At 71.7% G+C, this 115,343-nt stretch carries 100 protein-coding genes (1 of these 100 cut by a window edge); 58 read left to right on the top strand and 42 right to left on the bottom strand.

Annotation, left to right across the window (positions count from 1 at the left end; genetic code table 11):
- Positions 1-143 precede the first annotated feature (143 nt).
- Positions 144-1,754, top strand: a complete 1,611-nt coding sequence (locus ACZ7GX_RS17840) for a glycoside hydrolase family 27 protein (protein WP_498777929.1) — start codon at positions 144-146, stop codon at positions 1,752-1,754.
- Positions 1,755-2,083: 329 nt separating this feature from the next.
- On the opposite strand, the gene ACZ7GX_RS17845 is transcribed toward ACZ7GX_RS17840, so the two are convergent.
- Positions 2,084-2,338: a hypothetical protein gene (locus ACZ7GX_RS17845; protein ID WP_498777931.1), complete on the bottom strand. Its 255-nt coding sequence runs from the start codon at positions 2,336-2,338 to the stop codon at positions 2,084-2,086.
- A 61-nt stretch (positions 2,339-2,399) separates the two neighbouring features.
- Between ACZ7GX_RS17845 and ACZ7GX_RS17850 the strand changes: the two genes are divergently transcribed.
- On the top strand, positions 2,400-2,639 hold the full coding sequence (locus ACZ7GX_RS17850) for a hypothetical protein (RefSeq protein WP_498777933.1): 240 nt from the start codon (positions 2,400-2,402) through the stop codon (positions 2,637-2,639).
- Between the two features lie 33 nt (positions 2,640-2,672).
- On the opposite strand, the gene ACZ7GX_RS17855 is transcribed toward ACZ7GX_RS17850, so the two are convergent.
- The gene (locus ACZ7GX_RS17855) at positions 2,673-4,736 is read right to left on the bottom strand and encodes an NACHT domain-containing protein (protein ID WP_498777935.1); all 2,064 of its coding nucleotides are present in this window, start codon (positions 4,734-4,736) and stop codon (positions 2,673-2,675) included.
- A gap of 280 nt (positions 4,737-5,016) precedes the next feature.
- Between ACZ7GX_RS17855 and ACZ7GX_RS17860 the strand changes: the two genes are divergently transcribed.
- From ACZ7GX_RS17860 to ACZ7GX_RS17875, 4 genes are all read left to right on the top strand, one after another.
- A complete protein-coding gene (locus ACZ7GX_RS17860) occupies positions 5,017-5,418 on the top strand; it encodes a hypothetical protein (RefSeq protein WP_498777937.1) in 402 nt (133 codons plus the stop codon).
- The gene (locus ACZ7GX_RS17865) at positions 5,418-6,368 is read left to right on the top strand and encodes a hypothetical protein (protein WP_498777939.1); all 951 of its coding nucleotides are present in this window, start codon (positions 5,418-5,420) and stop codon (positions 6,366-6,368) included. The genes ACZ7GX_RS17860 and ACZ7GX_RS17865 overlap by 1 nt, the downstream gene beginning before the upstream one ends.
- Complete coding sequence (locus ACZ7GX_RS17870; RefSeq protein WP_498777941.1) at positions 6,365-9,397, top strand: CHAT domain-containing protein; 3,033 nt, start codon at positions 6,365-6,367, stop codon at positions 9,395-9,397. The genes ACZ7GX_RS17865 and ACZ7GX_RS17870 overlap by 4 nt, the downstream gene beginning before the upstream one ends.
- Before the next feature lie 62 nt (positions 9,398-9,459).
- A complete protein-coding gene (locus tag ACZ7GX_RS17875; protein WP_498777943.1) occupies positions 9,460-12,789 on the top strand; it encodes a CHAT domain-containing protein in 3,330 nt (1,109 codons plus the stop codon).
- Positions 12,790-12,849: 60 nt separating this feature from the next.
- On the opposite strand, the gene ACZ7GX_RS17880 is transcribed toward ACZ7GX_RS17875, so the two are convergent.
- The 5 genes from ACZ7GX_RS17880 to ACZ7GX_RS17900 all read right to left on the bottom strand — a co-directional run bounded on the left by ACZ7GX_RS17880 (position 12,850) and on the right by ACZ7GX_RS17900 (position 19,602).
- A complete protein-coding gene (locus tag ACZ7GX_RS17880) occupies positions 12,850-13,527 on the bottom strand; it encodes a hypothetical protein (protein WP_498777945.1) in 678 nt (225 codons plus the stop codon).
- A gap of 259 nt (positions 13,528-13,786) precedes the next feature.
- A complete protein-coding gene (locus tag ACZ7GX_RS17885; protein ID WP_498777947.1) occupies positions 13,787-14,458 on the bottom strand; it encodes a DUF5825 family protein in 672 nt (223 codons plus the stop codon).
- Entirely contained in the window at positions 14,455-16,353 is a 1,899-nt protein-coding gene (locus ACZ7GX_RS17890; protein ID WP_498777949.1) for a RiPP maturation radical SAM C-methyltransferase, read from the bottom strand. Before ACZ7GX_RS17890 ends, ACZ7GX_RS17885 begins: the two co-directional genes overlap by 4 nt.
- A 262-nt stretch (positions 16,354-16,615) precedes the next feature.
- Positions 16,616-18,352 (bottom strand): S9 family peptidase, encoded by a 1,737-nt coding sequence (locus tag ACZ7GX_RS17895; RefSeq protein ID WP_498777951.1) that lies wholly within the window; start codon positions 18,350-18,352, stop codon positions 16,616-16,618.
- A gap of 5 nt (positions 18,353-18,357) precedes the next feature.
- A complete protein-coding gene (locus ACZ7GX_RS17900) occupies positions 18,358-19,602 on the bottom strand; it encodes an MFS transporter (protein ID WP_498777953.1) in 1,245 nt (414 codons plus the stop codon).
- 697 nt (positions 19,603-20,299) lie between these two features.
- Between ACZ7GX_RS17900 and lanKC the strand changes: the two genes are divergently transcribed.
- The gene (lanKC, locus tag ACZ7GX_RS17905) at positions 20,300-22,918 is read left to right on the top strand and encodes a class III lanthionine synthetase LanKC (RefSeq protein ID WP_498778196.1); all 2,619 of its coding nucleotides are present in this window, start codon (positions 20,300-20,302) and stop codon (positions 22,916-22,918) included.
- A gap of 218 nt (positions 22,919-23,136) precedes the next feature.
- On the opposite strand, the gene ACZ7GX_RS17910 is transcribed toward lanKC, so the two are convergent.
- Entirely contained in the window at positions 23,137-24,111 is a 975-nt protein-coding gene (locus ACZ7GX_RS17910) for an alpha/beta hydrolase (protein ID WP_498777955.1), read from the bottom strand.
- Positions 24,112-24,164: 53 nt separating this feature from the next.
- A complete protein-coding gene (locus ACZ7GX_RS17915) occupies positions 24,165-24,491 on the bottom strand; it encodes a putative quinol monooxygenase (protein ID WP_498777957.1) in 327 nt (108 codons plus the stop codon).
- A gap of 140 nt (positions 24,492-24,631) precedes the next feature.
- On the opposite strand from ACZ7GX_RS17915, the gene ACZ7GX_RS17920 reads away from it, so the two are divergent.
- The 3 genes from ACZ7GX_RS17920 (at position 24,632) to ACZ7GX_RS17930 (ending at position 27,053) form a co-directional block, all read left to right on the top strand.
- A complete protein-coding gene (locus ACZ7GX_RS17920; RefSeq protein ID WP_498777959.1) occupies positions 24,632-25,537 on the top strand; it encodes an AraC family transcriptional regulator in 906 nt (301 codons plus the stop codon).
- A gap of 153 nt (positions 25,538-25,690) precedes the next feature.
- Entirely contained in the window at positions 25,691-26,440 is a 750-nt protein-coding gene (locus ACZ7GX_RS17925) for an SDR family oxidoreductase (protein WP_498777961.1), read from the top strand.
- Positions 26,441-26,588: 148 nt separating this feature from the next.
- Entirely contained in the window at positions 26,589-27,053 is a 465-nt protein-coding gene (locus ACZ7GX_RS17930; RefSeq protein ID WP_498777963.1) for an NUDIX hydrolase, read from the top strand.
- 521 nt (positions 27,054-27,574) lie between these two features.
- On the opposite strand, the gene ACZ7GX_RS17935 is transcribed toward ACZ7GX_RS17930, so the two are convergent.
- Positions 27,575-28,114 (bottom strand): tetratricopeptide repeat protein, encoded by a 540-nt coding sequence (locus ACZ7GX_RS17935; RefSeq protein ID WP_498777965.1) that lies wholly within the window; start codon positions 28,112-28,114, stop codon positions 27,575-27,577.
- A gap of 144 nt (positions 28,115-28,258) precedes the next feature.
- Positions 28,259-28,699 (bottom strand): hypothetical protein, encoded by a 441-nt coding sequence (locus ACZ7GX_RS17940; protein WP_498777967.1) that lies wholly within the window; start codon positions 28,697-28,699, stop codon positions 28,259-28,261.
- A gap of 772 nt (positions 28,700-29,471) precedes the next feature.
- On the opposite strand from ACZ7GX_RS17940, the gene ACZ7GX_RS17945 reads away from it, so the two are divergent.
- Positions 29,472-31,238, top strand: a complete 1,767-nt coding sequence (locus tag ACZ7GX_RS17945; RefSeq protein WP_498777969.1) for an aKG-HExxH-type peptide beta-hydroxylase — start codon at positions 29,472-29,474, stop codon at positions 31,236-31,238.
- Positions 31,239-31,244: 6 nt separating this feature from the next.
- On the opposite strand, the gene fxsT is transcribed toward ACZ7GX_RS17945, so the two are convergent.
- The 5 genes from fxsT to ACZ7GX_RS17970 all read right to left on the bottom strand — a co-directional run bounded on the left by fxsT (position 31,245) and on the right by ACZ7GX_RS17970 (position 42,061).
- Positions 31,245-35,534 carry an FxSxx-COOH system tetratricopeptide repeat protein gene (gene fxsT / locus ACZ7GX_RS17950; RefSeq protein WP_498777971.1) on the bottom strand — a complete coding sequence of 1,430 codons (4,290 nt, stop codon included), beginning with the start codon at positions 35,532-35,534 and terminating at the stop codon, positions 31,245-31,247.
- Positions 35,534-36,583, bottom strand: a complete 1,050-nt coding sequence (locus tag ACZ7GX_RS17955) for an AAA family ATPase (protein ID WP_498777973.1) — start codon at positions 36,581-36,583, stop codon at positions 35,534-35,536. Before ACZ7GX_RS17955 ends, fxsT begins: the two co-directional genes overlap by 1 nt.
- A complete protein-coding gene (locus ACZ7GX_RS17960) occupies positions 36,580-38,031 on the bottom strand; it encodes a VMAP-C domain-containing protein (protein ID WP_498777975.1) in 1,452 nt (483 codons plus the stop codon). The genes ACZ7GX_RS17955 and ACZ7GX_RS17960 overlap by 4 nt, the downstream gene beginning before the upstream one ends.
- A 102-nt stretch (positions 38,032-38,133) precedes the next feature.
- A complete protein-coding gene (locus tag ACZ7GX_RS17965) occupies positions 38,134-39,039 on the bottom strand; it encodes an effector-associated domain 2-containing protein (protein ID WP_498777977.1) in 906 nt (301 codons plus the stop codon).
- 244 nt (positions 39,040-39,283) lie between these two features.
- Positions 39,284-42,061 (bottom strand): WD40 repeat domain-containing protein, encoded by a 2,778-nt coding sequence (locus tag ACZ7GX_RS17970; RefSeq protein ID WP_498777979.1) that lies wholly within the window; start codon positions 42,059-42,061, stop codon positions 39,284-39,286.
- A gap of 483 nt (positions 42,062-42,544) precedes the next feature.
- On the opposite strand from ACZ7GX_RS17970, the gene ACZ7GX_RS17975 reads away from it, so the two are divergent.
- The 4 genes from ACZ7GX_RS17975 (at position 42,545) to ACZ7GX_RS17990 (ending at position 50,688) form a co-directional block, all read left to right on the top strand.
- The gene (locus tag ACZ7GX_RS17975; RefSeq protein WP_498777981.1) at positions 42,545-46,804 is read left to right on the top strand and encodes a S8 family serine peptidase; all 4,260 of its coding nucleotides are present in this window, start codon (positions 42,545-42,547) and stop codon (positions 46,802-46,804) included.
- Between the two features lie 578 nt (positions 46,805-47,382).
- The gene (nhaA, locus tag ACZ7GX_RS17980) at positions 47,383-48,675 is read left to right on the top strand and encodes a Na+/H+ antiporter NhaA (RefSeq protein WP_498777983.1); all 1,293 of its coding nucleotides are present in this window, start codon (positions 47,383-47,385) and stop codon (positions 48,673-48,675) included.
- A 28-nt stretch (positions 48,676-48,703) separates the two neighbouring features.
- Positions 48,704-50,095 carry an FAD-dependent oxidoreductase gene (locus ACZ7GX_RS17985; RefSeq protein ID WP_498777985.1) on the top strand — a complete coding sequence of 464 codons (1,392 nt, stop codon included), beginning with the start codon at positions 48,704-48,706 and terminating at the stop codon, positions 50,093-50,095.
- Positions 50,092-50,688 carry an acyl-CoA-like ligand-binding transcription factor gene (locus ACZ7GX_RS17990; protein WP_498777986.1) on the top strand — a complete coding sequence of 199 codons (597 nt, stop codon included), beginning with the start codon at positions 50,092-50,094 and terminating at the stop codon, positions 50,686-50,688. The genes ACZ7GX_RS17985 and ACZ7GX_RS17990 overlap by 4 nt, the downstream gene beginning before the upstream one ends.
- 120 nt (positions 50,689-50,808) lie before the next feature.
- Here ACZ7GX_RS17990 and thpD read toward each other — a convergent pair whose 3' ends face one another.
- The 4 genes from thpD to ectA are packed head-to-tail and all read right to left on the bottom strand — an operon-like array spanning position 50,809 to position 53,949.
- On the bottom strand, positions 50,809-51,702 hold the full coding sequence (gene thpD / locus ACZ7GX_RS17995) for an ectoine hydroxylase (RefSeq protein ID WP_498777987.1): 894 nt from the start codon (positions 51,700-51,702) through the stop codon (positions 50,809-50,811).
- On the bottom strand, positions 51,699-52,145 hold the full coding sequence (locus tag ACZ7GX_RS18000) for an ectoine synthase (RefSeq protein WP_498777989.1): 447 nt from the start codon (positions 52,143-52,145) through the stop codon (positions 51,699-51,701). The genes thpD and ACZ7GX_RS18000 overlap by 4 nt, the downstream gene beginning before the upstream one ends.
- On the bottom strand, positions 52,142-53,401 hold the full coding sequence (gene ectB / locus ACZ7GX_RS18005; RefSeq protein WP_498777991.1) for a diaminobutyrate--2-oxoglutarate transaminase: 1,260 nt from the start codon (positions 53,399-53,401) through the stop codon (positions 52,142-52,144). Before ectB ends, ACZ7GX_RS18000 begins: the two co-directional genes overlap by 4 nt.
- Positions 53,398-53,949 (bottom strand): diaminobutyrate acetyltransferase, encoded by a 552-nt coding sequence (ectA, locus tag ACZ7GX_RS18010; RefSeq protein WP_498777993.1) that lies wholly within the window; start codon positions 53,947-53,949, stop codon positions 53,398-53,400. The genes ectB and ectA overlap by 4 nt, the downstream gene beginning before the upstream one ends.
- A gap of 265 nt (positions 53,950-54,214) precedes the next feature.
- Between ectA and ehuB the strand changes: the two genes are divergently transcribed.
- From ehuB to ACZ7GX_RS18045, 7 genes are all read left to right on the top strand, one after another.
- Positions 54,215-55,111: an ectoine/hydroxyectoine ABC transporter substrate-binding protein EhuB gene (ehuB, locus tag ACZ7GX_RS18015; RefSeq protein WP_498777995.1), complete on the top strand. Its 897-nt coding sequence runs from the start codon at positions 54,215-54,217 to the stop codon at positions 55,109-55,111.
- 16 nt (positions 55,112-55,127) lie between these two features.
- On the top strand, positions 55,128-55,826 hold the full coding sequence (gene ehuC / locus ACZ7GX_RS18020) for an ectoine/hydroxyectoine ABC transporter permease subunit EhuC (protein WP_498777997.1): 699 nt from the start codon (positions 55,128-55,130) through the stop codon (positions 55,824-55,826).
- Complete coding sequence (ehuD, locus tag ACZ7GX_RS18025) at positions 55,823-56,482, top strand: ectoine/hydroxyectoine ABC transporter permease subunit EhuD (RefSeq protein ID WP_498777999.1); 660 nt, start codon at positions 55,823-55,825, stop codon at positions 56,480-56,482. The genes ehuC and ehuD overlap by 4 nt, the downstream gene beginning before the upstream one ends.
- Positions 56,483-56,490: 8 nt before the next feature.
- Positions 56,491-57,255 (top strand): ectoine/hydroxyectoine ABC transporter ATP-binding protein EhuA, encoded by a 765-nt coding sequence (gene ehuA / locus ACZ7GX_RS18030; protein WP_498778199.1) that lies wholly within the window; start codon positions 56,491-56,493, stop codon positions 57,253-57,255.
- A gap of 59 nt (positions 57,256-57,314) precedes the next feature.
- Positions 57,315-57,689, top strand: a complete 375-nt coding sequence (locus ACZ7GX_RS18035) for an ATP-binding protein (RefSeq protein ID WP_498778002.1) — start codon at positions 57,315-57,317, stop codon at positions 57,687-57,689.
- Between the two features lie 133 nt (positions 57,690-57,822).
- The gene (locus ACZ7GX_RS18040; protein WP_498778005.1) at positions 57,823-58,446 is read left to right on the top strand and encodes a TetR/AcrR family transcriptional regulator; all 624 of its coding nucleotides are present in this window, start codon (positions 57,823-57,825) and stop codon (positions 58,444-58,446) included.
- Positions 58,443-59,600, top strand: a complete 1,158-nt coding sequence (locus ACZ7GX_RS18045; RefSeq protein WP_498778007.1) for an FAD-dependent oxidoreductase — start codon at positions 58,443-58,445, stop codon at positions 59,598-59,600. Before ACZ7GX_RS18040 ends, ACZ7GX_RS18045 begins: the two co-directional genes overlap by 4 nt.
- Before the next feature lie 78 nt (positions 59,601-59,678).
- Here the strand turns inward: ACZ7GX_RS18045 and ACZ7GX_RS18050 are convergent, their stop codons facing one another.
- A complete protein-coding gene (locus ACZ7GX_RS18050) occupies positions 59,679-60,485 on the bottom strand; it encodes a copper chaperone PCu(A)C (RefSeq protein ID WP_498778010.1) in 807 nt (268 codons plus the stop codon).
- A gap of 213 nt (positions 60,486-60,698) precedes the next feature.
- On the opposite strand from ACZ7GX_RS18050, the gene ACZ7GX_RS18055 reads away from it, so the two are divergent.
- From ACZ7GX_RS18055 to ACZ7GX_RS18075, 5 genes are all read left to right on the top strand, one after another.
- On the top strand, positions 60,699-60,986 hold the full coding sequence (locus tag ACZ7GX_RS18055) for a hypothetical protein (protein ID WP_498778012.1): 288 nt from the start codon (positions 60,699-60,701) through the stop codon (positions 60,984-60,986).
- A 119-nt stretch (positions 60,987-61,105) separates the two neighbouring features.
- Complete coding sequence (locus ACZ7GX_RS18060) at positions 61,106-61,777, top strand: winged helix-turn-helix domain-containing protein (RefSeq protein ID WP_498778014.1); 672 nt, start codon at positions 61,106-61,108, stop codon at positions 61,775-61,777.
- Positions 61,777-63,138: a sensor histidine kinase gene (locus ACZ7GX_RS18065; RefSeq protein ID WP_498778016.1), complete on the top strand. Its 1,362-nt coding sequence runs from the start codon at positions 61,777-61,779 to the stop codon at positions 63,136-63,138. The genes ACZ7GX_RS18060 and ACZ7GX_RS18065 overlap by 1 nt, the downstream gene beginning before the upstream one ends.
- On the top strand, positions 63,135-63,362 hold the full coding sequence (locus tag ACZ7GX_RS18070; protein ID WP_498778018.1) for a hypothetical protein: 228 nt from the start codon (positions 63,135-63,137) through the stop codon (positions 63,360-63,362). Before ACZ7GX_RS18065 ends, ACZ7GX_RS18070 begins: the two co-directional genes overlap by 4 nt.
- A 166-nt stretch (positions 63,363-63,528) precedes the next feature.
- Positions 63,529-64,986 (top strand): peptide MFS transporter, encoded by a 1,458-nt coding sequence (locus ACZ7GX_RS18075; RefSeq protein WP_498778020.1) that lies wholly within the window; start codon positions 63,529-63,531, stop codon positions 64,984-64,986.
- A gap of 161 nt (positions 64,987-65,147) precedes the next feature.
- Here ACZ7GX_RS18075 and ACZ7GX_RS18080 read toward each other — a convergent pair whose 3' ends face one another.
- Positions 65,148-66,662, bottom strand: coding sequence for a cellulase family glycosylhydrolase (locus tag ACZ7GX_RS18080; RefSeq protein WP_498778022.1), 1,515 nt, complete (start codon positions 66,660-66,662; stop codon positions 65,148-65,150).
- Positions 66,663-67,427: 765 nt separating this feature from the next.
- Positions 67,428-68,711 carry an ROK family transcriptional regulator gene (locus tag ACZ7GX_RS18085; protein WP_498778024.1) on the bottom strand — a complete coding sequence of 428 codons (1,284 nt, stop codon included), beginning with the start codon at positions 68,709-68,711 and terminating at the stop codon, positions 67,428-67,430.
- Positions 68,712-68,996: 285 nt separating this feature from the next.
- Here ACZ7GX_RS18085 and ACZ7GX_RS18090 point away from each other — a divergent pair, with 285 nt between their 5' ends.
- The 4 genes from ACZ7GX_RS18090 (at position 68,997) to ACZ7GX_RS18105 (ending at position 72,121) form a co-directional block, all read left to right on the top strand.
- Complete coding sequence (locus tag ACZ7GX_RS18090) at positions 68,997-69,446, top strand: HIT family protein (protein ID WP_498778026.1); 450 nt, start codon at positions 68,997-68,999, stop codon at positions 69,444-69,446.
- A 66-nt stretch (positions 69,447-69,512) separates the two neighbouring features.
- Positions 69,513-70,469, top strand: a complete 957-nt coding sequence (locus tag ACZ7GX_RS18095) for a hypothetical protein (protein WP_498778028.1) — start codon at positions 69,513-69,515, stop codon at positions 70,467-70,469.
- A gap of 28 nt (positions 70,470-70,497) precedes the next feature.
- Positions 70,498-70,914, top strand: coding sequence for a hypothetical protein (locus ACZ7GX_RS18100; protein ID WP_498778030.1), 417 nt, complete (start codon positions 70,498-70,500; stop codon positions 70,912-70,914).
- 325 nt (positions 70,915-71,239) lie between these two features.
- Positions 71,240-72,121, top strand: coding sequence for a carbon-nitrogen hydrolase family protein (locus ACZ7GX_RS18105; RefSeq protein WP_498778032.1), 882 nt, complete (start codon positions 71,240-71,242; stop codon positions 72,119-72,121).
- 210 nt (positions 72,122-72,331) lie between these two features.
- On the opposite strand, the gene ACZ7GX_RS18110 is transcribed toward ACZ7GX_RS18105, so the two are convergent.
- Together ACZ7GX_RS18110 and ACZ7GX_RS18115 are read right to left on the bottom strand one after the other, a co-directional pair.
- On the bottom strand, positions 72,332-72,889 hold the full coding sequence (locus ACZ7GX_RS18110) for a hypothetical protein (protein WP_498778034.1): 558 nt from the start codon (positions 72,887-72,889) through the stop codon (positions 72,332-72,334).
- Between the two features lie 375 nt (positions 72,890-73,264).
- Entirely contained in the window at positions 73,265-74,212 is a 948-nt protein-coding gene (locus ACZ7GX_RS18115) for a helix-turn-helix transcriptional regulator (protein ID WP_498778037.1), read from the bottom strand.
- A 60-nt stretch (positions 74,213-74,272) separates the two neighbouring features.
- Here ACZ7GX_RS18115 and ACZ7GX_RS18120 point away from each other — a divergent pair, with 60 nt between their 5' ends.
- Positions 74,273-75,406, top strand: a complete 1,134-nt coding sequence (locus tag ACZ7GX_RS18120) for an epoxide hydrolase family protein (protein ID WP_498778039.1) — start codon at positions 74,273-74,275, stop codon at positions 75,404-75,406.
- Positions 75,407-75,534: 128 nt separating this feature from the next.
- On the opposite strand, the gene ACZ7GX_RS18125 is transcribed toward ACZ7GX_RS18120, so the two are convergent.
- Both ACZ7GX_RS18125 and ACZ7GX_RS18130 read right to left on the bottom strand, forming a co-directional pair.
- Positions 75,535-76,458 (bottom strand): hypothetical protein, encoded by a 924-nt coding sequence (locus ACZ7GX_RS18125; protein WP_498778041.1) that lies wholly within the window; start codon positions 76,456-76,458, stop codon positions 75,535-75,537.
- Positions 76,459-76,481: 23 nt separating this feature from the next.
- On the bottom strand, positions 76,482-77,360 hold the full coding sequence (locus tag ACZ7GX_RS18130; RefSeq protein WP_498778043.1) for a DUF418 domain-containing protein: 879 nt from the start codon (positions 77,358-77,360) through the stop codon (positions 76,482-76,484).
- A 422-nt stretch (positions 77,361-77,782) separates the two neighbouring features.
- Between ACZ7GX_RS18130 and ACZ7GX_RS18135 the strand changes: the two genes are divergently transcribed.
- From ACZ7GX_RS18135 to ACZ7GX_RS18185, 11 genes are all read left to right on the top strand, one after another.
- Complete coding sequence (locus tag ACZ7GX_RS18135; RefSeq protein ID WP_498778045.1) at positions 77,783-78,532, top strand: TetR/AcrR family transcriptional regulator; 750 nt, start codon at positions 77,783-77,785, stop codon at positions 78,530-78,532.
- Positions 78,533-78,623: 91 nt separating this feature from the next.
- Entirely contained in the window at positions 78,624-79,028 is a 405-nt protein-coding gene (locus ACZ7GX_RS18140; RefSeq protein ID WP_498778047.1) for a nuclear transport factor 2 family protein, read from the top strand.
- A complete protein-coding gene (locus ACZ7GX_RS18145) occupies positions 79,025-79,447 on the top strand; it encodes a nuclear transport factor 2 family protein (protein WP_498778049.1) in 423 nt (140 codons plus the stop codon). The genes ACZ7GX_RS18140 and ACZ7GX_RS18145 overlap by 4 nt, the downstream gene beginning before the upstream one ends.
- On the top strand, positions 79,444-80,322 hold the full coding sequence (locus ACZ7GX_RS18150) for an alpha/beta hydrolase (protein ID WP_498778051.1): 879 nt from the start codon (positions 79,444-79,446) through the stop codon (positions 80,320-80,322). The genes ACZ7GX_RS18145 and ACZ7GX_RS18150 overlap by 4 nt, the downstream gene beginning before the upstream one ends.
- Positions 80,319-81,137, top strand: coding sequence for an NAD(P)H-binding protein (locus tag ACZ7GX_RS18155; protein ID WP_498778053.1), 819 nt, complete (start codon positions 80,319-80,321; stop codon positions 81,135-81,137). The genes ACZ7GX_RS18150 and ACZ7GX_RS18155 overlap by 4 nt, the downstream gene beginning before the upstream one ends.
- Before the next feature lie 91 nt (positions 81,138-81,228).
- Positions 81,229-81,729 (top strand): SigE family RNA polymerase sigma factor, encoded by a 501-nt coding sequence (locus tag ACZ7GX_RS18160; protein ID WP_498778055.1) that lies wholly within the window; start codon positions 81,229-81,231, stop codon positions 81,727-81,729.
- Positions 81,729-82,640, top strand: a complete 912-nt coding sequence (locus tag ACZ7GX_RS18165; RefSeq protein ID WP_498778057.1) for a hypothetical protein — start codon at positions 81,729-81,731, stop codon at positions 82,638-82,640. The genes ACZ7GX_RS18160 and ACZ7GX_RS18165 overlap by 1 nt, the downstream gene beginning before the upstream one ends.
- Before the next feature lie 195 nt (positions 82,641-82,835).
- On the top strand, positions 82,836-83,480 hold the full coding sequence (locus ACZ7GX_RS18170) for a hypothetical protein (RefSeq protein ID WP_498778059.1): 645 nt from the start codon (positions 82,836-82,838) through the stop codon (positions 83,478-83,480).
- A complete protein-coding gene (locus ACZ7GX_RS18175; protein WP_498778061.1) occupies positions 83,477-84,631 on the top strand; it encodes a PrsW family intramembrane metalloprotease in 1,155 nt (384 codons plus the stop codon). Before ACZ7GX_RS18170 ends, ACZ7GX_RS18175 begins: the two co-directional genes overlap by 4 nt.
- Positions 84,632-84,804: 173 nt before the next feature.
- Positions 84,805-85,080, top strand: a complete 276-nt coding sequence (locus ACZ7GX_RS18180) for a lysozyme family protein (protein ID WP_498778063.1) — start codon at positions 84,805-84,807, stop codon at positions 85,078-85,080.
- 78 nt (positions 85,081-85,158) lie between these two features.
- A complete protein-coding gene (locus ACZ7GX_RS18185) occupies positions 85,159-86,091 on the top strand; it encodes a hypothetical protein (RefSeq protein ID WP_498778065.1) in 933 nt (310 codons plus the stop codon).
- Between the two features lie 88 nt (positions 86,092-86,179).
- Here the strand turns inward: ACZ7GX_RS18185 and ACZ7GX_RS18190 are convergent, their stop codons facing one another.
- The 3 genes from ACZ7GX_RS18190 to ACZ7GX_RS18200 all read right to left on the bottom strand — a co-directional run bounded on the left by ACZ7GX_RS18190 (position 86,180) and on the right by ACZ7GX_RS18200 (position 89,355).
- A complete protein-coding gene (locus ACZ7GX_RS18190; RefSeq protein WP_498778067.1) occupies positions 86,180-87,058 on the bottom strand; it encodes a phosphotransferase in 879 nt (292 codons plus the stop codon).
- 138 nt (positions 87,059-87,196) lie between these two features.
- The gene (locus ACZ7GX_RS18195; protein ID WP_498778069.1) at positions 87,197-88,123 is read right to left on the bottom strand and encodes a hypothetical protein; all 927 of its coding nucleotides are present in this window, start codon (positions 88,121-88,123) and stop codon (positions 87,197-87,199) included.
- Positions 88,124-88,194: 71 nt separating this feature from the next.
- Complete coding sequence (locus ACZ7GX_RS18200; protein WP_498778071.1) at positions 88,195-89,355, bottom strand: hypothetical protein; 1,161 nt, start codon at positions 89,353-89,355, stop codon at positions 88,195-88,197.
- A 205-nt stretch (positions 89,356-89,560) separates the two neighbouring features.
- Between ACZ7GX_RS18200 and ACZ7GX_RS18205 the strand changes: the two genes are divergently transcribed.
- The gene (locus tag ACZ7GX_RS18205) at positions 89,561-90,136 is read left to right on the top strand and encodes a DUF4240 domain-containing protein (protein ID WP_498778073.1); all 576 of its coding nucleotides are present in this window, start codon (positions 89,561-89,563) and stop codon (positions 90,134-90,136) included.
- 185 nt (positions 90,137-90,321) lie between these two features.
- A complete protein-coding gene (locus ACZ7GX_RS18210; RefSeq protein ID WP_498778201.1) occupies positions 90,322-91,998 on the top strand; it encodes a S8 family serine peptidase in 1,677 nt (558 codons plus the stop codon).
- A gap of 104 nt (positions 91,999-92,102) precedes the next feature.
- On the opposite strand, the gene ACZ7GX_RS18215 is transcribed toward ACZ7GX_RS18210, so the two are convergent.
- Positions 92,103-93,053: a ketopantoate reductase family protein gene (locus ACZ7GX_RS18215; RefSeq protein WP_498778075.1), complete on the bottom strand. Its 951-nt coding sequence runs from the start codon at positions 93,051-93,053 to the stop codon at positions 92,103-92,105.
- Positions 93,054-93,143: 90 nt separating this feature from the next.
- On the opposite strand from ACZ7GX_RS18215, the gene ACZ7GX_RS18220 reads away from it, so the two are divergent.
- Positions 93,144-93,713 (top strand): TetR/AcrR family transcriptional regulator, encoded by a 570-nt coding sequence (locus tag ACZ7GX_RS18220; RefSeq protein WP_498778077.1) that lies wholly within the window; start codon positions 93,144-93,146, stop codon positions 93,711-93,713.
- 25 nt (positions 93,714-93,738) lie between these two features.
- Here ACZ7GX_RS18220 and ACZ7GX_RS18225 read toward each other — a convergent pair whose 3' ends face one another.
- Complete coding sequence (locus tag ACZ7GX_RS18225) at positions 93,739-94,179, bottom strand: TIGR03618 family F420-dependent PPOX class oxidoreductase (protein ID WP_498778079.1); 441 nt, start codon at positions 94,177-94,179, stop codon at positions 93,739-93,741.
- A gap of 535 nt (positions 94,180-94,714) precedes the next feature.
- On the opposite strand from ACZ7GX_RS18225, the gene ACZ7GX_RS18230 reads away from it, so the two are divergent.
- Positions 94,715-97,411 carry a hypothetical protein gene (locus ACZ7GX_RS18230; protein WP_498778081.1) on the top strand — a complete coding sequence of 899 codons (2,697 nt, stop codon included), beginning with the start codon at positions 94,715-94,717 and terminating at the stop codon, positions 97,409-97,411.
- A 100-nt stretch (positions 97,412-97,511) separates the two neighbouring features.
- Entirely contained in the window at positions 97,512-98,405 is an 894-nt protein-coding gene (locus ACZ7GX_RS18235; protein WP_498778083.1) for a DUF6801 domain-containing protein, read from the top strand.
- 133 nt (positions 98,406-98,538) lie between these two features.
- Here ACZ7GX_RS18235 and ACZ7GX_RS18240 read toward each other — a convergent pair whose 3' ends face one another.
- On the bottom strand, positions 98,539-99,354 hold the full coding sequence (locus ACZ7GX_RS18240) for an alpha/beta fold hydrolase (RefSeq protein WP_498778085.1): 816 nt from the start codon (positions 99,352-99,354) through the stop codon (positions 98,539-98,541).
- Positions 99,355-99,603: 249 nt separating this feature from the next.
- Here ACZ7GX_RS18240 and ACZ7GX_RS18245 point away from each other — a divergent pair, with 249 nt between their 5' ends.
- Positions 99,604-100,437, top strand: a complete 834-nt coding sequence (locus ACZ7GX_RS18245) for a hypothetical protein (protein ID WP_498778087.1) — start codon at positions 99,604-99,606, stop codon at positions 100,435-100,437.
- Between the two features lie 397 nt (positions 100,438-100,834).
- Positions 100,835-101,407 (top strand): hypothetical protein, encoded by a 573-nt coding sequence (locus ACZ7GX_RS18250; protein WP_498778089.1) that lies wholly within the window; start codon positions 100,835-100,837, stop codon positions 101,405-101,407.
- Between the two features lie 30 nt (positions 101,408-101,437).
- Here ACZ7GX_RS18250 and ACZ7GX_RS18255 read toward each other — a convergent pair whose 3' ends face one another.
- On the bottom strand, positions 101,438-102,424 hold the full coding sequence (locus ACZ7GX_RS18255) for a DUF5937 family protein (RefSeq protein WP_498778091.1): 987 nt from the start codon (positions 102,422-102,424) through the stop codon (positions 101,438-101,440).
- 58 nt (positions 102,425-102,482) lie between these two features.
- On the opposite strand from ACZ7GX_RS18255, the gene ACZ7GX_RS18260 reads away from it, so the two are divergent.
- Both ACZ7GX_RS18260 and ACZ7GX_RS18265 read left to right on the top strand, forming a co-directional pair.
- A complete protein-coding gene (locus ACZ7GX_RS18260; RefSeq protein WP_498778093.1) occupies positions 102,483-103,733 on the top strand; it encodes an MFS transporter in 1,251 nt (416 codons plus the stop codon).
- Positions 103,730-104,659: a DMT family transporter gene (locus ACZ7GX_RS18265; protein WP_498778095.1), complete on the top strand. Its 930-nt coding sequence runs from the start codon at positions 103,730-103,732 to the stop codon at positions 104,657-104,659. Before ACZ7GX_RS18260 ends, ACZ7GX_RS18265 begins: the two co-directional genes overlap by 4 nt.
- Positions 104,660-104,710: 51 nt before the next feature.
- Here the strand turns inward: ACZ7GX_RS18265 and ACZ7GX_RS18270 are convergent, their stop codons facing one another.
- Positions 104,711-105,529 carry an MBL fold metallo-hydrolase gene (locus ACZ7GX_RS18270; RefSeq protein WP_498778097.1) on the bottom strand — a complete coding sequence of 273 codons (819 nt, stop codon included), beginning with the start codon at positions 105,527-105,529 and terminating at the stop codon, positions 104,711-104,713.
- 123 nt (positions 105,530-105,652) lie between these two features.
- On the opposite strand from ACZ7GX_RS18270, the gene ACZ7GX_RS18275 reads away from it, so the two are divergent.
- From ACZ7GX_RS18275 to ACZ7GX_RS18285, 3 genes are read left to right on the top strand one after another with little or no spacing between them, the layout of a single operon-like run.
- On the top strand, positions 105,653-106,042 hold the full coding sequence (locus ACZ7GX_RS18275; protein WP_498778100.1) for a winged helix-turn-helix transcriptional regulator: 390 nt from the start codon (positions 105,653-105,655) through the stop codon (positions 106,040-106,042).
- Between the two features lie 18 nt (positions 106,043-106,060).
- The gene (locus ACZ7GX_RS18280) at positions 106,061-106,906 is read left to right on the top strand and encodes an alpha/beta hydrolase (RefSeq protein ID WP_498778203.1); all 846 of its coding nucleotides are present in this window, start codon (positions 106,061-106,063) and stop codon (positions 106,904-106,906) included.
- A gap of 36 nt (positions 106,907-106,942) precedes the next feature.
- Positions 106,943-108,130: a low temperature requirement protein A gene (locus ACZ7GX_RS18285; protein WP_498778102.1), complete on the top strand. Its 1,188-nt coding sequence runs from the start codon at positions 106,943-106,945 to the stop codon at positions 108,128-108,130.
- A gap of 94 nt (positions 108,131-108,224) precedes the next feature.
- On the opposite strand, the gene ACZ7GX_RS18290 is transcribed toward ACZ7GX_RS18285, so the two are convergent.
- The 6 genes from ACZ7GX_RS18290 to ACZ7GX_RS18315 all read right to left on the bottom strand — a co-directional run bounded on the left by ACZ7GX_RS18290 (position 108,225) and on the right by ACZ7GX_RS18315 (position 113,196).
- Positions 108,225-108,392, bottom strand: a complete 168-nt coding sequence (locus ACZ7GX_RS18290) for a hypothetical protein (RefSeq protein WP_498778104.1) — start codon at positions 108,390-108,392, stop codon at positions 108,225-108,227.
- A gap of 37 nt (positions 108,393-108,429) precedes the next feature.
- Positions 108,430-109,197, bottom strand: a complete 768-nt coding sequence (locus ACZ7GX_RS18295; protein ID WP_498778106.1) for a helix-turn-helix transcriptional regulator — start codon at positions 109,195-109,197, stop codon at positions 108,430-108,432.
- 125 nt (positions 109,198-109,322) lie between these two features.
- Positions 109,323-110,024 carry a TetR/AcrR family transcriptional regulator gene (locus ACZ7GX_RS18300; RefSeq protein WP_498778110.1) on the bottom strand — a complete coding sequence of 234 codons (702 nt, stop codon included), beginning with the start codon at positions 110,022-110,024 and terminating at the stop codon, positions 109,323-109,325.
- Positions 110,025-110,124: 100 nt separating this feature from the next.
- On the bottom strand, positions 110,125-112,254 hold the full coding sequence (locus ACZ7GX_RS18305; RefSeq protein ID WP_498778113.1) for a transglycosylase domain-containing protein: 2,130 nt from the start codon (positions 112,252-112,254) through the stop codon (positions 110,125-110,127).
- A 109-nt stretch (positions 112,255-112,363) separates the two neighbouring features.
- Positions 112,364-112,549 carry a hypothetical protein gene (locus ACZ7GX_RS18310; protein WP_498778115.1) on the bottom strand — a complete coding sequence of 62 codons (186 nt, stop codon included), beginning with the start codon at positions 112,547-112,549 and terminating at the stop codon, positions 112,364-112,366.
- 215 nt (positions 112,550-112,764) lie between these two features.
- Complete coding sequence (locus tag ACZ7GX_RS18315) at positions 112,765-113,196, bottom strand: nuclear transport factor 2 family protein (protein ID WP_498778117.1); 432 nt, start codon at positions 113,194-113,196, stop codon at positions 112,765-112,767.
- 53 nt (positions 113,197-113,249) lie between these two features.
- Between ACZ7GX_RS18315 and ACZ7GX_RS18320 the strand changes: the two genes are divergently transcribed.
- Positions 113,250-113,750, top strand: coding sequence for a winged helix-turn-helix transcriptional regulator (locus tag ACZ7GX_RS18320; protein ID WP_498778119.1), 501 nt, complete (start codon positions 113,250-113,252; stop codon positions 113,748-113,750).
- A 69-nt stretch (positions 113,751-113,819) separates the two neighbouring features.
- Here ACZ7GX_RS18320 and ACZ7GX_RS18325 read toward each other — a convergent pair whose 3' ends face one another.
- Positions 113,820-114,419: a TetR/AcrR family transcriptional regulator gene (locus ACZ7GX_RS18325; protein ID WP_498778121.1), complete on the bottom strand. Its 600-nt coding sequence runs from the start codon at positions 114,417-114,419 to the stop codon at positions 113,820-113,822.
- A gap of 58 nt (positions 114,420-114,477) precedes the next feature.
- On the opposite strand from ACZ7GX_RS18325, the gene ACZ7GX_RS18330 reads away from it, so the two are divergent.
- Positions 114,478-115,155, top strand: coding sequence for a molybdopterin-dependent oxidoreductase (locus ACZ7GX_RS18330; protein ID WP_498778123.1), 678 nt, complete (start codon positions 114,478-114,480; stop codon positions 115,153-115,155).
- Positions 115,156-115,255: 100 nt separating this feature from the next.
- Positions 115,256-115,343, top strand: partial view of an alpha/beta fold hydrolase gene (locus tag ACZ7GX_RS18335; protein ID WP_498778125.1) — the start only. It continues 695 nt past the right edge of the window; the window shows 88 of its 783 coding nt (coding positions 1-88); it begins with the start codon at positions 115,256-115,258; its stop codon lies beyond the right edge, outside the window.

Genomic DNA, 115,343 nt, shown 5'->3' on the forward strand with positions numbered 1-115,343 from the left:
TTTGGTGTCTACCTCGCCCCCCATCTCCCCCCCCACCCAAGCCCAGACACCCCACCGAACAACAAAACAAACCACCCCCCCCCCCCCCCCCCCTCCCCCCCCCCCCCCCCCCCCCCCCCCGCCGCGGGCGGTTCGCCGCGCTGTTGGCAGCCGCCGCCCTGGTGGTCGCGGGCGCGGCCGCCGTGACGACCACCGCTGCCGCTCCGGCCCAGGCCCTGGAGAACGGCGTGGCCCGCACGCCGCCGATGGGCTGGAACACGTGGAACACGTTCGGCTGCGACATCAACGAGCAGCTGATCAGGCAGACCGCCGACGCCATGGTCGCCAACGGGATGGCCGCACGGGGTTACCAGTACGTGGTCGTGGACGACTGCTGGTTCGACCCCAACCGCGACGCCCAGGGCAACCTCCGCGCGCACCCCACCCGCTTCCCCAGCGGGATGAAGGCGCTCGGGGACTACCTGCACGGCAAGGGCCTGAAGTTCGGCCTCTACCAGGTGCCGGCGGCCGAGACGTGCGCGCAGTACTTCAACGCCTTCCCCGGTGCCACCGGGAGCAAGGGCCACGAGGTGCAGGACGCGCGCCAGTTCGCCGCGTGGGGCGTGGACTTCCTCAAGTACGACTGGTGCTCGCCGCAGGGCACGATCGACGACCAGGTGAGGGACTTCGCGAAGATGCGGGACGCCCTGGCCGCCACCGGCCGGCCGATCGTCTACAGCATCAACCCCAACAGCATCCACGCCAAGACCGGCCCGCTGCGCAACTGGGGCGACGTCGCGAACATGTGGCGCACCACCGAGGACATCACCAACCGGTGGGACACCGGCAGCGACGGCAACTCGTTCATGGGCGTCAAGAACATCATCGACTGGACCGTCCCGCTGGCCTCCTACGCCCGGCCCGGTGGCTTCAACGACCCCGACATGATGGAGGTCGGCAACGGCGGCATGACCGAGACCGAGCAGCGCAGCCACTTCGCCATGTGGGCGATCATGGCCTCACCGCTGATCGCCGGCAACGACGTCCGCAACGCGTCCGCGGCCACGCTGAGCATCCTCAACAACAGCGACCTGATCGCGGTCAACCAGGACTCCCTCGGCCTGCAGGGCGTCCAGGTGTCGTTCGACGGCACCCGGCGCGTGCTCGCCAAGCGGTTGGCCAACGGCGACGTGGCGGTGGCCATGCTGAACCAGGGCAGCACCACCACGACCATCTCGACGACCGCGAGCACCATCGGCAAGACCGGGAGCTCCTTCACCCTGCGCGACCTCTGGACGGGGGCGACCTCCACGACCACGGGTGCGATCTCGGCGAGCGTCGCCGCCCACGGCACGGCCGTGTTCCGGGTGAGCGGCGGCGGCACCACCACGCCACCCACGACCTTCGCGCTGCGCAGCGCGTCGGCCAACCGATGTGTCGACGCGCCCCAGAGCTCCACCGCCAACGGCACCCAACCGGTGATCTGGAACTGCCACGGTGCGGCCAACCAGCAGTTCACGCGCACCGGTAACACCCTCCAACTGCTCGGCAAGTGCCTGGAAACGCCGACCAACGCCACCGCCGGCACGCGAACCCAGCTGTGGGACTGCAACGGTGGCACGAACCAGCAATGGAACCTGAACAGCAACGGCACGATCAGCAACGTGCGAAACGGGCTGTGCCTCGACGTGGACAACAACGGCACCGCGAACAACACGCCGGTGATCGTGTGGACCTGCCACGACGGTGCCAACCAGCGCTGGACCCGAGTCTGACCGCGGCAGTGGGCACCGGTCCCCGACCAACCGTGCTCGACGGGCCGTCCCCCCGGTGGCCAAACTGAGCACGACCCCATATCACGCGCTCACGTGAGGACCCCGAGCACTCCGGCCGTCGCCTCGCGCGCATTGGTCCGAGTGCTCGGGGTCCTGTCATCGGCGTCGAACCGCAGGTGAGCTTCCCGCGTAGCCCGGAGTCCTCAATCCTCCCCTGGCCGTACCGAACCGTCACCGACGGCCGGCCCTGCCCTGGTGATGACCAGCTCCCGGTTGCCGAGGTCCTTGGCCGGCGGCGTTCCCGCAGCGCCGCCGACCAAGGGCCGGGCTCAGCTGAGCGTGACCCAGATGTCGTGCGCGTCAGGCTCCGCCTGGGTGCTCTTGATGAAGGCCGCGGTGTCGTGCCGGCCGTCGCCGTTGGTGTCGCCGACCGCGCACACCTCGTTGCCAGGGCACATGTACTCGGACCACTTCAGCGGCGTACCGAACGCGGCGCCGTTCGACAGTGCGACCCAGACGTCGTTGGTCGTGCCCTTGGTGAAGGCGACCGCGTCACTCCGGTTGTCACCGTTCACATCCGCCATCGCGCACACCTCGGCGCCAGGACACATGTAGTCCGACCACATCGCCGGCGGACCGAGCGTCGTGCCGTTCGACAACGCCACCCAGGCGGTCGACTCGTTCGACGACCTGGCGTTCCTGCTGTTGCCGCGGCTCGCGGGAACCGCGGAGAAGGCGTGGACCAGGCGGGTCACCGAGTGGCGTGATCACCAGCGACGTCTCGCCGGCCACGTCGACACGTGGCACGCCCTGGGCTTCCAGGCCGCGTACCAGGCAGCCCACCCGAACCCGGAGCTCGTGGAGCGGCCCGGAAGGAGCGGTTGACTACCGGCTTGAGCAGGCCCCGAGCAGTTGGTGTCACGACGGGTCGTGCGGGGACGCGAGATGGCGTTGCAAGTCGCGGTGGCGGAATTGCACAGCGGTGCCCGTCAGCCGCAGGATGCCGGCCGCGTGAGCCCAGTCGAGGAAGTGGCCGAGCCTCCACGGCAGCAGGCCTTCCCGGTGGTATGCGCGCAATGCGAGCAGGTACCGCGGCCAAGGTGAACTGGCGGTGACCACGCAGGTGGCCACCACCACCGCGATGCCGGATGCCTCCCGCATGGCCAGGGACAAACCGGTGACGAGGACGAGGAACAGGTACAGGTCGCGATACAGCGCCATGCGCATCGCGTCGCTGGGACGACTGAGGACCTCTTGTGCCTGGTGGGCGCCGAATGCGACGGCGGCCGTCAGCAAAGCCGGGATGAGGACCACGCCTGCGTCGAGGGTCTCGGCGAGTCTTCCTGTCACGTCGGCGAGCCCACCTTCGGCCACACCCTGGAACAGGGACGCTACGGCGTAGAAAGTTGAAAAGGTCAACCCGAACACGAGGAATTTCGACAGGGGTACGCGGAAGCGACGGAAGGAGATCCGCGTGGGCGGATCACCCGCCGACGCGGCGCTCCACCAGAGCACGCCGATCAGGGCGATGAGACTGGACGCGAGGTCGGCCCAGTTCGAGTAGGTCATCGGTGATCGGAAGGTCTGACCCGACAGGAACCACCCGACCGCGGGCACGCAAAGCCCGGCGGCCAAGGATGCGCCCGCGAACTTCGCCCGCGCGACCGTGGTGTCCGGGGTCGAGCGCCACAGCTCGTGGACGTGGAAGTCCGTAGCGGAACCGCCTTGTGCGGCCGTCCGCGCCAAGTGCCGAGTCAGCGCGTGCAGCCGGCGGATGACCTCGTCCGTTCGGTAGTGCCGCCTGCTCGAACGCTGGTGGTGCGCGGTTACCGCGGGCACGAGCCGGTCGAGCAGATGAGCCTCCAACGCTTCGCCGTCCAGGCGGTTCAAGTCAGCCGGGGTGCTGTCCCGATCTTGGTACACCGTGACGGCGAGGTAGAGGCGCAGCGGATTGCTCAGGCAACGCGCGAGGCGGCCCTGGGGATGACGGCGCAGGCGTCGCACGATCGGTTGCCACCGCCGTTCGACCCCGTCCGGCTGTCCTGAACGGGGAAAGCGGTGGCGCAGCCACCCGATGACGTTTTCGGCGTCCAGCGGTCGGATCACCACCGCGGTGGCATCCTCGAGCGGCTCCTGATCGGCCAACGCGTGGTACCGGGCCGTTCGGCAGGTGAGAAGGACAGGAGGCGGCGCCGGACCCGTGGGCAGGTTCAGCGCGGCGAGCAGCAGGCGCGCCCTGGTAGGAGGGCCTTCATCGGGATCCATCTCGTCGATCCCGTCGAGGATGGGCAGCAGCCACCCCTCGACGACCAGCGCCTTCGCCACGGTGGAAGGGACTCCGTACGTCGCCGTCAACTGCTCCGCCATCCACTCGTCGAGGCGACGGCGCACCGCAGCCGGGTCGGCGTCGGCGGAGTGGGCGAAACCGGACACGCTCATCCTGACGGGCACCCGGACGCGAGTGGTGTCAGCGGAGTGGAGCGCGGCTTGCGCCACCGCGACGAGGTCCAGCAGCAGGGTCAGCGCGAGGACGGTCTTGCCCGACCCCGCTTCGCCGAGGAGGACCAGTCGTCCCCGGTCCAGTTCGCGGTAGTAAGAGGAAATGGTGGCCGCGGAGCCGGTACGGCCGCCACCGTCACCCCGCCAGCGCACCAGCGCCGCTTCCACCTGGCCGAACTCCACGTTCGCCGGCCTGGCGGCGCCGGTGTCGCCCAACAGACGTCCCAGCTGCCTGGCCTCGCCGGTCCCGACCGCGGTGAGCAACCGAAGGGCGTGCCCGGCGATGTCCTGACGGCTGGTGGAACCGCGACGCAGCGCCACGACGCCGGCGACCGCACCCACGATCCCCGGGCCGAGCGCGAGCACGTTGGCGATTCCTGCTCCGTCGTCGGGCGCGGTCCTGTCGAGCAGCCACCACGTCGACCACACCAGCACCAGCGTGACCAGCCCTACCGCGAGCAATGCCGAGCCCCGTGACCGCACAGATCACCCACCTCCCCGAGAAGTCCATCGTCCCAGCGTCCGCGCGCGTTCCGCCGTGCCGGGGTCCGGCGGCGTCCGTGCGAGGCCGGTCGCCAGAGCCGAATGCCGGGCCGGCGGTCATTCGAATTCGGCCCCCGCCGTTCGGGGACAATCCGACCTCGACAGGTGGTGGATCCAGTCGTAGGTCGTGGTGGCCGGCGACTTGCTCAAGGGAGCACGCAGGCACCTGTCCGAGTGGATTCGGGCCCACGAAGGGGCGATTGTCACTACCTTCGCACCCATGAGTTCCCCGGACGAGGACGAGGTGCTGCTCGACGCGGCCCGCGCCGTGCGACCGTACCTGTCCGAACTGGTCGGGCAGCCCACCGCGGCCGAGTTGGACGCGGAGTTGGCGGCGCTGTTGGCGTCGGCTCGGGGCGGGCACGCGGTGGCGGATCGAGTGGCGGAGATGCTGTCGCGGTCCGCCGAGGTCCAGGCGTGGGCCGCCGGGTTCCTCGAGCACGGCTGCCCGCCCGAGGTCGCGGAGTTGCGCGAGCGGGCGTTCCAGGGGCTGCCGGGTGTGCCCGAAGCGCCGTCCCCGGACAAGTTCCGGTGCCCGGAGGGTGACTACGTGTTCTACCGACGGGCCGTCGGCGTTCGCGTGCCGCCGTGCCCGACGCACAAGACCCCGCTGGAGCGGTGATGCTCACCGCCTTCTGGCAGGGCGTCGGGTCGAAGCTGGCCGATCGCTGGTCGTCGACGGCGGTGGGGTCGCTGGTGTTCTGGGCGCTCGGGCTCGGCGCGCTGGCGTGGCGCTTCGGGTTCGGCGCCGCCGTGACGACGGTGAGCACCTGGATCTCGGCGCGGCCCGCCCTCGTGCAGGGCGCGCTGGTGGTCGGGGCGCTCGTCGTGGTGGCGGGCTCGGCGAGCCTGGTCGCTCGCGTGACGCTGCCGGTGACACAGGTGTTGGAAGGCTACGGCTGGCCCTTCTGGCTGCGCTGGCCGCTGGTGAGGTGGACGGCTTGGCGCGTCCGTCGGGCCGAGGAGCGATTTCAACGGGCCGAGGCGCTGAAGGAGGACGAGTCGCTGAGCGGCGTGGCGCGGCGGCGCTCGGTCGACCGGACGGCGCGGCTGGAGCTCTGGCTGAGGAGGTTCCCGACGGAAGCCGACCTCCAGGAGCCGGCCAGGCTGATGCCGACCCGGCTGGGCAACGTCCTGCGCGCCGCCGAGACCCGACCGACCGACAAGTACGGGTTGGACGCGGTGATCTGCTGGCCGCGACTGTGGTTGTGCATGCCCGACACGGCGCGCCAGGAGTTGACCGCCGCGCGCGGCGCTTTGGACACCGCGATCGGAGCGTGTTGTTGGGCGGCGTTGTTCGTCGTGTGGACACCGTGGCAACCCGTCGCGCTCCCCGCGGCCGTGGTGTTCGCCGTCGTGGCGTACCGGCTGTGGGCGGTTCCCCGGGCAGCCGCCTACGGGGAACTGGTCGAGGCGGCGTTCGACCTGCACCGGGGCGAGCTGTACACCGCCCTGCGCTGGCCCAGGCCCGAGAACCCCGCGCAGGAGCACGGCGCGGGCAAGGCGGTGACGTCATACCTCTGGCGCGGCAGTGACGCCGAGAAACCCGTGTTCGAGGCACCCTCCCCATGAGCGCACCTCCCGACCTCGTGGCAGCACGGCTGCGGGCGATCCGCTCGGGCACGAGTTGGAACCCGCCCGCACCGGTGGACATCGACTGGGCAGAGGCCTACGACAACGGGATGCGCTTGGTGGACCGGTTCAACCGCACCTATGACGGTGACGCGCTGGCCGAAGGCTTGGCATGCCTGGAGTCCGCCTTGGTGGTGGCCGGACCGGACGACCTGTTCGTCACCGTCGCCCACTACGCCCAAGCCGAGCGGCTGCACCGGGAGTGGGCGGGCCAGTACGGCAGGCGCGACGAGGAGCGCGCCGCCAACGAGCGGTCGCTGCTGGCCGCCGAGGCGGCGCTGGCGCTGGCCGAGGCCGCCGGCACGGACCGGCTCTACCACCAGCTTTTGATCGCCGGCGCCCTCCGCGTCCGCGCGTCGACCGACCGTCGGCCGGACGACCTGGACGACGCGATCGCGCTGCTGGACGGCGCGATCAGGTTGGTGCCGCCGCGCCATCCCGACTACCCGACCGCGCTGAACATCCTCGGCAACTGCCTGCGCGAGCGTTTCGAGGCCGGAGGCGACCGTGCCGACATCGACCGGGCGGTCGCTCTCCAGCGGGAGGTCGTCGACCGTCATGGGCCCGGTGGGCCGTCGGCGTTCCAGCGGAGCCTCGCGCGCAGTCTCGCCGCGCGGGCTCGGCGCACCGGCCTGCCGGCCGACATCGACGCCGCGATCGAGTGGTTCGACGAAGCGCTGCGGCACGGCGCCCACCTCGCGAACGAGGGTCCGAGCACGGCCAACACGGTGGGTGGCCTGCGTTTCAACCGCTATGTCGTGTCCGGTGACATCTCCGACCTGGAACTGGCCATCGACCGGTTCGAGCAGGCACTCGACTCGGCGCCGCGGGAATCCCCGAGCTATGCGTGGTACCTGCGCAACGTCGCGGTGACCTTGACCGAGCGGTTCGAGTTCAGCCCCGACATCGCCGATCTCGACCGCGCGATCGAGCTGCACGCGCAGGCGCTCGCGCTCGTCCCGGCGGACCACCCGATGCGCGCGTCGTTCCTGGAGATGCTCGGCCACGCACTGGTCTTGCGAGCGACGAACGCCGACGACCCCTCGTCGCTCGCCCGAGCGATACCGCTCCTGGAGGAAGCCCTGGAGTCGGCGGACACCGGCCATCGGCCGGCCGTGTTGATCGGACTGGCCACGGCTCTCGTGTTGCGAGGGGTGGGTACCGGTGCGCGTGCCGACTTCGACCGCGCGGTCGCTCTCAGCGGCGAAGCCGCGGAGCTGGACGACCGTGACTCCACCATCAACCACAGCCTGAGCCTCGGCCGCCATGCCTGGGCGTTGGCCCAGCGGCACGACCAGTTCGCCGAGAGCGGGGATCGGGACGCCGCCACCGCCCGGTTCCGCCTCGCCTACGACAGGGGCATGTCGACCATGCCCCCTGCCGCTCTGCGCACCGCCGTCCAGTGGGGCGACTGGGCGGCCCGGAACGCGGACTGGGAACTCGCCGCCGAAGCGTTCGGCAAGGCCATCGTCGCGGCACGGCTGCTGGCGGCCACGCAGCTCCACCCGCGCACGCACTTCGTCCGGCTGAACCACACCGGCGCGCTCCCCGTCCGCGCCGCCTACGCGCTGGCCAAGCTGGGCCGCCACGAGGAAGCGCTGCTCACCCTGGAACAGGGCCGGGCCAGGCTGTTGTCGGAGACGCTCGAACGGGACAACGCCGACCTGAGCTCCCTCGGCGGCGAACTGCGCGACCGGTTCCGGGCCGCGGCGGCACGCGTCCGGCAGCTGCGCGTCTCACCCCTGTCCGAGGACCCCGGGTTGACCCAGCACGAGGCCAAGCGAGTCCGCGCCGAGTTCGACGAGGTGCTGGCCGAAGTCCGGCGGGTCCCGGGCCACGAGAGGTTCCTGCTGCCGGCCGAGGACCTCGACACGGACGCCTTGGGCGAGCCGGTCGGGTTCCTCGTCGCCACACCGGCCGGTGGTCTGGCACTCGTCGCTTCCGCCGAACGCGACCCTCTCGCGATCTGGCTGCCGGACCTCGTTTCCGACGCCCTGCTCGACCGGGTGCACGGCTACCTCGACGCCTACCGCGATCGCGGCGCCGACCCGGCCGCGTGGCTGGGCGCGATCGACGACGTCACCCGGTGGGCGTGGGACACGACGATGGGGCCGCTGCTGGCGGAGCTGTACTCGACGCCGCGGATCCGGTTGGTCCCGACCGGGCTGCTCGGCCTGCTCCCGCTGCACGCCGCCTGGCGCCCCGGCGAATCCGGTCGGCGTTACGCGGGCGACCAGGTGCTGATCACCTACAGCCCGACCCTGCGCCGAGCGCGGGAGGACCCCGGCCCCGCCGACAGCCTGCTCGTCGTCACCGAGCCCGCCTCGACGCGTGCGACGCCCCTGCTCTTCGCGTCGGTCGAGGCCGACGCGGCGTGTGCGGCCTTCCCCCGCCATCGGCGGCTCGACTCGGTGTCGGCGACTCCTCGGGCGGTGTTGGAGAACCTCGGCCGGCACGGGGTCCTGCACTTCGCGTGCCACGGGTCGGCGCAGTTGACCGACCCGCTGTCGAGCGGGCTGCTGCTCGCCGGGAACCGGACGCTGACGCTGCACGAGATCCTGGGCCTCGGCGCGGTGCGGGCCAGGCTCGCGGTCTTCTCCGCGTGCGAGACGGGGATCGGCGGCACCATCCTGGTGGAGGAAGCCATCAGCCTGCCCGCGGTGACGCTCCAGACCGGGGTGACCGGCGCGGTCGGCTCGTTGTGGGCGGTGCCCGACTTGGCGACCGCGTTGCTCATGGCGGCCTTCTACGACAGCTGGCCGCACAGCCTGCCGGACCCGGCCGCGGCGCTGCGCGAAGCGCAACAGTGGGTCCGCGACAGCGACAACGCCACCAAACTCGACCGCTTCCCGCACCTGCTCCGCGATGTCCACGACCGGATGCCGCCCGCTGCCCGTCGCCTGTGGCTCACCGCACGGCCCCACACCCATCCTTATCACTGGGCGGCGTTCGCGCTGTGGGGCCGCTGAACGGACACGGTGCCGGAGGAAACAACGCGGGCGAACCCGGTATCCGGTCAGAGGGAGGGGACATGGTGGCTCAGGAGGACGACGGGCTGGCGCGACTGGTCGAGATCGTCGCGGGGCTGCGCGCGGAACTCGAGGGGACGACGCCCTCGGCCGAGCTGAGGCGGGAGGCGCTGCTGGCCGAGGCCGCGCTGGCGACGTTCCACCGGTTCCGCGAGGACGGGGACCTCGACGACATCGACGAGGTGATCAGACTCGTCAAGGAGCTGTGCGAGCTCACCCGACCGCCCCGCCGCGAACCGTACGCGTTCGTGCTCAGGGACACCGCGGCGGAGAAAGGGCGGCTGACCGGGAACCTGGACGACGTCCGGGACGCGTTCTACGGGTTCCACCTCGACGATCCGCCGTTCGAGGACGAGGCGCTGCGGGAGGACGTCCTGCGGCAGATCGCGCAGATCGACCAGGACCGCTTGACCGAGCTGACCGAACGGGCCCAGGACCTCCACGCACGGCTGGAACGGCACCGCACCCGCAGGAGGCGCAACGCCGCCCAGACCGCGGACGCGGCGGAGGTCGCGGGCGAGCTGGCCGGCACGCTGGCCGCGATCTACTCGCTCACCGACGTGGTCGAGGACGCGGTGTCGGCCGTCCAGCACTACCGGTTGGCCATGGACTTGGCCGAGCCGGGCAGTCGCGTCCACTGCGTGGCGGCCAACGACATGGCGGTCCTGCTGCGGACGCTCTTCTACGTGAGCGGCGACGTCCGGACCGTCCACGAGGCCGTGTGGGCCATGGAACAGGCCGCGACAGCGCTGGACGACGACGATCCGGCACTGCCCTCGGTTCTCAGCAACCTCGGCGCCGTCGAAGCGCTCCTTCACGAGCAGACGGGCGAGCCGGAGTACCTCGACCGGGCCGTGGACTCGTCCCGGCGAGCCTTCGAACTCACCCCGGCGGACTCCGAGGACCTCCTCGGACACCGGTCGAACCTCGGCGCGGTGCTGCTGGACCGCTACCACGCCGCGGGCGACGTCACCGACCTGGACGACGCGATCGCCCTGTTCGAGACGTCCGTTGCCGCCGCGGCGAAGGACCGGACCTCGTCCGACTACCTCTCCCGCGTCAACCTCGGCTCCGCTCTCATGGCGCGCTATCGCCTGACCGGCGACCTCGGCGCCGCGTTCCGCGCCCTTGAGATGCAGGAAGCGGCGCTGGAGCACACACCGCGGAAGACCGGATTCGGCTACGAGAGCGCGCTGGGCAACGTGGGCGCCACGCTCAACGAGCTCTACCGGAGCACCGGTGACCCGGGTTTGCTGGATCGGGCGATCGAGGCCCTGCGCGGCGCAGCCGAGTTCGCCCCCGCCGACAGCGCCGACCTCGCCGTCATCCACATGAATCTCGCCGTCGCCTTGGAGGCCAAGGCGCAGCGGGACCACGACACCGAAATCCTGATGGAGGCCCTGACGGCGATCAAAGCAGCGCTGGACCGCCTTCCGCCGGAGTCGCCGCGCTACGCCGTGGCGGTGTCGAACTACGGGTGGCTGCTGTCGACGTTCTACGAGGCGAGCGCCGACCCCGCCGCCCTCGACGAGTCCGTGCGGGCGCTGGAGTTCGGACTGGAGGGCTTCGGTCCCGACGAACCGTCCCGGGTCAACACCCTGCACAACCTCGTGCGAGCGCTGGGCAGTCGTTCGCTGCTGACCGGCAGCCCCGCCGATCTGGAACGCGCGGTCGGGCTCGTCCGGGAGGTGGTCGACGACCTCGCGGACCTGCCCGCGGCGATCGTGCTGACCATGAGCGACACCTTCGCCGGGGTGGCGATGCGGGCGGGCGACCCGCCACTGGCGATCACCATCTACCAGCACGCGTTAGGACTGCGCGACCGGCTCTACCGCACCATGCCGGGTCGGTGGGAACGCGAAGTCTGGCTGCGCGAGGCCGGGAACCTGCCGTCCGACGCCGCGTACGCGCTGGCTCGTCACGGCGATCTGCGGGCCGCGGTGCTCGTGCTGGACCGCGGGCGGGCGATGGCGCTCTCGGAGAACCTGGAGCGCGACTTCGCCGACCTGGCCGCGCTCGCCGCGGCAGGGCACGACGCGCTCGTCGCCGAGTACGAGGAAGCGGCCGCCGCCGTGCGGCAGGTGGAACAGGCGGACCTGGCCGCACGGCAGGGCGCGGAGGCGTTCGCGCGGCTGCGCGATGCCGCGGGTCGGAAGCTCACGTCGGTCATCGACCGGATCAGGGCGCTGCCGGGCCAGGAGGGCTTCCTCCGCGTGCCCGATGCCCTGCCGGTCACCGGCGCCGACGACGCCGTGGTGTACCTCGTGGCCGCCGACCTCGGCGGGGTGGCGCTGATCGCCCGGAACGGGAGCGTGTCGGCGGTGTGGCTGCCCGACCTGCGCGACGCCGTCCTGGCGACGACCGTGGCGGAGCTGCGGTCGGCGTACGACGCCCGGCACGAGGACCGGCGGCGCTGGTTCGACCGGCTCGACGCGGCCTGCTCCTGGTCGTGGACGGCCGTCATGGGCCCGCTGCTGGAGGTCCTGGAGCCGGTGCGGGAACTGTGCCTGATCCCCGACGGGGCGCTCGCCTCCCTGCCGCTGCACGCGGCGTGGACGCCCGGCACCGACCGTCCCGGCGGTCGCCGCCACGCGGGCGACGAGGCGCTCATCACCTACGCGGTGTCCGACGGCATGCGCCGGTGGGCGGCGCGAACCCGGTCGCAGACGCGGACGGAGTCCGTCCTCGCGGTCGAGTCCCCGGACTCGGACCTGCCCTCCGCGACCGCCGAGGTGAACCGGGTCGTGGGCCGATTCGCCGAGGCCACCAGGCTTGCGGGCGGCGCGGCGACCCGGTCGGCCGTCCTGTCGGCCTTGACGGCGTGCGACGTGGCGCACTTCGTCTGCCACGGCCGTTCCGGCGGGGCCGAGCCGTTGCGCGGCGGGCTGCTCATGAGCGACGGGATCCTCACCCTGGAGGACCTGCTCCAGCTCCGCACCGTGCGGTCGCGCCTCGCGATCCTGTCGGCGTGCGAGACCGGGCTCGCGGGCACGGACCTGCCCGACGAGTTCCTGAGCCTGGCGACCGGGCTGCTCCAGACGGGATTCGCCGGGGTGGTCGCGTCGCAGTGGGCCGTTCCCGACCGGGCGACGACCCTGCTCATGGCGAAGTTCCACGCCTGCTGGCGGTCCGAGTGCACGGAGCCGGCCGCGGCCTTGCAGGTGGCCCGGAACTGGCTGCGCGACAGCACCAACGCGGACTTCGCCGACGAGTTCCCCGACCTGGTCGCGGTGCCTCCCGGTCTGGGTCGGCTCGGGCACCGGCTCTGGGCCGGGACCCGGCCGTACGCGCATCCGTACTACTGGGGATCGTTCTTCCTCACCGGGGTGTGAGCCGCCGCCCCCTGTGCTTGGACGGCGCACTGTCCACGCAGAAGCCCAACGCCTCGTTCCCTAGGACAACAGCCATTCGCCGGGGAACGCCGCCAAGACGGCTGCCAACGCGCCCGAAGTCCGGCCGCGCACCACCAGAAACCCGCTCCCGATGACGCGGACCACCGCGTCGTGGTTCGCGTACCAGCGCGAATCACCCACCTCCGGCACGGCCAACGCCGCGAACACGCGCTCGACCCGCAGCCGCTCCTCCTCGCCCTCCAGCTCACGGCAGTCGGTCAACCCGTCTTCGAGGAGCAGCGACTCGGCCAGCACCATCTCCACGCACGCCAGCGAGAACCGGTCGACGAACGGCTCCCACATCTCCACGCGCTTGTCGGCGAGATCCGGTCGCACGAACACCGGCGGGTCGTCCCCGGACAGCGCCACGCCCCAGTACGCGCACGCCTGGTTCTCCACCCGGTGCACGAGCACGCCGTCCCACACCTTCAGCTCGTCCGGTCTGAGCAGCTCGTCCTGGTTGCTGGTCAGGTCGGTTCGCCGGCCGAACAGCGTGTACGCCTCCCGCACCGCTGCGGGCAGCCGCACACCGAGCCGTTCCTCGGCCTCGTCGACGGCGCACCCGTCGTCGACGCCCAGCGGCGTCACGAAATGCTCAGCGTACTCACGCACGAACCGCCAGGCGCCGTCCCGATCGACCGCCGCCCGCTCCACCGCCGCCGCGATGTCGAACCCCATGCGTCGACACCTTATCGACAGCCGCGGTTCGGGTCTGCAGGTCGCTGTGATCGCCCTCGGACTCGGTGATCGGCTGACCGCCGCCCTGCCGCTCACCGAGATCGCGGCACTGTGGCGCCGGGCCGCGCCGCAGGCAACCGACGGGCGGAGTGCCTTCTCGGCTCAGTGCGGAGGACGGGCGTCCTCGTCGCACTGGTCCGACAGTTCACCCGGTCGAGTGGAACCGATGCGGGCGGAGACCGGGGCCACGGCGGCGGGGTCAGACGATCATCGACGGCCAGGGCCAGCGGCGGACGCGGTAGGGCAGCCACCAGGCGAAGGCGTCCACGGTGCCGACGAGCCCTTCGTCGATGAGGTGGGCCAGGACGTCCGGGGGGATCGAGTCCGACCGCGCGCCCGGCATCAGGGTTTCCACCGCGGCGAGGTACTCGGGATCGTCGATGACGAAGCGCGACAGGTCACCCGCCCGGCGGTCCCTGACCTCCAGGAAGCCCGGACCGTGCCGGTGGATGCACTTGCACAGGTAGTACGTGCTCCGCCACTGCTCCAGGACCGCGTCGGCGTCGGGGTGGTCCGGCAGGGCGCGCGGCGGGTGGAAGTGGTTCAGGCGGGCCCAGACGTCCTGGTTCCGGCCGGAGATCATGGTCCAGTCGTAGGCGACGCTCCAACTGGTCAGCTCACGCAGGAAGACCATGAGCCACACCAGGGTCCTGGCGTCCATCCCGCCGGAGAGGTCCACCGGGCTGCCGACGGAGACCTTGCGGACGCCCCTGGCGTACAGGTCCGCGGCCGTGGCCTGCGGGTCGCCCGACGCGGGCTGCTCCCCCATCGCCAACTCCGGCAGGTGCAGGACGGCGTCGTCGTGGTCGCGCCAGAGCAGCAGCGGGACCGGGGCGGGGCGGTGGTCGAATGCCTCGACGGCGGTGGTCACGCGGGCACCTCCTCGATGTCGGGCCGGGTGTGCTCCGGTTCGGCGTCGGGCCGGGGCAGTTTCATCAGGTCCTGGTTGCGGGCGATCGGCGCCACGTGCACGTAGGTGTCGCACTCGGTGAACAGCACCCCGAGCCGCAGCCACTCCGCCAGGGCGTCGGCGATCCGACCAGGGTCGGCGTCCAGCCCCGCCGCGGCGAGCTTGCGCGACAGCGCGCCCGGCGCGTGCGGTTGGTCGAGCAGCCGGAACAGCGCGACCTCCCACGGGTCGTCCAGCCACCGGCTGGTCCAGTCGAAGTCCGCGCGGCGGCTGACGAGCAGGATCCGGTCGCCCAGGTCGGTGTGGCTGAGCCTGCTGGTGGGGAACTCGCGCTGCCACCGCTCGGCGGCGTCGCGCAGCCGGTCCCCGACGTCTTCGCCCACGCCGAGCGAGTCGGAGGTGAACAGGTAGGCCAGGTCCATCAGCTCGGTCCGCGGGAGGTCGTAGTTCATCGCGTACTGCGTGCCGGGCCCCAGGTCGGCGAACCCGAGCTCCGGGCGGTTGAAGTACGGGCTGAACCGCTCGATGACGATCCGCGCGACGCCCTCCACCGGCGGCAGGTGGTGCAGGGCGGGCATCTGCTCGATCACCGGCAGGTAGTCGTCCTCGGTCTCGCCCGGGAAGCCGTAGAGGTAGTTCCACGCGATGGACAGGCCCTCCGACGCCGCGTCGCGCAGCATCCGCACGTTGTGGCAGCCCGTCACGCCCTTGTCCATGATCTTGAGGACCCGGCTGTTCAGGTTCTCGACGCCGGGTTGCACGTTGACCAACCCGGCCGCGGCGAGCGTGGCGAGCTGGCCGCGGTTCATGTTCGACTTGATCTCGTACTGCATGCGCAGGTCGTACCCGGACTCGATGATCGCGGGCAGCAGGGTGCGCACGTAGTTCATGTCCAGGATGTTGTCCACGACGAACATGTCCAGCACCTGGTGCTTGCGCACCAGCTCGACGATCTCGTCCCAGAAGACGTCCGGGCTCTTGCTGCGGAACTGCATGAACGACCCGTTGAGCCCGCAGAACGTGCAGTGGTGCTTCTCGCCCCACCAGCAGCCGCGAGCGCCTTCCACGACCAGCTTCGGGTCCAGCCAGTCGCGCACCACCGACTCGTCGAGGCGCTCGAAGTAGCCGTCGTACTCCGGCGCCACGATCTGCGCGGGCGCCAGCGGTGTGGTCACCATGGGGTTGACCACCGCCGCGCCGTCGTCGTCCCGCCAGCACAGGCCGGGCACCGCGGTCGGCGGGTCGCCGGCGCGCATCGCCCGGACCAGGGCGGGGAAGGAGACCTCGCCCTCACCGCGCAGCACGTAGTCGACGAACGGGAAGTTGCGGTGGATCGCCTCGCCCTGCACGCCGTCGCAGTTCGCCCCGCCCATGGCCACGCGGACGTGCGGCAGGATCCGCTTGAGCTCCTTGGCCACCGCCAGCGCGGGCACGTTCTGCTGGAAGGTGGACGTGAACCCGACCAGGTCCGGGTTGCGCTCGGCGATGCGCCGAGCGGTCTGCGCGACGAACTCGGGCGCGGTCTCGTGCAGCTCCAAGGACATCGCGCGCTGCTCGTCCGGCATCGGCACCAGCTCGGCCAGCTCGTCCTCACGCCAGTGCGGGTCGTCGTAGAGCGCCGAGGTGAACACCCAGTCGCCGACGCCCTGGAAGTAGGTGTCGAGCGAGTAGAAGTAGTAGTCGCGGACGGTGAACGACCTGCGCTCGGCGATCCAGTCCACGTAGTCCAGGTTGGCGTGCACGACCTCGACCGAGGTACCGGGGACCTCGCGGCGCACCGCCGTGCTCAGGATGCCCAGCGCCAGCGAGGGCACGTCTATCAGTGCCCACGGCATGTTGACCAGAACGATTCGCACTGCGGCTCGCTTTCGTCGTGCTCGCGTCTGTGGTGTCCGGATCCGGTAGGGGTGGGAGGCGGGCGATCGGGTACCGCCCGCCTCTGCCACCTCCGGTGGCGTGCCGTCAGAAGCTGACCTTGACGGACACGCTCACCTCGACACCGCGGCTCTGGTCGCGGTTGCCGCTGATCGGGTCGTTCTTGATGACGCGCTTGCGCATGTGGTCACCTCCCTCCGGTGGTCGGGGCGCACGGGTCCGGCCCGGTGCCGGGGCCCTCGTTCATCCCGTCTTCGCGGGGGCGGAGATCTCCCGCCCCCCGAGTGCCGTCGCGACGAAGCTCACGACGGAGCCGATGATCTGGCGGTGGACCGCGTCGGTCCGGCCCTCGTGGCCGGACGGGGTCCACTGGAGCTCGTGCTCGACGCCGTGCGCCTCCAGCGCCGCGACGTAAGCGGCGACCTGGTCCGGCGGGCAGCGGTCGTCCTCGGTGGCGGCCAGGACCAGCACCGGCGCCCGCACGGAGGCGACGTGGGACATCGGGGACGCCGCGGCGTACGCGGCGGGCCGCTGGTCGGGGTCCCCGCCGAAGATGCGCCGGTCGAGGGCCCGCACGGCGGGAGTCGCGCCCCGGTAGGCGGCGACGTAGTCCGCGATCGGGTTGACCGCCGCGACCGCGTGCCACAGCTCCGGCTGGACACCCGCGGCGAGCAGGGCGAGGTAGCCGCCCCACGACGTGCCCACCACCGCCGTGCGGTCCTCGTCGGCCACGCCCGCGGCGACCAGGTGCTCGCGCACGGCGGCGAGGTCGAACAGCTGCGTGTGGCCGGGCCCGTCGGAGAAGTCGTTGCGCCAGGCCGGGCCGTAGCCCGTCGAGCCGCGGTAGTTCGGCCTGGCCACGGTGCAGCCGATGCCCGTGAAGACCGAGACCAGGCCGTCGTAGGCGTCGCGGGCGGCGGCGTGCGGGCCACCGTGCAGCAGGAACACGGTGGGGTGCGGTCCGGGCGAGTCCGGCGCGGTGAGCAGCGTGTGCACGGGTCCGGCCGGGGTGTCGACCCACACCTCGCTCGTCACGCCCGCCACGGTCGCGTTCCGCGGGCCGAGCGACCACCGTCCCGAGGCGGTGCGCAGGTGCGGCGGGTGCGTCGCGTCGGTCCACACGTAGTGCAGGTCGCCGTCGGGCTGCACCTGGGCGGCCAGGATGCTGCCGCGCGGCGTCGGCACGGGCGCGTCGGCCCGCCGCTCCAGGTCGAGCTCGCGCAGTTCGGACCGGGCGTGCCGGTCCCGGCGCACCAGGACCCGCCGCCCGTCGGGGTACCAGGTCGGCGCGATCTCGGTGTCGGAGTCGAACCACCGCAGCTCACGGACGCCGCCGTCCGGGGTCCACTCGGCCAGGCGGTACGCGGTGTCGTCAGAGGTGGTCAGCAGCAGCCGTGCCGGGCCTTCGACCGGGGCGAACCCCGAGACCCACAGGGCTCGTCCCGGCAACCGCAGCGGCAGCCGTTCGCCGGTGGCCAGGTCCAGCACCACCGCCGGCACCGGGTCCTCGGCGTCGCGGGCGAGCACGGCGAAGCGGCCGGAGTGGGACAGGTCGACGAGCGTGGTGTGGCCGTCGAAGTCGCCGACGTGGTCCACCCGGCCGTCCGGGCTCCTCCGGTAGACCGAGAGGCCGTCGTGGCCGACGCCGACCGCGGCGGTGCCGTCCGCGGACATGGCGAGCCCGGCCGCGCGCCCGGGCGGCAACCCGGCGTCCTCGGAGTCGCCGCCGCCGAACGGGGTGATCCGCCAGCGGCCGACCCCGGTGAGGTCGTCGTCGAACCACCACACGTGAGCGCCGGTCGGGTCGATCGCGCAGCCGACGGTGCCCTGCGGTCGGTCGGTGACCTGACGCCCGCCCGCGGCGGACCAGGCGAACACCTCGCACCGGCCGTCCGCGTCGCCGGTGTGGACGGCGCGGTCGGGCGCGAACTCGGCGAAGGCGGGCACCTCCGGGAAGAACACCTGGACGTCGATCTTCACGGCGGTCACTCCTCAACCGGCTCGGGGGTGCGGTCGGCCGCGGACGACGCCGCCAGGGATCGCACGGTCGCGGTCGTGTAGAGCGCGATCGCGACCAGCGCCGCCCCGAGCACCGCGGCGACGAAGGCCGGGGCGAGCGCGGCGACGAGCACGCCCGCCACCAGGGGCGCCACCGCGCCGGTGCCCTCCCCGACGACGCCCAGCGCGGTCCCGACCCGGCCCTGCATCCCGTCCGGGGTGCTGGTGATCGCCTTGCTCTGGAACGCGATGCTCAGCGCGGGGGTGAGGGCCGACACCGCGGCCAGCAGGACGCCCATCACCACCGGTGGCGGGGTGGTGGTGAACCCGAACGCGACGAGGACGACCAGCCACGAAACGACCAGGACCAGCCGGGTCGGGGCGAAGCGGCGCAGGAAGAAGGGCGCGACCAGCGCCCCGCACAGGCCCGCCACCCCGGCCGCGGTGAGCAGCAGGCCGATGGTCGCGGCGGACGCGCCGTGCAGGCGCGCGACGAGGATGACGTGGAAGTACAGCGCGCCCAGCACCAGGTTGACGCCCCCGGCCCACGTGACCATGAACCGCAGGAACGGCTCGGCCCACAGGAACCGCACGCCGTCGGCGAAGTCCCGCAGGAAGAAGGACTTGCGGTCCTCGGTCCGCGCCGGTCGCAGCTCCGAGCTGAGCAGGCCCGCGCACAGGGCGGTGACCGCGTAGGAGAAGGCGTGGACGAGGAAGGGCGCCCACGGCGCGAACTGGTACAGGCCACCGCCGATGCCCGGTCCCGCGAGCTTGGCGGCCTTCTCCCTGGCCTGCAGGGCGCCGAGCGCGCCCTCCGGGTCGTCCTTCGGGAGGATCGCGCGGATGGCGCCCGACGCGGCCGCCGCGTAGCAGGCGGTGGCCACGCCCTCGACGACCGCGGCGGCGAACAGCACCGGCAACGACGCCCGGCCCGTGAGCACCACGAGCGCGATCACCGTCGCCGCGCAGGCCGCGACCAGGGCGGAGACCACCATCATCGGCCGGCGCGGCACGCGGTCCGCGTAGACGCCCGCCACCGGGGAGACCAGCACCTCGGCCAGACCGACCACCGTGCCCAGCACACCCGCCGTCACCGGCGAGCCGCCGAGCAGCAGGACCAGCACGGGCAGCACCAGCGCCGAGGCGTGCGAGCCGAGCAGGGCGGCCGCGCCACCGAGCCAGAACAGCCGGAAGTCCCGGTGTCCGCGCACGCTGGTACCGACCACCGACATCCGTCGTTCTCCCGTCTTCCGCGATCACGAAATCAAATCCATGCGACGAACAGAGTCCGGCGAGGGGTTCAAGACCGCACTTTTCGGCGGTAAAACGAGACTGGAGCCAGCCTTATCCCGGGTCCGACAACCACCGTTCCACCAGGGCGGTGGATGCTTCCCCGGAATTTATACATGCCCCGCCAAGACTCGTCATGCACCCCGGCAGAGCAATTCCGCTGGCGTACGGACCAGGGATAACTCCGGCGGATGCCACCCGCGCGGAGGTCCGAAGCAATGGGCTTCGTTCGGTATTGCGAAACCGCGGCGGCCCGGCGATCCTGCGCCCGCCGAAATCATCGTCAATGCAGGTAGCGGAGGTACGAGCGCAAGAGGCGCGCTCACGGTGGCGGCTGCCGTCCACCGTGACTCCGACCGGCACGGCATGACGACCGGCTGCGCCGCCCCAAGACGGCGCAGCCGGCCGAGTCCCCCGTCAGCCGGTTGTCGTCCGGTCGAACACCCGAGCCGGTTCGGGCGCGGTTGCGCCCGACGCCGGAACCGCGTTGCACCGTTGCTACCACCGCGTTCGACCACCCGGTACGTCTTCGCATACCGCGAGAATCGTTCCTTGACGTTGCCGGGGCCGGTTGCGATCCTTGTTTTTTCGCGCGAGTGTCCTACCGTCCGCAGACAGGGGCACGAAATGGCCGTGGACATGTCTTTCCTGATCGCGGATCCGGATTATTACGAACCGTGGGACACCATCGATCCCGGCGTGCGCTATTCCCCCGCGCACGCGCCCGAGGGGTGGACGCGGCTGCACGACGGCGCGTGGACCCACTGGGGACCACCCGGGCTCGTCCTGCCCGACCAGGGCTGGAAGGTGCACGTGTCCAGCTCCCTGCGCAACGCGCGGTCCGTGCTGGCGATCGTGTCATCGGCGTGCGTCGAACTCGGGGTGCCGTTCAAGCACCTCGCGGGCGAGCGCACCTTCCTCATCGCGCACGACAAGCACGCCGCCAGGCCGCAGAGCGGCAAGTTCTGCACCCTGTACCCGCCCACCGAAGAGCGCGCGCTGCTGCTGATGAGGCGCCTGTCGGCGGACCTGGCCGGTGTCGACGGGCCGTTCGTGCTCACGGACCGGCGATTCGGCGACAGCACGTGCGTGTCCTACCGGTATGGCGCGTTCCGCGGCCGCAGCAGGGTCGACGCGGACGGCAACCACGTGCCGACCATGACCCGTCCGGACGGGCAGGTCACGGACGACGAGCGCGGGCCCGCCTTTCGCCTGCCGCACGGCGTCTCCGACCCGTTCCGCGAGACCACGCCCGCGCGTGCCGCCGGACCGGTCACCATGCACGGCTACACGTTCGACTCCGTGCTGCGGCACAGCAACGCCGGTGGCGCCTACCGGTTCCGCACCGGCGACGGCGCCACCGTGTTCGTCAAGGAAGCCAGAGCGCACAACGGTTACACCGCGGACGGCGTCGACGCGAAGACCCGGTTGGCCGAGGAATATCTGGTGTTGCGCGAGGTCCACGCCCGCGCACCCGGCGTGTGCCCGCGACCGGTGGAGCTGTTCCACCACTGGGAGCACAGCTACCTCGTCTCCGAGTTCATCCCGGGCGGGTCGCTGTACCGGTGGATGGTGACGAACAACCCCGCGGTGCTCGACGACGCGGACGCGGCGGCGTACGCCGGGTACCACGAGCGCTGCCTCGGGCTCCTCGACCAGCTCGACGCGCAGCTGCGCGCGTTGCACGACCTGGGTTTCGTGTTCATCGACCTCAGCCCCACCAACGTCCTCGTCGACGACGAGGACCGCGTCCGGCTGGTCGACTTCGAGGCGGTGCAGCCCGTCGACCGCGTGCGGCGGTACATGGGCACACCGGGCTACCTGCACCCGGACCCGCGGGCCGTGGCCGAGCACGACCCGGCGGAACTCGACCGGTACGGGTTGTCGGCGCTGGCGCTGCTCCTGGTGTTCCCGCTGCACGAAGTGGCCGAACGCCACCCGGCCGCGCTCGACCACCTGCACGCGGACCTGGCCGAGGCAGCTCCCGTCGAGCCGCGGTTGTGGCGGTGGGCCACGCACTGCCACGAACGCGGCGAGGACACCCGCCTGCCCACCCCGGCCGCCGTTCGGGCGGACCCGATCGCCGCGCTGCACGACCTGGCCGAGCGAACCGCCGACGCCATCGAGGAGATGGCGCAGCCGGACCACCCGGCACGGGTCTACCCCACCGTCCCGCTCGGGCACCAGACGAACACCCGGGCGTTGGCCGCGGGCACCGCGGGCGTGGTGCACGCGCTGCACCGCGCGGGTCGCGCGATCGACCCGGCGATCGTCCGGAGGCTGCGCGACGAATCGTTGGCGTCAGCCGAGACCACCGCACCCGGCCTGCTCCACGGCAGTGCGGGCATCGCGGGCGTGCTGGCCGAACTCGGCGAGGGTGACGCGGCCGAGAAGCTGCTCGACGAGGCAGCCGCACATCGCCTCAACCACACCTCCGGCACGTTGGGCGGCGGCGCGGCGGGCACCGCGCTCGGCTTGCTGGCCCATCACCGGCGCACCGGTGGACAGCGTTGGCTGGACTTGGCCTCGGGGCTGCTCGAACGCGTGCCGGACGGTGACGAGCTGACCGCCCGCCTGGGTGCGTCCACCCGCTCCGGACTGGTCAGCGGGCGGGCGGGTGTGGCGCTCGCGCTGTACCACCTGCACCGCGCCACCGGGGACGATCGGCTGTTCGCGCGCGGCATGCGGCTGCTGGGCGAGGAACTCGCCTACGCCGTGCCCCTGCCGGGCGGTGGCGTGGGCTTCCGCGTCGCCCGCAACGACCGGCGCGTCTACCCCTACCTGTTCGCGGGCAGCGCGGGTTACGCCTGGGTCCTCTCCCGCTTCCTCGCGCACCGGCCGGACGCGGAGTTCGACGTGCCCGTCGACGTCGACCTGACCGCCACCGAGGTGCTGTCGCGGTGCCTGGACGCGTGCACGGCCCGCTTCACGGTGTTCCCCGGCCTGTTCCCGGGGCTGGCGGGCCTCGTGACGACGCTGGCCGACGCCGGCAGGCGGCTCGACCGGCCCGACCTCGTGGACGCCGCGCTGTCCAGCGCCCGCGGCCTGTTCAGGCACGCGGTGCCGCACGGGAGCGGAGCAGGCTGGCTCGGCGAGCCAGGTCAGCGGATCTCCACCGACCTGTGGTCGGGCGGAGCCGGCGTCCTGGTCGCCCTGCGACTCCTGCTCGACGCCCTCCAGACTCCCCCGGCACCACGTCGAGGGGACACGGGTGGAAGGAGTGATCAGCATGGAGGAAGTCCTGTCCTTGCAAGCTGAGGTGGCGCCGGAGGACGACCTCATGGCGTGCAACGTGCTCACCATGAGCAGTCGAGGCAGCGTCTGCCTGTGACGCCACCGCTCGTCGCCGCTTGTCGGGCACCGGCACCGCGCCCGGCAAGCAGCGACGCGTGTTCCCGCACGCGTTCCGCCCCGGAACGGCACACGTCCCTCGAGACCTGGCCGCTGCCGCGCCGACTCCGCACGTCCCGTCGGGGTCAGGCGCCTTCCTGGTTGGTGGTCAGGAGGCGGGCGAGCCAGTCGGTGCGGGTTCGGCGGGCGGTGGTCGAGATGCGCGCCTGCGGGTAGAGGGCGTCGAAACCGTGGAAGCCGCCCGACCAGACGTGGAGTTCGGCTTCGCCGCCGGCGGCCCAGATGCGGGTGGCGTAGTCGGTGGCCTCGTCGCGGAAGACCTCCGCGGAGCCGGTGTCGACGTAGGTGGGCGGCAGGCCCGAGAGGTCCTCGGCCAACGCGGGTGAGACGTAGGCGGGCACCTCGTCGCCGCTGAGGTCACCGAGGAGGGCGCGCCAGCCGAACGCGTTCATCTCGCCGGTCCACACGCCGGGCACGCCGGAGTACTGGCGGCTGGACGTGCTGGTGTTGCGGTGGTCGAGCATGGGGCAGATCAACACCTGCGCGGCGATCGCCGAGGTGCCGAGGTCACGTGCCAGCAAGGTGAGGCCGGCGGCCAAGCCGCCACCCGCGCTCGCGCCGGCCACGATGATCCGCGCGGGGTCGACGCCCAGTTCGGCGGCGTGCTCAGCGACCCAGAGCAGTCCACGGTGGCAGTCCTCGACGGGCGTGGTGCCGGTGGCCTCCGGTGCGAGCCGGTACTCCGCGGAGACGACGACCGCGCCGAACTCGTCGAACCACTCCAGCGGGATGTCGATCTGCGAGAACCGGTCGCCCATGATCATGCCGCCACCGTGCATCCAGTACACGCAGGGGGCGGCGGGGGCGGCGGGGGCGCGGTGCGAGGGGCTGAAGATCGACAGGTGGATCGGGGCGCCGTCCTCGGCCGGCACGGTGACCTCGCGCCGGTCGACCTGCCGGTGGGCGAGGAGGGGTTCGAGGGGCGTGGAGGGGTACTGGCGCAGTTGCGCCAGGACTTCCGCGTCGAGCCGGGGCACGAGGGGCATCCCGGCCAGCAGTTCGCGCAGCTCGGGGTCCAGGGCGGGGCGGGCGGTCGTCATGTCATCGCCTTTCGTCGGGTGGTGCGGGAGGGTCGGGCGGGAAGCGGGCCGCGTCACCGGGACGGGAAGGCGGCCTTGCCGCGGACCGGGACCTGGTCGCCGTACACGGGCTCCCCGACCAGCAGCTCGCCGATCCGGGCCACGATGGCCCGGGCGGCCTCGCCGGCGAAGGCCCGGTGGTGGTCCTCCTCGCTGGTCCAGCCCTCGATGACGTGCACGACGTCGGGATCGGACGCGGAGCGCGAGACCAGGTAGACGACGCAGTGCTCGCTCGCGCCGGGGCTCCCCTCGTCCAGGCCGGTCAGCAGGAGGTCGACCAGCCGGTCGCCCAGGCCGGGAGCGGCGGTCAGGGTGGCGCTGAAGCCGTAGGTGGCGATCATGTGTTTTCCTCTCAGCGAGGGACTGTGCTGCCACCATTCAACCCGCCTGAGCAGGGAAAACGTAGAACTATCCTCTCTACGACTTGCACGATCCTCTCAACTTCGAGAGCTTCGGACTCGAAGGGTGCTGCAATGGGCGCATGTGCCTCGAAGAGCTCCGCGCGCTGCTGACCCGACACGCCGGACCCGACTGGACCACCGCCATCGACGGCGTCCTCATCTCGAAGGTCGACCGGCCCGACCCACCCGCGCCCTCCATGTCGGGCACGGTCCTCGCGGTCATCGCCCAAGGCGCGAAACGCCTCGCCCTGGGCGACCGGATCTACGAGTACGGCCCCGGGCAGTACCTGGTGGCCTCCGTCGACCTGCCCGTCACCGGGCAGTTCACCCGCGCGGACCCCGAGCAGCCGGCGCTCGGCTTCGGCCTCGTGCTGGAACCCTCCGCCATCGCCGAACTGCTGCTGCAGGCCGGTCCCGGCGACCTCCCTCGGGCCGGTGAGGGCATCCCGTCGGGGATCGCCGTCAGCGACGCCTCCGCCGAGCTGATCGAAGCGGTGGTCCGGTTGCTGCGCCTGCTCGACGAGCCCCGCGACCGGGCCGTGCTGGCGCCGCTGGTCAAACGCGAGATCCTCTGGCGCGTGATCACCGGCGAGCAGGGGGCGACGGTTCGCCAGCTCGGGCTGGCCGACAGCGGCCTCAGCCACGTCTCACGGGCCGTGCGCTGGATCCGCGAGCACTACGCGCAGCCCTTCCGGGTCGACGACGTGGCGCGCATGTCCGGCATGAGCACCTCCGCGTTCTACCGCAACTTCCAGGCGGTGACCGCGATGAGCCCCATCCAGTTCCAGAAGCAGATCCGGTTGCAGGAGGCCCGGCTGCTGCTCGCCACCCACCCGGGCGATGTCACGGCGGTCGGCCGGCGGGTCGGCTACGACAACCCGTCGCAGTTCAGCCGGGAGTACCGCCGCCTGTTCGGCGAGCCCCCGAGCCGGGACGCGGCCCGCCTGCGGGAGGTCCGGCGCGCCCCGGCGGGGGTGCTGACGTGATCGGGGGCGGAAGCGGGAAGAGGATCGTGCCAGACGAAGGCAGGATCGTTCTATCGTTTCAGCAGGTCAGGGCGATTGAATGGGATCACCGCCGCTCCTTCGGCGAAGAAGGAGCCGGACTTGTCGAGTCCCACCAGACTGCGCGGAGCACCCATGAAAACGGTCCTGATCACTGGCACCTCCTCCGGTTACGGACGGGAGACCGCCCTGCACTTCCACTCCCGGGGGTGGAACGTCATCGCGACGATGCGCACCCCGCGTGCGGACGTCCTCCCCCAGTCGGACCGGCTCCGCGTCGTCGGGCTCGACGTGACCGAGCCCCGGAGCATCGCCGCCGCGATCGAGGAGGCGGGTCCCGTCGACGTGCTGGTGAACAACGCGGGCGTCCCGTCGATCAGCGTGTTCGAGGGCACCCCCATGGCCCGCGTGCGGGAGGTGTTCGAGACCAACACGTTCGGCGTGATGGCGATGACCCAGGCGGTGCTGCCCCAGTTCCGGGAGCGCGGCTCCGGTGTCGTGGTCAACGTGACGTCCAGCGTGGTGCTGGGCCACATGCCGCTTTCCGCCGTCTACAAGGCGAGCAAGATGGCCGTCGAGGGGTTCACCGCGTCGCTCGCGCTCGAACTCGCGCCCTTCGGCGTGCGGGCGAAGGCGGTCCAGCCGGGCGCCTGCCTGACGACGAACTTCGCGGCCAGGGCGACGAACGGCACCTCGGTGGACGACCTGGTCCCGGCGCCCTACGCACCGTGGGCGAGGAAGGCCATGGCCGCCTTCACGAGCCAGGACATGTTCACCCAGGAAAGCGACGTCGCCGAGGCGGTGTGGCTGGCTGCTCACGACACGACCGGTCAACTGCGGTTCCCGGCCGGTCCCGACGCCGTCTGGCTCGCCCAGGCGAAGTGATCGTCCAGCGAGCCGGGTGAACCGACCTGGTGACGGCTGGACCGCTGGTCCGGCAATTGGGCGGACGCCGGGTGTGCACCGCGCCGGCCCGCTGAGCGGATGTCGTGCCCGGCCCCTGAGGGCAGGACCATGCCCGTAGCCTACGGGCATGGGGAGATCACGGCAGTTGCCGTTGACCAGGGACGAGTTCGACAGCATCTACGCGAAGGTCACCCGGCTTACCGTCGAGGTGGTCATCAGGACCGAGGACGGTGTCCTGCTGACCCGGCGCGGGATCGAGCCGTGCCTGGGGCAGTGGCACCTGCCCGGCGGCACGGTGCTGTTCGGTGAGAGCCTCGTCGACGCGGTGCGACGGGTGGCGCGCGACGAGTTGGACGTCGAAGTCGCGGTCGGAGAGCAACTCGGCGTCATCGAGTACCCGAACCTGCTCGCCTCCGGCTACCGGGGTTGGCCGCTGGGCCTGGCCTTCGACACCCGCATCGTCTCGGGAGTGCCCACGCGCACCGAGCAGAGCGAGCACATCGCCTACTTCCGGACCCTGCCCCACGACGTCATGCACGACCAGGCCGTGTTCATCACCGGCCGCGGGCTGGCCGCCCCCGCCGGGACCTGACCACCGCCCGCTCGGCGTGTTGCCCGTCTTCGTGTTGTCGACGGCGGGCGGCGATGCCGATGGGCGTGTAGGCGCTGCCGGCAACCGGCCGACCTCGGACACGGGGTGGCCCACCGCCCCCGCGATCCGGTCTTCGCCATCGTCAACGGGTCACCGCAGGCGATGGCGGGACCAACTCGCCCGGGCGGTCACGGTCGTGGTGGCGGTGTGCGCGTCGTCCGCCGCGTGATGACCCGGGTGGGGCGTGGGGAGGATCGCGGCCAGGTCCCTTGATCCCCGGCTTGCGGTGACTCGCCGTCGGCGATGTCGTCGTCCTTGGCGGAGGTCGGCAACGACTGTCCAACTCGGACTGTCGGCGCGACCGGGCCGACGTCGCCGGCTCCGTCAACCGGAGTTTCGTGATGGCGTCGCCCCGGTGGGGCTGCGGCCGGGTGGTCCTTGTGCCGAGGCGAGATTTCGCGCCCCGGTCCAGAGTCGGACCAAGGCCGGGCGGACAGCTCGTCTCGACCGGGGTCGACGGACTACCCGAAGACCTCGTCGAGCAGGAGAGTGAACTCCCCTGCCGTCGGCACGCGGTCGGCCTCGAGCAAGACGATCACCCGGCCGAGAGCGGCGGGGACGGGCGCACCCGACGGTGTTATGAGCTTGCGGCACGATTGGGCGGCGTGATGGCGGTTGCCGACGGTGAAGTGAGCCCCTGCCGCCTCGCGCAGCAGCAGCGCGGCGCGGTCGACCTCGCCCCGAGGCCAGTGCGAGCTCGGCCCGGCAGTCCGCGACGTGGGCCCGTAGGAGTTGCCGGACCGCACGTACAGCGCGTGCGCCGGCCCGTGGTAGCGGTCGGCCTCTTCAAGGCTGCCCAACGCCAGGCTCGCCCGACCCAGCAGGTTGTACGTGCTCGCCGTGCCCGCGTCGTCGTCCCGCTCCACGTACAGGCTAAGGGCGTGCAGAGCGGTGCCGAGGGCCTTCTCGAACGCGCCGGACCGCTGTTCCACGCCGCCGAGGCCGTCGACCGCGTTCGCCCGACCCGCCGGGTCGTCGATCCGGTCGAGGATGGCGAGCACGGCTCGGACTGCGCCGTCGACCGTTCGTAGTCGCCGTTCTCGCAGTACGCGCGCGCCAGGGACTGGCGGAGCCGCACCTCCTCGCAGTACGCGCGCGCCAGGGACTGGCGGAGCCGCACCTCGACGTGCCCGTCGCCTCGCGGCTTACCGCGTCGACCGCCTCCACGTGGGTGCTGAGCCAGTCCTGCCGGCGGGCGCCCGGGTAGGCGAAGTCGGACATGGCCCACGCCAGTTGCCACGTGTACGGGCGCAGATCCCGTCGGTCGCCGTCGTGATCGCCGCCGGCACGTTGTCGTACTCCTCCGCGAACCACCACAATGCCGCTGCGCTGTCGCGGACGTTGTCCAGAATGAGCAGCAGGTCCCGCCCGTCCACCACGCTGCGCAGGTAGGCGCCGCGACCGTCCGCGTCGGGTGGGATCGGCCGCGTCGGCACGTGCAGCGCGTCCAGCACCATCCGGACGGCCGCGTCGGGCGCCACGGCGGGTCCGCGCGGGTCGAAACCGTGCAGGTCCACGTAGACCTGCCCGTCGGGCAACAGGTCCCGCGCCGACCCGCCCCACAGGTGGTCGTTTCCGATGTCCACGTCGATCCGGTCGTAGAAGTCCGGGCCGGTCGCGCAGGAAGCGTGAGAACAGCGCTTTCCGTTCCGGATCGAAGTGCGATTCGCACTGGAACGACTTGTCGACGAATCGAACCGAACGACCCGACCGAGGCCGTGACGTCGTCAACTGTTGCGGCACGGCGATGAGGATTCGTTGGATCAGCGTTGCATCGCCTGCTCACGGGAGGGCGACGCGGTGGGGACAGTCGCGTGTCGTGGCGGCGGTATCGGGTGAGGTTGGGGTTCGGCTTGGCGACCGCCTGTTACCGGCAGGGCCTGCCCGGCAGCGGTCGGTGGAGGACCTGGGCACCGATCCCGGCCTTGCCCTGCGAGTCGCACCAGCGCATCCGCACCGCCGACGCTCGTGGCCGAACAGCCGGGCGAGGCTGTTCGCCCTTTCGGGTGCAGAGATTCGAGTGCGGACAACCGCAGGTGCAGGTCCTCGGGGCTGAGGACGGCGCACCGCCTGAGCAGTGCCGGGCCGTGGGTTGGCCCTCGCGGCGCGACGGCGGCGAACACCAGCAGTAACGATACCAGCCAAGTGGCGATAACTGCCGTGTCACCGCAGGTGGCTGTCACGAAGTTGTGTAGTGTACCCTATTCTACGCCTCCAGGCGTAGAATGGATTGGAGGCTTCAGTTGTCGCCAAGCACGCCACTCGCCACAAGGTCAAGTGCCATCGATCTCAGTGTGGTGAATTTGCGCGTCTTGCTCTCCAGCAAGTCGTCGCGCGTGGACGCGGCCGTCGCGTCGATTGTGGCGAGGGTCCACAATACGACCCTGTCCGCAGATACGCAGGGACAACGTGACTAGCGTTCACAACTCTGTCGACCTCGTTCCGCAGGGAGACGGCTGCTTGCTGTCCGAGGCGTTCTTCGCGGAAGTGTGCGAAGGCCCGGTGCGCGGCGAGGTGATGCACGTCCTTCGCCGCATCGAGAACACCCAGCGCAAGCTGCTCATTCTCGGATTCGAACGGGAAACGCGCGAGCGGGCCGACGTCGAAGTGCTCGTCCCGGACCTGGGGGAAGCCTGGGACCTTCTTCTCCTCGCCGAGGACGCGGCACCGGGTGTGGTCGATGAGGTCATCATGTTCCCGACCGTCGGCCTGTGGTTCAGACGTGCCCTTGAGACCGTCGTCGACGGACACGTCGACACACCCGCGAAGCGGGCGGAGATCGGGGTCGTGCACGCGGTCGCAGCCGCTGCCGCCCTGCGAGCCGGGTTGTCGTTCGACATCAGGGTGCCGGTCACCCAGGGCGTCGTCAGCCTGCCCACAGTGGGGCAGTACGAGATCGCCGTCGACCCTTCGGTCGACTTCGTGCCGCTGCACCACTCGGAAGCGGGCACGAAGGTGGAGCACGTCAAGTTCCGACCGGTCCGCAGACACCGTTCGACGGCGTCGGGAGTGGTGCTGGAGGTGGTCTTCGAAGACACCGACCCGCACCGGGCGTTCGCGGACAACCCCGCCGCGCCGGATCCGCTCAGCGACACCGAGTTCGAGCGCTGGTGCGCTCAGCTCGACGCCGCCTGGGAGACCCTGGTCGGATGGGATCGGCGTTACGCTGAAGAGTTGTCCGTCGGGCTCCTGAGCCTGGCACCGCTCACCCGCGAGGGCAAGCTGGTCGGCGCCTCCTCGGCGTCGGCGTTCGGCGCGATAGCGCTGTGCGAGAAGCCATCGGCCGACGAACTCGCCGACGCGCTCGTGCACGAACTCCAGCACTCCAAGCTGAACGCGGTCCTGGAGTGCGCGAGTCTGCATCGGACGGACGAAGTGGACTACTTCTACGCGCCTTGGCGTGACGACCCCAGGCCCTTGAACGGTGTCCTGCACGGGATCTACGCGTTCACCAGCGTGGTCGAGTTCTGGCGCGCACGACGCGGCCTGGTCTCGGAGGGCCGGGCCGCGAAAGCCGACTACGCCTTCGTCCTGAGAGCTCTGCAAGTGCGCATGGCCATCGACGACATCGCCTCCACGGCACAGCTCAACCACTGGGGACGGATCTTCCTGGACAAGCTGTCGAGCCGCCTGGCCGTCTGCGAGGACGACCTGACGGAGGCCGATCGCACCGGCCCCGTCGCGAAGCTCGTCGCCGATCACCGCGCCCTGTGGCGCGTCAGGCACGTCGTGCCGGACGGACCGGGCATCGCCCGACTCGCCGACGCCTACCTCGCCGGCGAGGCGAAACTCACGGGGTCCACCCTGGACCACCGGATCGCGGAGGAACCCGTGCCCGGTGCGTCGGATCGCGCGCCGCTGTTCAAAGCCCAAGCCCTCGGCCTGGCGACCACCCACGCGGACCCAGCCGATCTCGCGTGCGCGGCCGGCGACGTCGAGGCGGCCACCGCCGCCTATCGACGACGCCTGGAAGCCGACCCCGATGACGAACAGGCGTGGGCCGGTCTCACGCTCACCCTGAACACCGCTCGGCCAGAGGTCGCCCGCGCGCTGCACCGGGAACTCCGGACGCGTGCCGTCGATCGCCCGGACCCGGTGCGGCTGGCCGGGTGGTCGGCGGGCTGAGCGGCGTCACAGCTGCATCGTGTCGATGTCGCAGTTCGCTCGGATGAGCTTGGTGGCCAGGACGGTCGTGGGGTGCTTCTCGCCCAGCACGAGGCGGAGCTTTTCGACCGTCCTGGCCTGCAGCGCCGCGGACTCCTCGAGCCCTCCCAGGTTCCGCAGGTCGATCGCGAGGTTCAGCGCCGCGGCCAACGTCGACGGGTGGTCGCCGCCCAGCACCGCGGTCGACCGGGCCACGACGTCCTCGTCCATCTCCTTCGCCCGCGTGTGCTCACCGAGCGCCGCCAGGTCGCTGGCCAGGTTGGTGGCGCTGACGAGCGCGAACGGGTGATTGCTGTCGAAGATCCGGTGCAGCGTGCCGGTCACCGACTCGTTGAGGTCACGCGCCCGCTCCAGCCGGCCCGCCAGCCGGTAGTTCACCGCGAGGTTCGTCGCCGCGATGAGCGTGTGCGGGTGCTCCGCGCCCTGGATCTCCACGAAAAGCTGGTGGCTGCGCTCGGCCATCTCCATGGCACCGGTGATGTCGTCGAGGTGCCGCAGGTCGACCGACAGGGTCATCAGCGACGTGATCGAGTCGAGGTGCCGTTCGCCGAACCTCCTCCGGTACCGGTTGTAGCACTCCTGGGCGAGCACCCTCCCGCCCATGTGATCCCCCGTCCGGCACCGGGTGACCGCGAGGTTGCGAGCCGTGCCGATGGTGTGCGGGTGATCCTCACCCAACAGCTCCCGCTGTCGCGCGAGCGTGACTTCCTGCATCGCCCGTGCCGCCTCGTAATTGCCGAGTTCACGCAGATCCGTGGCGAGCGCGCCTTGCGAGCGGTGCGTCCACAAGTGGTCCGAGCCCAAGACCGCCAGACGTCGATCGAGCGTGTCGACATCAAGCCGGTGCGCCCGGTCGAAGGACCCCACGAGCCGGTAGCAGCCCGCGAGGTTGTGGGCGTAGCGCAACGTGTTCGGATCATCGTCACCGAGCACCCGGCACGCCCGCTCGTAGGCGTCCTCCTGCACCGCCAGTTCGTCGTTGAACCGGCCCTGCGAGCGCAGGTCGGCCGCGACGGTGTCCATCATGCTGATCACCTGCTCGTGGTCATCGCCGACCGCCGCGCGCAGCATCTCGTAGGTCCGGTTGTTCATCAGGGTCGCTTCCTGCGCCTTGCCCGCACGCCGCAACCCCGCCGCGTGCAGCCGGCGCATCTCCAGCGTTTCCAGGCTGTTCTCGCCCAGCATTCCCCGCCACACCTCGACGCCGTGCTCGGACAGGTCGATCGCACCGTCGTAGTCGCCGCTGGCCAGCAGGTACTTGACGAAGTTCGTCATCATCGCGCGCGCCCAGGTGAACTGGCAGTCCATCGCCTCCGACGCCATCACGTGCGGCAGCAGCTCGGCGTACCGCTGCCAGTTCGCCGCGTCCTCCGCCACCTGGGGGTCGCCGCTGACCAGCAGCACGTGCACCGCGTGCCGCATGTTCTCCCGGTCCTGCTCCGGCAGCCGATTCTTGACCGCCGCCTGCACCAGCCGGTGGAGCTGGATGGTGTTGCTGCGGTGGTCGATCTTGGCGAGGCTGTACTTCTTGATCTCCCGGATGGCGCGGTCGAGCTTGATCGGAACGGCCAGCGCTTCCGCCAGCTCCGGCGGCACCGGCACGTCGCGCACGCCGCGGAACAGGGGCAGCGAGATCGGCTCCGCGCCGAAGAACGCGCAGATCTGGAGCAACTGCAGCGCCGCCGGGTGGTCACGGCCCAGCACGCCCAGCGGCACGTTCCACGCCGCCGCGACGGGGAGCTGGTCGTCGTTGGACGAGCCGGCCTCGACCAGCTCCGACCGGTTGAGCCGCAACAGCTCCAGGTACTCCGGCACGGGCATCCCGGTCTGCGCGCGCCACGCCGCGGCCTGCTCGATGGCCAGCGGCAGGTCTCCCAACGCCTCTGCCAGCTCGTTCGCCTCGGCTTCATCCAGCTCGCCGCCACGCCGGTGCAGCAGCTCGATGCTCTCCGCGCGGGTGAACAGGTCAACCTCGACGGAGTGCGCGTAGCCGCTCCAGTCGGAGTTGCGCGAGGTCACCACGATCTGGCCGGAGCCGGTCGGCAGGAAGCGGCGCAGCTCCTCGGGTCGCTCGGCGTTGTCGAAGACGATGATCCACCGCGAGTACGGCCGGCCGCCGGCCAACGCCTCCAGCACCGCTGGCACCGCCGCGTCCGCCGACCCCGCCGGCAGGTCCAGTCGATCCGCCAGCTCCACGAAGCTCGTCTTGATCTGCGCCGGGTGCTCGGCGGGCACCCACCACACGAGGTCGTACTCCGACTCGTGCCGGTGGAGGTACTCCACGACCGTCTGGGACTTCCCGACACCGCCCATGCCGTGCAGCGCCTCCGGCAGGACAGCGGTTGCGCCGCCCTCGGCCAGTCTTCGGCGCAACTGCTCCAACAGCGCTTCCCGGCCGACGAAGTCCTTGTTGCGCAGGGGTACTCTGCCCCACACCTGCGGTCGATGGTCCGGTCCACGCTGTTGCTCACGCCTGCTCATGTCGCCTCCTGCGGTGGACACCCCCGCTGTGCCCCTTTGGCCCCCGTGCCCGGCATCGAGCTCCGAGCGCAGCGCGGCGAGGCGCTTCGCCCTGGGCATGTACGGACCGGACAAAGCGCGGAACACCGCTTCCTGCACGCGAATGTGGCGCAGGTTCTCGGGTGAGATGTCGGGAAGTGCGGTTTCGGGCTGGTCGAGCGCGGTGGCCAGATTGCGCAGCACGGTCGCGCCCGGCACGGCGTGCTCGGCCACCAGCCGCGCGACGCGCACCGTGTCTGCCCGATGGGCGCCCGAGAGCAGTTCCTCGCGCACACCCACGTGGAAGTCGTAGAAGACGTCCGGCGGACCCTCGCCACGGTCGCGCACCAGCAGTCCGCCGAGCAGTACCTCCGCGAGCACGGTCAAGCCCGCCTTCGGCAGCAGCACGCGCTGCACGAGCTTCATCGTCGGCAGGTCCAGTGGCGCGGCGGCGAGCAGCCCCGCCAGTTGGAACGCGGCGGAGGAGGCGACGGTCCGGAACTCCAGGACCCTCTCCCGTGCGCTGAGCGACTTGTCGGGCCCCGAACGCGGGCGGTACGCGGGCGGCGCGCCGTGCAGCGGGTGGACGAGCGCCGCGGTGGTCTCCACCCACTCCGAGCCCGCCGTGCTCAGCAGCCGGGCCCACCCGGTGAACCAGGAACCGGACAGCTCCAGCACGGGGATGGCGGTGGCACCGCGCTCGGCGCTGTCGGGGAACGCGAAGTCCGGCTCCGCCGGCGAGATGCGCAGTTGACCGTTCGGCGCGCCGGAGTAGCGCGCGGACAGCCGGACACGCCTGGCCGCGAGGCCGGTCCAGTGCCACAGGCGCTGTTCGAGCATCTGCACCACGGCCACCGGCATCTTCTGCGACCACTGGTACAGGACGTGCTCGGCGGCGCCGGTGTACCAGGCCGTGCCGACGGCGTCGGTCAGCACGAGGACGAGCCGCCTGCCGGTCGGGTCGGCGAGCCTGAGCCAGCTCATCGGCCTGGCCTCGGCGGTCTCGGCGCGCAGCACCAGGTCCGAGGGTGACCGCACGGAGAAGTCCGAGTGGTAGAGCCGCACGTCGCGGAACGCGCCCTGGTGCATGAGCAGGTCCCGGAACTCCTGCGCGGTTTGCTGCCAGATCGACATGGACGCGGACCGGTCGACGACCAGGGCCACCTCCAGCGGCTGCCACTGCGTCGGACGGGTCTCGGGCATCCACAGCCTGTCCTGCGCCGCGCGGGCGGCGGTGGCCTCCTCGTCCAGTTCCTCGTCGCGCGGAGACCGCGAGCCGCGCATCAGGGGTCGCAGCGCGCGTGCGATGCGCCTGCGGTCGGGCAGGGCGGGAATCGTCGGCCACGCCGAGGACGCCGCCAGGGTCGGGCCGGCGGCGTCGGACGCCCGGCCGTTGATCGCGCCGGTCGAGTTGATCGTCCACTCCTGGAACCCGTCGGCTGCGGGCCCGCCGTTGCCTTCCCCGGACTCGTCGTCGGTCGTCGTGCCCTCAGGTGCGCCGCCGCCGCGCCCTGAGGACGTGTCCGGTCCGCCTTCGGCGGTTGTCGGCGGCGGCGGGCGACCCAGCGCGTGGTCCGGCGGGGGCAGCGACTCCTCACCCCTGAGCACCAGCGCGAGCCACATGGCGTCGCGCAGCTCGCGCAGCAGCAGGCCGCTCGTCGGAAGGTGGCGGGTCGAGTCCGTTCGCGCGTGCGGCGACTGGGCGACCGCGGCGCGGACCCCCGCCCAGCCCTCCACGTCGTGCTGCGGCCCGACCATCACGACTCGGTGGACAGCGGGTGCCAGATCGACTTCAGCAACTCGTCCCACTCCTGGTCCTGTCGGTACTCCCCGGAGGTGGCGAGCTGCACGGCGAGGTGCACGGCGTTGAGCAGCTGGTCGGACGCCAAGCCGCCCACCTGCCTGCTGTGCTCCAAGAAGTGGTCGATGAGCCCTTTGAGCTCGACGCCCTCGGGTGACCCGAAGTGGGCGGCCACCATCTGCCCGAGCTGGTCGTAGTTGGGCGGGTCGACGTGGAGCTTCAGGCAGCGGCGCATGAACGCGGGCGGGAACTCGCGCTCGCCGTTGCTCGTGATGATCACGACGGGGAACTCGCGGCACCTCACGATGCCGCCGACGACGTTCGCCGTGCCGCCGTGGTCGTTGGTCCGCACCTGCACCTCGGGCCGCCCGCCACTGATCCGCACCAGCTCCGGGATCTCGTACTCGCCCTCCTCGAAGACGTTGAGCAGGTCGTTGGGCAGGTCGATGTCGCCCTTGTCCAGCTCGTCGATGAGCAGCACGCGAGGCAGGTCGTAGGGCAGCAGGGCGGTGCCCAAGGCACCGAGGTGGATGTAGTCGCCGATGTCGGCGTCGCCCGCCCGGTCCCGGTCGCCCGCCCCCGTGGCCTGGACGCGGCCGATGGCGTCGTAGGTGTAAAGACCGTCGCCCAGACGGGTGCGGCTGGTGACCGGCCACCGCAGCACCGGCCCGAGTCCGAGTTCCCTGGCCACCAGGTACGACAGGGTCGACTTGCCGGTGCCTGGGTTGCCGGTGACCAGCAGCGGACGCCGCAGGCTGATCGCGGCGTTGACCATGTCAACCTCGCGCGGGTACGGGATGCGGCGCACGGTGCGCGCGTTGCCGACGTGGCGGTCGGCCTCGCCGCCGTCGTCTTCCGGGCGGAAGGTCGTGCCCTGCCCGGAGAACCGCCGCCACGGCGGGGCCGGCGGCCAGTCCCGCACGGGTCGCGACGCTTTCTCGGCCGTGCCGTGGTAGACGTGCCAGCGTGGTGTCGTCGGCTGGAGGGTGGCCGTGTCCGCATTCATGCAGCCGAGACTCCTTCCGGTGCCGTCGGGTCGATCGGCACCACGATCCGGTCCGGGTCGTCGTAGAGCACGGTCAGGGCATGGCCGCAGTGCGTGCCGCCCGGTCCTTCCGCGAAGGCCTCGGTGCGCGCCACGCGGATGCGTTCGAGCAGGCCGAGGTGGTCGCCGTCGTGGAGCAGCCTGCGCGCGGTGTCCATGAACACCGAGTCGCAACTCTCACGGTGCCACAGGATGACCGGCACCCCGGCGCGCAGCCCGACCGCGACCTCGTCGCGGCCGGAGAACTCGGCCCGCGGGGGTGAGCTGAGCACGAGCGACACCGCCGACGGCTTCCGGGAGAACGCGGCGATCAGCTCGCGCAGCGCCTCGGGGCTGTCGTCCCGACCCCAGCAGCCGGATTCCTCGGCGATCACACCCGCCTGGTCGAGCTGCGCAGCCAACTCGGCCCAGCGCGTCTTCCACTCGCGGTGCCACTGGCGCTTGCCCATCCGCTCCAGGCTGCGCACCACCACGGGGTAGCGACAGCCGAGCAACTGCGGGATCTTCGTGTCGGTCTCCCACTTCCACTGGTCCACGTCGAGGTTGAGCATCTCCGCCGACAGCACGAACTCGACGTGGTAGACCGGGTCGAAGTCGACCCAGTGGCCCTCGATGTACTCGATGAGCATCGCGACCGTGTGCTTGATCGACTCCAGGTCGCCGACGTGCTCGAACGCGCGCATCGGGTACCAGCCGTCCTGCATGCCGAGCTGCCGCCAGTGGACCAGCTCGAAACGGTCACCGGAAGCACCGACCCGTTGCAGCGAGAACACCAGGAAGCCGTAGTCCTTGAGCGGTTTCGTGAGCGGCGCGCGGGCGTTGCGGATGTCGCGCCGGACGGCGGCCAGTTCGTCGGCCAACCCCATCAGCTCGGCTTGCAGGCCCGCCCAGCGGTGCAGTTCCAGGGCGATCTCGGGGCGTGCCTTCGCGGCCAGGTGCTCGATGAACACCAGTGCCTTGGGCAGGCCGTCCGGGCGCGCGTTGAGGGTTTCCAGCAGGCTGAACGCGTCGAGGTAGCTCGAGTTCTTGGGCAGGTGCGGCGCGGTCGGACCCGCGACCGCGCGGTACGCCTCGTCGACGTCCTCGACGTTCACCTCGCGCAGCAGCGTCAGCGCGGTGTGGCGGACGTCGGAGGACCACAGCGGCAGAACGGTCATGTCGAAGACCGCGTCGCGCACCTTGGCCATGTGCAGCGAACCCTTGTCGAGCCTGCCGACCACCCGGACGAGCGCGGACAGCCCCAGCGGGCGCTGGTAGCAGGCGGCGACGATGTCGTAGAGGTGGATGAGCGTGTAGCCGTGCTCCTCCACCGGGAGGACTTCCCCGAGTTCCTCGCAGAGCATTCTGACGACCAGGTTGCGTCCGTGCAGGTCGCCGAGCACCTGGATGAGGCTGAGGGATTCAACCAACTGCCATAAGACTCCCCGTTCGGGCTCCCTCGGTGTCCGCACGTCCGCGCCCCCTTGTGGTCGACCGCTATGCCGCCACACGTATCGTAAGGCCCGATCCCGTTATCCTCCCACTCCTTCGGACGTCATCCATTCGCGTGCCGCCCCTTCGGCCCGGCGAAGCGGAACCGAGTCGCCCTCCAGTTTGCGGAGCGCGGCGAAAAGGTCCCGGATGCCGTGCTCGTAGTCGCGGCAAGTCCGCACCAGTTCGAATACGTGCAGCCGGGCCCGCGGGTGGTAGCGGACGGCGCCTTTCACCGGGGCGGGCAGGAGTTCGAGGACCTTCCGCCTGCTCACCTCATCCTCGACGCTTGGCACCTTGAGCAGGGCCTCCACCAGCGCGGTCAGGTGGTCGACAGGCCACGCGACCGGCTCCGGGACCGGCTCCGAGGCCGACGGGGCGAATCGGTGGGCGGCCTTCAGCCACGCGGTCGCGTCCGCCTCCTTCACCGTGAAAGGGAACTTCCGGAACCGCCCCGGTTCAGCCGGCGGGTAGTGGCGGACCACGTCGTTGTAGAACGCGTCGGTCACGGCCAGTGTGACCGGTTCCGGAGAATTTCTGCATTCTTCCCGCAATACTGCGGAGTCCAACAGGCGACTCACGAGGATGATGGCGCTGCTCACCACCCCGTACTCCGTACGGCGCACATCGCCAGCGTGCAGACACAATCGGAGCCGAATGCGCGCGGCCGCCGCGGAAACCTCGTTGTGCTCACGCAGGCGGTCGGCCAAATGGCGCACCACCCGGTCGAGCACCACGACTTTCGACGTGGCTGCGGGTATCAGGATCAACGCGCCGTCGCCACCGTCCTGCCATTCGCAGGAATCCCACCGGACCGACGCCTCCGCGAAAGCGCCGCGCACTGCCCTGTTGAGCCCATCGTGCACCGCCGCCCGGTGGGCGTCCGTCCGCGACGGGTCGCCGTAGCGGTCCACGTCCAGCACCATGATCGTGTAGTGCAGCGGCAAGCGGGAATCATGCGACGACACGGACGACCACCTCGCCGGGAGGGTTGCGGAAGCGCGGGACCTCACACGGTAACGGCGTCACCGACGCGCACGTTAGCGTCGCCACCCGGCAGGAGCAGCCCGCCCGCCAGGCGCACGGCAGGCCGGGTGCGACCGGAAGCTGTGGAGGCCTCGCTCGTGGCGCGGCCCACGACGTCATGGTGGCGCTGGTCGAGCGGACGGCTCGGGGAAACGGCGCTGAGCGTCACCGCCAGCAACGGAGGTCGGCGGGCAGGTCGTAGTCGGTCACCTGGCGCCACTCCTCCGCGGCCAGGTCGCGGGCAGCGGATCGGCAGGCCAGGTCGAGCCACGACGCCTCGTTGACCGCCCACCGCGACACGGTGTTGTGCGGCGTCGCGGTCAGCAGCTCGCCCGTGGCGCCGACGCCCACGATCCCGGTGGCCTCCCAGGGTGCGACGGCGGATGAGGCACGGCTGGTCGGCAGCCGCAGCTCACCGAGCGTCGTGCCCGCGTCGAGGTCGATCAGGACCAGGGCACCGTCGTTGCGGATGCGGCCGACGAACGGCGTGCCCGGCACCCAGCTCAACGGGCGCGCGTACGGGGTGCCGCCGGGAACCGTTCGCAGCAGACGTGCCCCGGTCGCGTCTCGGATGTCCAGCGAACCGTCCTCGTGCGACACGAGCAGCCGGTCGCCCGCGTAGTCGACGGCTTGCGCGTCGGTCTGCAGCACGGACACGATCTCCTCCTCCTGCGTGTCCGCCACGGTCACCCGCACGACGCCGTCTTCGTGCCGGCCGGCCCAGGCCGCGTACCGCCCGCCCTCGCTGATGGCGGCCGGGCCGTCGACGGACGCCGTCGCGTCGAGATCGGTTTCCACGTTCCGGACGTACATCGCGTCGCTGAGGCGGCGCACCGACACGCCGCCGTACTGGCTGACGCAGACCAGGTGCCCGTCGGGGGTCAGCCGCGCGGCCCGCTCCCGGTTGCCCTGGCCTTCCAGCAGCCTCTCGGTGCGGTTGCCGCGGATCGCGTGCAGGCCGCAGCCGACCTGTTCGATCAACGCGGGCGTGCCGTCGGGCAACCAGGCGGGGAAGACGTCGGGCTTGCTCCCCTCGTGCGTCGCCGGACCGGGTGCGGGACCGGCGACGGACGTTCCCGAAGCCGAGCTGCCGTCGAGGTCGTGCAGCAGCACGTCGCCGTACCCGCCGACCAGCAGCGCACGTCGGCCGTCCGGTGACACGGCGAGCTGGGCGGCGGTGCCGGACCGCGGGCTCTCCGGCACCTCCAGGGTGCCGTGGTCCAAGCGCAGCCTGGACTGCTGGTCGGGGTCCCAGAACGACAGCGTGCCGCCCTTGGCCGTGACGAGCCGGTCGGAGGCGCCGACGAACGCCACGTGGTCGGCACCGCCGGCGCCGCGCAGCTGCCGCTGGGCCCGATCGTCGTCGCGCGCGGCTACCTCGGACACCCACAACTGCCCACCGCCGGCGGAGGCGATCCGCTCGCCGTCCCGTCGGATGGCCAGCACGTCCGGGGTGTACGAGCCCCCCGCGCTGGAGGCGTGCTCCGCGATCTGCGCGGTGGAGGTGTCGTAGACCAGTGCCCACCCCGCCAGGAAGCCCGTGAACGCGCCGTCGTCCGATGTGGCGGAGAGGCCCCAGCTGGGAGGCGCCAGGTACTCCTCCTGGCTGATGGTGACGGCCAGGTCGGCGAGTCGGAGGCGCTGCCAGATGCCCGCACCACCGGTCACCGCGATGGTGTCCTCGGTGGGAAAGCCGAGACCGTTCCAGTGGTGCGCCGACAGCGCGACGTCACCGTGCCTGGCTGTGGTCGCCGTGTCGAAGGTGGCAAGCCGCTGGGCCTCGGCCGTCGGCGAGGTGAGCACGGCGGCCGTCGTCCCCTTCGGCGACACCGCCACCTGTCCGGGTTGCTCCTGGTGCAGCGCGACGGGCTGCGTGCCCACCCGCCAGAGGACCGTGCGCTGGTCGTCCGTGGCCACGGCCACCTCGCCGTCCTCGCTCACCGCGACGTCCGTGACCGGCCGGTCGCCCAGGTCCGTCTCGGCGCTGTCGCCCGTGGCGGGGTCCCAGCGCACCAACCGGCCGTCCGCGGTGCCGGCGAGCGCGGCGCCGCTCGGCGAGGCGACGAGCGCTGTGACGGGCGAGGTCAGTTCGTGCTGGCCGACGAGCTCCGGGTGGTCGTTCACGGTCTGGAACAAGGCCGCGACGGTCTGCTGGTCGCGGTGGAGGCGATAGCCCTCGACGGCCAGCAACCGGGCGCGTGACGCGCTCGTGGACGAGGCCGCCACCGCCGCGGCGGCGAGCAGCCGCGCGGTCGACACCCGTGCCTGCTCGTTCGCGCGCTGCCCTTGCACGTAGGCGACCACACTGGTCGCGGAGGCGAGCACGAGCAGCACGACCAGCACGGTGATGATGACGCGGGTCCGCCGCCGGTCGCGCCGCAACCACCGCACGTGCGTCCCGACCAGCTCGTCCTTCTCCACGCCGCGCAGCGGGGCCGAGAACTCCGCGATGACGTCCTGCACCTGCGGGTCACCGCGGTCGAGCTCGGGCAGCGCTCGCAGGCCACGCAGGTCGATCCACCGCGGTTCGGCGGGCAGCACGCCGCGCAGGGCCGGGTGGGCCGCGTCGCTCGCCGAGTGGAAGTCGCCGGTCTCAGCGTCCCAGCCGAGGTTCCCGGCGGTGAGGCCGATGAGGATGCGCGCGGGCGAGCGGTGCGCCAACCACCATTCGATCTCCTTGCCCACCCACACCGACTCCGCCGCGTCCGGTGAGGCCAGCAGCAACAACCACTCCGACGAGGACAGCGCGCGTTCGATGCCCTGCCACAGGTCCGGGTCGGCGGCGAGGTTCGCGTCGTCGCGGAACACGCGCAGCGGCCGGTCCCGCCGACTGCGCCGCGCGAACACCTCGAGCTGCTCCTGGAACTCCAGGGCGAAGGCGCCGTCGCTGCGGTGGCTGTAGGAGATGAACGCGTCGAAGCGCGCCGGCTGGAGCTCGTCCACGTCTCGTTGTTACCGGACCGCCTCGTGCCAGGTGGTTGTTATCGTCCGCTGATCAACCTGATGGAGGAACGAGCGGCCCAACGGTGTGGTCGGCCGTCGACCCGCCAGACCGCGCTGAGCTGACCCGACCGATCGGCGAGTTCCTTCCCTCACGGCGCTGCCCGCAGGTGTCGCCGTGAGGCCGTGGTGCCGATCGCGGTCGCGATCCGTGCGCCAGGAGCCGCTCACCCCCGTCGAAGGGCTGACCGGGGCACTTCGACTACCCGAACTGCGGAGAGGACGCGCGATCGCGGGCGTCCACTCCCGCCCTATCGTCACCAGGACGAAAGAAGCGGGTCAAGCGCTCTTCACGCACTCGGCAGAACGGGCGGGTCGGCCGCGTGCGGCATTCGGCTCCACCGGTGGAGCCAACCGATCCCTTGACGGACGGAAAATTTCAACCAGGGTCATAGGGGCAAAAACATCTTACCAAGGAGACGCCGGATGCCCCACTCGCCCCTGCCGAAGCTCAGACGTTCCGCGAGACCCTGGCTGGCCATCGTGACCGCCCTCGGTCTGTTCGCCGCCCTGTCCCCGACCTCCCCACCGCCGGACGCCACCCCCGCGACCGTCGCACCCGAACTCGTCGCGGAGGTCCGGGCGGCCACCCCTGGCGAGCCCGTGCAGGCGTTGCTGATGCTCCCGAACGCCGACCTGTCCGGCGACCGCGACGAGCTCCTCGCCACCCTCCGCGACCACGCGGCCGACACCCAGGCGGAGGTCGCCGCTGCCATCGGCGAGACCGCGACCGTGGTGAACCGGTTCTGGCTCACGAACATGATGCTGGTCGAGTTCCCCGCGGACACCGGCACCCTCGACTCGCTCGCCGCCGTGCCCGGCGTGACGCAGCTCGTCCCGAACTTCGAGGTGCTCGCGCCCGAACCCGTCACGAGCAGCGCGGACGTCACCCCGGCCGCCGAGCTCACCTGGGGCCTGCAGAAGATCGGCGCGGCGCGGGTGTGGGACGAGCTCGGCGTCAAGGGCAGTGGCGTGCGCATCGCCACGCTGGACACCGGTGTGGACATCACCCACCCGGACCTCGCCGGGAAGATGGTGACCGACAACCCCTCCGACGCCAAGCACCCCGGCGGCTGGATGGAGTTCGACGCGTCGGGCAACCGGGTCGCCTCGGCGCCGCGCGACTCCGCCTACCACGGCACCCACGTGGCGGGCACCATCCACGGCGGCGCCACCTCCGGCACCGCGATCGGCGTCGCACCCGCCGCCGAGATGATGCACGGCTTGGTGATCCCCGGCGGCAGCGGTTCGTTCGCGCAGGTCGCCGCCGGCATGCAGTGGGCCATCGCGCCGGTCGACTCCGCGGGCAACCCCGCCGGGCGACCCGCGGACATCGTCAGCATGTCGTTGGGCGGCAACGGCTTCCAGGCCGCGATGGTCCAGCCGACGCGCGCCATCCGCGCGCTCGGCTCGTTCCCGGCCTTCGCCATCGGCAACAACTGCGGCACGATCGGCACGGCCAGCCCCGGCAACGTGTTCGAAGCCGTGGGCGTCGGCGCCACCGACAGCTCCGACAGCGTCGCGTCGTTCTCCTGCGGCGCCGTGGTGCGCAAGGACCAGTGGACCAACCCGCCCGCCGAGTGGCCGGGCAGCTGGGTCAAGCCGGACATCTCCGCGCCGGGCGTCGACGTGTACTCGGCCTCGCCGGGCGGCGGCTACCGGACCCTGTCCGGCACCTCGATGGCCACCCCGCACACCGCGGGCACCGTCGCGCTGATGCTGTCGGCCGCCGGCGACCTACCCGTGTCCGAAGTGGTGGACGTGTTGGCGGACACCGGGTTCTGGGACGACCGGTACGCCGGCGCGCCACCCGACACCCGGTTCGGCAGGGGCCGCATCGACGCCTACGAGGCAACGCGGTTCGTCGCGCTGGACTCGGGCCTGCGGGGCACGGTCACCAACGCCGCCTCCGGCTCGCCGGTCGCCGGCGCCACGGTCAGGATCGAGCCGGGCGGCCGCACCCTCGCCACCCTCGCGAACGGCACCTTCACCAGCAGGCTCGAACCGGGTGACTACACCGTCACCGTCGAGGCGTTCGGGTTCGGCAAGACCACGGTCCAGGCGACGGTCGCCCCGGACTCCTTCGCCGCGGTCGACGTCGTGCTCACCCCGGCGCCCTTCGGCCGGGTGACCGGTGTCGCCAAGCTCGAGGCCTCCGGGGCCGGGATACCCGGCGTCACGGTCGAGGTGACCGGCGTGCCCGCCGACCTGTCCGCGGTGACCGGCGCCGACGGCCGGTACACGATCGACGGGGTGCCCGCGGGCACCTACCGGGTCGCCGCCTCGTACCCGGCGTTCCGGGCGCCGGGCGAGGTCGAGGTGACCGTCGTCGCCGGCGAGGCGAGCACCGCCGACTTCGCCTTCGGCGTGCCGCCGCGCACGGTGGCGATCGTGGACAGCTCGCAGACGCGGGCGAACCAGTACCGCGACGTCGTGTTCGCGCCACGCGGGGTGGAGACCGCCTACTACAACTGGGACCAGCTGGACAAGGCGGCGCAGCACGCGACCGTCGTGCTCGGCTACGGGACCCTGACGGCGGACTACGACGCGGCGGCCTTCCAGGCGTTCCTGGACGCGACGGACGCCAACGGCACCGGCGTGATCTTCACCGACCACGCCTACACCACGGGCAACGGCATCCGCCAGCTGTCGAAGCACACCGGGCAGCCGGTGTCCACCGGCTCCGACACGGGTGGCGGCACGTCCGCCGAGTCGTACTACGAGGTGACCGCGGCGCACCCGATCTTCGACGGGTTCGCCGTGGGCGACCGCATCCCGCTCGACGACAGCACCCAGGCCAAGTGGGTGGCGTGGTTCGACGGGTACTCCGGCGGGGGCAGGCAGACCATCGCGAACCTCGGCCGGACGGTGGAGGGCGTGATGGGCGGCGGCATCGGCGTCGACCAGCGGGCCACCAACCGGCACGTGCTGCTGTCGCTGCACGGCGTGTCGGCGACCCGCGGACCCGTCGACTGGTCGCCCGAGGCGACCGACGTGTTCCTCAACGCGATCGACTGGGCCTCGCCCGCGCCGGACCCGAAGCAGCCCTACTACGCCCTGCACGACCTGAAGGTGTCGCCGGGCCTGGTGAAGGCCAGTGAGAACGTCACGGTGACGGTCCAGGTCAAGAACGTCGGTTCGGCGGCGGGCACCTACAGCGCGGCGCTCAAGGTCGGCGGCGTGGTCGAGGCGACCACACCGGTGCAGCTGGCGGCCGGCCAGTCCAAGACCGTCACGTGGACGGTCGACCCCGACCGGCTGGGCACGTTCACGGTGCAGGTCGGTCACCTGACCGGCTCGTTCCGGGTGCGCGCGCCGCGCGTCGACCTCGCGGTGTCCACTGTGGACGCGCCCGGCGCGGCCGCGGTCGGCCCCCTGGCCGGCGCGGTCGTCGAGCTGATCGCCGGCGGCCAGGTCCGCGGGCTCGGCAAGACCGACGGCGCGGGCAAGCTGTCGTTCGAGATCCCGGACCCGGTGGGCCGGTACACGCTCGTCGTGCGCAAGCCGACGCCCGAGGGCGGCGGCGACGCCTACCTGCTGCACCGCGAGATCACCGTGATCGACGACGACGTGATCTCGTTCGCGCCGCGGGTGCTCGCGGGTGGCACGCGGACGTCCGCCATAGGTGAGAACTTCGCCGTGCGGACGGACATCGCGCTCGACGCCGCCGACGCGCGGCACACCGGTTCGGTGTTCCTGCGCCCGTCGGGCACCGCGCCTCACGGGTACCGCTACGAACCGGGCACCCTGGTGGCGACGCTGGACCGGTACGAGGCCGTCACCGTGCACTCGGTGCGGCACCTCGAGCAGGACTGGTTCCTGCCGAGCACGAAGGTCACCGGGCTCGACTGGACCGCCCCGTACGACGTCACGTTCGCCTTCGGCGGCGCGGCGAAGGTCTCGCTCGGCGACGTCGTGGTCGGCGCCGACGGCAAGGCCACCGCGGACTGGTCGGTGACCGACGCGCACGGTGTGCCGTTCGCGACGGTGATGGCCTCCGCCGTGCGGCCGTTCCTGAGCCTGCCGGAGCGCGCGGCGCTCGAAGACGTCGAGGGCCTGGTCCGGGCGGCGGCGCCGAACGAGCTGAAGCCGGTGCTGCGCCTGTTCGCCCCGGACGGCACGCCCCTGCGGGCCGGTTCGATCAACTGGAACGCGCGGCCCTACGCGTTCACGCTCGAACCGGGCACCCCTGACGGGGCGTACCGGTTGGCGCTGGACGTGGACACCGGCGGCTACTCCGGTGACCTCACCGCCGAGTCGCGGCTGCGCGTCGGGCCGGAACCGGTGGCCGTGGTGTCGGTGACGGACACGCGCGGGACGTTCGTGCCGGGTGCGCACACGCAGTACGACGTGCGCGCGGTCAACAGCGGCACCGCCGGCTCCGGGCCCATGTCCTGGACGGTGCGCGTCGCGGCTGACCGGAGCCTGGCACCGAGCGACGTCGTGCTGCGGCTCAAGGTCGGGACGACGTGGCAACGCGTGGCGCTGGCCCGTGACGGCGGCGCCCTGACCGGTGTCGTCACGTCCGACGCGGCGGTGGACGCCGGCTCGGAGCGCACGTGGCGGATGTCGTTGTTGGTGCGCGCGCCCGGCACGTACCACGTGGCCGACACGTTCACCGGCGCCGGCATCTCCGTCACCAACGCCGACGACCTGGTCGTGGCCGAGCCGGCGGGCGTCAGGTAAGGAGACCGTCCGGTCCCGCGGCGTTGCGGCCGCGGGACCGGACGTCACGCCCGGCTCGTCGAACAGCGTCCGAAGCGACGTGCGGTGACCGGAATCCGCGACCCTGCTCGTGCCCGGCACCACGGCATGCCAGGGCCGTGGGCCGCCGAGACCGGCCCTGGCGGACCTAGCCGCGTTCGCGGCCGGTCGACCCTGGCCAAGCTGGACCGGGTTACTGCGGAGACCTTCGAGCACTTCGGCGACCTGCTGTCGACTGCGGGAGGAACGCGGGAGGCGAGGGCTGTGACGCTCGACGCCTCCCGCCGGTCACGGCCGGCTTCGCGCTGATCCCCGAAGGCAGTGGCACGCCGTCCCCGACGCCGCGCCGGTCCTGGTGGTGCGCCCACCCACCGACTCCATGACCGAGGACCGCGCCGTCCCGGATGATCGGCGATGCCGGTCGTTCACGGCGATGTGATCATCGCGTTCCCGCGAAGGTGGTGGTCACCGGGTACGGTCGGGGTGTTGTCCGTTCGCGGGCATGGTGTGCCGGGAAGTCTGGTCGGCGACGTGTTCCACCGACCTCTCAGGAGCCGCCCGTGCCGCGCGCCACGACCAAGCTGTTCGACCGGGGCACCTGGCCCGAGGCCAAGCGGATCGCCGACATCCTCCGACTCGAGACCGTCGGCGGGGTGATCATGCTGGTCGCCGCGCTGCTGGGGCTGGTGTGGGCGAACTCGCCCTGGGCTCCCGCGTACGAGGCGTTGCGCGGCTTCGAGTTCGGCATCGCCTCGCTGCACCTCGAGCTGAGCGTCGGGCACTGGGCGTCGGACGGGCTGCTGGCGATCTTCTTCTTCGTCGCGGGCCTGGAGCTCAAGCGCGAGTTCGTGGCCGGTGACCTGCGCGATCCGCGCCGGGCGGCGGTGCCGGTGGCCGCCGCGTTCGGCGGTGTGGCGGTGCCGGCCGTGTTCTACACGCTGGTGAACCTGGGCAACCCGGACGCCGCGTCCGGCTGGGCGATCCCGACGGCCACCGACATCGCCTTCGCGCTGGCCGTGCTCGCCGTGATCGGCCGGAGCCTGCCGGCGGCGCTGCGGACGTTCCTGCTCACCCTCGCCGTGGTGGACGACCTGATCGCGATCGTGATCATCGCCGTGTTCTACACCGACGACCTGGCCGTGGCGCCGCTGCTGGCGACCGCCGCGCCGCTGGCGCTGTTCACCGTGCTGGTGCAACGGCGGGTGCGCTCGTGGTGGGTGCTGATCCCGCTCGCGGCGCTGACCTGGGGTTTCATGCACGCCTCCGGTGTGCACGCGACCGTGGCGGGCGTGCTGCTGGGCTTCGCCGTCCCGGTGATCCGCCGCAGCGCGGGCGAGGGCCCCGGCCTGGCCGAGCACTTCGAGCACCGCTGGCGACCCCTCTCGACGGGGTTCGCGGTGCCGGTGTTCGCCTTCTTCGCCTCCGGGGTGTCCCTGGGCGGGCTCGACGGCCTGGTGTCGTCGCTGTCGGACACGGTCACCATCGGCGTGGTGGTCGGTCTGCTTCTGGGCAAGCTGGTGGGCATCACGGCCGCCACGTGGTTGGTCTCCCGGTTCACCAGGGCCGAGCTGGACGGCGACCTGGCGTGGGTGGACGTGGTGGGCCTGGCGGTGCTGGGCGGTATCGGGTTCACCGTGTCGCTGCTGGTGGGCGAGCTGGCGTTCGGCGAGGGCAGCAGGCCCTACGACGACGCCAAGATCGGCATCCTGCTCGGGTCCCTGCTTTCCGCGCTGGTCGCCACGGTGATCCTGCGGGTGCGCAACCGCGTCTACCGGCGCATCCACGAGGAGGAGACCCGGGACGAGGACCGCGACGGCATCCCGGACGTCCACCAACAAAATGTTATTGACTAACTCTTGTTAGTGGCTAACACTATGACGCGTGGTCATAGTGGTCGGCGCGGGTCCCACCGGTCTGGCAGCGGCGTGCGCGCTGCGCCTGCGAGGCGTGCGGGTGCGGGTGGTGGACGCGGCGCCAGGGCCGGCGACCACCTCCCGCGCACTGGGGTTGCAGCCGCGCGGCAGCGAGGTGCTGGAGCGGATCGGCGCGTTGGGCGACCTGCCGGCACGGTCGGTCGGCATCCGCCGGGTGGTGGTACACGTCGGGGGTCGGCGGTCGGGCGAGCTGCGGGTCGGCCGGCCCACGGCGCTGGTCCGGCGCCCCGGCCTGCTCGTGTCCCAGGCGGAGGTGGAGGCCGGGTTGCGGGCGCGGCTGGCGGACCTGGGCGTCGACGTGGAGTGGGGCGCCGCGGTCACCGGCCTCGCCCAGGACGAGCGCGGAGCGGTGCTGTCCACGGCGCGGGGCCCGGCGTCGGCGGACTGGGTGGTCGGTTGCGACGGCGCGCACAGCGCGGTCCGCAAGGCGGCCGGCATCGGCTTCCCCGGTGTCCCGCTCGTCGAGGGCTTCGTGCTGGGCGACGTGCGGGCGGAGTTGCCGCTGCCCCGGGACGCGGTGGGGGTGTGGGTGCGTGGTGGCGAGATGTTCTCCGCGTTCCCCCTGCCCGGCGGCGTGTGGCGGTTCATGGCGCCGGCACCGGGCACGTCGGTCGAGGACGTCCCGGAGTTCCTGACCCGTGCCGCGCTGCGGCACGCCGGGGTGCGCGTCGAGGCCGGGAGCGGGTGGGTGTGGGCGTCGGTGTTCCGCATCCACCGGCGCCTGGCCGAGACCTACCGGCGCGGTCGGGTGCTGCTGGCCGGCGACGCCGCGCACATCCACAGCCCGTTCGGCGGTCAGGGCATGAACACGGGCCTGGGTGACGCCGAGAACCTGGCGTGGCGGCTGGCGCTGGTGGTCGCGGGCCGCGCGGGCGACCGGCTGCTGGACGGCTACCAGACCGAGCGCCGCCCCGTGGCCGAGGAGGTGCTCGGCGCCACCAGCGGCCTCACCGGGCTCGTGCTGGGCGAGTCCCCGGTGGCCCGGCTGGTGCGCGACCGCGTGCTGTTCCCCCTGATGTCCCTCCCGCCGGTGGAGAAGGCGATCTGGGAACGGGCGTCGCAGCTGAGGACGAGCTACGCCCGGTCGCCGTTCGGCCGGCGCCCCCAGGTCGGTGACCGGGTGCCGGAGTTCGCGGTGGGCAGCGGGTTCGGCTGGACCCTCGCCTCACCGCGCGACGACGGCTTCGCCGCGGTCGCCCGCGACGCGCTCGGCGAAGTCCGGCACGTGCGCCGCGACGGCGAGGCGCTCCTGGTGCGACCGGACGGCCACCTGGCTTGGCGCGGCGAGTCGGAGCCCGACGCGTTGCGCCGGGCCTTGGCGGTCATGCTTGACCGGTGACCACAGGAGAGGGCGGGCCCGCGGGCGGGCTGCGCGCGCAACGCAAGGCACGCACCCGTCGCGCGATCCAGGAGCACGCGCTGCGGCTGTTCCTGGCCCAGGGCTACGAGCAGACGACGGTCGAGGAGATCGCCGCTGCCGCGGGCGTGTCGCACATGACGTTCTTCCGCTACTTCCCCACCAAGGAAGCCGTGGTCGAGGACGACGACTACGACCCGTTCATCGCCGAACTGGTCCGCGGCCGGCCCGCCGGAGAGGGTCCTCTGGAAGCGCTGCGCGCGGCCCTGCGCGCCGGGCTGGACGCGGTGCTCGACACCGACCGGGACGCCGTCTACGCCCGGACCAGGCTGATCGTCACCACCCCCGCCCTGCGCGCCGGGCAGTGGCGCAACACCGCCGCCACCGCCGACCTGCTCGCCGGAGCGCTCGCCGACCGCGAGGGGCAGGTGGTCGACCTGCGGCTGCGCGTGATCGCGGCGGCGGCCACGGCGGCCCTGACGACCGCCCTGACCGCGTGGGTGGAGGGCGAGGGCGCCGACGACCTCCGCTCACTGGTCGACGAGGCGTTCGCCGCCTTGGCCTCGGGACGTTAGGCGAGCGTCTCCTCGGGAGAAGTGTGGTCGACTCGCGGCGGTTACCGCCCTCCGCGAGTCGCCACACCATGATGCCCCAGAGCCGACCGTTCGGAGCTGACGAACACCTGACGTTCGGGGTCAGCCCAGCGGGGTGAAGTTGCGCGAGGCGACGAAGTCCGGCCGCGGCCGGCTCGCGGCGAAGGGATCGACCAGGGCGTTCTCGACGCTGTTGAACACCAGGAAGATGTTCGAGCGCGGGAACGGGGTGATGTTGCTGCCCGAGCCGTGCATGCTGTTGGAGTCGAACAGCAACGCCGACCCGGCCGGGCCGGTGAACTGCTCGATGCCGTGCGCGTCGGCCAGCGCGGTGAGGTTCGCCCGGCTCGGCACGCCGATCTCCTGCTCCTTCAACGACGACCGGTAGTGGTCGTCGGGTGTCGCGCCGGCGCACGGCACGAAGGTGCGGTGCGCGCCGGGCATCAGCATCAGCCCGCCGTTGAACGGGTAGTTGTCGGTCAGCGCGATCGACGCGCTCACCGCGCGCATCAGCGGCATGCCGTCCTCGGCGTGCCAGGTCTCGAAGTCGGAGTGCCAGTAGAAGCCCTTGCCGGTGAAGCCGGGCATGAAGTTGACCCGGCTCTGGTGCACGTAGACGTCCGAGCCGAGGATCTGGCGGGCCCGGTCGAGCAGCCGGGGGTCGGCGGCGAGCCGGGCGACCAGTTCGCTGATCCGGTGCACCTCGAAGATGGAGCGGACGTCGTCGGACTGCTTCTCCACCACGGTGCGCTCGTCGGCGCGCACGACGGGGTCGGTGCGCAGCCGGCCCACGGTGTCGCGGAACACGGCGACCTCGTCGGGGCTCAGCAGTCCTTCGACGGTGAGGAAGCCCTTGGCGTCGTAGCCTGCCACGGTCTCGGCGTCGAGCGGCCCGGAGGCGTCCCCGCCCCAGACGACGGGCTCGGTCCGGGCGATCGGCTCCGCCTCGACCGCCGTGCGGGTCGGGTACCGGTCTGCGGTGGTGGTCGCGGTCACGCGTAGGTCTCCTCATCGGACGGCGGGTTCGCCGGGTCGTCGCCGTTCCCCGGTTCGGCAAGGCGGATCAGGGGGTACACGCCGCGTTCGTCGTGCACTTCCCGCCCGGTGACCGGCGGGTTGAACACGCAGATCGCGCGGATGTCGGTGGCCGGGCGCACTTGGTGGCGCTCGTGCCCGTCGAGCAGGTAGAGCGTGCCGGGCCGCAGCACGTGGACTTCGCCGGTCTCCTTGTCGAGCAGTTCACCGGTGCCTTCCACGCACAGCACCGCCTCGACGTGGTTGGCGTACCAGAAGTCGTTGACGGTGCCCGCTTTCAGCACCGTCTCGTGCAGCGAGAACCCGACCCGGTCACCGGCCAGGATGATGCGCTTGCTGCGCCAGTTGGGCGTGACGACGTCGCGGTCGGTGCCGTCGAGGTCGTGCAGGGAGCGCACGATCACGAGAGCCCTCCCGCGGTGACGCACTCCCGCACGGAGTCGGCGAGCACGGCCAGCCCTCGTTCGAACTCGTCGTCGGCGATGGTGAGCGGCGGCATCAGCTTGACCACCTCGTCGTCCGGGCCCGAGGTCTCCACCAGCAGGCCGCGCCGGAACGCCGCGGCCGCCACCCGACCGGCCAGCCCGGTCTCCTCGAACGCCAGGCCGCGCGCGAGCCCCCGCCCCTTCGCGGAGCTGCCGGGCACCGCGGCGACGATGTCCCGCAGCACCCGTTCGGCCTGCTCTCCCCTGGCCTTGGTGCTCTTCTCCAGCGTGTCGTCGGCCCAGTACTCGCGCAGCGCCGCGGTGGCGGTGACGAACGCCGGGTTGTTGCCCCGGAACGTGCCGTTGTGCTCGCCGGGCTCCCACACGTCCAGGTCCGGGCGCACCAGGGTGAGCGCCATCGGCAGCCCGAACCCGCCGATCGACTTGGACAGGCAGACGATGTCGGGCACGATCCCGGCGCCCTCGAAGCTGAAGAACGGGCCGGTCCGGCCGCAGCCCATCTGCACGTCGTCCACGATCAACAGGATCCCGTGCGTGCGGCACAGCTCCGCGAGACCGGCGAGCCAGTCGAATCGCGCCGCGTTGATGCCGCCCTCGCCCTGCACGGTCTCCACGATCACCGCGGCGGGCGCGTTGAGCCCGCTGCCCGCGTCGCTCAACAACCGCTCGAAGTACAGGAAGTCGGGGAACTGCCCCTCGAAGTAGTTGTCGTAGGGCATGGGCGTCGCGTGCACCAGCGGGATGCCCGCACCCCCGCGCTTCATCGAATCACCGCTGACCGACAGCGCGCCGAGCGTCATCCCGTGGAAGGCGTTGGTGAAGCTGATCACCGACTCGCGGCCGGTGACCTTGCGGGCCAGCTTGAGGGCCGACTCCACCGCGTTGGTGCCCGTGGGACCGGGGAACTGGATCTTGTACGCCAGCCCGCGCGGCTGGAGCACCACCTCGTCGAACGCCTCCAGGAAGTCGCGTTTGGCGGCCGTGTGCATGTCCAACGAGTGGGTGATCCGGTCCTCGGCCAGGTAGTCGAGCAGCGCCTTCTTGAGGACCGGGTTGTTGTGCCCGTAGTTGAGCGCGCCCGCGCCCGCGAAGAAGTCCAGGTAACCGCTGCCGTCCTCGTCGTAGAGGTGCGCGCCGAGCGCGCGGTCGAACACCACCGGCCACTTGCGGCAGTAACTGCGGACCTCGGATTCGAGGCTGGCGAAGATGCTCACGTCTCTCCTGGTGTTCGAGTGCGGGACGACCCCGGCCACGGCCCGAGGCGGTGCAGTTCTTCGGCTTCGTGCGGCTCGGGGAACAGGTCCGCGGTGAACAGCGGCTCACGGGTGTGCCCGACGCCGTGGTCGCGCGCCAACCCGGCGAACAGCCGGATGGATGCCGCGTTGGTCGCCGTGACCGTCGTCTCGACGAACCGCGGGCCACGACCGACCAGGTCCTCCAGCATCGTCCGCGCGACGCCGCGCCCCCGGTGCCGTTCGGCCACGCCGACCTGCCAGACGAACAGCGTCCCCGGCGCGTCCGGGCGGGCGTAGCCGGTGACGAAGCCGACGACCTCGCCACTCACCCGCGCCACCACCGACGTGGCCGCGAAGTCCCTGGTCCACAGCAGGTAGGCGTACGAGGAGTTGACGTCCAGCACCCCGGTGTCGGCGGCCAGCCGCCACAGCGCACCCGCGTCGTCAAGCGTGGGTCTCCCCGTCGAGACCGGTGGCACGGCGTCGGACTCGAGCACGCCGCGTTCTCTCCTCGGTTCGGCGAACATGCTGCCGGAACGTAACAGCCGCCCCGGCGGCGCGGGCGCCGCTCGTGACACCTGTCAGGAGACCGCAAGGTTCGTAGTCCACTTTGGACTCGTCGCATGAGGAGAGACTTTCTCTCTGCGCGACAAAGGTTTTCTCCAGTTATTCCACAAAAGTCACCCGCTCGGTGTTGACGCTTTGCCGGTGACTTCTCTAGGGTCGCCGAGTCCGCCCGCCGCGTCGCGGAGCGGTGGACCGTCCTGTCGTCGAAGTTGGGAATCCCACTTCGTGTTCTCATCACACTTGTCCCGCCGCCTGTTCCTGGTGGCCGGTATCGGGGCCGGGCTCGCCGCGACCGGTTGCAGCACCGTCGACCTGTCCGCCCAGCGCGACGGCGGGAACCTGCTGGAGCGCCTGCGCGCCACGGGCGAGGTGCGCGTGGGCTTCGCCAACGAGGCCCCGTACGGCTACGTCGACCGCCGCGGTGAGCTCACCGGGGAGGCGCCCGAGGTCGCCAAGGCCGTCTTCCGCAGGCTCGGCGTGCACAACTTCGTGCCAGCCCTGTCGGACTTCGGCGCGCTCATCCCCGGCCTGCGCGCCGGGCTGTTCGACGTCATCGCCGCGGGCATGTTCATCACCCCGCCCCGGTGCGAGCAGATCCTGTTCTCCGACCCGGACTACAACGCGCCCGAGGCCGTCCTGGTGCGGCGCGGCGACGTCGGGCGGTTCACCGCGCTCGAGGACTTCGTCCGGGACGGCACGGCGAAGCTCGGGGTGCTGCTCGGGAGCTTCGAGGTCGACATCGCGGCCGGGTACGGCGTGCCCGCCGACCGGACGGTGACCTTCGCCACCCAGGCCGGCGGGATCGACGGCCTGCTGGCCGGTCGCGCGGACGGCTTCCTGCTCACCGCGATCTCGCTGCGCGACGCGATGGCCCGCCGGCCGGACGCGGAGGTCGAGCTGACCGAGCCGTTCGTGCCGGTGCTCGACGGCGTCGAGCAGTACGGCGCGGGAGGGTTCGGCTTCCGCCCGGACCAGCGGCGGCTGCGCGACTCGTTCAACGCCGAGCTGCACGGGCTCAAGCGCAGCGGCGAGCTGCTGGAGATCGTCCGGCCGTTCGGGTTCACCGAGTCCGAGATGACCGACCTCACCGCGGACCGGCTGTGCCGGCCCGACCGGGCCTGAGGGGAAGGGTCACCCCATGTCCACGGGTTTGTGGCTGCGCCTGCTCGACGGGCTGCTCGTCACCCTGGAGCTGACGCTGTTCGCGGCGGTGCTCGGTCTGGTGTTCGCGTTCGCCGCCGGGCTCGGCCGGCTGTCGGCCAACCGCCTGGTGCGCGGTGCGGCCCTGGCCTACACCGAGGGCTTCCGCGGGCTGCCGGCGCTGGTCGTGCTGTTCTGGCTCGTGTTCGCCCTGCCCGGCCTCGGCCTGCAGCTGGAGCCGCTGTTCGCCGGGGTGCTGGCGTTGTCGCTCAACATCGGCGCGTACGGGGCGGAGGTCGTGCGCGGCGCGGTCCTCTCCGTGCCCGCCGCGCAGCTCGAAGCCGCCACGGCGCTCAACTTCACGCCGTGGCAGCGGATGCGGCTGGTGGTCCTGCCGCAGGCGCTGGTGGCGATGGTGCCGCCGTTGGGCAACCTGCTGGTCGAGCTGCTCAAGGCCACCGCGCTGGTGTCGCTGGTCTACCTCCAAGACCTGACGTTCCAGGGGCAGATCGTGCGTGCCGCCACCGGTGACACCGCGGCCACGTTCGGTGGCCTGCTCGTCGGCTACGGCGTCATCGCGCTGGTGCTCACCCGGCTGGTGAAGCTGGTCGAACGACGTGCGGCCGACTCGTTGGGCCGAACCACCGCTCACCGCGGGCCGCACGTCGGCCCCCCGGCCGCCGAGGGGGCGCGATGACGTTCGACTGGCAGGCCGCGTGGGACGCGGTGCCGCCCTTGCTGCGCGGCCTGGCGACCGCGCTCCAGGCCGCCGCGTTCGGCTACGTGATCGCGCTGGTGCTCGGGCTCGCGTTCGCCTTGCTGCGCCGCAGCACCTTGCGCTGGGTCCGGCTCCCGGTCGGGTTCTTCGTGGAGTTCGTCCGCTCCACGCCGTTGCTGGTGCAGTTGTTCTTCCTGTTCTTCGTGCTGCCCACGATCGGCGTCGAGCTGTCCGCGATGGCGACCGGCGCGATCGGCCTCGGCCTGCACTACGCCGCCTACACCTCGGAGGTCTACCGCGCGGGGATCGACGGTGTGCCCGTCGGCCAGTGGGAGGCGGCGAAGGCGCTGAGCCTGTCACGTGGTCGCACCTGGACCAGGGTCGTGCTGCCGCAGGCCGTGCCCAGGGTGGTGCCCGCGCTCGGCAACTACGCCATCGCGTTGTTCAAGGACACACCGCAGCTCACCGTCATCACCATCGCCGAGGTGCTCAGCGTGGTGAAGGCGGTCGGCTCCCAGAACTTCCAGTACCTCGAGCTGATCACCGTCGCCGGGCTGCTGTACCTCGTCACCGCGCTGCTCATCGCGTGGCCGGTGCGGGTCCTGGAACGCCGGTACCGAAGGGAACTCGCATGACCGCGGAGCTGATCACGTTCGACCGGGTCGGCAAGCGCTTCGCCGACGCCGTCGTGCTCGACGACCTGTCCTTCGGCGTCCGCGCGGGCGAGAGGGTCACGCTGATCGGGCCGAGCGGGTCGGGGAAGACGACGATCCTGCGGATGCTGATGACCCTCACCCGCCCCGACAGCGGCACGATCACCCTCGCCGGTGAGCCGCTGTTCCACGAGCGGCGCGGCGACACCCTCGTCCCCGCGGGCGAACGGCACCTGCGGGCGATGCGCCGGCACACCACGATGGTGTTCCAGCAGTACAACCTGTTCCCCAACATGCGGGTGCTGCGCAACGTGACCGAGGCTCCGGTGCACGTCCTCGGGCTTCCCGCGGAGGAAGCGGAGGAACGCGCCCGCGAGTTGCTGGACGTGGTCGGGCTGGCGGGCAAGCTCGACGCCTACCCGTCGCAGCTGTCGGGCGGCCAGCAGCAACGGGTCGCGATCGCCCGCGCCCTGGCCATGCGGCCGGACGTGCTGCTGCTGGACGAGGTGACCTCCGCGCTCGACCCCGAACTGGCCGCCGAGGTCCTCGACGTGCTGCGTGACGTCGCGCGGACGTTCGACGTGACCATGCTGTGCGTGACCCACGCCATGAAGTTCGCCCGCGACGTGTCCGACCGCGTGCTGATGTTCAACGAGGGCCGGATCATCGAGTCCGCGTCACCGGACGAGCTGTTCGACGCGCCGAAGCAGGAGCGCACCCGGCAGTTCCTGCGCTCGGTGATCGACGAGTCCTGACCGGCGGATCGCAAGGTTCTCGTCAGGTCCACGTCGGGGCGTAGTGGGAGGATCGTCGGGTGGAGGTCGGTGACGGCGCGGTCGTCCTGGTGGTCCGGGACGACGACTCGATGTCGCCGGTGGAAGTGGCGCGGTGGCTCCAGGAGCGCTTGGACGGCTGGCCCCCGGAAGACGTCGTGCTCGTGGGCGTGGTCGCGGGCGAGCTGTTCGACAACGCGGTGAACCACGGCTCGGCGCCCTACGTCCTGGAGCTCGACCTCGACGAGTTCGGCGAGACGATGCTGGTCACCGTGCACGACCGCGCCCGCGACCGGGCCTCGCGGTGGCGGCGGTCGGCGGGGCTGCTGCTGGTCGACGCGCTGTCGAGCCGGTGGGGAGTGCTCTCCCGGGACGGGACCACCACCGTGTGGGCGAAGTTGGACTTCGAGGACTGACCTCACGTGCGGCAGCACCTCCGCCGCCGCGAGCCCGGACGCCCACGCGGGCAGCTGCACTTGAAACCAAATTTCCAATCTGTTTTTATAGTCGCAGCGGTCGGCAGGCGATCGCCACCGTGGAAGGGGTCCGATGCCGCCCGCGCTCTCGTCCGAGGAGAAGGCCCGGATCACGGCGCTGTTGCTGGACACCGGACACCGGCTGTTCACGACGGTCGGCCTGCGCAAGACCACGTTGGACGAGCTGATGGCGCCCACCGGGGTGGCGAAGAGCAGCTTCTACCTGTTCTTCGACTCCAAGGAGGCCCTGTACCTGGAGCTGATGCTCCGGCAGACCGCCGAGGTGAAGCGGCGGGTCGTGGACGAGGCGTTGCTCGCGGGCTCCGACACGCGCGACGGCCTGCGCCGGTTCCTGCACGCCACCCTGCACGAGCTGGCCGTCAACCCGCTGTGGAGCAGGCTGACCAGCCACCCGGAGGAGATGCGGGCGGTCGCCGGCAAGCTCGACCCGGCGCGGGTCACCGCGTTGGCGGACAACCCGGTGACCGCCGTGTCGGAGTTCGTCGCCGACCGCCGACGCGCCGGCGACCTGGTGGACGTCGACCCGGCCGTGATCATCGGCGTGCTGCAGACCGTCCTGCTGGTGCCGATGTTCGCCGACCGGCTGGGCGACCCCGCCCTCCGTCCCGAGATCATCGACCTGCTGGTCGACATCGTCGCCGCGGGTCTCACCACCCAGGGGGAATCGACGACATGACCAGACGAGCCGTGATCGTGGGCGCCGGCATCGCGGGCCTGAGCGCCGCGTTGCGACTGCGCCAAGCGGGCTGGGAGCCCGTGGTGGTCGAGCGCACGCCGGGCCGCCGCTCCAGCGGCTACGCGGTGACGTTCGGCGGGCTGGGCTACGACGCCGCCGAGCGCATGGGCATCCTGCCCGAACTCGACGAGCACCACATCACCCCCGACGAGATGCACTACGTGCGACCGGACGGCTCGACGAGGTTCACCGTGCCGGGTGAGACCGTGCGGGCGCTGCTCAGCAGGCGTGCGTTCAACATCCTGCGCGGCGACATCGAGGACGTCCTCTACCGCGCGGTGCGCGACGACGCCGACCTCCGCTTCGCCACCATCGTCACCGCGATCGAGCAGCACCCGGGCGGTGTCGGGGTGACCCTCAGCGACGGCTCGACCGAGACCGCCGACCTGCTCGTCGGGGCCGACGGCCTGCACTCCCACACCCGGTCCCTGGTGTTCGGACCCGAACGCGACCACCTGCTCGACCTCGGCCACGTGGTCGGCGTGTTCATGATGGACCGGCGACCCGACTTCCTCACCGAGGGCGCCACCGCCAGCCTCACCTCGCGCGGCCGCACCGTCGCCGTCATCAGCCTCGGCGACGACCGGGCCGCCGCGTTCTTCGGCTTCCGCACCGACGACGTCGCCCGCGACCTCGCCGCCGGACCGCACACCACGCTGCCGGAGGTCTTCGGCGACCTGGGCTGGCTCGTGCCCGACCTGCTCACCCGCCTGCGCACCGCCGACTCCGTCTACTACGACACCCTCAGCCAGGTCGTGCTCGACCGGTGGAGCGACGGCCGGGTCGTGCTGCTCGGCGACGCCGCCTGGTGCGTCACCCTCTTCGCCGGCTACGGCTCCTCACTGGCCGTCGGCGGCGCCGACCTCCTCGGCACCGCCCTGGAACAACAACCCGACATCACCACCGCCCTGGCACGCTGGGAGGCCGAACTGCGCCCGGAGGTGCGCCGCAAGCAGAAGCTCGGCCGCCGCGTCAAAGGGCTCTACGCACCCGCCGACCCGTTCCGGCTGTGGCTGCGCGACCTACCGCTGCGCACCGCCGCGCTGCCACCCGTGAGCCGCCTGCTCAAGCGCCGACTCCAACTGGCCGGCTGACCACCGGGCCGTGGACCCTGGAGGTGGTGGTCCGGTGGAGCCGGGGAACGAGGTCGCCCGGCGGGTCTCCCCCTGGGTTCACCGGGTCGGCGGCGCGGGGCGGGCGTCCCGCACGGCGAACGGGGTGCCCTGCTGGCAGGTGGTCGCCTGGCCGGGCTGCGCCACGCCCTCCACGACGACATCGGCACCCGCTCGCACCACCTCCGGGTCGGCGCCGAGCAGGAGGAACTGCCCGGTCTCCGTCGCCAGGACCAGGCAACCGGCCTCCACCCCCGCCTCCACCCGACCGCGCAGCGTCACCTCGGCGCGGGCAGGGGTGGAGGTCTCCGTCGCGGTGGCGGGAGCCGAGGTCGGTGAGCTCTCGCAGACGGGCGGCGGCATCAGGTCACCGTCACCGGTCGCCTCGACCATCGCGTCCAGCGTCGTCTCGCCGGCGCGCTCGAACACGAACGTCAGCGGCACGGTCGTGCCGGCGAGCACTTCCCTCGTGAAGTCGACGAGCCGCAGGTGGTAGGCGGAGGCGGCGCCGGCCGTCGCGCCCTCGGCGGGCACCTCGATGCGGTCCACCGGCTCACTCGTCCCGTCGCAGTCCCGGTCGGCGTGCAGTTCGACCCGCGCCGCGGCATCGCTCCGCACCGCCACCAGGGCGTCCGTGTGGTCCGCACGGCTGAGCAGCGTCAACCAGACCGTCGCGTCGTCACCGGGCCGCCAGCGGTGCTCCGGCGGAGGTTCGACCACAACGTTGCGCAACTCGACGTCGCCCACCTGCCCGTTGGACCCGATCGTGCCGCTCTCCAACTGGCGCTGGGGCTCACCGCAGGACACCACCGCCACCGCGGCCGCGGCGACGACGGTTCGCAGAACAAGGGCTCGCAGACGGTCCATACTCGACGGCTACCCACCGGCGACGCGCCGCAACACCTGTGCCCCACCGTCAGGTAATCGCAAGGTGAACCTGACGACAACCTTGCGATCCAGCCGGCTGCGGGGTGACTTGCTGACGATCTCCTTGCGGTGCAACGCCGATCCGTCCGAGCACGGGAACGGGAACCTAGCCTCGGAGGTGACCGGACCACCGAGCGACGGAGGCGACAGATCGTGATCGACATCGACACCACGGCCGCCCGGGCCATCGACGAGCTGACCGCGGCCACCGGGGTCGGACGTCAGGGTGGACTGCGGATCGCGTGCGCCGACCACGCGGACGACCGCGATTTCGAGTTGTCCATCCAGCCGCACCCGGCGGTCGACGACGTGGTGGTCGTCCGCGACGACGCCCGCGTCTTCCTCGACCCCCGCGCCGCGCGGGCGCTGTCGGGCAAGGTGCTCGACGTGCGCAGGCGCCAGGCGGGCCGGATCCACTTCGGCGTGTACCCCCAGGCTTGAGAGGAACCCGGGCACCACGCACGTGGTGATCCGGGCCGTACCTTCCAATCGGCTTGCGTAGTGCCGCCGCGGCGCGATCCGACGCGGCGGGCCGGCCGCCCTGACCCGACAATCGAGGCATGACGCTCTCCGTGCTGCTCGTCGAGGACGACGAACACATCAGGCAGGCCCTGGGGCTCGCGCTCGACGACGAGGGCTTCGCCGTCACCGACGCGGTGTCCGGCGAAGACGCCCTGGACCTGTTGCGGACCACCACGTTCGACGTGGTGCTGCTGGACCTGATGCTGCCCGGCGTGGACGGCTTGGAGGTCTGCCGAACCCTGCGCTCCCAGGGCGACCTGCCCATCATCATCGTCACCGCTCGCACGGACGCGAGCGACGTGATCGCCGGGCTCGAAGCCGGCGCCGACGACTACGTCACCAAGCCGTTGATGGCCAGCGTGCTCGCCGCCCGCATGCGCGCCCTGTTGCGCCGCACCGGCCGACAGGACGAAGTCCTGCGCCTGGGCGACGTGGAGGTCCAGCCCGAGGTCGGCACGGTGCTGCGGGCGAACACGGAGGTGCACCTGACCCGCACCGAGTTCCGGCTGCTGGTGGAACTGGCCTCGGCGGAGGGCCGGGTGGTCAGCCGCGAGCAGCTGCTGCAGCGGGTGTGGGGCTACGACTACTTCGGCGACACCCGGCTGCTGGACGTGCACATCCGTCGCCTGCGCCGCAAGGTCGAGCACGACCCCGACGACCCGAAACTGATCGTCACCGTGCGCGGCGTGGGCTACCGGGCCGGCCTCTGATGCTCCGGCTGTCGTTGCGGTGGCGGGTCGCCCTGGTCCTCGGCGCCGGTTCGCTGCTGCTCACCAGCGCGATGGCGGTGCTGGTGTGGAACCTGGCCTCGGGGTACATGCTGCGCCAGCGCGAGCAGAGCGCCACCCGGCAGGCCGAGGTCAACGTCCGGCTGGTCGACGAGGCCCTGCGCACCGGCTCCGACGCGCTCGAAGAGCTGCTGACCGGCCTGACCACCGGCCCCGACTCCACCGTCCTGCTCTACCGGTCGGGTCAGGTGCTCACCAGCGGCCGGCAGATCGATCCGCAGGTCCTGCCCGAGGAGCTGGTCGACCTGGGCCGCCGCGGCGTACCGGCCTCGCAACGACTCGTCGTCGACGGCATCCCGGTGCTGGCGGTGAGCCTGCCGATCAGCTCCACCGACGCCGCCTACGTCGAACTCGCGCCCCTGGTGCAGCTGGACAGCACCTTCCGCTTCCTCAGCATCCTGCTGATCACCGGAACCGTGGCCAGCGGGCTGCTGGGCGTCGCGCTGGGCTCGTGGGCCAGCGGCCGCGCCCTGCGTCCGCTGACCGAGCTGACCAGGGCCGCGTCCCGCATCGCGGGCGGCGACCTCAAGGCGCGCCTGCCCACCCAGACCGACCCCGACCTGGCGCACCTGGCCACGACGTTCAACTCCACCGCCGACGCGCTGGAGGAACGGGTGCTGCGCGACGCCCGCTTCGCCGGCGACGTCAGCCACGAGCTGCGCTCACCCCTGACCACCATGGTGAACGCGGCCGAAGTGCTCCGCCGCCGCCGCGCCGAGATCCCCGGCACCGCAGGCCGCGCCCTGGACCTGCTCACCTCCGAGGTCGACCGGTTCGCCCGCACGGTCGTGGACCTGCTGGAGATCTCCCGCGCCGACCAGCAGGCCGACGACACCGACCTGGAGCTCATCGACCTCGCGTCGTTGGTCGACAACGTGCTGGAGTCCCGTCCCGGCACCGAGGTCCCGGTCCGGACGGAACCCCCCGGCCCCCGGGTCCTCGGTGACCGCCGCCGCCTGGACCGGGTGGTGAACAACCTGCTCGACAACGCCGAGCGCCACGCCGGTGGAGCGGTGCGCGTCGCGGTCCGGTCCCACGGCGGCCGCGCCAGGCTGGAGGTCGACGACACCGGGCCGGGCGTGCCGCCCGAGCTGCGCGACCGCATCTTCCACCGCTTCGACCGCGGCACGCGGGCGGGCAGCCGCGGCACCGACACCGGCAGCGGCCTCGGCCTGGCCCTGGTCGCCCAACACGTCCACCGGCACGGCGGCGCGGTGTGGGTCGAGGACAGCCCCGGCGGCGGCGCCCGCTTCGTCGTGGAGCTCCCGGAGGCACGCCGGTGAAGACCTCCCCCGCGCTCGGACTGACCGCGTGCGCGGTGCTCACGCTCTGCGGCGTCCTCACCGCCTGCGGCGTCACCGCGCAGGACGAGCCGCAACCGCTCACGACCTCCACGGTGGCGCCCGTGCACACGCCGACCGTCACCCAACGTCCGGACCCCACGGCCCCCGCACCTGCCTCGTCGACGACCGCGACGACGCCGGTCCCGGCCACGCCGACCCGCTGACCTTACGTGCCGCGGCGACCTTGCGGTTGCCTTGCGAGGTCCGCCCGGCCGTTTAACGCCTCGTCACCCGGGAACGCTCGGACGGGAGCGGTGCCGCTCCACCACGGCGACAGCGCGCACCGCGAGTGCGCCCCAAGGCCCACCTCGGCGAAGGAAGGGGCAGGCGATGAGCGTGGCGTCACGGCAGACCGGGGACCGGGGGTTCTTCGGACATCCGCGAAGCCTCGCGCACCTCTTCGGCGTGGAGATGTGGGAGCGGTTCTCGTTCTACGGGATGCAGGGCATCCTGACCATCTACCTCTACTACTCGGTGGTCGAGGGCGGGTTGGGACTGCCGGAGGCCACGGCGACGAGCATCGTCGGCGCCTACGGCGGGGTGGTGTACCTGTCGACGATCGTCGGCGCCTGGGTGGCCGACCGCCTCGTGGGATCCGAACGCGTCCTGTTCGGCAGCGCGGTCCTGATCATGTTCGGACACGTCGCCCTGGCCCTGGTGCCCGGTTTCCTCGGCGTCGGAATAGGGCTGTGCGCGGTCGCGCTGGGCAGCGGAGGGCTGAAGGCCAACGCGACGGCCATCGTCGGCTCGCTGTACGCCGAGGGCGACGAACGGCGTGACGCCGGGTTCTCCCTGTTCTACCTCGGGGTGAACGTCGGTGCGTTCACCGGGCCGCTGCTGACCGGCCTGGCCCAGGAGGAACTGGGCTTCCACTACGGCTTCGGGCTGGCCGCCGTCGGCATGGCGATCGGGCTCGCCCAGTACTCGTTCGGCCGGCGGAAACTCCCCGAGGGGGTGAACGTCGTGCCGAACCCGCTGCCTGCCGGCCGCCGGCCGTTGGTGGCAGCGGGCGCCGTCGCGGTGGTGGCCGCCGTGGTCGCGCTGGTGGCGACCGGTGTGGTGCGGCCGGACAACCTCGCCACCACCGCGGTCGTGGTGATCCTGGTGGCGGCGCTGGCCTACTTCGCGGTCATCCTGTCCAGCAAGAAGATCACGGGTGTGGAACGCAGGCGGGTGGTCGGCTTCATCCCGATGTTCCTCGCCAGCTTCGTCTTCTTCGCGCTCTTCCAGCAGCAGTTCACCGTCGTGGCGATCTACGCCGACCAGCGGCTGGACCGCACGTTCTTCGGCTGGGAGATGCCGGTGTCGTGGGTGATGGCGATCAACCCGATCTTCATCATCGTGCTCGCCGGGGTGTTCGCGGCCCTGTGGACCAAGCTCGGCCCGCGGCAGCCGCCCTCGCCGGTCAAGTTCGCGCTCGGCACGGTGTTGATGGGGGTGGCGTTCCTGCTGTTCCTCCCGGTGGCCGGTGGCGCCGCCAACACGACACCACTGCTCGCGCTGGTCGTCATCCTGCTGGTGTTCAGCGTCGCGGAACTCCTGCTCTCACCGGTCGGGCTGTCGTTGTCGACCAAGCTCGCACCCGCCGCGTTCCGCACGCAGATGGTGGCGTTGAACTTCCTGTCGATCGCGCTCGGCACCGCCACGGCGGGTTCGCTGGCCAAGTACTACAGCGTGGACGACGAGGCTCCGTATTTCGCGTTCGTGGGCGGCACGGCGGTGGTGTTGGGTGTCGTGCTCGCGGTGGCCAGTCCTCACATCCGCAAGCTGATGAGCGGCGTCCGCTGAGCCGGGAGCCGACGACGGCGTGGTGACGTCGGACCTGAGCGCCCACATCGTCGCCGTCGTGCCGGGCTTGCCCGGTGCAGGCATGGGGTCGGTCTCCTCGCGGGGTCGGCCGGCCCGCCGGAAAAGGCAGCGGGCCGGCCGGGTCTCGACTGATGCGGGGGTTACGGCGTGACCGAGAGCAGGTGGGCCTTGAAGCCCTCGCCGACACCGGGCTCGGGCGTGCCGGCCCAGTCCTTGATGAGCACCGCGCCCGTGGTGCAGCCCCACGGGGTCCAGGTCCAGGCGAGGTAACCGATGTGGTTCGCGTCGGCCCAGTCCGCCAACCGCTCCATGTAGTCGTAGCCGCAGTTGTCCTGGCCGAACTCGCCGAGCACGACCGGCACCTGTTGGGCGACCGGTGCGATCTGGGTGTCCCAGCAGGTCTCGGTGACGCAGGCGTTGAAGCTGTAGGCGTGCCACGACGCGGCGATGTTGTTCAACGGGTCGGTCGGCTTGTGCGCCAGCCACTCCCGCATGTCGTTGGCCCACTCCAGGCCGCCCAGCATGAGGACGTTGGTCGCGCCGGTGGCGCGCACGGCGTCGACCAGGTCCTGCATGCCGGCGGTCTCGTAGGAGATGCCGGTGCAGGCGCCCCCGTCCCGCCAGCACTGCCAGCCCAGGGTCTTGTCCCAGTTGGCGGCCATCTCGGGGTACGGCTCGTTGAACAGGTCGAAGACGACGGCGTCGTTGCCCTTGAACGCGGTCGCGACGCCGGCCCAGAACTGCGGCGCGTACTTCGCGTCCGGCATCGGCTTCTGGCACAACGCGTGCTCGTCCTTGCAGTGCCAGTCGGGACCGGTCGTGTAGGCGCCCCAGGTCCAGTGCAGGTCGAGGATCACGTTGATGCCGTTGGCGACCAGCAGGTCGACGTAGTCCTTGACGGCCTGCTGGTAGGTGGCGCCGCCGGGCGAGCCGTGGACGCCCAGCCAGCACTCCTCGTTGAGCGGGACCCGCACCGCGTGGATGTTCCAGGTCTTCATCGCGTCCACCGACGCCTGGTCGACCGGACCGCCGTCCCACATGCCCTTGCCCTGCACGCAGGCGAACTCGCTGCTGGAGCGGCTGACCCCGAGCAGCCGGTACGGCACGCCGTCCGCCGTGACCAGCTTGTTGCCGGTCACGTGCAGTTCCGGCGCCGGCCCGTCGACGGGCGGAGTGGTGGTCGTCGTGGTGGTCGTCGTCGTGGTCGGGTCGACACCGGTGCACGCGGCGCCGTTCACGGCGAAGCCCGTCGGCTTGGCGTTGGCGCCGCTGTAGGAGAAGTTCGCTCCCGCCGACACGCTGCCCTTCGCGGCGATGGTGCCGTTCCAGCTCGCGTTGGTCACGGTGATCTGCTTGCCCGACTGCGACCAAGAGCCGTTCCAGCCGTGTTGCAGGGTCTGGTTGCCGGCGTAGGAGTAGGTCAGCGTCCAGCCGTCGACCGCCGACGAGCCGAGGTTGGAGATGGTGACGTTCGCGCCGAACCCGCTGCCCCAGTCGTTGGTGGTGTAGTCGACTCGGCAGGCGAACGCCGCGTCCGCGCTCCCGCCGCTCGCCCACGACCCACCGGCCGCTGCCACCAGGGCCGTGCCCGCGATGGACACCACGGCGCCCAGCGCGGCGATCGAGGCACGACGTTTTCTGGTTTTCTCGAACATCTGCACTCCTTTGTGCGAGTGACACCTGGTCCGCCACCGTGTGGTCCGGAAGCGGTTTCCGCAGACGGAAGAAGAGGGACGCCCGGTCGAAGATGGCTGTTCCCGACCGCGCGCCCACCGACGAGAACGAGCAGGAAGGGCCGACGGGGCGGTGGCACCGGAATCGACGGCCTTGTTCCGCAGCACCCTTTGACAGCCGAGGGCGGTGCAGCGATCAGCCGAACCGGAGTCCGACGAGCGGCCGTGAAGAAGTCGACTCCAGCACGCGGGGACGCGGCAGAGCGACCGGCCGGGAGGCCCGATCGGTGCCCTCACCGGGGACTGGATCGGATTCCGCGGTGACGGAGCGGTAGCCGATCCAGCGCCACAGGGCGTCCACTCGTCCGCCGGCAGGCACTTCCGGGTCGGCGACGACCTCCGGCACGGCGCCTCCGGCTAAGCGCGAGCGCCGGCCGTCCTGCGGGTTCGAGCGCGTCATGGTGGCCCACTTCCTCGTCGATCAGCGGGGAGTCGGAGCCCTCAGATAGTTACTCAGGTAGGTGAACTAAGTCAACTCCACCGGCGTACCAGGAGGTGGCACCTGCCTAGGGGAAGCCGCTTGAGCGGGATATACCCGCAGGTCAGCGCTTTGTTAGGCAACTTGAAATGCGGAACTGGAGCGACGAGCGTGGTCGCCTTGATGCTCGGCGCAGGACCCGCGATCGAGGACACCGGCCGTGACGTCACCGCAGTGCGCGGACGTGCCGCGTCGGTCCGGCCCTGCGGTCAGGTCTGCGCTGCTTCCCTCTCGGTTCGACCGCCACCCGCTCGGGCGGGCGCCGGCCGCGCCCCGCCCTCGGAGCGGCCGTCACCGGGGATCAGCTCGCTCTGCAGCACGAGAACCGCCCCGCCGATCGCCGCCGCGTCCGATCCGTTGACCGACGGCATCACCCGCACCGGGTGCGCCTCCCGGGCGAACACCCGACGGTCCAACTGCTCCTGGATCACCGCCTGGTAGATCGAGCCCGCCACCGCGAAGCTCTGCCCGGACAGCACGATCACGTCCAGGTCGAACAGGGTTGCCAGGGAGACCGCGGCATGACCGATGTAACGCGCCGACCGCTCGACGAGTTCACGGGCGTCCGGGTCGCCGGCGTTGGCCGCCGCCACGATCCGGGCGAACTCGGTGAGGAAGTCGTCACCGGTCGGGTCGAGCGCCAGTCGTCGGGCCAGTGCCGGGATCGCCAACGCCTGCCGGACCAGCGCCGACGGGCCGGCGAAGTTCTCCAGGCAGCCGACGTTGCCGCACGGGCACTCATCACCGTGCACGTCGACCGAGATGTGGCCGATCTCCGCGCTGTTCGACGAGCTGCCCCGGTACACCTCGCTGGCGACCACCACCCCGCCGCCGATCCCGGTCGCCATGTAGATGCAGCCATAGGCGCTGCGCGGGTCCACCGCGCCCATCCAGTACTCACCGATGGCGGCCGCCGCGGCGTCGTTGTCGAGCAGCACCGGCAAGCCCAGGCTCTCCTCGAGACCTCGCGCGACGGGGTAGCCGTGCCACTCCGCGGTGGGGTACGGCGTCAGAAGCACACCCGCACGCCGGTCCTGCGGGCCGTAACTGACCAGGCCGGCCCCGAGCACCTTGGCGCGCTCGACGGCCGCCGTCGCCAGCAGGGCGTCCACCTGCGCCGCCACCATCGGCAGCGCCCGCTCCGGCGGCATCGACGCCACGCCCTGGAACGAGGTCCGGGCCACCGGCCGCCCGGCCAGGTCGACGACCACGATGACGCAGGTGTTGCGCTCCAGCTGGATCCCCACGCTGTAGCGGGCCTGCGGGTTCAGCTGGACCAACGTGCGCGGCTTGCCCCCCGTCGGCGCACCACGACCGGCTTCGACGACCAGACCGTCGCCCAGGAGCTCGCGCACGACCTCGGAGATCGTCGCACCGGTGAGACCGGTTGCCGTCGCGAGCTCCACCCGGCTGATCGAGCGCGCCGCCCTGATCACGTCCAGGACCAGCCCGCGCGTCTTCGGCCGGTTCGCCCAGACCGGGCTCCTCGCCACGGTTCCCTCCCAGTCCCAGCTTCGTCGGACCACATCATCCATCGGGCTCATCCGGGCCGTCGTCGATCACGGTCCGCCGACAACCCCACCTAGCAGCACGTTTAGCTATCATAACGAACTTAATAAAGCACGGGCACGCGGCCGACCCGGCGGAGACGACCGGGCGGCGGCACGCGGGGTCGGACGCCGTCAGCGCTCTTGCACGCTCACCTCAGACGGATCTACGTCTTCTTCGTGACCGAGACCAAGTAGCACCCGCCTGGGTGCACCGGGACCATTGCGCGCATGACAGCGAACGCGCCATCGGCGGCACAGGGGTGCGTCTTCTGCGCCATCGTGGCGCGACAGGCCGAGGCCAGCGTGGTGCACGAGGACGAGACCGTCGTGGTCTTCATGGACCTGAACCCCGTCACGCCGGGCCATCTGCTCGTCGTGCCACGCAAGCACGCGGCGGGCCTCGAAGACCTCGACGGAGCCACCGGCGCCCACGTTTGGTCGGTCGGTCACGACATGGCGCGAGCCTTGCGCCGCTCGAACCTGCGCTGCGAGGGGATCAACGTCCTCCTCTGTGATGGCGAGGCCGCCTTCCAGACGGTCTTCCACTTCCACCTTCACGTGATCCCCCGTCACGCCGGAGACGGCTGGACCCTCAAGGCCGATCCGCCGGAACGCGAGAGGTCGCTCCTCGACCGCGACGCGCAAGCGGTCAAAGACGCCATCGCGTCGCCGGACTGACCGGTCACGTCCGCTCATGCCACCGAGCGACCAGCGGGCCGTGACCGAGCTGGGATGATGTCGGTGATGAGCACTCAAGCGGAAAGTGACCAGGCGAGCCTTCGGCAGCGGTTGGAGGCGTTGAAGCTGCCGGTCGTGTCGCTCCGACGTCACGGCTTCGTGATGCCGGCAGATCCGGGCGCGATGATGCGGGAACCCGAGGCAGTAGGCGTGGGTCCCGACGGTACGGCCTTCGCCGTGTGGCCTCACCGCGATGGCGGCAACCGGAAACAGGTGACCTGGCACGTTGGCGGCCGGCGGAGAGTTGTCGGAGCCGTCGACGTCGAGACCGACCTACAGGTGCGTTTCGTGCAACCGCTGCCCGGGGAGCGCGTTCTACTGGTGGCTGCCCGGGCCGGCAGGTTCGGCGAGGTCAACGCGGAGGTGTGGACCAGCAGCGGCGAGCTCGCGCACAGCGGTCACCTCGGTGACGCGATCGAGGAGCTGCTGACCACACCCGAGGGCAAGGTTTGGGTCGGGTACTTCGACGAGGCGATGGGCGGGAGTGGGCCGGAGGGGCACGGGCTCGCCCGCTTCCGGGGAGACCTGACCGCCGAGTGGCTCTATCCGCTGGATGCCGGTCTGCCCTACATCTCCGACTGCTACTCGCTCAACGTCGAAGGTGAGACCGCCTACTTCTGCCCTTACACCGAGTTCCACGTCCTGTCCGCTACCGGCTCGCAGGTGACCGATTGGGGACCCTCCCCGTGCGAGTCGGCTCACCACCTGCTGCGACGCGGTCCGGACCTCGCTCTTCTCCGCGGCACGGGCCCCGAGTACGACGTCGCGACGTTGCTGCGGATCAGCCGCGACGGGGTGCACCAGGAAGGCGGGCGATGTCGTGTGGTCCTGCCCGACGGCATGGAGGCCCGCCGATTGCGTTACACCGGCAGAGGCGATGTGCTGCACGCCTTCCTCCGATCGACCTGGTACTCCATAGACCTGGACGGTCTGGGCGCGGCAGCGGGCCGCCCCGGCGCGTAGTCGGCACAGCGTCACGGATGATCCAGCGGTGAACGCGACGGCCCGGAGCTTGCGGTTGATCGGGTACTGGCTCGGCCCTGAGGCGCCCGGGTGGCCCGATGTCCGGTCGTTCGTCGATCCCTCACCCGATGCCGCGCTGCGCGATCGCGTGGTGGCATACCTCCGCGGCGGGAGCGTGTTCGTCGCTGCCGCGGGCACGTCGGCATGTCGTCTCTGCGGGCGGATGAACGGTAGTGCGGAGCTGACCGACGGCGTTCGCTTCGTCTGGCCCGAAGGGCTCCCGCACTACGTCGAGGCCCACAACGTCAGGCTGCCGGCCGAGGTCACCACGGCGATGGACGTCGTCCCACCGCCGGTCGACGTCGCCGAGTTCGAGCGCCGCCTGCTCGACACGCACGAGTTGATCATCGACGCGGACTGGTGGCGAGACCTCAGCGGAAGCTGACGTCCGGGCGTTGACCCGATCACCTCGTCTCGCTAATGTCGGATCCGGCGTGGCCCACGCCCCACCTCCATCGACTGTCCCCAGCACAGTCCTGGCCGGAGGCAAAGGGACTTCTCGTCTCGGGTCGCTGTCGTAGTCCGTCCGTCTCGGGCGTGGTGGTCGCCGGGGGACCGTCGTCCGGGATCCGGAAGGCCCTCTCATGACAGCGAACCGGAATTTCAAGCGCAAGGTCCGAGCCCGCGCGGCCAAGACCGGGCAGTCCTATTCGACTGCCCTGCGACACTTCCGCCTGGGTCACTTCCGGCCGACTCCGACACGAGAAGCCATGCCGGAATCCGACCACGTGCGGCTGGCCGTGGCCCAGACCACCATGCGCAGCGAACCTCGTGACAGCGCCGAGTTCCGCGCCGGCGGGCGCGACATCCGTCGGATGATGAGTGAGGCGCACGACGCGGGTGCGACGCTCGTGCACTTCCCCGAAAGCGCGATCTGCGTTCCCGACAAGTACATCCTGTCCGGTGGCGACCCGGCCGAGGCCGGGCCGGCGAACTGGGACCTGTTCGCCTGGGGCGCGCAGCGGCAGGAGCTGACCGCGATCGCGGCACTGGCCGGGGAACTGGGGCTCTGGACCGTGCTCGGCTCAACCCATCGCCTGACCTCGCCCCACCGTCCGCACAACAGCCTGTACGTGATCTCCGACCAGGGGCGGCTCGTCACGCGGTACGACGAGCGCATGTTGTCGAACACCAAGATCACCTACATGTACACGCCCGGATCGAGCCCGCAGACGTTCACCGTCGGCGGTCTGCGGTTCGGGCTCCTGCTCGGGATGGAGGTCCACTTCCCCGAGCTGTTCCTCGAGCAGGAACGGCTCGACGTCGACTGCGTCCTGTTCTCGACACACGGGCCGGGTGAGCGGCCCGACGACGGGACGTTCGCCGCCGAAGCGCGGGCGCATGCGGCCGCCAACCGCTATTGGGTCAGCTACGCGGGGCCGACGTGGGGCGTGCCATCCGGCGTGATCTCCCCGACGGGGCACTGGGACGCCCGGTGCCCCGAGGTCGGGAGGCCCGGACTGGCACTCGTCGACCTCGACAGCAGTCGGGAGAACGGCGCACGGCGGTGGAGGCGCACCGCGCGATCGGGGATCTATGAGCCGCACTTCGTCCCCGAAGACCGCAGGAGCAACGACGTCCACTCGTTCTAGAGGTCCTTGCAGAAGCCGCCACGGGAAGATCCAACCGGCCGCCACCGGAAGGGACCGTCAGCGCCGCTATCCGCTCATGCCGATGTCAGGACGTCCGAAAGCTCGTGATCCGGCCTGTGTTGAGGCTTCCGCCAGAGGAGTTGGTACGACTGCGCTCGGTCGAGGTTCGAACGAGGGTCGGCAACGCACTCTCATGGCGCTGATCGGCCGTCACGGCGCAGCGGGGCGGTCGTGCGGCGGGTCGAGCGATTTCCACGTGAGTTCGGGCAGTGGGCCACTGGTGATGTCGAGGTCCGCGCGGGCACGGGCGTAGAACTCGTTGCGCAGTCGCATGGCACTGCGGTAGGCGTCGGCGAAGGAGGACGAGTCGGGGTCGTCCTCGCGCAGGATGTGCTCCAGCCGCCACACCTGCTCGCTCCACGTTCGTGCGGCGGCGATGGTCGTCGGCTCGCCGAGGAGCAGGACGGTCTCCCACCGCGCGGCTCGTTCGGTCTCCGCCTCCGCGAGGGCCGTGAACGCGGAGTCGAGGTCGATGGGCTGACCCGTGGACAGCAGCCCCTTGGTCTCCGCGATCCGGCGGCACAAGCGGACCATGTGCTTGACCGCGTTGGCGTACTCCGAATACGCGACGAGGCGTTTGTCGTCCCACCGGGCGGACTGCGCTCGTCGCCAGCGGATCCGCTCGGTAGCGGACGTGACGACGAACGTCGCGGCTGAGCCGAGCAGGACACCGACGATGGTCAACACCTGCGCAACAATCGGGTTCACGGATCCCAGCCTGCCGGCTCTCCGGACGACTCAGGCGCTCATCCAACGGCAAACGGACGCCGACCCGAACCGTCGGCACCGGGCCGCCCCTCGACCGGTGTGGTGCAGCGGGCAACGCACGGACATGCCGATGTGAGTGCGGCGGATGGTGGCCGGATGGCACTTGAGGTGGTTGGAGAGGCGCGCCGCGTGGCTCGCAGGGAACCGCGGCGCCGTCCTGCCGGCCGCTGGTATGTGCGACGACAGGTGCGCGCGGTAACGCGAGGAGCGTCTCGAACTCTGAGGACCTGGGCGGCGGGGCTCAGGACGCCACCGGTGTCGTGGGCGGGGCTCTTCGCGCCTTTCTAGGACGACGCCCCAAGGTGGGCTCCCTGGTCAGGCGCGGGCGTAGCGGTCGGCGAGGGTGTGCAGCAGCGGCCTGAGTTCGCTGGGCGACTCGACGGTGAAGTCCATGCCCAGCATGCCGATGTAGGCGGCGATCGTGTCCAGTGAGTCGGCGCCGGTGACGAGGACCGAGGTGGTGTCGTTGACGGTCTCGACCACGCCGACGCCCGGGTGGATCAGGTCGAGGACGGCTTGCGCCGGTGCGTCGACCCGGAGGCGTGCGTGCACCTGCCAGCCCGTGAACGCGACACGGCGCATGGTGAAGCTCGTGTAGTCCTCGTCGGGCAGGACGGTGAGGGCGAACCGGCGGTGGGTGCGCATGCGTGGCGTGATCCAGTCCGCCCGGTAGACGTCCCACTCGCCGCTGGACGGGTCGCGGGCCACGAGGTACCAGCGTCGCTTCCAGGCGAGCAGGCGGTAGGGCTCGACGAGCAGCGAGGTGTCCCGGTAGTCGAAGCGGAACCACTCGACGTCGTGGATCGCGGTCGCGATGGTGCGCAGCACGGCGGGGTCGACCTCGGGGTCCGGGGCGTCGGTGTCGGTGTTCTCCGGCGCGTGGTCGACGACCGAGGCCAGCGCCTCCACCGTCGGACGCAGGCGTGGCGGCAGGACCTGTTCGAGCTTGGCCAGCGCGCGGGCGCTGGAGGTCTCCAGCCCGGCGATGCCGCGGCCGGCGCGCAACCCGATCGCCACGGCCACCGCCTCCTCGTCGTCCAGGAGCAGCGGGGGTAGCTTGCCGCCCGCTCCGAGCCGGTAGCCGCCCGTCGCGCCGCGGGTGGCCTCGACGGGGTAGTCCAGCGTGCGCAGGCGCTCCACGTCGTTGCGGATGGTGCGGGTCGTGACGCCCAGCCGCTCGGCGAGTTCGGTGCCGCTCCACGACGGGCGTGACTGGAACAGCGCCAGGAGCGCGAGGAGTCGCGCCGATGTGTCCGCGGTCACCGCGACCACCTCCGCCTTATAGGAACGAACCTTTCCTATAGGCACTCTAACGTCTGTGCCATGACGAACACGGAGATCCGCCCCTTCCGCATCGAGGTCACGCAGGCCGAGCTGGACGACCTGACCGGTCGCCTCGACCGCACCCGCCTGCCGCAGCCGGCGCCGGGCGACACCTGGGAGCACGGCACCCCCAACCACTACCTGCGGGAGGCCGTGGCGGCGTGGCGCGCGTTCGACTGGCGCGCCGCCGAGGAGCGCATCAACGCCCACCCGCACTTCGTCACCGAGATCGAGGACCAGCCGATCCACTTCATCCACGTCGAGTCGCCGCACGAGGGCGCGACGCCGCTGCTGCTCGCGCACACCTACCCCGGCTCGTCGGTCGACTACCTCGACATGATCGGCAGGCTCACCGACCCCGTCGCCCACGGCGGGCGCGCCGAGGACGCGTTCCACGTCGTCGTGCCGGACGCGCCCGGCTTCGGCTTCTCCAACCCGGTCACCGAACCGGGCTGGACCACCGCCCGCGTGGCCCGCGCCTACGACACCCTCATGCGCAGGCTCGGCTACCAGCGCTACGGCGTCCACGGCTCGGACAACGGCGCGATGGTCGCCCGCGAGCTCGGCATCCTCGCCCCGGAGGGTTTCCTGGGGTTGCACGTGCTGCAGCTGTTCTCCTTCCCGTCGGGCGACCCCGCGGAGTTCGAACGACTCGAACCGCAGGACTACGCCGGTCTGGAGCACATGCGGTGGTTCCAGAAGGTCGGCGGCTACAACACCATGAACGCCAGCAGGCCGCAGACGGTCGCGGCCGGGCTCAGCGACTCGCCGGTCGGGATGCTCGCCTACAGCGAGCTGTTCAACTCCTTCGGCAACGGCACGTCCCTGGTGCCGTTGGAGACCATCCTCACCGAGGTGTCCGTCAACTGGTTCGCGAACGCCGCCGCGGGCATGACCCGGTCCTACTTCGACAACGCGGCCGCCCCCGCCGACGAGCCCGCCCCGGTGAACGCCTCCCCCACCGGCGTGGCGGTGTTCGCCGACGACTTCCAGACCATCAAGGTGTTCGCGGAACGGGACAACTCCAACATCGTGCACTGGAGCCGGTTCGAGAAGGGCGGCCACTTCGCCGCACTCGAAGTCCCGGAGATCGTGGTGGACGACATCCGGGCGTTCTTCACCGCGCTGCGGTGACCTCCCGGCAACGGCCTCCCCACCCCGCGGATGCCGCACATGCCCCTCGCATGTGCGGCATCCGGCGTTCGGGCCCGGGTCGGTCGGTGGATGCCCGATTCGCAGCGGGCCCGGGGGGCGTCGCGGGATCAGAGCCAGCCGCGCTGCTTGGCGGCCAGGGCCGCCTGGAAGCGGGTGCTCGCGCCGGCCCGGGCCATCAGGTCCGCCACGTGGCCGCGGAACTTGCGGACCGAGACGTGCAGCGAGCGGGCGGCCGATTCGTCGGTGTCGTGGTGGGCCAGGGCGTGCAGCACCCTCCGTTCGATCGGGGACAAGGGGTGGTCGTCGAGGTCCCGCGCGCGCGACCACGTGCCGTCGAAGACGTCGACCAGCATCGCGACCAGGCCGGGCTGGCGGATCTGCAGCACGCCTCCCGCGTGCTCCGCCGGGTCGGCCCGGACGAACGCGACCGCGCGGTTGACCAGGACGAGGTGGCGCACCGGCTCGGTCGTGACGCGGTGCCGGTCGCCGACCGCGTGCCACTTGCGGACGTGGTCGTACCGGCCCGGGTCCTCCAGGGCGTCGGCCGGCACCAGCGTCCGGCTGCGCAACCCGCGCGCCAGCAGGCCGGCGAACGGCGTGCCGGTCCCGTCGTCGTGGACGCCGTCGCGCACCCGGGCGAGCTCGCCCGGCTCGTCGGCCAGCAGGCCCAGGACGCGCCGCACCGCGGCCGAGCCGTCCGGGACGTGCTCGACCAGGTGCACGGGCCGGCCGCTGCGGTGCTCCTCGCTCAGCTCGGTGAGCACGTCCCACGCCCGGGTCAGCCCGGCCAGCTGCCGCCGCGTCCGCTCCAGGCGGTGGCGCACCAGCAGGTCGACCGCGACCGCCGGCTCCACCGCGGTCGCCGCGTCGTCCACCAGGCCCAGCGCGCGCAGCTGTGCGGCGACCGCGCTGGCGTTCGGCATGAGCAGCTCGGCGCCCGCGCTGTCCACATCGGACGTGCGGCTGCGCAGCAGGTGGCGGTACAGCCGTTCCTGGTCCGCGGTGAGGCCGAGGTCGAGCAGGCCTGTCATGGTTCCCCCTCCCCGGAGCCGGCCTAGCGCCGGGGCCCGTAGGTCAGGCGCCGCAGGACGGACTCGGCCGGGCCGGGCCGGGTGGGCGACACCGCGGCGACCAGCACGGCGACGAGCCACACCGCGACCGCGACGACCACGCCGACCAGGGTCGGGCTCGCGAACCGCTCGTCGAGGGCGAGGGTGAACGGCGCCAGCAGCACCAGCCACGCCACCGACTGGAACAGGTACCCCGACAGCGACCGCCGCCCCAGCGCGGCGAGGGCGCCGACGACCCGGCCGGACGGCGTGACCCGCATGGCGAGCAGGCCGAACACCGCCACGTAGCCCGGACCGGCGAACATCCCGCTGCCGCCGTGCAGCAGCAGCACCAGCTCCGCCGTCGACTCGTCCACGTGCAGCCAACCCGCGCCCACCAGTGCGGCCGGGAGCCCGCCGGCGACCGAGAGGCCGATCCCGACGACGGCGGTCCACCGGAGCACGGCCACGTGGCGCGCCGGCTCCTCCAGCACGCGGCGGCGTCCGGCCCACATGCCCAGCCACGAGATCAGGACGAACGGCAGGGCGGTCGCGGTGTGCACCGGCCACTCGCCGAGCCGGTCGAGCAACGACGTGAGGTAGTCGGGCGCGACGAGGGACGCGACGTGGTCCACGGGCAGCGGGGCGGACCCGGTCGACCCGAGCACGCCGCCGAGCGCGACGACGGCGATCACGACGACCTCGACCGCGGCCACCGCCCAGATGACCAGCGCGATCCGGTGGAACTTGTCGCCGCGGCGCAGCAGCGCCAGCGTCATCACGAGACCGACGATCCCGTACGCGCCGAGGAAGTCGCCGTAGTACAGCAGGGTGCCGTGCACGAGTCCGAACGCGACGAGCCACGCGTTGCGGCGCACGAGCACCGAGCGGACCTCGCCGGCGTGGCGCCGGAGGCCGCCTGACGGCGGGCGAGCTGGACGAGCCCGTAGCCGAACATCACCGCGAAGACCGGGTAGCCGCGGGCGTGGGCGAGGTCGAAGAGCAGGAAGGTGAGACTCCGGTCGACCCCCTCGGGCGCCGGGTCGAGGCCCGGCTCTCCCGCGAAGACCACGCCCGCGGCGTTGGCCAGCGCGATGACTAGCAGCATCACGCCCCGGGCCAGGTCGGCGCGAGGGCCCGTTCACCGGGCCGGACCGGACCCCTGGTCGTGCGTGGCGCGGCGTCGAACCTCATGCGTTCCCCCAGGTTGTGATTGGCCAGCATTAGTGTGCCCGACAAAGTATCAGGTGCAAACTAATTGCTTCTGGCATGATGGGGCGAAATCGGCCGAAGTGGACACGAGGGCATGGCGAGCGAGGACTTCGTTCCGGCGGCGTTGCGCCGGTTGTGGCGGATGTCCGAGCCCTCGCGCCTCGGGCGGCGACCGGCGCTGGACATCGACCGGGTCGTCACGACCGCGGTGGAGATCGCCGACCGCGACGGTCTCGGCGGCGTGACCCTGCCCAAGGTGGCCCAGGCGCTCGGCTTCACCGGCATGTCGCTCTACCGGCACGTCGGCTCGAAGGACGAGCTGCTCGTGCTCATGGCCGACCACGCGCTCGGCCCGCCGCCCGAACCGGCCGGCGAGGACTGGCGCGACGGACTGCGCGACTGGGCGTTCGGCCAGCGGGCGATCTTCCGGCGCCGGCCGTGGCTCGTGCAGGTGCCGGCGTCCGGACCGCCCTCCGGGCCGAACCAGGTCGCCTGGATGGAGGCCGCCCTGGTGGTCCTGGCCCGGACCGGCCTGGACTGGCCGCACAAGCTCGGCGTGCTGTCCCTGGTCGGCGGGTACGTGATCCACTCCGCCCGCCAGGACGGCGAGTTCACCGCGGCCAGGGCCGAGGGCCAGGAGCAGGCCGAGGCCGAACGCGACTGGGCGGTGGCCCTGGCCCGCCTCGTGCAGGGCGGCCGGTTCCCGGAGACCGCACGGCTGTTCTCGTCGACGTTGTTCTCCGCGCCGCCGGTCGTCGCCGGCGTGGACATGGCCGACGCCGACTTCTCACTGGGCTTGGACCTCATCCTGGACGGCGTGGCCGCGCGGATCGCCCGCACCTGACCGCGCGACGGTCCTCCGTGCACGATCCTGCACGGACTCCTGCAACCGCTCGCTCTTCCGCGCGACCGCCGGTGATCGACATCCTGGCGTCATGGACCGATCCGACGTCATCGACACCTGCACCGCCATGGCCTGGCACGCCGACCACCGCGAGTGGGACCGGCTCGGCCGGGTGTTCGCCGACGAGGTGACCCTCGACTACACCAGCCTCAACGGCGGCGAACCGGTCACCCTGACGCCCGCGCGGATCATCGAGGGCTGGCGGGCCGGGCTGGGCGCCTACGCGGCGACCCAGCACCTGCTCGGCAACCAGCTGGTGACCGTCACGGGCGACACCGCGGTGTGCACCGCCACCGTCCAGGCCACCCACCGCAAGCCCGACGGCGCCCTGTGGACGCTCGGCGGCTTCTACCGCTTCGACCTGGTCCGCACCGGCGAGGGCTGGCGGATCGGCGGCGTGGTGCTGACGGTGGCGTGGAGCGAAGGTGAGCGGTGAGGCCGGCGGTGATCGCGGGCGTGGCCGCCGCCGTCCTGGTGGCCGGCGCGGCGGCGCTCGTGGCCGGTGACGACTTCCTGCGCGCGGTCGTCACCGACGCCGTCCACCCGGTTCCCCCGACGACCGCCTCGGTCGACACCCTCGACCCGGCGGCGCGGCGCTACCTGGACGCCGTCGCCGCAGGGGACGCCGACGCGGTGGCCGCCGCGTTCACGCCCGACGCCGTGGTGGTGGACGTCGGGCGGGAGATCCGCGGCCGGGACGCGATCCGCGCCTGGGCCGAGGCCGAGGTGGTCGGCGGCGCCTACACCCTGCTCGACCACGGCCCGCGGCCCGGCGGCGCGGGCGGTTTCCGCGCCGACTACGGCTTCGACATCACCGACGGCCTGATCACCAAGGCAACCCTGGAGTACGCATGAACAAGGTCACCTTCGACAGCGACGGCGTGACCCTCACCGGCAACCTGTTCCTGCCCGACGGCGTCGAACGGGCGCCCGGCGTGGTGGTCGCGGGCACGTGGACCAGCGTCAAGGAGCTGATGGCCGACCGCTACGCGCGGCGCCTGGCCGACCGCGGCTACGCGGCCCTGTCGTTCGACTTCACGGGCTTCGGCGAGTCCGCGGGCGAGCCGCGGGACGTGGAGGACCCGGCGCGCAAGGTCCGCGACATCCACCACGCGGTCGGCTTCCTGGCCGCCCACCCCGCCGTCGACGGCGACCGGCTGGGCGCGCTGGGCATCTGCGCCGCGGCCATGTACATGGCGGACAACACCGCCCGCGACCCCCGCGTGAAGTCCCTCGCCCTGGTCGCACCGTGGCTGCACGACGCGGCGATCTGCGAGGTGGCCTACGGCGGCGCGGACGCGGTCGCGGAGAAGATCAAGATCGGCCGCGAGGCGCGCTCCCGCTACGACGAGACGGGCGAGATCGACTACGTGCCCGTGGTCAGCGCCACCGATCCCCGGGCCGCCATGCCCTACGACATCGACTTCTACCTCAACCCGGACCGCGGCGGCATCCCGTCGTGGCCCAACCGGTTCGCCGTCATGTCCTGGCCGGACTGGCTCACCTACGACTCCATCGCCCTCGCGCCGCGGATCACCCGGCCCACCCTGCTCGTGCACAGCGAGGACGCCGCCATCCCCGACGGCGCCCGCCGCTTCCACGCCGGACTGGCCGGTCCCGCGGACATCCTGTGGACTCAGGGCACGCAGTTCGACTTCTACGACCAGGAGCACCAGGTGACGCTGTCGGCCGACACCGCCGCCGCCCACTTCGGGAGGACGCTGCGATGATCCTCGTCACCGGAGCCACCGGCAACGTCGGCGGCGAGGTCGTCCACGCGCTGGCGCGGGCCGGCGCACCCGTGCGCGCCCTGGTGCGCGGACCCGTCGAACTGCCGGTCGAGCAGGTCGTCGGCGACCTGGACCGGCCGGACTCCGTCGACCCCGCGCTCGACGGCGTCCGCGGCGTCTTCCTGCTGCCCGGTTACCGCGACATGCCCGGACTGCTCCGCCGGATCGCCGCCGCCGGGGTCGAGCGGGTGGTGCTGCTGTCCAGCCAGGCCGCCGTGGCCACCGACACCGCCAACGCCGTGTCGGCCTACATGGTCGAGTCGGAGGCGGCGGTCCGGGAGTCCGGTGTGGACTGGACGTTCCTGCGGCCGGCCGCGTTCACGTCGAACGCCCTGCGGTGGCTGCCCCAGCTGCGCGCGGGCGACGTGGTGAGCGACGCGTTCGGCGACGTGCCCATCGCGTCGGTCGACCCGGCCGACATCGCGGCCGTGGCCGTCGCGGCGCTGCTGGAGCCGGGTCACGAGGGCCGTGCCTACCCGCTGAGCGGGCCCGAGGCGCTCCTGCCCGAGGACCGGGTGCGGATCCTGGGCCGGGTGCTGGACCGTGACCTGCGCTTCAAGGCGTTGGGTGACGACGAGGCCAGGGAGCGGATGAGCGCCACCACGCCGCCCGAGTACGTCCGGGCGTTCTTCAGCTTCTACCGCGACCGCACGATCGACGAGACGACCGTGCACCCCACCGTGGAGCAGGTCACCGGCCGGCCGCCCCGCACGTTCGAGCAGTGGGCCACCGCCCACGCCGGGCTGTTCCGCTGAGCGGTTTCGTGATCCTTCCTTCGTCGGGCAACCTCGGGGCACACGGGGTGCGTTCCTGGTTGTGTAGAGGCACGACACAGGAGGTCACCGAGTGAAACGGTCCGAGGAGAACGCGTACCGCGAGTACGTGACGGCTCGGATGGAGTCCATGCGGCGCGCCGCGTACCTCCTGTGCCGGGACTGGCACACGGCGGACGACCTCGTGTCGATCACCATCAGCAAGCTGTACCGGCACTGGCCGAGGGTCGGCCGGACGGCCGGCATCGACGCGTACGTCCGCAAGGCGCTGCTGCGCACCTGGTTGGACGAGAAGCGGAGGCCGTGGCGTCGGGAGCAGTCCGTGGAGGAGCCGCCCGAGCTGCCGACGGCGGCCGAGTTCGCCGTGGTCGACCGGGCCCAGCTGCTCGACCTGCTCGACGGGCTCCCGCCGCGGCGGCGGGCCGCCGTCGTGCTGCGCCTCTACCTCGACCTCTCGGTGGAGGAGACCGCCGAGATCCTCGGCTGCTCGGTGGGCACCGTGAAGAGCCAGACCGCGCGGGGGCTCGACACGTTGCGTACGGGCGCGGCGCAGGCGACCAGGGAGGGGTACTGATGGACAAGCAGCTGTTCGACGACGCGATCGGGGAGGTGCCGCCGTCCACGGTCGACGTGGACGCGGTCATCGCCCGCGGCCGCCGCGCGGCCCGGCTTCGCCGGGTGGCGAACCCGGCGGTCGCGGCCGGGGTGGCCGTCGTGGTGCTGACCGGCGCCGTCGCGTACACGCTGACCAGCGGTGACGGTGGGGGCACGCCGGTCGGTGGGCCGCCGGGCACCACGACCACGGCGTCGCCGTCCTCGACCACGCAGCACCAGCCGGCCGGCTCGAAGGTCGGCACGCCGTCGGTGGACACGGTGGACGTCAAGGTGCCACCGCCCCAGTGCGGGGGCAGGCTGGAGCCCGCGGCCGAAGCAGCCGCGCGGCTGACCCAGGCGACGACGGACGCGGTCAAGGCACAGCGGCCGGACCTGGAGCTGTCGGCCAACCCGGCGGGCGACTACCCGGCGGGCACGCCACACGGGCCGCTCGACTACCACCAGCTGAACCCGACCGACCCGGGTGTCGAGGTGTCCATCTGCGACACCAACGCCACCTTCGAGGCGTGGGCGACCACGACGACGGCCGACGGGAGCGGGAACATCTTCGTCCTCATGGAACCGACCTGGCACGACGGCCTGGGCCCCCTGTGCGACTACCCCGGCCTCGGGATCCGGATCTTCTGCGTGACGGAGACCGGCCCCCGTGGGGAGGAGATCATCAAGCAGACGGCGGACATGGGGGGCGGCATCACCATGCACCAGGTGCTGGTCCACCGGGAGGACGGCACGCGGGTCCTCGTCCAGGCCGAGAACGTCGGCACCTCCGGCAAGTCCGGTAACGCGCCGACCGCGTCGAAGCCGCCGCTGACCCTCGACCAGCTGGTCGCGATCGGCGTCGACCCGGAACTGACGATGTTCCCGGGCTAGCGCCCGCGCTCGACGACGTCGCGGAGAGGGGCGAGGTCGGGGTCGAAGGACGGTGGTCTGCCGCCGGCCTTCGGCCCCTTGGCCTGCGGGCACTCCGCCATGCGGCGGGTGTGCGGCGTGCCTACAGTACGGCGAGTGCTTCCCAGGGGGCCGCCGCGTCCCAAGGGGGCCGCGTCGGGCCGAGAGGAGTCGCCGGTGGCCACTGGTGCGCAGGAGCCCGAGGCCGGGTGGGTGCCGGTCGAGCACCGCGTCCTCGGGCTCGACCGGCGGACGTTCACGCCCGCCTTCGTCGTCCTGGTGATCTCGTTGGGGCTGATCTACGGGCTGCCGGCGCTCAACGCGGCGATCCCCTGGCACAACGAGATCCGGGCCGGTGACGTGCTGGACCTGGGTGAAGGCGCGACGGCGGTGCCGCCGGTCGGCTGGCACCTGGAGAGCGGCACCCTGGTCGGCGAGGGGCAGGAGAACCCGGTCGGGCTCCAGGCGCTGCTGGCCTCGGGCGGGGCGACGGTGGAGCTGCGGGGCGCCGCCTTCAAGGGCGCCGCGGAGCAGTTCCTCGACCAGGTCCAGCGCTCGCAGGGCGACGACGTGCCCGGCGTGGGCGGGTCCCGCGCCACGCTGACCACCGACGCGGGTGTGGTGGGCGTCGCGCAGAGCTCCACCGGCCCGAGCGGCGACGGGCTCGACGTGGCGTTCAAGGTGGCCGTCGGCGCGGACGGGTCGGCCGAGGTGGCACCCGCGCTGCTGGTCCGGGTCCGCACCTCGCCGGGCCAGTTCGAGCGCTACCGGGGCGCGGTGGCGGCGTTGCTGCGCAGCATCACGCCCGGAGACCGACGATGAGCGACGTCGCCGCGGGCAAGGCGGCACAGCTGGCCGCGATCGAGCAGTCCGGGTGGGGCCTGCCGTTCCGGTTCCTCCAGCCGCACAACGCGGCGTTCTGGGTGTACGTGCTCGGTGTCGGCGGCGGTGCGCTGACGATGCTGCGCTACTTCGGCCAGGGCGGCGGGTTCTACGCGCCGGCGCTGACCGGGGGCGTGCTGCTGTTCGGGCTCTACCTGGTGCCTTGGCTGCTGCTCCTGCGCCACCACAACCGCTACACCCGCCAGCCCGCGGGCCTGTTGGCGACCGGGTTCGCCTGGGGCGGGGTGGCCGCGACGTTCTGGATCGCCCTCCCGGCCAACACCGCGTTGCTCGACATCTGGGCGAAGGTCGGCGGCACCGGGTTCGCCGCCGACTGGGCGGCCGGGCTGAGCGCGCCGATCAGCGAGGAGCTCGGCAAGGCGCTCGGGCTGGTGCTGCTCATCGGTCTGGCCCCGCGTTTGGTCCGCAACGCCTACGACGGGTTCATCATCGGCGCGTTCATCGGCCTGGGGTTCGAGGTCTTCGAGGACGTGCTGTACGTGTTCAACGGCGCGACGCAGAGCTTCGGCGTCGACCAGTTCAGCTCGTCGCTGCAGGTGTTCCTCCTCCGGGGCGCATCCGGGATCGTGTCGCACGCGTTGTTCAGCGCGATCTTCTGCACCGGCCTGATGTGGGTGCTGGGCCGTACGCCCGGCGAGCGCAACGTGCCGCGCGGCATCCTGGCCATGCTCACCGCGATGGTGTTCCACTTCGCGTGGGACGACCTGGCGGGCCTCAGTGGCGCCGGCGCCCTGTTCGTCGTCCTGCTCCCGCTCGTCGTGGTCGTCGAACTGGCCACCCTGTTCTCCGTCCTGCGGCACGCCGCACGGCGGGAACGCGCCTGGATCCGGGACCTGCTCGAACCCGAGCTCGCGACCGGAGCCGTCGACCCGCCTCTGCTCGACGCCGTCAGCGGCCTGCGCAAGCAACGCAAGGCCTACCGCAAACACCTGCACAGCCGCCGCCGGGCACGACACCTGATCGAGGGGGCGCAGGACCTGGCCCACGAGATCGCCCGCGCACGCGGTGAGGAAACGCCCCACGTCGCCCGCGCCCGAGCCGAACTCCTCCGCCTCCGCACCATCCCCTGACCCGACCCGCCCGCACGACGGAACCTGCACGGCGACCACGTCCGGGTCCGCAGCCACGAGCAACCGGTCTTGCTCATCTTTCGCTACATCCTCGTGATCACACGCTGAACCGGATGTGGACGGTGCGGTGGCACTGGCCCGCGGCGACGGCCCGCTAACCCTCCGGCCCGAGCGTGTCGAGGGGACGGCTGGGGTACCCCTACGGCGACAACAAGACCTACGACGCCGCCAACTTCGGCATCTTCAAGCAGAGCTGGTACATGCCGCGCAACAAGTGCGACCGCTGCCGCGGCCAGACGAGCAACCAGTGGAACAACGGCGCGGCGCTCGACAGCAACCTCTCCGCCCACATCTCGTGCCTGCACCAGAGCCAAAACGCCTACGGCAGCCCCCACGCGGTCACCGCGGTGCCCTGCCGCGGACTCGTCGACCGCGCAGGTGGGCTGTGATGTGCGCGGATCGGGTGCATTCCGGCGTTGCGTGCGGTAGATCTTTCGCTCAGGTGGTGGGGCAACGGAGGGGTGCCGATGGCGGGGTTCGATTCTTCCCGGGGCGTACGGCTGCGGCTGTTAGGGCGCTTCGTCGTCAAGACGTGGCGGGAGACCAACTCCTCGCTGCGGACAGGTGCGTGGGTCCTGTGGACAGCGGGCGGCGTCCTCGCCGTCACGGGCGTGTTCCTGGACGTTCTCGGGTGGTGGAGCTCCCTGCCGTTCCTGACGAACCTGCTGACCACCGTGACCGGCGGGCTCTTCGGCGTGCCGATCGTGGTGCTGCTGATCCAGCGCCTGTCGAAAGACGAGTTCGAGACCCACGTGGCCGAGGAGCTGCGACAGTTGGCGGAGCGCCAAGAACAGCTCCTCGCGCTGCGCAGGCGAGCGATGACAAGCCTGCGACAATCCACGGTGGCTGAGCGGACCCGCGACGAACGGGCCGGAGCCGAGCCCGTCCCCCGCGAGCCGATCCCCCGCGACTTCGAGATCTACCTGCGGTTCCTGGACAGTCGCATGCCCGCTGCCACGGATCCGGACGTGCGGAGTCTGCAGACCGCGTTGCGCGCCGCGTCGGCGACCGTCCCGCCGCGTGGATCCATCTCGACCGACGCCGCGGCAGCGATGCGTACCGCGCTGTCGCTGTGGCGGGACGTGGTGCGGCCGGTGTCGGTGACGATGATGCGAGCGGACTGGCTGGAGCTGCGCGGGAAGATCCCAGCCGGGGACGCCGCCCGTGCCAAGGCCGAGATCGCCCGCTTCTCCGCCGCGATCGCAGCCGCCCGCAACCCCGACCACAGCTGGTACGAGCAGGCCTCGGCGCTGGTGGACGCCTCCGGGCGCAGGACTCCGCGCCGGTCCGTGGCCCGGCTGTTCGAGCAGGGCAGGGCCACCTTCGAGGCACTGCTGGAACTGCGGCACGCGCTGGACGCGCTCAAAGCCGCCCTGACCGGGCCTGCCGCCGGCGGCTGAGACCGCTCGCGACCGGGTGTCGGTGCGGAGGCGTCGCCGGACTGTCGGCACGCGCGTCCGGCCGACCGGCGACCCCGTTCGCATGAACTCAGGCACCGGCCCAGCGGTCGAGGAACTCGTGGCCCGTGCGCACGACGTGCTCGGACCACTCGGTGCCGCTCGCCCACGTGAGGTTTCGCAACACGCAGTGCGCCGCGTAGACCGCCAGCGCGCCGCGGTCGGTGGTGCGCAGGATCTCCTCCCCCAGCCGCTCGCGGACCCCCGGCTCGGCCTTCGGCCAGGCCGCCAGGTCCCAGTCGACGGTCACCAGGTCGTAGGAGGCGTCACCGGTGCGGCACGACCGCCAGTCCAGCACCGCCGTCACCCGACCGCCGTCGACGAGCACGTTGGCAGGCCCGAAGTCGAAGTGGACCAGGTCGTCCGGGACCCGCTCGGGCAGCGGCGCCGCGGCGGCCGACGCGCGCAGGCGGGACAGCAACTCCGAAACCGGCTGCTCGCCTCCCACCAACGCCGAAGGCCGGCACAGCGGCGACCGATCCTCGAACAACCCGCCCAGGACGAGGTCCCACCACTCCCCGCCCGCCCCCGAACCGGCTCCCCGCTCGTGGCCGACCACCGCGATCAACTGCTCCAGCGTGACGTCGTCGACGTGCTCGACCGGGTTGCCCGCCACGAACTCTTGCAGCTCGAACCACAACTCGCCCACCCGCCCGGCGGCGACCTGGCGCGGAATGGGGCAGCCCGCCGCCCGCAGCCTCGCCAGCGCGGGCTCCACGTGCGTCTCGGCGTGCCGGCCCTCCCGTCCCCAGGGCAACCACTTGAGCACCAACCGGGCGCCGTCCGGCCCGGTCACCTCGTAGGCGCCCTCATCGCCCTTGGCGAACCTGCCGACCAGCGTCAGCGCCAGGCCGCGCTCCTGCCGCACCAGCCCGATGACCTCGTGGACCCGCACGTCGATGTCCGGCATACCGGGGTGTGCCTCCTGCCTGTCCTCGGGCACGGGCCGCGCGCCCGTCAGCCGTCCTTGCTCTGGTGTCCGCGCCGCTGGATCCGGGTCACCGGCGACACGCGCACAGGCAGTCTCCTCGGCCGACCTGCCGTTGCGTCATCGGCTCCACGGCACGTGCGCGACCGCTTCCGGGCGCAGGGGCCACTGGGCCGTGGTGAGGCTGAGCCGATCGACGTAGGGGAACCGGTCGTCCGCGTCGCGGGGCGGGTCGCCGCGGACGAAACAGCGGTGCAGCAACAGTTCCCGGCGTTGGTCCAGCGGGACGTCGTCGTCGGGACCGTCGCCCGCGGGGACGGGAGGGTCGGCGCCGATGTCCACCTCGCCGTCCCAGTTGAGGTGCAGACCTTCCTCGTCGGAGTAGAACCGGGGGAAGCTCGTCCGCCACTGCGACTGGGAACCCCACCCGTGGGACAGGTCGTTGGTCGGCCGCTGACCCCGGCGGAAGGTGAAGTACAGCACGGAGGTCGTGGCCACGGTGGCGTCGATCAGGTGCCGCGGCGCCCGCACCCGCACGCCGGCTCGGCTGAACAGCAGGTCACCGAACCAGAAGCCGGGCCACAGCACCTCCTCCACGGTCACGCTCGTCGCGGACGGGTCCTGCACCACGGCGACGATCTCGTGGTGGAACGGGGAGAACGCCTCGACGTGCCCGAACGGGGTAAGCCCGACGGCGGTGAAGAACTCCGTGTGCACCGCGTGTGCCGGCGGGCACGTGCGGATCCGACCGACGCCACCCTCGACGACGGCACGTCCACCGGTGACGCCGACCTCGCCGTGCAGGGCGATCAGGTGGTCGCTGACCCGGCTCAACGCGTACAGCTCCAGCATCAGCCACAGCTGCTCGTCGTCCACGGTGTACCCGCCGGCCGGTATCCGCTCCCGCGTGCGCAGCGGCGCCAACCCCGCCAAGTGGTCGGCCACCGCCCGCCGCTCACCGCTCAGGAACCGCCGCCGCGCGTCGACGTCGTCCTCGTCGTGCAGAGCCTCGTACAGCCAGCGGAAGTACCCCCAGTCGAGTGCCACCGCACGATCATGACCCAACCGGCCCACACCGACAACGACAATCGGCCGCCGTCGTCGCTCGTGGGCACGGGTCAGCCGGCGCGGGGACCGAGGATCGGCGCGGCGACCTGGTCCAGGACGTGCCAGGCGTTGCGCCAAGCCACCTTCACCTCGGGCTCGACGGTCGCGTCGCGCAGGAGCGCCACGAGGTACGGGTGCAGGTCGCCGATCGCGTACTGCATGAACACCTCGGCGCAGAACTCGCTGAAGCTCCCCGCCTGGTACTTCTGCCGCTGGTCGCCGTCCAGCCGGTTGCCCTTGGGGTCACGCCACAGCTCCAGGCCGAGCAGGCGGTCCCGGTGCCCGCGCAGCGTCAGCCAGGCGTGGTAGAACGCCTTGGCGTCGAGCGACATCAGGTTCCAGTAGTCGTGGACGCGTCGGAGGTCCCGGCCGTGCTGCGCCAGGACCAGGTGCTCGGCCCGACCGGGTGGCAGGGGGTCGTACTTCGCCGGGAGACCGGCCACCTCGCCCCGGGTCAGCTCGGGCGGCATCGGCCGGTCGGCCAGGAGGGTCGGCTCGAACGTGGCGTGACCCGTCTCGTGCACAAGCAGGCGGATGAACACGCCGGGCGGCGTGGCGATCATGCCGGACAGGTGGATCGTGTCGGCCTCGTACAGCCCGCCACCCCTGCCGTCCGCGCGGGACGACCTGAACGCGACGCGGCACTTGCCGGTCAGGACGCCCCAGAACCGCGGGTGCGCCTCGAGGAAGGCCATGACGGCCGCCGCGTGGGGCAACGGGAGGTCGAGGTCCGGCTCACCGACGAGGTCGCACAGGGCCGTCGACTTCGGCTTGGCGGCGAGCAGCGCCGAGATGATCGCGGCGTGCGGTTCGCCCGGGTCGAGGACCGCGGCCCCGTCGGAGATCGCCAGGTAACGCTCTTTGATCTTCGCGACGCCCGCGCCCAGCGTCACCGCGGTCATCCCCGCCCCACCGCTCGCGATGACGAGCTGGGTGATGCCGCCGTCGGTGGTGTCCGCGACCCGGGTCTGGAGCTTCAGGGGGTCGAACGCCGGGAACAGGGTGCCGTCGAACGTGTCGTGCCCGACCACCGCCGCCGGGCTCGCGCCCTGCGGCGCGGACCCCCGGTCCACCGTCGCCCCGTGCTGGACGGCGTCGAGCAGCGCCTGCGCCTGTCGGCGGACCGCCGCCCGTTCGGCGGGCGTCGACGGCGCCGCCATGTCGGCGAGCATGTCGTCCAAGTCTAAGTCGTCCCCGTTGGGCTCCACGGAATCCCCTTTCACCGCACGCCTTGTGCCGATTCCGGGGAACCCTAGTCGCCGGCACGTAGCCGGTGCCCGTGCCACGCGGGGACGGGCGCCGGCGACGTCGTGCGCGCCGTTGGGCACCAGGACACGACCGCTCAACCCGAACGTCGTTCGCCTATACGATGCGCGGGTGAAGATCGACGACTGGTGGGCCGTGGTCGAACGAGCCCGCATCGCGGTCGGTGAGCGCGCGGGAGACCGCAACCACGCGGACGATCCGCTGCCCGACGCGCTGACCGACGAGCTCTCGAAGCTCAGCCCTGACGACGTCGTCGACTGGGAGATCACCTTCATCCAGGTCACAGACTCGGCGTACCGCCACCCGTTGTGGCACGCGGCGTACCTGATCGAGGGCGGCTGCGGTGACGACGGGTTCATGGACTTCCGCGACGGGCTCATCCTCCAAGGCCGGGACGTGTTCACCCGCGCGGTCGACGACCCCGACGCGCTCGCCGACCTGCCCGTGGTCCGCGCGATGGCCGGTGAGGACGGCGACGGCTGGCTCGGCTTCCAGGCGATCAGCACGTGCGTCGAAGAGGCGTACCGACGCGTGCGCGGCGAAACGGAGTCGTTCCACGAGGCCGTCGACCAGGCGCTCGCCACGTTGACGCGGCCGGACGAACCGGCGGGACCGAGCTGGCACTGGTCCGACGACGACGCGTTCCGCGCGCACCTGCCCCGGCTGTCCGCGCTGTTCCTGTCCTGACGCTCAACGGGTCGACCGGGTCGAGGTATCACCCACCGCGTCCCAGAGTTCCGACGAATGACTCCTGACCACCGGCGGTTCGCTGTGACAAGGTGTCGCGACTCGAACTGTCCCTGTGGGAGGAGACACCCTTGAGACCCAGACGATTAGCCCGGCGCGCGCTCTCCGTGGCCGGGGCGGCGGTGATGGCGTTGGCCATGACCCAGCCCGCGACCGCCCAGCCGCACGACACCGACTACACCGTCCTGGTGGAGGCCGGCGCGTCGACCCAGGCCGCACGTGCCGCCGTCCGCGCCGCCGGCGGACGGGTCACCGCGGAGAACACCGCGGTCGGCACGCTGACCGTGAAGGCGCCGGCCACCGGGTTCGTCCAGCGCGTCACCGCCGCCGACGCGGTGTTCGGCGCGGCTCCGGTGCGACCGATCGGGCAGGCGCCCAAGATCGGCGGACAGCGGACCCGTGAGTGGCACGACGTCGAGAACGAGCACGTCGGCGCCGCGACCAACCCCAAGGCCCCGACCACGCCCCGGACGACCGCGGACGGCCTGGACCCGCTCGACGACGCCCTGTGGGGCCTGCGCCTCGTGCGCTCCGACATCGCCCGCGTCCGGCAGGCCGGTGACCAGCGGGTCTACGTCGGCGTGCTGGACACCGGCGTGGACGGCACCCACCCCGACATCGCGCCCAACTTCAACCGCGCGCTGTCCCGCAACTTCACCATCGACATCCCGAACGACTCCAACGGCGGCGTGTTGGACGGGCCGTGCGAGTTCCGCGGCTGCGTCGACCCCGCCGACCGCGACGACGGCGGCCACGGCACCCACGTCGCGGGCACCATCGGCGCGGCGGCCAACGGCTTCGGCGTGTCCGGCGTCGCCCCGAACGTGTCGCTGGTCAACATCCGAGGCGGCCAGGACTCCGGCTTCTTCTTCCTCCAGCCCGTCGTGGACGCGCTCACCTACGGCGCCGACGTCGGCCTCGACGTGATCAACATGTCGTTCTTCGTCGACCCCTGGTACATGAACTGCACGGCCAACCCGGCCGACAGCCCCGAGGCGCAGATCGCCCAGCGGACCACGATCGCCGCCATCCAGCGCGCGCTGAACTACGCGCACGGCAAGGGCGTGACGCTGATCGGCGCGGGCGGCAACAACCACGAGGACCAGGGCAACCCGCGGACCGACGTGGCCAGCCCGAACTACCCGCCGGGCTCCGCCTACCCACGCCCGGTCGACAACACCACGTGCCTCAACCTCCCCACCGAGGGCGACCACGTCATCTCGATCTCCGCGCTCGGCCCGTCGACGGCCAAGGCCGACTACTCCAACTACGGCGTCGAGCAGACCGCCCTGTCCGCGCCCGGCGGCTACTTCCGCGACGGGTTCGGCACGGACTGGTACCGGACGAACGAGAACCAGATCCGTTCCGCCTACCCGCGCAACGTGGCGCTGACGGCGGGTGACATCGACGCCGACGGCACCATCACCGCCAAGGGCCAGGCAGCCGGGGTGGCCAAGTACTGCGACGCGACCACCTGCGGCTTCTACCGCTACGCACAGGGCACGTCGATGGCCGCGCCGCACGCCGCGGGCGTGGCCGCGCTCGTGGTCAGCCAGTTCGGCAAGCGCGACCGGGCACACCCCGGCACGCTGACCATGTCGCCGGACCAGGTCGAGGCGGTGCTGTACGGCACGGCCACGCCGCGGGCGTGCCCCGAGCCGCGGACCGTGTCCTACGAGAACGTCGGCAGGCCGGCCGAGTTCACCGCGACCTGCGTCGGCGACACCGCGTTCAACGGCTTCTACGGCCACGGCATCGTGGACGCCTACGGCGCCGTGACCCGCGGCGGCGACTTCCTCTGACGGTCGGTCGCGAGTCACGGGTCCGGGACGACCGGGCCCGTGATTCGCGGCTGGGCCAGGCCGGGGCCACCGCGGTCAGGGCAGCGTCCGCGCCGACGCGCCGCTCAGGTTCGCGCGAAGTTCGGTTCGGCCGCTTCCAGTCGCGGCACCGCGAGGCCCAAGCGCCGTGCTTCCGCCAGCACGTCCCGGCAGACTTCCCGCGGCTCCCGAGCGTCGGGGTCGGAGTGCACCTCGAAGCTCGTGCGCACCGGCGGGACATGCGCGGTCAGCCAGGCCAGCACGCGGGCCGTCAGCCAGGCGGGCGCCCGGAACAGCAGCCCGCCGCGCCGGTGACGTCGCAGGTCGAGGCCGCGCGCTTCGAGGAGCGGCAGGAGTTCGCGGCTGGTCAGCAGCGCCTCGCGCAAGTCGCCCGCCGCCCCGGCCAGCTCGGCCAACGACCCCCGCCGCAGGCCCTGCGCGTGCAGGCCGGCGTCCGCCACGAAGTGGATCCACAGCCAGCCGCGGAAGTCGGGTCGCTCGCGCGGCCGGAAACCGGCCTCGCGAAACGCCTGGCGCACGGCCCGGCCACGGTCGGTCGGGGGTTGATCGAGGGTGCCGAAGACGACCGCCGGCAGCAGCGTGCCGCGCAGCACGCCGTCCTCGCCGAAGCCGCCACCGGCTTGGGGGAAGCCCCACACGACCTGCTCCACCGGGAGTGCGCCGATCGCGGCCAACGGCTCGGCCCAGACGTTGCCGAAGACCAGGACGGTGGCCCGGCCGACGCGCGGCACCAGGAAAGCCGCCGCCTCCGCGAGGCGGTAGTGCGGCACGCTCAGCACGATCAGGTCGAAGTCGTGGTCGGGCTCCAGTTCCTCGCGGTAGCGCACCGGCCACCGCTCGACGACGCGCGGCCCCCACACCCGGCGCCGCGTGTCGTGCAGCTCGAGGTCGACCGCTTCCCCGTACGTCGCCGCACGACCCGGGCGGACGTAGAACTCGACGTCGTGCCCCGCCTGGTGCAGGGCCCAGCCGTGGACGGTGGCGATCGCGCCCCGGCCGAACATCAGGATCTTCAAGGTGCACCTCGTGGGGTACGATCGATCTGGAGATCATCTCCGCTTTCCAAAATATGGAGGCCATCTCCATTTGTCAACGCGAGGTAGCGCATGACCGCCGACAAGCCGCTGCGGGCCGACGCCCGACGCAAGCGCGAGGCCCTGCTCGCCAAGGCACGGGAGGTCTTCGACTCCGGCGAGTTCTTCGACCTGCGCTTCGACGACTTCGCACGCCTGGCCGGGGTGGGCACCGGCACGCTGTACCGCCACTTCCCCACCCGCGAGGCGCTGGCCGAGGCGGTCTACCACGGGGAAGTCGCCGCGCTGTGCGACCGCGCCCGCCAACTGGGGGCCGCGCTGCCCGCCGCGGAGGCGTTGGCGACCTTCCTCCGCGGCGTGGTCGACCACCTGGATACCCACAAGGGCCTGGCCCGGACGCTGGCCACGCTCATGGCCGATCGCACGGGCGCCCTCGCCGAGGGCAGCCGAGCGCTGGAGCAGGCTGTCACCGACCTGGTGGCCGCCGCCGTGCGGGAGGGCGCCGTCCGCGAGGATGTGGGCGCCGGCGCCGTCATGATGGCGCTGCACGGCATCGGCGCGGCCCATGACCGCCCCGATTGGCGGACCGAGGCCGACGGTGTCATCACCCTCGTCCTGGACGGGCTGCGCCGCCCGCACTAGATCCGACAGCCCACAGCCCGACCGGTTACCTCGGGGTGACGTCCTCCCAGTCCGGCGGCGGCTCGTCCAGGGCGTTGACCTTCACGATGTGCAGCGTCACCGCGGACCGCGTCTCGCCGTTCGGCTCGTACCGGCGGAAGTCGGGGTAGTAGTACTTCGGTGAGACCTGCCGCTCCAGCACCATCTCCGGGTCGGCCGCCAGTTCGGCGTCGGCCCGGATCTCCAAGGCCCGGAACTGGTTGCGCGGGTCCAGGATGAACAACGTGACCCGCGGGTTGGCGCGCATGTTCTTGACCTTCTGCCGCTTGTCCAGCAGCCACATCTTCACCGTCCCCTCGTCCTCGTCGTAGATGAACCACGTCGCGGTGACCTGCGGACGACCGTCGCTCCCGATGGTCGACAGCGCGGCGGTCTGCACGTCCAGCAGATCGCGGTGCGATTCAGGTATTCGAACTATACCGTCCATGACACTCCCCCCTTAGTGCGCCTGAGACCTGATGATAGGCCGCCAATGGCAACTCCGCGAGGGGCTTTCGCAAGCCCGATCCGAAGGCGAGTCCGTTATGGCGACGTCACCGGGAAATATGGAACTCAATCCACATCGGGTTGAATATGTCAGCGCTCGCGGTCAGCGGATGATTCCGGTCGCGAACTTCCGGGAGGCGGTCGCGACGACCGCCCGACAAGGCTAAGCACTATGGCGTCGACCTGGGCGCGCACCCCCGCAGTGCAATTCATATAGACAATTCCGCGAAAGCAAGACGGAAGAATCAGTTACCCATTCCACGCCGCCGGGCCGCGACCGGGAATGTGCGCCGTCCGGCGGGGGCAGACCGGCTCCCGCGCCGCCGAACGGCACTGGCCGTTGGGCTGTACGGCGCACCGGAGGTACTTTCGGGAAGAATCGCGACCAATAGCACGAAAGTGTTTCGACAATGCTTGTGGCACGGTGCCGGGCGCTGCTAGGACTGATCGACTACCGGTCGATCCGAGGGGGCCACATGCGCTTGGCGAAACTGCTGTTACCCGCCCTGGTGGCGGCGGCCCTCGCCGCACCGGTCACGGCGACGGCCCAGGCCCGACAAGCGCCGGACTCGCCGCCGCGGCCGGGGTGGGCGATCACCGGCACCGGGCTGACGTGGACGGCGACCTCCCCGATCCCGCCGGGTGGCGCGGCGGTCGAGTTCTGGGACGGGGACCGGCTGCTGGGGCTGCCGCGACCGTCCGCGGACCTGCGCACCTACTCCCTGGACGCGGCGGAGGTCGAGGACGTCGACGCGCTCCAGGTGCGGCTGTCGGGCACCCGTCTGGACGTCGAAGAGCCCACTCCCCCGTCGGCCGAGGCGGTCCCGGCATCACCCGCGCCCTTGCCGGCAGGGGACACCGATCCCGGCAGGCCCGGCCCGTTCGCCACCTCCACCGGCGAGTACGAGCTGGACCCGATCACCATGCCCGGCTACGCGGCGCCGCTGGAGCTGGCGGCCGTGGTCGTCGCGCCGGTCGACGCGCCGGGCCGCCGCCCGCTGGCGCTGTTCCTGCACGGCAGGCACATCACCTGCTACAACGGCACCGAGATGGTGCTGGCGTGGCCCTGCCCGGCGCCCGCCAAGCCGGTGCCGAGCCACCGGGGCTACCTGCAAGCGCAGCGGCTGCTGGCCTCGCAGGGCTACGTGACGGTGTCCGTGTCGGCCAACTCCGTCAACGCCCACGAGGACCTGGACCTGGAACAGGGCGCGGGCGCGCGGTCCGCGCTGGTGCGCGCGCACCTGGCGCGGTGGGCGGACTGGGCGGGCGCCGGCCGGGCCTCCGCGCCCGACGTGGTCCGCGCCGCGCCGGTCGCCGACCTGGACAAGGTCGTCCTGGTCGGGCACTCCCGCGGCGGTGAGGGCGTCAACCGGGCCGCGGTCGACAGCCTCTCCCCGCCGGCCCCGGGCAGCGGCCACGACGGCCCGGTGCGCTGGACGATCAAGGGCAACCTGCTGATCGGTCCGACGGTCTTCGCGCACAACCCGGCGCCGGACGTGCCGTCGGTGACGATCCTGCCGGGCTGCGACGGCGACGTCGCCGACCTCCAGGGTCAGCTGTTCGTGGACGCCACCCGCGGGGTGAGCAGAGGGGCCGCGCTGCACAGCGCGCTGTACTTCGTCGGCGCCAACCACAACTACTTCAACACCGAGTGGACGCCCGGTCAGGCCGAAGCCCCGGCCAACGACGACTTCCGCTCCCCGCCCGAGGACCCGGTGTGCTCGCCGGGAACGCCCACCCGGCTCACGCCGGAGCAGCAGCAGACCGCCGCCGCGACCTACATCGCCGCCGCCGCGCGCCTGTTCGTCACGGGCGACCGGCGGGTGCTGCCGCTGCTGGACGGTTCGGGCGTCCGCGCTCCCTCGGCCGACCCGGCGCGCGTGCTCGCCCACGCCGTCGGCGGCGCCCGCACCCCGTTCGTCGTGCCCGACGAGGCGACCTCGGCGAGCGGCTCGGCCCGGGTGTGCGCGCAGGTCTCGGCGGACCCGGCCACGGCGTGCGTCGACCCGGTCGAGACCCGTCCGTCGCCGCACTTCGCCCGGTTCAACCGCATCGTGCCCGAGTCGGGGCGGTCCGCCGTGGCGCTGGGGTGGACCGCCGACGGGCAGGCCGCGACCGTGCGCCCCGGCGCGCCGGTGTCCCTGGCGGGGTCACGGCAGCTGGCGCTGAGGGTGGCCGTGCCGCCGAACAGCGCGACCACCCGCTTCGACGTGGCCCTCACCGACGCGGCCGGGCGCCGGGCGGTGCTGGGGTCGGTGACGCTGGACGGGCTCCCCGCCACCGCGCGGATCTCCGCCCGCTGGGCGCAGGAGCTCCGGGTGCCGCTGCCGGCGCGGGGGATCGACCTGCGTCGCGTCACCGGGCTGGAGCTCGTGCCGCACGGCGGTTCCGGGCAGGCGTGGCTCATCGACGCCCACGGGTACGCCCCCGGCCTGCCCGACCCGCGGCCGGTCGCGCTGCCGCGCGTCGACGTGGGCGCGTTGACCGTCGTGGAGCGCGACTCGGGCGTGCAGACCGTCCGGTTCCCGGTCTCCGTCACCGGGAGCGGCGCGGGGGTGGTGCGGGTGTTCGTCCAGAACGAGGGCGACAACGCCTACACCGAGCGGTTGGTGGCGGTCGAGCCGGGCGAGGGCGAGCTCGAGGTCCCGGTGCAGGTCACCGGCAACACCCGCTGGAACCTGGACGCGAGGCGCACGGTGCTGGTCAAGGCGGTGCGGGGCGCGGTCGTCGGCCGTTACGCGGACCGGCTGACGGTGTCGAACGACGACCCCGCGCCGACCTTCACCGCCACCCCCGTCACCGACGTGGTCGCCGAGGGCGGCACCTTGACCTGGCGGGTGACGCTGTCCGCGCCGGTCGACCGGATCATCACGGTCCCGGCTCGGCCGGCCGCCCCGGAGGGGGTCGAGCTGTCCACCACGGACGTCGACGAGCTGTGGTTCCGCCGCAACGTCACCTTCGAGGAGCCGCTGCCCTCGCGGCCGTTGTCGACCACCCGAGTGCAGCCGATCGCCGCTTTCCCGCGCGGTGAGCTGAGCGCGCTGCTGACCGTGCCGACGGTGACCGACGCGGAGGCCGAGCCGGTCGAGCGGATCCTGTTGGACCTCTCGTTGTTCTCCTCCACCGCGTCGGTCACCGGCGCGGTCACCGACAGCACGCCAGCCGGGCCGTGACCGACGGGCGCCGTCGTCGACCCGATGCATGGTCGACACCCATCCAGGTCGCCCGCAGACCACTGGCCGCGGGCGAGTGAACACCGAGAGGACACCGAACTTGCGCACGACTTGGAGACCATCCCGCGTCACCGCCTTATCCCTGATCTCGGTCCTGGTGGCGGCCGGGGCGCTGACGGGGGCCGCGGGGCCCGCGTCGGCGGAGACGACCGCGGTGCGACTGGACTACACCTGCACGACCTCCCTCGGCCCGACCGCCCAGGTGACCGTGTGGGTCGTCGGCGGCCTGCCCGACGACGGCGCGGGCCCCAACAGCGTCGCCCGCCACGAACCCGCCTACATCGACGTGGACCTCGACCTGCGTGAGCTGCGCCCGGTGATCGCGTTGGCCGGCGGGGTGCGCGTGGACGGCGACAGCACCGCGGTGCTCGACGCGACGATCACCGGCCCGGACGGGACCCGGACCACCCAGGCCCCGGTCACCTTCGCGCCCACGTGGGTGACCGACGTCCGAACGGCCGCGCTGCGGGCCAGAGGCGCCTTCCCCGTGCAGTCGCTGAGCACGGCGGGCTACTACGACCTGCACGTGGACGACCTGGCGCTGACCTTGCGCCCCGAACGCGCCGACGGCACGCCCCTCGGCACCGTCACCGCGTCCTGCTCGCACGACCCGGCGCAGAACGACCTGCTGGGCACCGTGTGGTCGCAGTTCGCCGTCTTCGACCGGCCGCTGCGCCCGACCGGGCTGCGGGTGGTCTCGACGACCCCGACGTCCGTGACGCTGGCCTGGGAAGCCTCTCCCTGGTGGAACCCGACCCTGGGCTACGAGGTGTACCTGGACGGAGGCCACACCGGCATGGTCACGGAGAAGCAGGTGACGCTGACCGGCCTGACCCCCGACCGCCAGCACCGGGCGAAAGTCGCCACCACCGATGTGCGGGGCAGCCGTTCGCCCAAGAGCCAGGGCCTGATCTTCACCCTCCCGCCGGCCTGACCCGCGCGACCGCGCCGATCACCGGGGTCCGCCACGTCGGCGGACCCCGGTGCCACGACCGGTGTGCCCGCCGACCGACGGCGAGTGCGGCAGGCGTTCGTCCGCCAACCCGTCACCCGTGCCGCCGGCAGCGTCAGAGGACGAACGCGTCCGCCGCCTCGCGGAAGGCGTCCGGCTGCTCCACCCACGGGTAGTGGCCGCAGTCGTCGATCACCACCACCTCGCCCTTCGGGAACAACCTCGCGGCGGCGACCACGGGGGCCAGGCCCGTCAGGAAGTCCTGGGCGCCGGCGATCACCCGCACGGGCGCGGCCACCTCCGACAGGCGCCGCGGCAGGTCCTCGGGCACGGTCACGGCGAGGAACGCCCGGACCGTCGCCAGCACGGTGTGGCCGACGCGGGCATGGGCCTGCTCCCGCTCGGTCCACGCCGCGTACCCCGCCGGCGCCGTCAGCGCCTGCCACCGCTCGAAGTCGCTCTGTTCCTCGCTCCACGGGCCCTCGCGGGTGGCCCGCGCCGCCGCGTCGAACACCGGGTCGCCGAGGCGGTGCGCGACGAGCTCCTCGCCGTCCGACGGCGTGTCGGTCAGATAGGCCACCGGAGGCGTGATCAACAACATGCTCGCCACCCGGTCCGGGTACTGGGCGGCGTACGCGACCGCCACGCGGGTGCCCGCCGAGTGCGCCACCAAATCCAGTCGTGCCAACCCGAGGTGGGCGCGCAGGTCCTCCAGGTCGCGGGCCTGCTCCCAGAACGACACCGTCGCCGCGGACGCCGACTTCCCGGACCCGCGGAAGTGGTGCACCACGAGCCGACCGGGCAACCCCGCCAGGTCGCCGAGGTACTCCGGGTGCCGTCCCGCACCACCCGGCAGGACGACGAGCGTCCTGCCCTCACCCCACTCGTCGTAGTGGAGCTCGGCTGCGTCGGCGGCGCGGAAAGTCGGCACGACCGGACCCTAACCCACCGCTTCGCGGGCTCCGGACCAGGCACGACCGGACGCGTGCCAGGGACCTGGAGGTCCAAGCACGCGCCATGGGTGATGCCACCGACGACCGCCACCGCGACATCCGTGATCGCCCGACTGCCACAGCGTCGGCGCCGCGGTCACCGACGTCGGCCGGCTGGTGCACACCGCGGTCACGGGACGCGGCCCGGTGTGCACGGCCGACCCGCGCCGGCGATAACCTTCCGCCCTGTGCCCGGATTCGAGAGCTTCGCGTCGGCGTTGAGCGGTGACGACCGCGAACTGAGGGCTGCGGCCGGGCCGGACGGCATCGTCTGTGTCGCGCCCGACCTGGCGAGCGTGTTCCTGGTCCAGGTCGGCGCCGACGGCACGCAGAGCACGACGCTCGCCATCGTCCGGGAAGGCGGTGGGAGCAGCGTCAACCGGATCGAGGTGCCCGCGTCCTTCCGGATCAGCGGCATCCGGCACGACCACGAGCACTTCACGCTGACCGCCGTCGACGGCCGCACGGCGCACGGCACGCCCCGCCAGTTCGTCGAAGAGCGCAAGCTCCTCGACGAGGAGCACAACCCGCGTTACCACGAGCAACTGGAAGAAGCCTTCCTCGCCACGCACCTGATCCCGGTCCGGGACTGGTCGGAGGCGGTCGACGCGGTGACGACCGACCGGGGTCTGGACGGGCCGGGGGTCGAGGAGATCGTGCGGCTGGGCCAAGCGCAGGTCGTCGCCGGGGACCTGGACCTGTCGGTCACCTTCGACGCCGCCGGGCCGGAGAAGGTCGCCGAACTGCTCCCCCACGTCCGCGACCTGCTGGCGGAGTTCGACCGCGTCAGCCGCGACGGCCTCGAGTTCCTCTGGGAGAGGAGCTCCGACGGCAGCGAGCCCGAGGGCGCGAAGGCGCGGTTCCTGACCGGACTGGTGCCCGCCGAACTGGTCGTGTACCGCTCGGGCGACTTCGAGATCCACTTCGTGGACACCACCGAGAGCTACTACCTCGACGGCTACTGGCCGGCCGTCCAGTTCACCGCGGACGCGACACCCGTCAGCGAGACCGTCGAAGCCTGAACTCCGGTTCTCGACCTGCCCCCCGCTGCCGTTGACGCAAGCGCAGCGGACCGTCCGACACGATCAACCCGTTGCCCGGCAACGCGATGCCGCGATTGAACGTCGACCCGAGCGCGACCGGTCCGAGGCAGGGCGGCCAACCTCCCCCGTGATCAGCTCCGAGCCTTCGGCCACGACGCGTTCCACGACCTCGCGGACGGTCGGGATGCGCTGCCGCGGCGGAAGGTCGCACGATCACCGACGCCGACCTCGACGGCATCCGCAACATCCGCCGCTGCGGCGCCTACTCCCGCATCCGTGACGCGATCAAGGCCGGTGCCGAGAACATGTGAGCGCCCGCTTCCGGGTCGAAGGGACCACGGCCTGCGCGCGATCCCGGCTGGTGTTTACTTTTCCCATGACGTCAACACAAGTCGTTACCTACCGGCGTTTCGCGGGCCGGCTCGTCGAACTCGGGATGGTGACCGAGGCGCGGGTGGCCGAGGCCCTGTCGGCCATCGCGGAGTGGCGCGACCCGGACGGGGAACTCCCGATCGACGAGCGGGCGGCGGCGCTGGTCGAGCTGGGTACCGCGGTGAACGTGCACACCGATGACGTCGGCCTCGACGGCCCCGATCTGGTGGATGCCTACGAGGAGGTCCTGACCGCCGCGGCCGCGTGCTCCGGTGGGTCGGTGGTCGTCGAGGACGTCGAGCTGACCGAGCAGGACGACGAGGACGCCGCGGGCGACTGGCTGCTGACCTTCACCCGCAACGGCCAACCGGTGTCCTGGAGCATCGACGACCACGGCGAGTACCTCGACACCCTGTCGATCTACGAGTCGATCAACGACCTGCGGCCGACCGGTGACGTGCAGCGGAAGTTCCACCTGCTGTCCACTTCGCCCGGTGCCGACCAGGTCTACGTGCTCGCGTCGGAGGCGCAGCTCGCCGTGCTCACGGGCGAACTGGGCGTGTCGTCCGGCACCTGACGGGAACAGGCCGCCGGCCCGCACTCGACGTCAACGCATGAGGTTGTCGCCGCGCGCGGTGCGGGCGTAGTAGACCTCGCGGCCGGCGCGGGCCTTCGAGGCGAGTCCGGCGGCGACCAGTCGGTGGAGGTGGACCGACACCCCGCCGGGCGCGAGGGTGAGCGACCGTGCCAGTTGGTCGGTCGTCGACGGCACGTCCAGCAGCGCCAGGAGCCGGGCCCTGGCGGTTCCCAGGACGGCCGCGAGGTCATGGCTGGTCTCCTCCGGTTCCCAGAGGGCTCCGACACCGCGCGCGGGATACCTGACCACGGGGGTCCAGGGCTCGGCGGTCTTGACGTAGACCCGGGGCCAGGCGAACGCCGAGGGGACCAGGACGAGGCCGCGGCCGGTGAGGACGCGGTCGGGGTAGGCGACTTCGGTGGTGCGGTTGCCTATCGACAGCGTGTCGCTCGTGGGATCCCAGCGGATATCCGGGTGCAGTCCGTTGAGCACGGCGCCAGGACCCTGGTCGGCAGTGGACAGTGCCCGCTGGTGGATGTCGCGTTCGAGGATGCCCCGGATCGCGGGCCACCTCGGCTCGATGGTCCGCGACCAGTACGCGCGCAGGTCGGCCACCAGACCGCGCAGTTCCCGCCGCGGCGCCGTGATCAACGGGACCAGTGATGGCGGGACCCCGTCGGGATGCGTGCCGCGCACTTCGCGGCGCACGACGTCGACCGGCGTGGCCAGGACGACCGCCAGCTCGTCGTCGATGTCCGCGAGCGGTGAGTCGGGCGTCGGCGCGAGGAACCCCGGCAGGTGGCCCGGGTGCCGGCCGGCGAGGTCCCTCAGACCCTGGTGGCGGGGGTGGGTGAGGACGGGGTCGTCCCGGTGTCGGGACAACCAGGGCATGTGGATCGCGTGCGTACCCGGCCGTCCCAGGACCCGCAGGCTGGCGAGGAGTTCCCAGGCCGGTGAGATCGCCCAGCGCAGCCGGCTGAGGTCCGCGGCGTCGAGCCGGATGCGCACCTCCCACATGGATTCACTCTAACGTGAATCCGATGCCCCCGTGCCCGGCGTCGTCGACGCTGCCGCCATGACCACGCACGTGCGACCGCCCGACACCACCGAGTCGGCTCGGGATCGCGGCCGTTACCTCGTCGCCTCCGGCGTTGCCTTGTGGGGCGCGCAACTCGGGGTCGCGGCGGTCCCGCTGACGGCGGTCGCGTCGCTGTCCGCCGACGCCCGCGGCACCGCGCTGCTGTCGGCCACCGTCGCCGTGCCCTTCATGCTCCTGGGCCTGCCCGTGGGCGCCTGGCTCGACCGCGTCCGACGTCGACCGGTGATGATCACCGCGGACGTCGTTCGGGCGGTGACCCTGGCCACGGTGCCCATCGCGGAGTGGCTCGGTTCGCTGACGTTCCTCCTCCTCTGGGTGGTGGTGCTGGTGAACGGGGTCGCGACGGTGTTCTTCGACCTCGGCACCCAAAGCCACCTCAAGGACCTCGTTCCGGCAGACCGGTTGGTGAGGACCAACGGCAGGCTGGCGACCCTCACCCAGACCGCCCTGATCTGCGCGCCCCCGCTGGCGGGCTGGGTCGCGGGGGTGCTCACGCCGTCCGCCGTCCTCGCCGCGACCGCGGTCGGTTACGCGTGGTCCGCGGTGTGGCTCTCGCGGCTGCGCACCCCGGAGCCCGTCCGTCCCGCCGACGCGCCCCGGCAACGGCTCCTGGCCGACATCCGTGACGGTGTCCGGTTCGTCCGGCGGCAGCCCGTGCTCCTCGCCGTCCTCGGCGCCGGGTGCCTGGTCAACTTCGGCAGCGCCGCGTTCACGGCGGTCCTGCCCGTGCGCGCACTGGTGGACCTCGGCTGGTCCGAGTCGCAGCTCGGGACCTACCTCGGCGCCGGGGGAATCGGCGGCTTGCTGGGAGCCGTGACGGCGAACAAGGTCGCCGGCCGGTTCGGCGCCGGTCGCTCGGTCTTCGTGATCGGCCTGCTCGTCGCTCCCGCCACCGCGGTGCTGCCGCTCACGGGAGACCCGGTTCCCGGCCACGTCGCCGCGGCCGCCTGGGCGCTGATCATCTACAAGATCGGCTTCGACGCCGTCGTCATGATGAGCTTCCGCCAGGCCGTCACCCCCTCCGCCCTGCTGGGCCGGGTGAACGGCACGATGAGGGTCCTCTTCACCGCCGCCGTCGCGGTCGGCGCGGCCACGGCCGGCACGGTCGCGACAGCGGCCGACAACCGTGCCGCCCTCATCGTGGCCTCGGCCGCGCTCGGCCTGGTGTGGGTACCGATCGCGTTGTCACCCCTGCGCCGCATGTCCACGTTGGATGGTGCGCGGTGACGATCAGGACGCGGTGGTCGACGATCGCGGTGATGATCGCGGTGAGCCTCGGCTGGGGGTGCTCGTTCCTGCTGATCCGCGAGTCGCTGCTGGTGACCGACGCGTACGGGGTCGCGTTCGGCCGGGTCGCCCTCGGCGCCGTCGTCCTGGGCATGATCCCGGCGGCCAGGCAACGGGTGCCGCTGCGCGCCTGGCCGGGGCTCGGCGCGCTCGCGGTGACGTGGATGGCCGTTCCCATGGTGTTGTTCGCGCTGGCCGAACGGGGTGTCAGTTCGGCGACCGCGGGGATGATCAACGGTTCAGCGCCGGTGTTCACCGCGATCGTCGCCGCCGTGCTCACCAGGACGGCACCCGGTCGGCAACGGCTGCTCGGCCTGCTCCTCGGCGTTCTCGGGGTCGCCGCGATCGGACTGCCCGGCGCCGCCCAGGGCGCCGGAGCACCGTTGGGCGTGGTGCTGGTCCTCATGGCCGTCGCGGTCTACGGCGTGGCGTTCAACATCACCGGTCGGCTCCAGCGCGAGCACGGAGCCCTGCCGGTGATCTGGCGCTCCATGATCATCGCGACCCTGCTGCTCGCACCGGTCGGGCTGCCGGACCTCCTCGACGCCCGGCCCGTTCCGCACGGGATCCTGGCACTGGTGCTGCTCGGCGGCGTCAGCACCGCCGCGTGCTTCGCGCTGTTCGCCTGGCTCGCCGGGACCCTCGACCCCACCCGGGCATCGGTCGTCACCTACGCCGTACCGGTGGTGGCCCTCCTCATGGGCGTGCTCCTCGGCGGCGAATCAGCACACGCGCTCGCCCTCGCGGGGGTGGTGCTGATCGCCGCCGCGGCGTACCTGGTGCAGCGGCCGGAAGCCCGCCGGTCCCGACCGACCACTGAGGACCACCCTCCGGACCGCGGACACCGAGTCGGTCGGAACGCCTGAACGTCGGGACCGTCGGCGCCGGTCGCCGGAGTCCTCCCGAGCCGGAGTGCTTCACTCCCCGCGAATCGCGGTCAACACCGGCTCGATGCTGAGCTGCATGAGGAAGAGGAGCTTGTCGTGGGGAACGAGACGGTGCATGGCGGCGGTGACCTCCTTGGTACGCGACTCCTCGTCGCGGTCGGCGGTGGCCCGGACCGCGTCGACGAACGCCTCGACGTAGCGGCGCTGCTCGACGAACAGCTCCTTGCCGCCCGGGGCGCCGTGTCCGACGTGGAGGACGACGTCGTCGGGCAGGGTCCGGTGGAGCTCGTCGAGCTGCTCGGTCCAGGAACCGTGGTGGCCGTCGGCGAGAAAGGCGTGCATGTCGTTGTAGACGACGTCGCCGGTGAAGAGCGTGACGTCGTCCAGCGCCCAGACGGCGTCGGCGTGCGACTCGCCCGCGCCCAGGTCCCGCACGGTGAACGTGAGACCGCCCAGCTCGACCGACTCGCCGTCGTGGACGATCCGGGTCGGGAACGGCCGTTGCGCGGGCCACTGGTCGCCCATCATCGGCCCGACGACCTGGTTCTTGAGCGCGTCGTCGCGCCGGATGACCTGGTCCACCGCGGCCGTGCTGACGATGGGGACGTCGAGACCCTCCGTGATCGCCGCCAGCCCCGCGTAGTGGTCGGGATGGGGGTGCGTGATCAGCACGCCGGCCAGCGGGCGGCCGCCGCGGTCGACGGCCGCGCGGACCCTGGCGGCGTCGTCGACGGTCAACTGCGCGTCGACGACCACCACGCCGTCGGGGCCTTCGACGAGGTAGGAGTTCACCGCCATGGTGCGGCCCTCCACCCGCTCGATGACCGGGGTGCGGTTTGAGATCATCATGCCGAGAAGGTGTCCCGGACCGTCGCGGCGCACCAGTAGGCACTTCCCAGTGCCTGGGCACCGAAAAGTGCGTACTGGCTCTCAGGACCGGTATGGCATTCAATTGCACCCGTGGAGGGAGCCATGTCCGAACCGGAGCCCCCGTACGTGTGCCCGGTGGACGTGCCACTGCGGCACCTGGGCGGGAAGTGGAAGCTGATCGTCTGCTTCTACCTGCTGCAACGGCCGTGTCGCCATGGTGAGCTGACCCGCCTCATCCCGCAGGTGTCCCACAAGATGCTCACCCAGCAGCTGCGCGAGCTCGAAGCCTCGGGTCTCGTGCGGCGGACGGTGTTCGACCAGGTGCCGCCGAGGGTGGAGTACTCCGTCGAAGAGGCGGAACGCGCGGCCCTGGAGCCGCTGGTGGCCGCGATGTGCCGGTGGGGACTGCGCTATGTGGACGGACACGGCGGGGAGGTCCTCACCACCAGCCTCCCGGACGGCTTCCTCCCTTCACGACCACAGCAGGAGTAGACGTTGCAGCACGTGACCATGCGCACCCCCGACGGCATCGACCTGGCGGCCGTGCTGCGACCCGGGCGCGGCGCCGGACCACGGCGGGCCGTGGCGTTGACCGGACCTTTCACCGGCGTGAAGGAGCAGGTCGTCGCCACCTACGCCGAAGGGCTGAGCGAGCGCGGCATCACGACCTTGACGTTCGACCACCGCAACTTCGGCGCCAGCGGTGGGACCAACCGCCAGTACGAGGACGCGGGCGGCAAGCTCACCGACCTGCAGACCGCCGTCGGATTCCTCCACGGGCACCCCGACGTCACCGAGGTCGGTCTGGTCGGGATCTGCCTGGGGGCCGGGTACGCGTTGAAGGCCGCGGCCTTCGACGGCCGGGTCCAGGCGTTGGTCACGGTCGCGGGCGCGTACAACAGCCCTCAGGCCATGCAGGCCGGTTTCGGGCGTCGGGCGTACCGCGCGAAGCTCGCCGACCTGCTCGCGAGCGGCGCCGACGTCATGCCCGCGGTGTCCCCGGACGGACCCGCGGCCATGCCCGGACCCGAGCCGTACGAGTACTACGGCACCAGCCGCGGGTCGGCGCCGACCTGGCGCAACGAGGTCACGACCGCCTCGATCCACACGCTGCTGACGCTGGACGCGGCCATCGGCGCGGACTTCGTCTCGCCCACGCCGGTGCGGATCATCCACGGAACCCGCGACGAGTACTGCTCGCCCGAGGGCGCCCGGGGGATCTTCGACCGGCTGGGCGAGCCGTCGGACCTGGTGTGGATCGACACCACCAACCACATCGACCTCTACGACCAGCCTCGCTGCGTCGAACCGGCCGTCGAGTCGGCCGCGGCGTGGTTCCACGAACACCTGGGCTGACCGGCGCCACCGTCCATTCCACACCCGAGGAGAGTTGTGTCCATCTCGCCGTCCCCGCGGCCACGTCTCCGCGTCACCACAGGCAGCGAGGGCGACCGGGTCACCACGCTGGAACTGTTCTTCGACCTCGTCTTCGTGTTCGCGTTCACCCAGGTCACCGGAATGATCACCCACGGCGACCCGCCCCGCTCCCTCCTCCAGGGGTTCATCGTCGTGTCACTGCTCTGGTGGGCGTGGTCCTCCTACGCGTGGCTGGCGAACCAGGCGCGCGCGAACCGCGGCCTCCTCCGGGCCGCCTTCGTGGTGGCGATGGTCGCGATGTTCGTCGCCTGCCTGACCATCCCGGAGGCGTTCCACGAGGTGCCCGGCGGTGTCCCGGCAGCAGCCATGCTGGTGTTCTGCTACGCCGTCGTGCGCTGCGCCCACCTGGCGGTCTACCTGGCCGCCGCGGCCGGCGACAAGGTGCTGCGGCGTCGCGTCGTCCTCACCGGCGCGACCTCCGTCGCCCCGACCGTGGTCATCCTCGCCGTCGGCGCCGCGATCGGGGAGCCGTGGCAGACGTGGATCTGGCTCGCCGCGGTCGCGTACGACTTCGCCGCCATCTACGTGGGTGCGCGCGGTGGCGGGTGGATCGTGCAGTCGGCCGCCCACTTCGCCGAACGCCACGGCCTGGTCGTCATCCTGGCGCTCGGCGAATCCATCATCGCCGTCGGCGTCGGCGTGGCGAACCGACCGCTCGACTGGGCCGTCGTTACCGGAGGCGTCCTGGCCATCACCATCGCCATCGCGCTGTGGTGGCAGTACTTCCACCGCAGGTTCGAGCACCTCGAACACGCCCTGGAGTCCCGCCACGGCCACGACCGCTCCCGGCTGGCCTCCGAGGTCTTCACCTACCTCCACTTCCCGCTGATCGCCGGCATCATCCTCACCGCGCTCGGGCTCGAACAGGCCATGGCGCACCTCAGCGACGACCACCTCGGGCCGCTCGGCGGCTGGGCACTCGGCGTCGGACTCGGCTGCACCCTTCTGGCATCGGCGCTGACGATCGCACGCACCGGCGGCGGCATCCCGCCCCTGAGGTGGGTGGGCCCCGGCGTGCTCCTCGCGTCCGGCGCCCTCCTCGCCACCCTGCCCCCGCTCTGGGCGCTCGCCCTCGCCACCTTGCTCGTCGGGGCGGTCTGCGTGCACGACGAACTGCGATCCGCGGACCGAACGGCCTCGTGAGGTTCCCGTCACCCGACCCTCGACGGCGGTGACACCGCACCCGACGCCGATCCGGCACCGCTTCCCCCGAGCGGTCCGGTCGCGTCGGCCACGGTCACGGCGCGCCGCCCCCGCACCGGTCTTCGTGCTCCGCCAACGCTTCGAGGTCGTTGTCCCAGTGGCCGCAGCGGTAGCACGAGTGCGTCACGCGGTGCAGGAACTGCGAGCGATCCTCGTCCGGCAGCTGGTGCTGCCACGGCTTGAGGTCCATCACCACGACCACCCCGCCCCTGCTCCACAGTGGATGGATTCGTGCGCCGTCATCCGCATCTCGGCAGGAACAGGCCCGTGCGGTAGGCGAGCGTGATCGCGTGCGCGCGGTCCTTGGCGCCGAGCCGGCGCAGCACGCCCTTCACGTGGGTGCGGACCGTCTCGACCGACACCACGAGCGCGTCCGCGATCTCCACCGACGTCATACCGACCGCGATCATCTCCAGCACCTCGCGCTGCCGCGGCGACAACCTCTCGACGCCCCCGCGAGCCACGCCACCGGCCGGCGGCGCCTCGACCGTGACGCCGCGAGCACGGACGGGAGCAGCGGGCACGAGCGCCGGACGGCGGCTCCGGTGAGCCCTCAGGATCAGCGCCACGAGGTCGGAAGGACCGGCGCCCAAGGGCACGACGCCGTGCGCACCGGCCGCTCGTCCGACGCGGACCACGTCCGGTGCCGGGCGCTCGCCGTTCAGCAGCCCGAGCACCACCGGCACCCGGCCGGGACCGGCGAGCTCGGCGATCAGCGCGCCACTCGGGTCGACGGCGCTGTCGACGAGGACCACGTCCGGGCGCACGTGGCGCAGGCACCGGAGGGCTTCACCCCGCGTGGCGACGGCCCCCAGCCAGCGCAGCCCGGCCCGTCGGATCACGGCGTGCAGCCCTTCACGGACCAGCGGCGTGGCCACGACGGCCGCGACACCCACCACCCCGGGCCCGACGCCGGAGGGCGACCGGGGCCCGACAGCTCGATCCACCGGCTCGGCCAAGTCGACCACCAGCCCTTCCCGCCACCACGACCGCGGTGCCGGCGTCACCGGGCAGCGGACACACAACTACACCGACAGTGATGTAACAGGTACAGCACCGTATCAGTCATCCCCACCGTCGGCTACTCAGCGCAGCGGCGTGTCGCACAACGTGCACGATGTGGCATGAGGACTCACGCCGGACCTTCGGGCAGCTCCGGCAGCGGGACGTCCGGGTCGAGCTCGACGCCGGCGTCCCGCAGCTCGTCGTCGACCAGCGCCCACACCGCGGCCGACAGCCGCCGCACCAGCCGCGCCTCGTCGATCGCGCCGGGCACGGCCAACCACCGCACCGTCGTCGACTCCACCAGCCCGGCGACCCCGAAGGCCACGAGGTCCGCGCGCGCCGGGTCCGCGCCGAGCAGCCGCAGGTACCCGCCGAGCAGCTCGCGCAGCCGGTCGGCGACCTGCGCGCGCAGGTCGGCCGCACGCCCACCGCGACCGGGCGCGAGCCCCGTGGCGCGCACCACCATGTAGTCGTACAGCGAGGCGTTGCACACCATCCAGGACACGAACGTCCCCACCACCTGGCCGATCACCTCGCGGGCGGTGCCGCTCGGCCGGACCAGGCCGGGCAGGATCTCCTCGGCGAACAGCTCCGCGACCCGGCCCGCGACCGCGTCGTGCAACTCGTCGGCGTCGGCGAAGTGCCGGTACAGCTGAGGCCGGGAGACACCGGCCCGGTCCGCGATCCGCTCGGTGGACACCCACGGACCGTGCTCGACGATGGCCGCCAGGGCCGCGTCCACGATCTCCGCACGGCGTTTGTCCCGGTGCCCGGCCCACCGGGCAGTCCTGCCGTCCACACCCGCGCCCCGCCGACCGCCTTCCGCCATCCCGGCAGCGTATCCACGACGACGGTGGTCGACGGCAACGGTTCACCCGATGTCGGATCCCGTGGCCGTACCGCCGACGCCCGAAGCAGCTCGGGCGCCTTCAGGGCCTGAGGTAGCGCGGCTCCACCGGCGGCATGGGTTTCACCGGCAGGCCGACGTGGGCCTTGGTCATGAAGTCGAACCACGTGCGCGCGGGCAGGGTGCCGCCGAAGATGTCGCCCTCCCCGCACAACCGGGGCGGCCCGGCGCCGATGCAGATGCCGCTGGGCGAAGTGCTGTCGTTGAAGACCTGCACGGCGCCCGCGTAGTCCGGGGTGGCGCCGAGGAACGCCGCGGACTTGTACTGCTCCGTGGTGCCGGTCTTGCCCAGCATCGGCCGCGTCCACCCGAACTGCTTCGCGGCCGCGGCGGCCGTGCCCCGGTTCCGGTCGTCCTCGCTCAACCCGACGGCCAACGCGTTCGCCAACGCCTCTTCCACCACCTGCTCGCACGGCGCCTCGCGGAACTCCACGGGCGTGCCGTGCCGGTCGAGGATCCGGCTGATCGGAGAGGGCCGGCACCACGTCCCGCCCGAGATGATCGTCGCGGCGACGTTCGCCAGCTCCAGCGTGCTCGTCGGCGCGGGGCTCAACGTGAACGAGGCGTTCCGGGACTTCTTGAAGAACTCCGTCTGAGAGACGCGCAGGTCCTTCTGCTTCGACGTCCGGTCCGGTGGCACGCCCGCGATGTTGGTCGCCATCGTGTCCCGCATCCCGAGCCGGTGCGCCATGTCGACCACCGCGTCCAACCCGGTCTTCTCCTCCAGGATCACGAACGCCGTGTTGGGCGAGGTCGCCAACGCCTCCTTCAACGTCATCCGGGGCGGGTAGCTGCCGTCGAAGTTGCTCAGGCAGTACCAGTGCGTGGACGGCTCCCCGGTCCCCGGGCACCCCGGCGCGCCGCCGAAGAACACGTGCGAGGTGTAGGACGTCGGCGACTCGACGACGCTCTCGATCCCGTACCCGTGCTCCAAGGCCGCCGCGGCGGTGAACACCTTGTAGACCGACCCCGCGCCGAACTTGTTCTCGACCCCGCTGGGCAGGTCGAACTGCGTCTGGAACCGGGCTTGGTCGAGCCCGTAGTCGCGGTTGGCCGCCAGCGCCACCACCTCGTGCCGCTCCTTGCCCGGCCGCACGACCGCCGCGGTGTTCGCGATGCCCGGCGTCGGCTTCGGCACCTGCGCCTCGGCCGCCTGCTTGGCCTGGATCGTGAGCGCCCGGTCCATCGGGGTTTGGACGGTGTAGCCGCCGACCTTCAGCTCGTTGAGCGTGTAGCCGTTGTCGGTCAGGTAGTCCAGCACGTACGAGCAGTAGAACCCGAACTCCGGCCCGGCCCCGACGCACCCGGTGGGCAGGGGCCGCACGGGGGTGCTCAGCCCCAGCGGCGCGCGCTTGTGCGACTGGGCTTGTTCCGGGGACAGCTTGGCGTTCTCCAGCATGAGGTCGATGACCAGGTTCCGCCGCTCGATCGCCTTGTCCGGCCGGGCCTCCGGGTCCAGGAACGTCGGGCTGTTCACCATCCCGGCGAGCATCGCCGCCTGCGGCACGGTCAGCAGGTCCGGCGTGGTGTTGAAGTACGCCTGGGACGCCGCCGCGATGCCGTAGATCGTGCCGCCGAACGGCACCACGTCCAGGTACCGCGACAGGATCTCGTCCTTGCTCAGCTGCGATTCCACGTGCATCGCGATGCGCGCCTCGCGCAGCTTGCGGGCGATCGTCTGCTCTTGCGCCTCCTTCTGCCCGGCGACGTCGTTCCGCGCGAGCACGTGCACGAGGTGGTTCTTCACGTACTGCTGCGTGATCGTCGACGCGCCCTGGGAGATGGTGCCCGTGGCCCCGTTCTTCAGCGCCGCCCGCGCGGTGGCCAGCCAGTCGACGCCGTGGTGCTCGTAGAACCGGCGGTCCTCGGCGGACACCAGCGCGTCCTTCATGACCTGCGCGACCTTGTCCGGCGGCGTGAGCACGCGGTACTGGTCGTAGAGGTAGGCGAACGGCACGCCGTCCTTGTCGGTGATGGTGGTCATCAGCGGCGGCGGCGAGCCGACCACGGTGACCGACATCGCCGCGACGTAGTCGCTCATCAGGTTCGACGCGATGCCGATCACGCCGACGACCGGGATCGCCATCCCGGCGAGCAGCAACCCGGCCACCAGGCAGAGGCCGAGGAGCTTCGCGAAGCATGCGGTTCGCATGGCAGGAAGTCACGTTCGGATGACCCGCCGGAGGGTGTCACGCGGTCGTGTGCGCGGTAACGCGTTCTCGACGCCTACCCCGGCATCGTGCGGTCGGCCGGGCGTGGGTTCACGCGGCGTCGGATCGGGTGGGCGCGGCGCCGACGACATCGGCCGCGTTCGGCACGCCCTTGGGCGGATTGGCATCGACCCCGCCGTCGACCTCCCGGAGGCCGGCCGCCCGGCGGTCCCCCGGGCGGGCAGCCTCGTGCAGCGACTCGATGAACGGTTCCCAGTCCACTCGGAACGAGGTCATGGTTCCCACCTCCCGTACGGTGCGCCCATTACCGCAACCATGACCGAGCGGCAGGGGAACTGCCACCAGGGTCAGGGCTTTTCACCCTCGCGGGGGGGAGGGATCGTGCTCGATCCGACAGGAAGATCACGTCGCGTGCCGTGAGAACACCGTCCACCACGCGATCCGGTACCAAGGTCGCGAGTCGCTTGACTCGTCGTCGATCCCGCTCGACCTCACGGTGCGGTCGCGCGCAGCTGCGACTGCCGGCGCAGCGCGCGGTCCAGGGCGAGGGTGTCCTCCAGCACCACGTCGTCGACGACGCGTCCCCAACGCAGTGTCACCCACTGGATCGCCTGGTTCTCGTAAGGGGTTCCGTCGTCCAGCGTCCCGGCGACCCGGAGCCTGGCCGCCACGGTGGTGGACCAGGGCCAGCCGGAGACGACGACGTCGGTCAGCGCGAGTCGGACGTCGGGCAGGTGCTCGGTGAACCGGTCGAACCACGCCCGGAAGGCGTTCCGGCCGCGCGTCTCGGCGCCCAGGGCGGTATCGCCGACGAAGTGGAACCTCATGTCGGGTGCGGCCATCGACACGGCGGCCTCGTAGTCGCCCGCGTGCATCCGCCGCCACGTCCTTCTGATGATCGCCCGCACGGTCGCGTGGTACATGATCGGGACCGTAACCTGGTGACTTGCAACTTGCAAGCCACTAGGCTGAGGTCATGACACGCACGGACTTCGCCGGGATGGCCTGTTCGATCGCCCGGTCGGCCGCGCTGATCGGCGACCCGTGGTCGCTGCTGGTGGTGCGCGACATCGCACTGGGCCTGCGCCGGTTCGACGAGTTGCAGCAGGACCTGGGCGTCGCCACCAACACGCTCACCGACCGCTTGGAGCGACTGGTGACCGGCGGAGTCCTGGTCCGGGAGCGGTACTCGCGGCGGCCGGATCGCTACGAGTACGCGCTGACCGAGAAGGGACGGCAGCTCGTGCCGATCCTGCTCGCGCTGACCGCGTGGGGCGACCGCTGGGAGTCCGCCGAGGAAGGCCCGCCGCTGGTGGTCCGGCACCACACCTGCGGCGAGGTGGCCACGGCCGAGGTGACCTGCTCGGCCTGCGGTGACCCGGTCGCCTTGAGCCAGGTCGATTTCCACGCCGGCCCCGGTGGCCGCACCGACAGGGGAACCGCGCTGTTGTCCACCCGGCTCGGCCCCAGGACGTGACCGTTCCACAGTGGACGTCCACGAAGGGCACTCGGTTGCCCGCGCCCCCGTGCTGAACGCCCGTTCGCCTCACGGCCGCACGGCACGGGATTCGACGAGGGCGCGGACCGTGGTGGCGACGAGGTCGCGGTGCGGTTCGGGTGAGGTCCCGCGGCGCAGGTGGCGGCGGACGATCGCGTAGGGCACGTCCACCACGGCGATCGACACCAGCTCCGCGTGCTCGGGCGCCGCCGTGCCGAACAGCTCGGTCGCCAGGTCGCGGATCAGCTCCGCCACGGGAGCGTTGAGGTCGGTGAGCGCCCGCCGGGTCTCCGGCGGCAGCTCGGCCTCGGCGAGCAGTTGCGCCCGGTCGGCCTGGAGCAGCAGCCGGGCGTCGGCGGGGTGGCGGACCGCGAACTCCACGGTCCAGTCGGCCGCCGCGAGCAACCGTTCGAGCCCGGAGCCGGTGGTGGCGGCGAGCAGACCGGCCTGGAAACGGGTGACGGTGCGCAGCCACACCTCGGCGAACAGGCGCGTGCGTGAGCCGTACCGGTGGTAGATCGACCCGGTGGGCGCGCCGCTGAGCGCGCTGATCGCGCCCGTGGTCGCCGCGTCCGGACCGCCTCGCACCAGCAGGTCGCGAGTGGCGTCGAGGATCACGTCGTCGCTGTGCACCCGACGCCTGGACATGCCGTCAGCTTAGAGGAGGTATTCTAGAGCGAGCATTCCAATAAAGGATGAGGCGATCATGGTCACCAGGTCGGACAGCCCGCCGTTGCCGCCCGGTCAAGTGCCCGCTCCCCTGCGTCGGTTCGGGCTGCCGCAGTTCGCCCGGGTCCGCCCCCAGGAGCCGACCGGCCCGGTCGTGACCGTCACCGGCTTCGTCGAACGTCCCGCGCAGCGCCCCCTCGGCGAGCTGCTCGGCGCCCACCCGCGGCACGAGCAGCGCGCCGACCTGCACTGCGTCACCACGTGGAGCGCACGAGACCTGCGCTGGGAGGGCGTGCGGTTCCGCGACGTCCACGAGACGCTGACCGACGAGGTGGGCGTCGCGCGGACGGCCGCTTGGGTCACCTTCACCGGCGTGGACGGGTACCGGTCCTGCCTGCGCCTCGACGACGCCCTCGCCGACGACGTGCTGCTCGCCGACCACCTCGACGGGGCGGCGCTCACCACCGACCACGGCGCTCCCGTCCGCCTGGTCGCGCCCGCCCACTACGGCTACAAGAGCGTCAAGCACGTGTGCGCCATCGAGTACTCCCCCACGTTCGACCCGGGCTCGGCGAAGTGGGCGGCGCACCCGCGCGGTCGCGTCGCGCGCGAGGAACGCAGCCGGTACCTGCCCGGCCCGCTCTGGCGCCCGATCTGGCGCGCACTGCTGCCCGGGGTCCGCCACCGGTACGACGACACGCCCGCGACACCGTAGGAACGCCGGGGCGATGTCGGGGGTCGTCCAGCACCGTCTCATTGCACCGAGAGCATTGTTTTCATTGCACTGAGGTGTGCGCCGAACCTAGCCTCGGTCCGTGAGCACAATCTCGGTAAACGGCATCACCGTCGACTACACCGACACCGGCACCGGCCCCGCGCTCCTGCTGGTGCACGGCCACCCGT

The organism is Actinosynnema sp. NPDC037264 (genome assembly GCF_055603705.1).

Excerpts from the sequence above, each read along its gene's own strand:
- ACZ7GX_RS17845 (WP_498777931.1), bottom strand. The coding sequence starts at position 2,338 with ATGGCGGATGTGAACGGTGACAACCGGAGTGACGCGGTCGCCTTCACC.
- ACZ7GX_RS17860 (WP_498777937.1), top strand. The coding sequence starts at position 5,017 with ATGAGTTCCCCGGACGAGGACGAGGTGCTGCTCGACGCGGCCCGCGCC.
- ACZ7GX_RS17865 (WP_498777939.1), top strand. The coding sequence starts at position 5,418 with ATGCTCACCGCCTTCTGGCAGGGCGTCGGGTCGAAGCTGGCCGATCGC.
- ACZ7GX_RS17870 (WP_498777941.1), top strand. The coding sequence starts at position 6,365 with ATGAGCGCACCTCCCGACCTCGTGGCAGCACGGCTGCGGGCGATCCGC.
- ACZ7GX_RS17875 (WP_498777943.1), top strand. The coding sequence starts at position 9,460 with ATGGTGGCTCAGGAGGACGACGGGCTGGCGCGACTGGTCGAGATCGTC.
- ACZ7GX_RS17880 (WP_498777945.1), bottom strand. The coding sequence starts at position 13,527 with ATGGGGTTCGACATCGCGGCGGCGGTGGAGCGGGCGGCGGTCGATCGG.
- ACZ7GX_RS17900 (WP_498777953.1), bottom strand. The coding sequence starts at position 19,602 with ATGTCGGTGGTCGGTACCAGCGTGCGCGGACACCGGGACTTCCGGCTG.
- lanKC (WP_498778196.1), top strand. The coding sequence starts at position 20,300 with ATGTCTTTCCTGATCGCGGATCCGGATTATTACGAACCGTGGGACACC.
- ACZ7GX_RS17910 (WP_498777955.1), bottom strand. The coding sequence starts at position 24,111 with ATGACGACCGCCCGCCCCGCCCTGGACCCCGAGCTGCGCGAACTGCTG.
- ACZ7GX_RS17915 (WP_498777957.1), bottom strand. The coding sequence starts at position 24,491 with ATGATCGCCACCTACGGCTTCAGCGCCACCCTGACCGCCGCTCCCGGC.
- ACZ7GX_RS17920 (WP_498777959.1), top strand. The coding sequence starts at position 24,632 with ATGTGCCTCGAAGAGCTCCGCGCGCTGCTGACCCGACACGCCGGACCC.
- ACZ7GX_RS17925 (WP_498777961.1), top strand. The coding sequence starts at position 25,691 with ATGAAAACGGTCCTGATCACTGGCACCTCCTCCGGTTACGGACGGGAG.
- ACZ7GX_RS17930 (WP_498777963.1), top strand. The coding sequence starts at position 26,589 with ATGGGGAGATCACGGCAGTTGCCGTTGACCAGGGACGAGTTCGACAGC.
- fxsT (WP_498777971.1), bottom strand. The coding sequence starts at position 35,534 with ATGGTCGGGCCGCAGCACGACGTGGAGGGCTGGGCGGGGGTCCGCGCC.
- ACZ7GX_RS17955 (WP_498777973.1), bottom strand. The coding sequence starts at position 36,583 with ATGAATGCGGACACGGCCACCCTCCAGCCGACGACACCACGCTGGCAC.
- ACZ7GX_RS17975 (WP_498777981.1), top strand. The coding sequence starts at position 42,545 with ATGCCCCACTCGCCCCTGCCGAAGCTCAGACGTTCCGCGAGACCCTGG.
- ectA (WP_498777993.1), bottom strand. The coding sequence starts at position 53,949 with ATGTTCGCCGAACCGAGGAGAGAACGCGGCGTGCTCGAGTCCGACGCC.
- ehuC (WP_498777997.1), top strand. The coding sequence starts at position 55,128 with ATGTCCACGGGTTTGTGGCTGCGCCTGCTCGACGGGCTGCTCGTCACC.
- ehuD (WP_498777999.1), top strand. The coding sequence starts at position 55,823 with ATGACGTTCGACTGGCAGGCCGCGTGGGACGCGGTGCCGCCCTTGCTG.
- ACZ7GX_RS18040 (WP_498778005.1), top strand. The coding sequence starts at position 57,823 with ATGCCGCCCGCGCTCTCGTCCGAGGAGAAGGCCCGGATCACGGCGCTG.
- ACZ7GX_RS18045 (WP_498778007.1), top strand. The coding sequence starts at position 58,443 with ATGACCAGACGAGCCGTGATCGTGGGCGCCGGCATCGCGGGCCTGAGC.
- ACZ7GX_RS18050 (WP_498778010.1), bottom strand. The coding sequence starts at position 60,485 with ATGGACCGTCTGCGAGCCCTTGTTCTGCGAACCGTCGTCGCCGCGGCC.
- ACZ7GX_RS18060 (WP_498778014.1), top strand. The coding sequence starts at position 61,106 with ATGACGCTCTCCGTGCTGCTCGTCGAGGACGACGAACACATCAGGCAG.
- ACZ7GX_RS18065 (WP_498778016.1), top strand. The coding sequence starts at position 61,777 with ATGCTCCGGCTGTCGTTGCGGTGGCGGGTCGCCCTGGTCCTCGGCGCC.
- ACZ7GX_RS18075 (WP_498778020.1), top strand. The coding sequence starts at position 63,529 with ATGAGCGTGGCGTCACGGCAGACCGGGGACCGGGGGTTCTTCGGACAT.
- ACZ7GX_RS18080 (WP_498778022.1), bottom strand. The coding sequence starts at position 66,662 with ATGTTCGAGAAAACCAGAAAACGTCGTGCCTCGATCGCCGCGCTGGGC.
- ACZ7GX_RS18090 (WP_498778026.1), top strand. The coding sequence starts at position 68,997 with ATGACAGCGAACGCGCCATCGGCGGCACAGGGGTGCGTCTTCTGCGCC.
- ACZ7GX_RS18095 (WP_498778028.1), top strand. The coding sequence starts at position 69,513 with ATGAGCACTCAAGCGGAAAGTGACCAGGCGAGCCTTCGGCAGCGGTTG.
- ACZ7GX_RS18105 (WP_498778032.1), top strand. The coding sequence starts at position 71,240 with ATGCCGGAATCCGACCACGTGCGGCTGGCCGTGGCCCAGACCACCATG.
- ACZ7GX_RS18120 (WP_498778039.1), top strand. The coding sequence starts at position 74,273 with ATGACGAACACGGAGATCCGCCCCTTCCGCATCGAGGTCACGCAGGCC.
- ACZ7GX_RS18125 (WP_498778041.1), bottom strand. The coding sequence starts at position 76,458 with ATGACAGGCCTGCTCGACCTCGGCCTCACCGCGGACCAGGAACGGCTG.
- ACZ7GX_RS18135 (WP_498778045.1), top strand. The coding sequence starts at position 77,783 with ATGGCGAGCGAGGACTTCGTTCCGGCGGCGTTGCGCCGGTTGTGGCGG.
- ACZ7GX_RS18140 (WP_498778047.1), top strand. The coding sequence starts at position 78,624 with ATGGACCGATCCGACGTCATCGACACCTGCACCGCCATGGCCTGGCAC.
- ACZ7GX_RS18150 (WP_498778051.1), top strand. The coding sequence starts at position 79,444 with ATGAACAAGGTCACCTTCGACAGCGACGGCGTGACCCTCACCGGCAAC.
- ACZ7GX_RS18155 (WP_498778053.1), top strand. The coding sequence starts at position 80,319 with ATGATCCTCGTCACCGGAGCCACCGGCAACGTCGGCGGCGAGGTCGTC.
- ACZ7GX_RS18165 (WP_498778057.1), top strand. The coding sequence starts at position 81,729 with ATGGACAAGCAGCTGTTCGACGACGCGATCGGGGAGGTGCCGCCGTCC.
- ACZ7GX_RS18175 (WP_498778061.1), top strand. The coding sequence starts at position 83,477 with ATGAGCGACGTCGCCGCGGGCAAGGCGGCACAGCTGGCCGCGATCGAG.
- ACZ7GX_RS18185 (WP_498778065.1), top strand. The coding sequence starts at position 85,159 with ATGGCGGGGTTCGATTCTTCCCGGGGCGTACGGCTGCGGCTGTTAGGG.
- ACZ7GX_RS18190 (WP_498778067.1), bottom strand. The coding sequence starts at position 87,058 with ATGCCGGACATCGACGTGCGGGTCCACGAGGTCATCGGGCTGGTGCGG.
- ACZ7GX_RS18200 (WP_498778071.1), bottom strand. The coding sequence starts at position 89,355 with ATGCTCGCCGACATGGCGGCGCCGTCGACGCCCGCCGAACGGGCGGCG.
- ACZ7GX_RS18210 (WP_498778201.1), top strand. The coding sequence starts at position 90,322 with ATGGCGTTGGCCATGACCCAGCCCGCGACCGCCCAGCCGCACGACACC.
- ACZ7GX_RS18220 (WP_498778077.1), top strand. The coding sequence starts at position 93,144 with ATGACCGCCGACAAGCCGCTGCGGGCCGACGCCCGACGCAAGCGCGAG.
- ACZ7GX_RS18225 (WP_498778079.1), bottom strand. The coding sequence starts at position 94,179 with ATGGACGGTATAGTTCGAATACCTGAATCGCACCGCGATCTGCTGGAC.
- ACZ7GX_RS18230 (WP_498778081.1), top strand. The coding sequence starts at position 94,715 with ATGCGCTTGGCGAAACTGCTGTTACCCGCCCTGGTGGCGGCGGCCCTC.
- ACZ7GX_RS18250 (WP_498778089.1), top strand. The coding sequence starts at position 100,835 with ATGACGTCAACACAAGTCGTTACCTACCGGCGTTTCGCGGGCCGGCTC.
- ACZ7GX_RS18255 (WP_498778091.1), bottom strand. The coding sequence starts at position 102,424 with ATGTGGGAGGTGCGCATCCGGCTCGACGCCGCGGACCTCAGCCGGCTG.
- ACZ7GX_RS18260 (WP_498778093.1), top strand. The coding sequence starts at position 102,483 with ATGACCACGCACGTGCGACCGCCCGACACCACCGAGTCGGCTCGGGAT.
- ACZ7GX_RS18270 (WP_498778097.1), bottom strand. The coding sequence starts at position 105,529 with ATGATGATCTCAAACCGCACCCCGGTCATCGAGCGGGTGGAGGGCCGC.
- ACZ7GX_RS18275 (WP_498778100.1), top strand. The coding sequence starts at position 105,653 with ATGTCCGAACCGGAGCCCCCGTACGTGTGCCCGGTGGACGTGCCACTG.
- ACZ7GX_RS18280 (WP_498778203.1), top strand. The coding sequence starts at position 106,061 with ATGCGCACCCCCGACGGCATCGACCTGGCGGCCGTGCTGCGACCCGGG.
- ACZ7GX_RS18300 (WP_498778110.1), bottom strand. The coding sequence starts at position 110,024 with ATGGCGGAAGGCGGTCGGCGGGGCGCGGGTGTGGACGGCAGGACTGCC.
- ACZ7GX_RS18305 (WP_498778113.1), bottom strand. The coding sequence starts at position 112,254 with ATGCGAACCGCATGCTTCGCGAAGCTCCTCGGCCTCTGCCTGGTGGCC.
- ACZ7GX_RS18310 (WP_498778115.1), bottom strand. The coding sequence starts at position 112,549 with ATGACCTCGTTCCGAGTGGACTGGGAACCGTTCATCGAGTCGCTGCAC.
- ACZ7GX_RS18315 (WP_498778117.1), bottom strand. The coding sequence starts at position 113,196 with ATGTACCACGCGACCGTGCGGGCGATCATCAGAAGGACGTGGCGGCGG.
- ACZ7GX_RS18320 (WP_498778119.1), top strand. The coding sequence starts at position 113,250 with ATGACACGCACGGACTTCGCCGGGATGGCCTGTTCGATCGCCCGGTCG.
- ACZ7GX_RS18325 (WP_498778121.1), bottom strand. The coding sequence starts at position 114,419 with ATGTCCAGGCGTCGGGTGCACAGCGACGACGTGATCCTCGACGCCACT.
- ACZ7GX_RS18330 (WP_498778123.1), top strand. The coding sequence starts at position 114,478 with ATGGTCACCAGGTCGGACAGCCCGCCGTTGCCGCCCGGTCAAGTGCCC.